Annotated in this window: 109 protein-coding genes, 11 tRNA genes and 1 pseudogene (2 of these 121 only partly in view); 66 read left to right on the forward strand and 55 right to left on the reverse strand. The window is 40.4% G+C overall.

The features are described from left to right. The 5 genes in view from AC27I2_RS03420 to AC27I2_RS03440 are tightly spaced (at most 3 nt apart) and all read right to left on the reverse strand, a layout consistent with a single transcriptional unit that may run on beyond the window. Positions 1-506, reverse strand: partial view of a VWA domain-containing protein gene (locus tag AC27I2_RS03420; RefSeq protein WP_487203494.1) — the 5' end (the start) only. The gene continues 1,405 nt to the left of window position 1, outside the view; the window shows 506 of its 1,911 coding nt (coding positions 1-506); it begins with the start codon at positions 504-506; its stop codon lies beyond the left edge, outside the window. Next, the gene (locus tag AC27I2_RS03425) at positions 506-1,492 is read right to left on the reverse strand and encodes a vWA domain-containing protein (RefSeq protein WP_058403429.1); all 987 of its coding nucleotides are present in this window, start codon (positions 1,490-1,492) and stop codon (positions 506-508) included. The genes AC27I2_RS03420 and AC27I2_RS03425 overlap by 1 nt, the downstream gene beginning before the upstream one ends. Further along, positions 1,485-1,919, reverse strand: a complete 435-nt coding sequence (locus tag AC27I2_RS03430) for a DUF4381 domain-containing protein (protein ID WP_138528654.1) — start codon at positions 1,917-1,919, stop codon at positions 1,485-1,487. The genes AC27I2_RS03425 and AC27I2_RS03430 overlap by 8 nt, the downstream gene beginning before the upstream one ends. Positions 1,920-1,922: 3 nt before the next feature. After that, positions 1,923-2,867, reverse strand: a complete 945-nt coding sequence (locus tag AC27I2_RS03435; RefSeq protein WP_058552026.1) for a DUF58 domain-containing protein — start codon at positions 2,865-2,867, stop codon at positions 1,923-1,925. Positions 2,868-2,870: 3 nt separating this feature from the next. Further along, on the reverse strand, positions 2,871-3,827 hold the full coding sequence (locus AC27I2_RS03440) for an AAA family ATPase (RefSeq protein ID WP_487203495.1): 957 nt from the start codon (positions 3,825-3,827) through the stop codon (positions 2,871-2,873). Positions 3,828-4,133: 306 nt separating this feature from the next. Between AC27I2_RS03440 and fadI the strand changes: the two genes are divergently transcribed. Both fadI and fadJ read left to right on the forward strand, forming a co-directional pair. Further along, the gene (gene fadI / locus AC27I2_RS03445; protein ID WP_487203496.1) at positions 4,134-5,444 is read left to right on the forward strand and encodes an acetyl-CoA C-acyltransferase FadI; all 1,311 of its coding nucleotides are present in this window, start codon (positions 4,134-4,136) and stop codon (positions 5,442-5,444) included. Continuing rightward, positions 5,444-7,663: a fatty acid oxidation complex subunit alpha FadJ gene (gene fadJ / locus AC27I2_RS03450; RefSeq protein WP_487203497.1), complete on the forward strand. Its 2,220-nt coding sequence runs from the start codon at positions 5,444-5,446 to the stop codon at positions 7,661-7,663. Before fadI ends, fadJ begins: the two co-directional genes overlap by 1 nt. Positions 7,664-7,746: 83 nt before the next feature. On the opposite strand, the gene AC27I2_RS03455 is transcribed toward fadJ, so the two are convergent. Beyond that, a complete protein-coding gene (locus tag AC27I2_RS03455; RefSeq protein ID WP_487203498.1) occupies positions 7,747-8,142 on the reverse strand; it encodes an MmcQ/YjbR family DNA-binding protein in 396 nt (131 codons plus the stop codon). Positions 8,143-8,335: 193 nt separating this feature from the next. Here AC27I2_RS03455 and efpL point away from each other — a divergent pair, with 193 nt between their 5' ends. Further along, positions 8,336-8,908 (forward strand): elongation factor P-like protein EfpL, encoded by a 573-nt coding sequence (gene efpL / locus AC27I2_RS03460; RefSeq protein ID WP_487203499.1) that lies wholly within the window; start codon positions 8,336-8,338, stop codon positions 8,906-8,908. A 375-nt stretch (positions 8,909-9,283) separates the two neighbouring features. Continuing rightward, on the forward strand, positions 9,284-9,478 hold the full coding sequence (locus tag AC27I2_RS03465; protein ID WP_487203605.1) for a hypothetical protein: 195 nt from the start codon (positions 9,284-9,286) through the stop codon (positions 9,476-9,478). Here the strand turns inward: AC27I2_RS03465 and AC27I2_RS03470 are convergent. Then, positions 9,475-11,733 (reverse strand): putative bifunctional diguanylate cyclase/phosphodiesterase, encoded by a 2,259-nt coding sequence (locus AC27I2_RS03470; protein WP_058403420.1) that lies wholly within the window; start codon positions 11,731-11,733, stop codon positions 9,475-9,477. The genes AC27I2_RS03465 and AC27I2_RS03470 overlap by 4 nt on opposite strands. Before the next feature lie 53 nt (positions 11,734-11,786). Beyond that, positions 11,787-14,510, reverse strand: a complete 2,724-nt coding sequence (locus AC27I2_RS03475; RefSeq protein ID WP_058403419.1) for an insulinase family protein — start codon at positions 14,508-14,510, stop codon at positions 11,787-11,789. A 191-nt stretch (positions 14,511-14,701) separates the two neighbouring features. Here AC27I2_RS03475 and sixA point away from each other — a divergent pair, with 191 nt between their 5' ends. The 3 genes and pseudogenes from sixA (at position 14,702) to AC27I2_RS03490 (ending at position 16,284) form a co-directional block, all read left to right on the forward strand. Next, positions 14,702-15,172, forward strand: coding sequence for a phosphohistidine phosphatase SixA (gene sixA, locus AC27I2_RS03480; protein WP_058403418.1), 471 nt, complete (start codon positions 14,702-14,704; stop codon positions 15,170-15,172). Between the two features lie 14 nt (positions 15,173-15,186). After that, the gene (locus AC27I2_RS03485) at positions 15,187-15,540 is read left to right on the forward strand and encodes a RidA family protein (RefSeq protein WP_058403417.1); all 354 of its coding nucleotides are present in this window, start codon (positions 15,187-15,189) and stop codon (positions 15,538-15,540) included. Between the two features lie 6 nt (positions 15,541-15,546). Next, a pseudogene (locus AC27I2_RS03490) lies at positions 15,547-16,284 on the forward strand (SDR family oxidoreductase). Position 16,285: 1 nt separating this feature from the next. Here AC27I2_RS03490 and AC27I2_RS03495 read toward each other — a convergent pair. Together AC27I2_RS03495 and smrB are read right to left on the reverse strand one after the other, a co-directional pair. Continuing rightward, positions 16,286-17,215: an AEC family transporter gene (locus AC27I2_RS03495; RefSeq protein ID WP_487203500.1), complete on the reverse strand. Its 930-nt coding sequence runs from the start codon at positions 17,213-17,215 to the stop codon at positions 16,286-16,288. A gap of 27 nt (positions 17,216-17,242) precedes the next feature. Then, positions 17,243-17,800: an endonuclease SmrB gene (gene smrB, locus AC27I2_RS03500; RefSeq protein ID WP_058403414.1), complete on the reverse strand. Its 558-nt coding sequence runs from the start codon at positions 17,798-17,800 to the stop codon at positions 17,243-17,245. 152 nt (positions 17,801-17,952) lie between these two features. Here smrB and prmB point away from each other — a divergent pair, with 152 nt between their 5' ends. From prmB to AC27I2_RS03540, 8 genes are all read left to right on the forward strand, one after another. Further along, positions 17,953-18,888, forward strand: coding sequence for a 50S ribosomal protein L3 N(5)-glutamine methyltransferase (prmB, locus tag AC27I2_RS03505; protein WP_058403413.1), 936 nt, complete (start codon positions 17,953-17,955; stop codon positions 18,886-18,888). 101 nt (positions 18,889-18,989) lie between these two features. Beyond that, on the forward strand, positions 18,990-20,087 hold the full coding sequence (gene aroC / locus AC27I2_RS03510) for a chorismate synthase (protein ID WP_058403412.1): 1,098 nt from the start codon (positions 18,990-18,992) through the stop codon (positions 20,085-20,087). Between the two features lie 119 nt (positions 20,088-20,206). Further along, complete coding sequence (locus AC27I2_RS03515) at positions 20,207-20,599, forward strand: DUF4112 domain-containing protein (protein WP_058403411.1); 393 nt, start codon at positions 20,207-20,209, stop codon at positions 20,597-20,599. A 67-nt stretch (positions 20,600-20,666) separates the two neighbouring features. Next, on the forward strand, positions 20,667-21,320 hold the full coding sequence (locus AC27I2_RS03520) for a glutathione S-transferase family protein (RefSeq protein WP_487203501.1): 654 nt from the start codon (positions 20,667-20,669) through the stop codon (positions 21,318-21,320). A 101-nt stretch (positions 21,321-21,421) separates the two neighbouring features. After that, on the forward strand, positions 21,422-21,976 hold the full coding sequence (locus AC27I2_RS03525) for an elongation factor P hydroxylase (RefSeq protein WP_487203502.1): 555 nt from the start codon (positions 21,422-21,424) through the stop codon (positions 21,974-21,976). Continuing rightward, positions 21,966-23,129: an ATP-NAD kinase family protein gene (locus AC27I2_RS03530; RefSeq protein WP_487203503.1), complete on the forward strand. Its 1,164-nt coding sequence runs from the start codon at positions 21,966-21,968 to the stop codon at positions 23,127-23,129. The genes AC27I2_RS03525 and AC27I2_RS03530 overlap by 11 nt, the downstream gene beginning before the upstream one ends. After that, positions 23,126-23,401, forward strand: coding sequence for a YfcL family protein (locus AC27I2_RS03535; RefSeq protein WP_006793362.1), 276 nt, complete (start codon positions 23,126-23,128; stop codon positions 23,399-23,401). Before AC27I2_RS03530 ends, AC27I2_RS03535 begins: the two co-directional genes overlap by 4 nt. 145 nt (positions 23,402-23,546) lie before the next feature. Beyond that, complete coding sequence (locus AC27I2_RS03540; protein WP_058403407.1) at positions 23,547-25,103, forward strand: AbgT family transporter; 1,557 nt, start codon at positions 23,547-23,549, stop codon at positions 25,101-25,103. A gap of 216 nt (positions 25,104-25,319) precedes the next feature. Here the strand turns inward: AC27I2_RS03540 and AC27I2_RS03545 are convergent, their stop codons facing one another. From AC27I2_RS03545 to AC27I2_RS03555, 3 genes are all read right to left on the reverse strand, one after another. Further along, positions 25,320-27,122 (reverse strand): DEAD/DEAH box helicase, encoded by a 1,803-nt coding sequence (locus AC27I2_RS03545; protein WP_058403406.1) that lies wholly within the window; start codon positions 27,120-27,122, stop codon positions 25,320-25,322. 159 nt (positions 27,123-27,281) lie between these two features. Beyond that, entirely contained in the window at positions 27,282-27,545 is a 264-nt protein-coding gene (locus AC27I2_RS03550; RefSeq protein WP_219421713.1) for a GrxA family glutaredoxin, read from the reverse strand. A 127-nt stretch (positions 27,546-27,672) separates the two neighbouring features. Next, positions 27,673-28,167 (reverse strand): TlpA family protein disulfide reductase, encoded by a 495-nt coding sequence (locus tag AC27I2_RS03555; protein WP_487203504.1) that lies wholly within the window; start codon positions 28,165-28,167, stop codon positions 27,673-27,675. 301 nt (positions 28,168-28,468) lie between these two features. On the opposite strand from AC27I2_RS03555, the gene AC27I2_RS03560 reads away from it, so the two are divergent. Then, entirely contained in the window at positions 28,469-28,996 is a 528-nt protein-coding gene (locus AC27I2_RS03560; protein WP_219421715.1) for a redoxin domain-containing protein, read from the forward strand. A gap of 309 nt (positions 28,997-29,305) precedes the next feature. Next, positions 29,306-29,752, forward strand: a complete 447-nt coding sequence (locus AC27I2_RS03565) for an Hsp20 family protein (protein ID WP_010555978.1) — start codon at positions 29,306-29,308, stop codon at positions 29,750-29,752. Positions 29,753-29,819: 67 nt separating this feature from the next. On the opposite strand, the gene AC27I2_RS03570 is transcribed toward AC27I2_RS03565, so the two are convergent. Continuing rightward, on the reverse strand, positions 29,820-31,376 hold the full coding sequence (locus AC27I2_RS03570; protein WP_487203505.1) for a cryptochrome/photolyase family protein: 1,557 nt from the start codon (positions 31,374-31,376) through the stop codon (positions 29,820-29,822). A gap of 490 nt (positions 31,377-31,866) precedes the next feature. Beyond that, entirely contained in the window at positions 31,867-32,325 is a 459-nt protein-coding gene (locus AC27I2_RS03575; RefSeq protein WP_058403401.1) for a globin, read from the reverse strand. Between the two features lie 395 nt (positions 32,326-32,720). Between AC27I2_RS03575 and AC27I2_RS03580 the strand changes: the two genes are divergently transcribed. The 17 genes from AC27I2_RS03580 (at position 32,721) to AC27I2_RS03660 (ending at position 50,896) form a co-directional block, all read left to right on the forward strand. Continuing rightward, positions 32,721-32,797: transfer RNA gene (locus tag AC27I2_RS03580), tRNA-Met, on the forward strand. 282 nt (positions 32,798-33,079) lie between these two features. Beyond that, on the forward strand, positions 33,080-33,535 hold the full coding sequence (gene rimP, locus AC27I2_RS03585; protein ID WP_006793371.1) for a ribosome maturation factor RimP: 456 nt from the start codon (positions 33,080-33,082) through the stop codon (positions 33,533-33,535). A 39-nt stretch (positions 33,536-33,574) separates the two neighbouring features. Then, positions 33,575-35,074 carry a transcription termination factor NusA gene (nusA, locus tag AC27I2_RS03590; protein WP_008128091.1) on the forward strand — a complete coding sequence of 500 codons (1,500 nt, stop codon included), beginning with the start codon at positions 33,575-33,577 and terminating at the stop codon, positions 35,072-35,074. Between the two features lie 25 nt (positions 35,075-35,099). Further along, the gene (infB, locus tag AC27I2_RS03595) at positions 35,100-37,757 is read left to right on the forward strand and encodes a translation initiation factor IF-2 (protein WP_058403400.1); all 2,658 of its coding nucleotides are present in this window, start codon (positions 35,100-35,102) and stop codon (positions 37,755-37,757) included. Positions 37,758-37,866: 109 nt separating this feature from the next. Then, a complete protein-coding gene (rbfA, locus tag AC27I2_RS03600; RefSeq protein WP_058403399.1) occupies positions 37,867-38,307 on the forward strand; it encodes a 30S ribosome-binding factor RbfA in 441 nt (146 codons plus the stop codon). A 14-nt stretch (positions 38,308-38,321) separates the two neighbouring features. Then, complete coding sequence (gene truB / locus AC27I2_RS03605; protein WP_219421717.1) at positions 38,322-39,266, forward strand: tRNA pseudouridine(55) synthase TruB; 945 nt, start codon at positions 38,322-38,324, stop codon at positions 39,264-39,266. Positions 39,267-39,375: 109 nt separating this feature from the next. Further along, complete coding sequence (gene rpsO / locus AC27I2_RS03610; protein WP_004585888.1) at positions 39,376-39,645, forward strand: 30S ribosomal protein S15; 270 nt, start codon at positions 39,376-39,378, stop codon at positions 39,643-39,645. 515 nt (positions 39,646-40,160) lie between these two features. Further along, entirely contained in the window at positions 40,161-42,287 is a 2,127-nt protein-coding gene (gene pnp / locus AC27I2_RS03615) for a polyribonucleotide nucleotidyltransferase (protein ID WP_058552625.1), read from the forward strand. A gap of 209 nt (positions 42,288-42,496) precedes the next feature. Continuing rightward, positions 42,497-43,375 carry a lipoprotein NlpI gene (gene nlpI, locus AC27I2_RS03620; protein WP_058552626.1) on the forward strand — a complete coding sequence of 293 codons (879 nt, stop codon included), beginning with the start codon at positions 42,497-42,499 and terminating at the stop codon, positions 43,373-43,375. A 1-nt stretch (position 43,376) separates the two neighbouring features. After that, positions 43,377-44,486, forward strand: coding sequence for a hypothetical protein (locus AC27I2_RS03625; protein WP_487203506.1), 1,110 nt, complete (start codon positions 43,377-43,379; stop codon positions 44,484-44,486). 200 nt (positions 44,487-44,686) lie between these two features. After that, the gene (locus AC27I2_RS03630; protein WP_487203507.1) at positions 44,687-47,479 is read left to right on the forward strand and encodes a monovalent cation/H+ antiporter subunit A; all 2,793 of its coding nucleotides are present in this window, start codon (positions 44,687-44,689) and stop codon (positions 47,477-47,479) included. Continuing rightward, entirely contained in the window at positions 47,479-47,832 is a 354-nt protein-coding gene (locus AC27I2_RS03635; protein WP_487203508.1) for a Na+/H+ antiporter subunit C, read from the forward strand. Before AC27I2_RS03630 ends, AC27I2_RS03635 begins: the two co-directional genes overlap by 1 nt. Further along, entirely contained in the window at positions 47,829-49,346 is a 1,518-nt protein-coding gene (locus tag AC27I2_RS03640; protein WP_058403393.1) for a monovalent cation/H+ antiporter subunit D, read from the forward strand. The genes AC27I2_RS03635 and AC27I2_RS03640 overlap by 4 nt, the downstream gene beginning before the upstream one ends. Beyond that, positions 49,346-49,882: a Na+/H+ antiporter subunit E gene (locus tag AC27I2_RS03645; protein WP_058403392.1), complete on the forward strand. Its 537-nt coding sequence runs from the start codon at positions 49,346-49,348 to the stop codon at positions 49,880-49,882. Before AC27I2_RS03640 ends, AC27I2_RS03645 begins: the two co-directional genes overlap by 1 nt. Then, positions 49,876-50,145: a K+/H+ antiporter subunit F gene (locus AC27I2_RS03650; RefSeq protein ID WP_006793386.1), complete on the forward strand. Its 270-nt coding sequence runs from the start codon at positions 49,876-49,878 to the stop codon at positions 50,143-50,145. Before AC27I2_RS03645 ends, AC27I2_RS03650 begins: the two co-directional genes overlap by 7 nt. A 9-nt stretch (positions 50,146-50,154) precedes the next feature. Beyond that, entirely contained in the window at positions 50,155-50,487 is a 333-nt protein-coding gene (locus AC27I2_RS03655) for a Na+/H+ antiporter subunit G (protein ID WP_058403391.1), read from the forward strand. Positions 50,488-50,680: 193 nt separating this feature from the next. After that, complete coding sequence (locus AC27I2_RS03660) at positions 50,681-50,896, forward strand: TIGR02450 family Trp-rich protein (protein ID WP_487203509.1); 216 nt, start codon at positions 50,681-50,683, stop codon at positions 50,894-50,896. A 162-nt stretch (positions 50,897-51,058) separates the two neighbouring features. On the opposite strand, the gene AC27I2_RS03665 is transcribed toward AC27I2_RS03660, so the two are convergent. Then, positions 51,059-51,301 (reverse strand): RNA recognition motif domain-containing protein, encoded by a 243-nt coding sequence (locus AC27I2_RS03665; protein WP_058403389.1) that lies wholly within the window; start codon positions 51,299-51,301, stop codon positions 51,059-51,061. 219 nt (positions 51,302-51,520) lie between these two features. Here AC27I2_RS03665 and AC27I2_RS03670 point away from each other — a divergent pair, with 219 nt between their 5' ends. After that, positions 51,521-52,798, forward strand: a complete 1,278-nt coding sequence (locus tag AC27I2_RS03670) for a VCBS domain-containing protein (protein ID WP_487203606.1) — start codon at positions 51,521-51,523, stop codon at positions 52,796-52,798. A gap of 85 nt (positions 52,799-52,883) precedes the next feature. On the opposite strand, the gene lipA is transcribed toward AC27I2_RS03670, so the two are convergent. From lipA to leuS, 13 genes are all read right to left on the reverse strand, one after another. Next, complete coding sequence (gene lipA, locus AC27I2_RS03675) at positions 52,884-53,849, reverse strand: lipoyl synthase (protein ID WP_004585911.1); 966 nt, start codon at positions 53,847-53,849, stop codon at positions 52,884-52,886. Next, positions 53,846-54,499, reverse strand: a complete 654-nt coding sequence (gene lipB, locus AC27I2_RS03680) for a lipoyl(octanoyl) transferase LipB (protein ID WP_058403387.1) — start codon at positions 54,497-54,499, stop codon at positions 53,846-53,848. The genes lipA and lipB overlap by 4 nt, the downstream gene beginning before the upstream one ends. 19 nt (positions 54,500-54,518) lie before the next feature. Further along, on the reverse strand, positions 54,519-54,797 hold the full coding sequence (gene ybeD / locus AC27I2_RS03685) for a DUF493 family protein YbeD (protein WP_006793392.1): 279 nt from the start codon (positions 54,795-54,797) through the stop codon (positions 54,519-54,521). A gap of 178 nt (positions 54,798-54,975) precedes the next feature. Beyond that, positions 54,976-56,136 carry a serine hydrolase gene (locus AC27I2_RS03690; RefSeq protein ID WP_058403557.1) on the reverse strand — a complete coding sequence of 387 codons (1,161 nt, stop codon included), beginning with the start codon at positions 56,134-56,136 and terminating at the stop codon, positions 54,976-54,978. A gap of 100 nt (positions 56,137-56,236) precedes the next feature. Continuing rightward, positions 56,237-57,001, reverse strand: coding sequence for a septal ring lytic transglycosylase RlpA family protein (locus tag AC27I2_RS03695; RefSeq protein WP_487203510.1), 765 nt, complete (start codon positions 56,999-57,001; stop codon positions 56,237-56,239). Beyond that, a complete protein-coding gene (gene rodA, locus AC27I2_RS03700; RefSeq protein ID WP_487203511.1) occupies positions 57,001-58,107 on the reverse strand; it encodes a rod shape-determining protein RodA in 1,107 nt (368 codons plus the stop codon). Before rodA ends, AC27I2_RS03695 begins: the two co-directional genes overlap by 1 nt. Continuing rightward, the gene (gene mrdA / locus AC27I2_RS03705; protein ID WP_487203512.1) at positions 58,104-59,984 is read right to left on the reverse strand and encodes a penicillin-binding protein 2; all 1,881 of its coding nucleotides are present in this window, start codon (positions 59,982-59,984) and stop codon (positions 58,104-58,106) included. Before mrdA ends, rodA begins: the two co-directional genes overlap by 4 nt. Before the next feature lie 8 nt (positions 59,985-59,992). Next, positions 59,993-60,463 (reverse strand): 23S rRNA (pseudouridine(1915)-N(3))-methyltransferase RlmH, encoded by a 471-nt coding sequence (rlmH, locus tag AC27I2_RS03710; protein WP_002958522.1) that lies wholly within the window; start codon positions 60,461-60,463, stop codon positions 59,993-59,995. Between the two features lie 37 nt (positions 60,464-60,500). Further along, positions 60,501-60,818, reverse strand: a complete 318-nt coding sequence (gene rsfS / locus AC27I2_RS03715; protein WP_006793397.1) for a ribosome silencing factor — start codon at positions 60,816-60,818, stop codon at positions 60,501-60,503. A 54-nt stretch (positions 60,819-60,872) separates the two neighbouring features. Then, positions 60,873-61,508 (reverse strand): nicotinate-nucleotide adenylyltransferase, encoded by a 636-nt coding sequence (gene nadD / locus AC27I2_RS03720; RefSeq protein WP_487203513.1) that lies wholly within the window; start codon positions 61,506-61,508, stop codon positions 60,873-60,875. 24 nt (positions 61,509-61,532) lie between these two features. Further along, on the reverse strand, positions 61,533-62,570 hold the full coding sequence (gene holA / locus AC27I2_RS03725; protein ID WP_487203514.1) for a DNA polymerase III subunit delta: 1,038 nt from the start codon (positions 62,568-62,570) through the stop codon (positions 61,533-61,535). Next, complete coding sequence (locus tag AC27I2_RS03730; RefSeq protein ID WP_487203515.1) at positions 62,570-63,061, reverse strand: LPS-assembly lipoprotein LptE; 492 nt, start codon at positions 63,059-63,061, stop codon at positions 62,570-62,572. Before AC27I2_RS03730 ends, holA begins: the two co-directional genes overlap by 1 nt. A 1-nt stretch (position 63,062) precedes the next feature. Continuing rightward, positions 63,063-65,651: a leucine--tRNA ligase gene (gene leuS / locus AC27I2_RS03735; protein ID WP_487203516.1), complete on the reverse strand. Its 2,589-nt coding sequence runs from the start codon at positions 65,649-65,651 to the stop codon at positions 63,063-63,065. Positions 65,652-65,941: 290 nt separating this feature from the next. Between leuS and AC27I2_RS03740 the strand changes: the two genes are divergently transcribed. From AC27I2_RS03740 to bamJ, 3 genes are all read left to right on the forward strand, one after another. Further along, the gene (locus AC27I2_RS03740; protein ID WP_487203517.1) at positions 65,942-66,400 is read left to right on the forward strand and encodes a zinc ribbon-containing protein; all 459 of its coding nucleotides are present in this window, start codon (positions 65,942-65,944) and stop codon (positions 66,398-66,400) included. Positions 66,401-66,476: 76 nt separating this feature from the next. Then, the gene (locus AC27I2_RS03745; RefSeq protein WP_487203518.1) at positions 66,477-68,927 is read left to right on the forward strand and encodes a Lon protease family protein; all 2,451 of its coding nucleotides are present in this window, start codon (positions 66,477-66,479) and stop codon (positions 68,925-68,927) included. Further along, complete coding sequence (gene bamJ, locus AC27I2_RS03750; protein WP_487203519.1) at positions 68,924-69,400, forward strand: BamJ family beta-barrel-assembly machinery protein; 477 nt, start codon at positions 68,924-68,926, stop codon at positions 69,398-69,400. Before AC27I2_RS03745 ends, bamJ begins: the two co-directional genes overlap by 4 nt. Before the next feature lie 49 nt (positions 69,401-69,449). On the opposite strand, the gene AC27I2_RS03755 is transcribed toward bamJ, so the two are convergent. Further along, complete coding sequence (locus AC27I2_RS03755; RefSeq protein ID WP_058403377.1) at positions 69,450-69,974, reverse strand: CIA30 family protein; 525 nt, start codon at positions 69,972-69,974, stop codon at positions 69,450-69,452. A gap of 221 nt (positions 69,975-70,195) precedes the next feature. On the opposite strand from AC27I2_RS03755, the gene AC27I2_RS03760 reads away from it, so the two are divergent. From AC27I2_RS03760 to AC27I2_RS03775, 4 genes are all read left to right on the forward strand, one after another. Then, positions 70,196-71,206 (forward strand): RDD family protein, encoded by a 1,011-nt coding sequence (locus AC27I2_RS03760; protein ID WP_487203520.1) that lies wholly within the window; start codon positions 70,196-70,198, stop codon positions 71,204-71,206. Positions 71,207-71,294: 88 nt separating this feature from the next. Next, a complete protein-coding gene (locus AC27I2_RS03765) occupies positions 71,295-71,546 on the forward strand; it encodes a type II toxin-antitoxin system Phd/YefM family antitoxin (protein ID WP_033029102.1) in 252 nt (83 codons plus the stop codon). Further along, positions 71,536-71,820 carry a type II toxin-antitoxin system RelE family toxin gene (locus AC27I2_RS03770; RefSeq protein WP_487203521.1) on the forward strand — a complete coding sequence of 95 codons (285 nt, stop codon included), beginning with the start codon at positions 71,536-71,538 and terminating at the stop codon, positions 71,818-71,820. Before AC27I2_RS03765 ends, AC27I2_RS03770 begins: the two co-directional genes overlap by 11 nt. 36 nt (positions 71,821-71,856) lie before the next feature. Next, entirely contained in the window at positions 71,857-72,534 is a 678-nt protein-coding gene (locus AC27I2_RS03775) for a hypothetical protein (protein WP_487203522.1), read from the forward strand. A gap of 62 nt (positions 72,535-72,596) precedes the next feature. On the opposite strand, the gene lnt is transcribed toward AC27I2_RS03775, so the two are convergent. The 5 genes from lnt to miaB are packed head-to-tail and all read right to left on the reverse strand — an operon-like array spanning position 72,597 to position 78,056. After that, a complete protein-coding gene (gene lnt, locus AC27I2_RS03780) occupies positions 72,597-74,147 on the reverse strand; it encodes an apolipoprotein N-acyltransferase (protein ID WP_487203523.1) in 1,551 nt (516 codons plus the stop codon). Next, complete coding sequence (gene corC / locus AC27I2_RS03785; RefSeq protein ID WP_058403372.1) at positions 74,128-75,012, reverse strand: CNNM family magnesium/cobalt transport protein CorC; 885 nt, start codon at positions 75,010-75,012, stop codon at positions 74,128-74,130. Before corC ends, lnt begins: the two co-directional genes overlap by 20 nt. A 22-nt stretch (positions 75,013-75,034) precedes the next feature. Next, entirely contained in the window at positions 75,035-75,493 is a 459-nt protein-coding gene (gene ybeY / locus AC27I2_RS03790; protein WP_058403371.1) for an rRNA maturation RNase YbeY, read from the reverse strand. A gap of 4 nt (positions 75,494-75,497) precedes the next feature. Beyond that, entirely contained in the window at positions 75,498-76,556 is a 1,059-nt protein-coding gene (locus AC27I2_RS03795; protein ID WP_058403370.1) for a PhoH family protein, read from the reverse strand. 51 nt (positions 76,557-76,607) lie between these two features. Beyond that, a complete protein-coding gene (gene miaB, locus AC27I2_RS03800; protein WP_487203524.1) occupies positions 76,608-78,056 on the reverse strand; it encodes a tRNA (N6-isopentenyl adenosine(37)-C2)-methylthiotransferase MiaB in 1,449 nt (482 codons plus the stop codon). A 244-nt stretch (positions 78,057-78,300) separates the two neighbouring features. On the opposite strand from miaB, the gene AC27I2_RS03805 reads away from it, so the two are divergent. After that, positions 78,301-79,482: an FAD-dependent monooxygenase gene (locus tag AC27I2_RS03805; protein WP_487203607.1), complete on the forward strand. Its 1,182-nt coding sequence runs from the start codon at positions 78,301-78,303 to the stop codon at positions 79,480-79,482. Positions 79,483-79,627: 145 nt separating this feature from the next. Here the strand turns inward: AC27I2_RS03805 and AC27I2_RS03810 are convergent. The 16 genes from AC27I2_RS03810 to lolB all read right to left on the reverse strand — a co-directional run bounded on the left by AC27I2_RS03810 (position 79,628) and on the right by lolB (position 86,228). Next, positions 79,628-79,702: transfer RNA gene (locus AC27I2_RS03810), tRNA-Gln, on the reverse strand. 39 nt (positions 79,703-79,741) lie between these two features. Beyond that, a tRNA-Leu gene (locus tag AC27I2_RS03815) sits at positions 79,742-79,826 on the reverse strand. Between the two features lie 38 nt (positions 79,827-79,864). Then, positions 79,865-79,939: transfer RNA gene (locus AC27I2_RS03820), tRNA-Gln, on the reverse strand. Positions 79,940-79,979: 40 nt separating this feature from the next. Continuing rightward, positions 79,980-80,064 (reverse strand) — tRNA-Leu (locus AC27I2_RS03825). Positions 80,065-80,130: 66 nt separating this feature from the next. After that, positions 80,131-80,205, reverse strand: a tRNA-Gln gene (locus AC27I2_RS03830). 40 nt (positions 80,206-80,245) lie between these two features. Continuing rightward, positions 80,246-80,330, reverse strand: a tRNA-Leu gene (locus AC27I2_RS03835). Between the two features lie 91 nt (positions 80,331-80,421). Continuing rightward, positions 80,422-80,498 (reverse strand) — tRNA-Met (locus tag AC27I2_RS03840). 5 nt (positions 80,499-80,503) lie between these two features. Next, positions 80,504-80,578: transfer RNA gene (locus AC27I2_RS03845), tRNA-Gln, on the reverse strand. A 40-nt stretch (positions 80,579-80,618) separates the two neighbouring features. Further along, positions 80,619-80,703, reverse strand: a tRNA-Leu gene (locus AC27I2_RS03850). Positions 80,704-80,830: 127 nt separating this feature from the next. Then, a tRNA-Met gene (locus tag AC27I2_RS03855) sits at positions 80,831-80,907 on the reverse strand. Positions 80,908-81,227: 320 nt separating this feature from the next. After that, positions 81,228-82,319, reverse strand: coding sequence for a redox-regulated ATPase YchF (ychF, locus tag AC27I2_RS03860; RefSeq protein WP_058403368.1), 1,092 nt, complete (start codon positions 82,317-82,319; stop codon positions 81,228-81,230). 54 nt (positions 82,320-82,373) lie between these two features. Further along, the gene (gene pth, locus AC27I2_RS03865) at positions 82,374-82,958 is read right to left on the reverse strand and encodes an aminoacyl-tRNA hydrolase (RefSeq protein WP_082653579.1); all 585 of its coding nucleotides are present in this window, start codon (positions 82,956-82,958) and stop codon (positions 82,374-82,376) included. 18 nt (positions 82,959-82,976) lie between these two features. Next, positions 82,977-83,594 (reverse strand): 50S ribosomal protein L25/general stress protein Ctc, encoded by a 618-nt coding sequence (locus AC27I2_RS03870; protein ID WP_058552648.1) that lies wholly within the window; start codon positions 83,592-83,594, stop codon positions 82,977-82,979. Between the two features lie 150 nt (positions 83,595-83,744). Beyond that, positions 83,745-84,692, reverse strand: a complete 948-nt coding sequence (locus AC27I2_RS03875) for a ribose-phosphate pyrophosphokinase (protein WP_058403366.1) — start codon at positions 84,690-84,692, stop codon at positions 83,745-83,747. An 88-nt stretch (positions 84,693-84,780) separates the two neighbouring features. After that, positions 84,781-85,638, reverse strand: coding sequence for a 4-(cytidine 5'-diphospho)-2-C-methyl-D-erythritol kinase (gene ispE / locus AC27I2_RS03880; protein WP_138530447.1), 858 nt, complete (start codon positions 85,636-85,638; stop codon positions 84,781-84,783). Positions 85,639-85,640: 2 nt separating this feature from the next. Further along, positions 85,641-86,228, reverse strand: a complete 588-nt coding sequence (gene lolB / locus AC27I2_RS03885; protein WP_138530449.1) for a lipoprotein insertase outer membrane protein LolB — start codon at positions 86,226-86,228, stop codon at positions 85,641-85,643. 83 nt (positions 86,229-86,311) lie between these two features. Here lolB and hemA point away from each other — a divergent pair, with 83 nt between their 5' ends. From hemA to rlmM, 12 genes are all read left to right on the forward strand, one after another. After that, the gene (gene hemA, locus AC27I2_RS03890) at positions 86,312-87,568 is read left to right on the forward strand and encodes a glutamyl-tRNA reductase (protein WP_487203525.1); all 1,257 of its coding nucleotides are present in this window, start codon (positions 86,312-86,314) and stop codon (positions 87,566-87,568) included. 7 nt (positions 87,569-87,575) lie between these two features. Continuing rightward, the gene (gene prfA / locus AC27I2_RS03895; protein ID WP_058403363.1) at positions 87,576-88,661 is read left to right on the forward strand and encodes a peptide chain release factor 1; all 1,086 of its coding nucleotides are present in this window, start codon (positions 87,576-87,578) and stop codon (positions 88,659-88,661) included. Positions 88,662-88,663: 2 nt separating this feature from the next. After that, on the forward strand, positions 88,664-89,503 hold the full coding sequence (gene prmC / locus AC27I2_RS03900; protein WP_138530450.1) for a peptide chain release factor N(5)-glutamine methyltransferase: 840 nt from the start codon (positions 88,664-88,666) through the stop codon (positions 89,501-89,503). Positions 89,504-89,560: 57 nt separating this feature from the next. Further along, positions 89,561-91,102: a response regulator gene (locus AC27I2_RS03905; RefSeq protein WP_201023510.1), complete on the forward strand. Its 1,542-nt coding sequence runs from the start codon at positions 89,561-89,563 to the stop codon at positions 91,100-91,102. A gap of 26 nt (positions 91,103-91,128) precedes the next feature. Further along, complete coding sequence (locus AC27I2_RS03910; RefSeq protein ID WP_058403361.1) at positions 91,129-91,503, forward strand: SirB2 family protein; 375 nt, start codon at positions 91,129-91,131, stop codon at positions 91,501-91,503. A 145-nt stretch (positions 91,504-91,648) separates the two neighbouring features. Further along, positions 91,649-92,476 (forward strand): tetratricopeptide repeat protein, encoded by an 828-nt coding sequence (locus AC27I2_RS03915; RefSeq protein WP_487203526.1) that lies wholly within the window; start codon positions 91,649-91,651, stop codon positions 92,474-92,476. Between the two features lie 14 nt (positions 92,477-92,490). Then, the gene (locus AC27I2_RS03920) at positions 92,491-93,744 is read left to right on the forward strand and encodes a DUF819 family protein (protein WP_487203527.1); all 1,254 of its coding nucleotides are present in this window, start codon (positions 92,491-92,493) and stop codon (positions 93,742-93,744) included. Between the two features lie 9 nt (positions 93,745-93,753). Beyond that, positions 93,754-94,608, forward strand: a complete 855-nt coding sequence (gene kdsA / locus AC27I2_RS03925; protein ID WP_487203528.1) for a 3-deoxy-8-phosphooctulonate synthase — start codon at positions 93,754-93,756, stop codon at positions 94,606-94,608. A gap of 118 nt (positions 94,609-94,726) precedes the next feature. Next, positions 94,727-95,623 carry a transcriptional regulator GcvA gene (locus tag AC27I2_RS03930; RefSeq protein ID WP_006794510.1) on the forward strand — a complete coding sequence of 299 codons (897 nt, stop codon included), beginning with the start codon at positions 94,727-94,729 and terminating at the stop codon, positions 95,621-95,623. A 2-nt stretch (positions 95,624-95,625) separates the two neighbouring features. Continuing rightward, entirely contained in the window at positions 95,626-96,258 is a 633-nt protein-coding gene (locus tag AC27I2_RS03935) for an alpha/beta family hydrolase (RefSeq protein ID WP_487203529.1), read from the forward strand. After that, positions 96,258-96,626, forward strand: coding sequence for a DUF423 domain-containing protein (locus tag AC27I2_RS03940; protein WP_058403357.1), 369 nt, complete (start codon positions 96,258-96,260; stop codon positions 96,624-96,626). Before AC27I2_RS03935 ends, AC27I2_RS03940 begins: the two co-directional genes overlap by 1 nt. A 17-nt stretch (positions 96,627-96,643) precedes the next feature. Beyond that, positions 96,644-97,729, forward strand: a complete 1,086-nt coding sequence (gene rlmM, locus AC27I2_RS03945) for a 23S rRNA (cytidine(2498)-2'-O)-methyltransferase RlmM (RefSeq protein WP_487203530.1) — start codon at positions 96,644-96,646, stop codon at positions 97,727-97,729. 74 nt (positions 97,730-97,803) lie between these two features. Here rlmM and cysZ read toward each other — a convergent pair whose 3' ends face one another. Continuing rightward, positions 97,804-98,514, reverse strand: a complete 711-nt coding sequence (gene cysZ, locus AC27I2_RS03950) for a sulfate transporter CysZ (protein ID WP_171034627.1) — start codon at positions 98,512-98,514, stop codon at positions 97,804-97,806. A 262-nt stretch (positions 98,515-98,776) separates the two neighbouring features. Here cysZ and AC27I2_RS03955 point away from each other — a divergent pair, with 262 nt between their 5' ends. The 7 genes from AC27I2_RS03955 (at position 98,777) to speB (ending at position 106,873) form a co-directional block, all read left to right on the forward strand. Then, on the forward strand, positions 98,777-99,238 hold the full coding sequence (locus tag AC27I2_RS03955) for a GNAT family N-acetyltransferase (RefSeq protein WP_058403550.1): 462 nt from the start codon (positions 98,777-98,779) through the stop codon (positions 99,236-99,238). Between the two features lie 207 nt (positions 99,239-99,445). Next, positions 99,446-101,686 (forward strand): sensor domain-containing phosphodiesterase, encoded by a 2,241-nt coding sequence (locus AC27I2_RS03960; RefSeq protein ID WP_058403355.1) that lies wholly within the window; start codon positions 99,446-99,448, stop codon positions 101,684-101,686. A gap of 172 nt (positions 101,687-101,858) precedes the next feature. Beyond that, a complete protein-coding gene (locus AC27I2_RS03965; protein ID WP_058403354.1) occupies positions 101,859-102,755 on the forward strand; it encodes an MYG1 family protein in 897 nt (298 codons plus the stop codon). A 119-nt stretch (positions 102,756-102,874) separates the two neighbouring features. Then, positions 102,875-103,207: a YnfA family protein gene (locus AC27I2_RS03970; RefSeq protein ID WP_487203531.1), complete on the forward strand. Its 333-nt coding sequence runs from the start codon at positions 102,875-102,877 to the stop codon at positions 103,205-103,207. Positions 103,208-103,279: 72 nt separating this feature from the next. Next, the gene (locus AC27I2_RS03975; RefSeq protein WP_487203532.1) at positions 103,280-103,777 is read left to right on the forward strand and encodes a hypothetical protein; all 498 of its coding nucleotides are present in this window, start codon (positions 103,280-103,282) and stop codon (positions 103,775-103,777) included. Between the two features lie 249 nt (positions 103,778-104,026). Further along, the gene (gene speA, locus AC27I2_RS03980) at positions 104,027-105,940 is read left to right on the forward strand and encodes a biosynthetic arginine decarboxylase (RefSeq protein ID WP_487203533.1); all 1,914 of its coding nucleotides are present in this window, start codon (positions 104,027-104,029) and stop codon (positions 105,938-105,940) included. Positions 105,941-105,943: 3 nt separating this feature from the next. Then, a complete protein-coding gene (gene speB, locus AC27I2_RS03985) occupies positions 105,944-106,873 on the forward strand; it encodes an agmatinase (protein ID WP_058403352.1) in 930 nt (309 codons plus the stop codon). A gap of 43 nt (positions 106,874-106,916) precedes the next feature. Here speB and AC27I2_RS03990 read toward each other — a convergent pair whose 3' ends face one another. From AC27I2_RS03990 to AC27I2_RS04000, 3 genes are read right to left on the reverse strand one after another with little or no spacing between them, the layout of a single operon-like run. Continuing rightward, positions 106,917-107,315, reverse strand: a complete 399-nt coding sequence (locus AC27I2_RS03990) for a DoxX-like family protein (RefSeq protein WP_058403351.1) — start codon at positions 107,313-107,315, stop codon at positions 106,917-106,919. Beyond that, on the reverse strand, positions 107,302-108,324 hold the full coding sequence (locus tag AC27I2_RS03995; RefSeq protein WP_487203534.1) for a M48 family metallopeptidase: 1,023 nt from the start codon (positions 108,322-108,324) through the stop codon (positions 107,302-107,304). Before AC27I2_RS03995 ends, AC27I2_RS03990 begins: the two co-directional genes overlap by 14 nt. A gap of 9 nt (positions 108,325-108,333) precedes the next feature. After that, positions 108,334-109,443, reverse strand: a complete 1,110-nt coding sequence (locus tag AC27I2_RS04000) for a YjgN family protein (protein ID WP_487203535.1) — start codon at positions 109,441-109,443, stop codon at positions 108,334-108,336. Positions 109,444-109,615: 172 nt separating this feature from the next. Between AC27I2_RS04000 and AC27I2_RS04005 the strand changes: the two genes are divergently transcribed. The 4 genes from AC27I2_RS04005 to ligA all read left to right on the forward strand — a co-directional run. Then, the gene (locus AC27I2_RS04005; RefSeq protein ID WP_487203536.1) at positions 109,616-110,347 is read left to right on the forward strand and encodes a TrmH family RNA methyltransferase; all 732 of its coding nucleotides are present in this window, start codon (positions 109,616-109,618) and stop codon (positions 110,345-110,347) included. A 67-nt stretch (positions 110,348-110,414) separates the two neighbouring features. After that, positions 110,415-113,819, forward strand: coding sequence for a chromosome segregation SMC family protein (locus AC27I2_RS04010; RefSeq protein ID WP_487203537.1), 3,405 nt, complete (start codon positions 110,415-110,417; stop codon positions 113,817-113,819). A 74-nt stretch (positions 113,820-113,893) separates the two neighbouring features. Further along, positions 113,894-114,661 (forward strand): cell division protein ZipA, encoded by a 768-nt coding sequence (zipA, locus tag AC27I2_RS04015; protein ID WP_487203538.1) that lies wholly within the window; start codon positions 113,894-113,896, stop codon positions 114,659-114,661. Between the two features lie 77 nt (positions 114,662-114,738). After that, positions 114,739-115,343, forward strand: partial view of an NAD-dependent DNA ligase LigA gene (gene ligA / locus AC27I2_RS04020; protein WP_487203539.1) — the start only. It continues 1,414 nt past the right edge of the window; only the first 605 of its 2,019 coding nucleotides appear in the window; the start codon lies at positions 114,739-114,741; its stop codon lies beyond the right edge, outside the window.

Consider the following 115,343-nt stretch of genomic DNA (forward strand, 5'->3'; position numbering starts at 1 on the left):
TTAGAGCCTTTGTCGGGCATTATATCAGGGCTCAGGCTGGGTATTAAATTACTGAGTGTTGTGGCGTCGTTGGTTAGCGGCGATATAGTATAGGCCGTGCCCGCATATGCGACTAAGGCGGTGTCGCCTTCTTTAAATAGCTCAATCATATCAAGAGATTTATAGCGTGCTTGTGTTAAACGGTTTGGCGAAATATCAGTGCTGTACATTGAATACGACATGTCAATTACAATGACACGTGCACTTTTACTTTGAAAAACAGGCACGTGTTTTTTTTCAAAGCTGGGGCCTGCACTAAATAAAACCCCTAAAGTGCAAAATACAGCTACAAGCCAAAGCGGTTGGCTGGTTTTGGTGTCCGTATCAGTCATAATAAATTGCGCTAAATGAGGGGCAATTAATTGCTCGCTTGTGGTTTTTTTGTGCTTAATTAACGCCACAAAAAACAGTCCAATTGCCGGTATAAGTAGCCATAAAACGGCAGGACGAATAAATTCAAAATCCATCAATTTGGCTCCTTTAATGCGCGCAGTGTATTTAGCATTACATTTAGACTAATTAAAAAAATAGCGATGAGTAATGGGTAATAAAATAATGAGCTTTGCGGGCGAAAGGTTTTTTCATCTGCACTAATGGGTTCAAGTTTATCAAGCTCAGCGTAAATCTGTTTGAGTCCCGCAACATCTTTTGCTCTAAAATAAAGCCCCCCGGTATCGTCGGCGATATTTTTTAGAAGGCGTTCATCCAAATTACTCCCGCCTGAGCCGCCCATATTAAATAGGCTAAATCCACGTGGGTTATCAGAGCCAACACCTATGGTATACACTTTAATACCTTCTTCGCGCGCTAGAAGTAGAGCGTCGTCAGGATTTAGGTTACCTGCAGTATTTTGCCCGTCGGTTAATAGCACGACGATTCGGTTGCTGTCTTCTTTACTTGCAAAACGTTTAACCGATAAACCAAGTGCATCGCCAATAGCTGTAGCGCGGCCCACTAGCCCTATTTGTGCTTCGTTAAGCATTTTGGTTACCGTTTTTAAATCGCGTGTCAGAGGGGTTTGTAAAAAAGCGGTATCGCCAAATAAAATAAGTCCGAGCCTATCGCCAGTCCGCTGTTCTATAAAATCGCTCAGTACGGCTTTTACCATGGTTAAGCGATCAACGTATTGACCATTGTAAGCCATATCTTGTTCGGTCATTGATCCAGATAAATCCACCGCAAGCATGATATCTCGCCCTTCATTTGGTAATAAAATTGGCTCATCTAGCCATGTTGGGTTTGCTGCTGCGCTGACAAGTAATAGCCAAAGTAGCCATTCAAATATAGATAAACGGCGTGATTGAGGTGCTGAATTTGGGTTATTTAAGGCATGCTTAGCAAAGCCCGGAATACGCAGGCGCGTATTGCTATTGCTTGCTATGGGTTTTAGTAATAAAAGCAACAAAGGTAATGGAATTAATAAAAATAGCCACGGCCAACTAAATTCAAACATGTAGTGGTTCCTTTACTTTAAAGCATTTGATTGCTTGGCTAAATTTTTTACTTAATGCTAAATCGCTGTTATCACTGCTGTATAGGCTTAAAATTTCTTGCTCGGTAAAAGTCAGCCCACTGAGTGTGTTTAGCGTTTCACACCATTGCTTTGTAGGCTGCGCGGCAAGGTGTTTACCGTAATATTCAATTACTAGGCGCTTTAAAATAATATGTAACTGCTGAGGGCTCTGCTCATTTTGACTCAATAAAACGGCATAGCGTTTTGCTTTTTTATATTGATACGCTTTATAAATTGCATAAACAGCACTCAATACCGCAATAAAAAGTAGAGCAATGATCACCCACCATGTTGGGGCAAGTGGCCACCAGTCAACGTGGTTTGGTGCTATTACATCGTGCAGGCCATCAAGAGGATTGGTTTGCATGGTTTATTTTCTCACTAGCTGCAGCTCAAGTGGGTCGGCTGCATTGAATGATATTAAATTAAGACCCGATTTAGTTAAGCGAGTAAGGCGTGTATTAAATGCATCTTCTGCATTTTTGGCAAACTGTGCCCTAAATGTATTATCCATGAGCGGTAAGGCAAAGTTTTGTCCGTTCGCATTAACCGTTACTGTGTTTTTAAAAGCGGGTAATTGATGTTCAAATGGGTCGCTAATATGGCACCCTATGAGCTCACAATGACGGCTAAGTATTTCAAGCTGTTTAAAGCTTGCGTCATCTAAGGCGCTAAAGTCAGAGACTAAATAAACTAAACTCCCAGGCTTTGCTAAATGATTAAGGCGCTTTAGGTTATCACTAAAGTTATTGCTGGCTTTAGCATCAATATTTGTAAGGGCTTGCTGATGATTTGCACATAGGTTGTGGCAAAGCTTTAATACTGCTTTTTCTCGCGCACTCGGCTTAAGTTCTAGGTGTGCATGCTGATTGAATACAATACCGCCAATTCTGTCGCCACGCTGGCACGCAGACCAAGCAACTAATGCACTAATGTGCGCAGCTTGTACTGACTTAAGCAGTAGCTTTGAGCCAAATAGCATAGAGTTTGAAAAATCGGTAAATACAAAAACTGGGCGTTCTTTTTCTTCTTGAAAAAGTTTTGTATGGGTTTCGCCTGTACGGGCTGTAACTCGCCAGTCAATTGAGCGTATATCGTCACCTTGCTGGTAATGACGTACTTCGGCAAACTCCATACCACGGCCTTTGTGCGGTGCAAGGTATTGCCCCGCTAAAGTATTTTTAATCTTTACCTTAGGGGCAAGCTCAAGCAGTTGCGCTTTGGCTTTGTAATACATCAGCTCTTTTAGTGCTAAATTAACACCATGGCTATGGCTTTGTTTAAGCCATGCCTGAGGGTCTAATTGTTTTTGCATAAATTACGGTACAGCTACCAATTCAACAATTCGGCTAATGACCTGATCTTTAGTAATGCCATCGGCCTGTGCCTCGTAACTCAAAATAATACGGTGACGTAATACATTATGAACAACGGCTTGTATGTCATCAGGGGCTACAAAGTCACGGCCCTGTAACCACGCATGAGCACGTGCACATTTATCTAGCGCAATAGTTGCACGAGGGCTTGCGCCAAATTCAATCCAGCGGCCCAATTGCACATCTAGTTTAGCGCCTTCTCGCGTTGCAATAATAAGTTGAACTAAATACTGCTCAAGTGGCTCGGCTAAGTACAAACCTAAAATTGCTTGGCGGGCAGCAAATAATTCGCTTTGGCTAATTTTTTGTAAAACAGCTTGCTGCTCTTTTAATGCTTCGCCTCGCGTTAGGCGTAAAATGTCAAGCTCGTGCTCGGCGCCCGGATAACCAATACTCAAATGTAATAAAAAGCGGTCAAGCTGTGCTTCAGGTAGCGGGTAGGTGCCTTCTTGCTCTAGCGGGTTTTGAGTTGCCATAACCATAAATAGGTCGCTAAGTGGGTACGTATTTTTACCTACCGTAACTTGACGTTCAGCCATGGCTTCAAGTAAAGCTGACTGTACTTTTGCTGGGGCGCGGTTAATTTCATCAGCCAAAATAAGGTTATGAAAAAGTGGGCCTTTTTCAAATACAAACTCGCTTGTTTGTTGGCGGTAGATATCAGTACCTGTAACATCCGCAGGTAATAAATCGGGTGTAAACTGTACACGTTGGAACGAACCTTCAATACCTTTTGCAAGCGCATTTACGGCGCGTGTTTTTGCAAGCCCTGGAGGGCCTTCAACTAATAAATGGCCGTCAGCTAAAATAGCAATAAGTAGTGCTTGAGTAAGCTCTGGCTGGCCAATGATTTGTGTATCTAAGTACGTTTTTAATTGTGAAAATGCGTTAGCTGCCATAATAAGTGGACTGTCCTCGTCAGCTGGGTTAGTACCTAAATGGGTTAGGTTGCAAATACTGACCTATTTATAAGGTTTATAATTAGGTAACTCAAGAGTTAGACTGTATTTTTTAAAATAGTTCGTTATTTTTTAACGGTTTTTAGCGTACCACAAATCTTTGTAAATGCGTTTAAAAAAGCCTATTGTGTGATATGTAAACATGACTACTTTGTATAAATTTCAGTTTATCTATTGGCTTTAGCACACGGGTTGTTTAGAATCGAGGAAAACAAACAGGTCAGACCTGTCAGCGGGAGAGCATAAATGTCTGAGCAAAACATACTAAAAACACCAAAGGGTGATCGTATTGCCATAGTAAGTGGCCTTCGTACACCGTTTGCAAAACAAGCAACAGCATTCCACCACGTACCAGCACTTGATATGGGTAAATTAGTGGTTAACGAAATGCTTGAGCGATTAAATTTCGACAAATCAGAAATCGATCAACTTGTATTTGGTCAAGTAGTACAAATGCCAGAAGCGCCGAATATTGCGCGTGAAATTGTACTGGGTACAGGCATGCCAGTTGGTGTTGATGCTTATTCAGTGTCACGTGCATGTGCTACCAGCTTTCAGGCAATTGCTAACGTAGCTGAGTCTATTATGGCGGGCTCAGTAAGTGTAGGTATTGCCGGTGGTGCAGATTCATCGTCTGTATTACCTATTGGCGTAAGTAAAAAATTGGCAGGTAGTTTAGTTGATTTAAACAAGGCGCGTACTTTAGGCCAACGCTTACAAATTTTTTCAAAGCTACGTTTAAAAGACTTAATGCCAGTACCGCCTGCAGTTGCAGAGTATTCAACCGGTCTTTCAATGGGTCAAACGGCTGAGCAAATGGCTAAAACACATAATATTAGCCGTGAAGATCAAGATGCATTAGCACATCGTTCACACACGCTTGCAACGCAAGCCTGGGCTGATGGCAAGCTTAAAGATGAAGTAATGACGGCTCATTTACCACCGTATAAAAGCTTTATTGAAGAAGATAACAATATTCGTAAAAACTCTACTGTTGAAGGTTACGCAAAGCTAAAACCTGTATTTGACCGTCAACATGGCTCGGTTACAGCTGCTAATGCAACACCGCTAACAGATGGTGCAGCTGCGGTATTAATGATGAACGAAAGTAAAGCGCGCGCGCTTGGTTACGAAATTTTAGGTTACGTTCGCAGCTTTGCGTTTTCTGCTATTGGTGTAGAGCAAGACATGCTAATGGGTCCTGCGCATTCAACGCCTATCGCACTAGACAGAGCCGGTATTACGCTTGCTGATTTAGATTTAATTGAAATGCATGAAGCATTTGCATCGCAAGCCCTTGCGAACATGAAAATGTTTGCCTCAGACAAGTTTGCGCAAGAAAAACTAGGTCGTAACAAAGCAATTGGCGAAATTAACATGGATAAGTTTAACGTGAATGGTGGCTCACTGGCATATGGTCATCCATTTGCAGCAACAGGTGCTCGCTTAATCACACAAAGCTTAAACGAGCTTAAACGTCGTGGTGGCGGTTTAGCATTAACAACAGCGTGTGCTGCTGGTGGTTTAGGTGCAGCCTTTGTATTGGAGAGCGCGTAATGACAGATTCAGTTTTTAATTTAGCGGTAGACGAAAACAAAATTGCCGTTGTAACTATCGATGTGCCGGGTGAAAAAATGAACACCCTGCGCGACTCGTTTGCAGACGATTTAAAAGCGTTATTAGCACAAGCACAAGAGCATGCTGTTAAAGGCATGGTTTTTATTAGCGGCAAGAGTGATAACTTTATTGCAGGCGCTGACGTGAAAATGCTTGATAGCGTAGAAAAACGTGAAGATGCGCTTGCCATTAGTGAGCTGTGTCATCAAGCTTTTTTTGATATGAAAAAACTACCTTATACCACGGTAAGTGCCATTCATGGTGCGGCGCTTGGTGGTGGTTTAGAGTTTGCATTAGCGTGTGATTACCGTGTTGGTACAGATAGCGATTTGACGAAAATTGGCTTGCCTGAAGTTCAACTAGGTTTATTACCTGGTGGCGGTGGTACGCAGCGTTTAACAAAAATCGTGGGCATTCAAAAAGCACTTGAGTGGATGCTAACCGGTAAGCAAATACGTCCTAAGCAGGCTAAAAAAGCAGGCGTGTTGGATGAGTGTGTACCGCATAGCGTACTTTTAAAAGTGGCAAAAGAATTTGCCGGCAAGAAAAAGCCACAAGCTAAAGAGCCAAAGCTCGATAAAGTAAGCAAGTTATTAGAGTCAAATCCATTTGGCCGTAACTTTATCTTTAAAAAAGCGAAAGAAAACGTCTTGAAAAAGACGGGCGGGCACTATCCAGCGCCATTAGCTATTATTAAAGCGGTACGTGCAAGCGTAGAACTTGATGAGCTAAAAGCTTACAAAACAGAAGCTGAGGGTTTTGCAACACTTGTAATGAGTGAGCAATCTAAAGCGCTTCGTGGCTTATTTTTTGCTACCACTGAAATGAAAAAAGAGTGGCGCAACGACGATGCACCCGCAATTACCAAAACGGCAGTATTAGGTGGTGGCTTGATGGGCGCGGGTATTGCCCACGTCAGTGCTGTAAAAGCGAAACTGCCTGTTCGTATTAAAGATGTAGCAGAGCAAGGCATTAGCAATGCAATGAACTACACCTACAAAATTCTTGATAAGCGCCTTAAGCGCCGCATTATGTCTAAAGCAGATATGCAGTTAACAATGAACCGTATTACCGGTACAACTGACTACAGTGGCTTTAAACACATTGATTTAGTTATTGAAGCGGTATTTGAAGACTTAGCGTTAAAGCAAGGTATGGTTGCTGATGTGGAACAGCAATGCCAAGAGAATACAATTTTTGCAAGTAATACGTCATCGTTGCCTATTTCACAGATTGCGGCAAACGCTGCACGTCCTGAAAACGTTATTGGCCTGCATTACTTTTCACCAGTAGAAAAAATGCCACTGGTTGAAATTATTCCGCATGAAGGAACGTCTCAAGAGACAATTGCACGTGTTGTTAATTTTGCGCGTAAGCAGGGTAAAACCCCCATTGTTGTTAAAGACATGGCGGGTTTTTACGTAAATCGTATACTTGCACCTTACTTAAATGAAGCAGCTAACTTAATGCTTGCAGGTGAGCCAATTGAAAAAATTGATGCAGCCCTTGTAGAGTTTGGTTTCCCGGTAGGACCGCTTGCGTTACTTGATGAAGTAGGTATTGATATTGGCTCTAAGATTGCGCCAATTCTTGAAAAAGAATTAGGTGAACGCTTTAAAGGACCTAATGCCTTTTCACGTATGATTGATTCAAAACGCCTTGGTCGTAAAACGGGTCGTGGTTTTTATGATTACGAGAAAAAAGGCAAAAAGGTTGATGAGTCAGTATACGAGCTACTAGATGTAACACCTAATTCACGTTTAAACAAAAGTGAAATTGCACAGCGTTGTGTAGCGCAAATGCTAAATGAAGCTGCACGTTGTTTAGACGAGGGCATTATTGCAAGCCCACGTGATGGTGACATTGGTGCTATTTTTGGTATTGGGTTCCCACCATTCCTCGGTGGTCCATTTAGCTACATGGACAAACTCGGTGCGAGTAAAGTAAGTTCGGATATGTCTACGCTTGCCAATAGCAACGCTATATTTACACCGTGTGAGTCGCTAGTATCAATGGCTGAGTCAGGTGAAACGTTTTATGGCCAAAAGCCAACACAAAACGAAACCGTTGCTGAAGTAGTAAAGCTAGAAACATTAGAGCCAGAAGCAGACGATGTATCTGAAGAGCAATCAGACGTTGCTAAAGATGATACTAAATAACGTTTAACACGTATTAAAAAACCGCATTTATATGCGGTTTTTTTGTGCCATACATAGGCTAAATAATAGACTTATAAGCGAATTTAATTCGCATTTAAATGTTGCTCTATCATGTTACGGTCTTTTTCAGGCATGTTTTCCACAACTAAATTAAACGAGTTATCAATCATGCGTTCAATTTCACCTTGGGGAATTGACCCGTCTAAAATAACCGTATTCCATAAACGTTTATTCATGTGGTAACCAGGTATAACCGCGGGGAAAATATCGCGTAATGAAAGTGCTTCATCAGGATCGCACTTTAAATTTAGCCACCAAATTACTTCACCGTTTTCGTTTGTTTCACCATCGTTACCAACAGCAAGGGTGGCGAACATTTTATGATTCACTTTATAGACATCAACCTTTTGAGCAAATGGCTTTGTAACCAACACAAGCGGCTTTTTGATTAAATACTCATGTACTTTTATTTGATCCATGATCCATTCCTTGAAGTCATACTAGGTAGATATACCATAGCAGTTTTTTAATGATTTGATTATATGTATTTTAGTATAAATAGAGATTTTACAAGTCAATACAAGGTATAAGCCTATTTAGCTCACTTTATTGTTGAACAAAGTTGAGTTCGTGGTATGTTTCTGGCAATCAAAAAAATAATAGGATTTACACATGCCAAAGGCGAGTGATGTTAAAAAAGGCACAGCTATTGAATTTAATGGTCGTGTATTAGTAGTAAAAGATATTGTACGTTCTGTTCCTCAAGGCCGTGCTGGTGGAAGCTTATACCGCATGCGTTTATACGATGTAGTAACCGGCGGTAAAGTTGATGAAACGTTTAAAGACAGCGATATGCTAACGCTTGCTGATTTAATTCGTCGTGAAGCTATGCTGTCGTACATAGACGGTGATGAATACGTATTTATGGATAGCGAAGACTACACGCCGTATAACTTAAACAAAGACGCGATTAGTGAAGAAATTTTGTTTATTAATGAAGAAACCCAAGGTTTGCACGTTATTGTCATTGATGGAGCGCCTGTAGGGCTAGACCTACCTTCAAGCGTTGAACTTGTTGTTGAAGAAACCGATCCTTCTATTAAGGGCGCTTCAGCCAGTGCTCGTTCAAAACCAGCACGTATGTCTACAGGGCTGAATATATCTGTTCCTGAGCATATTTCAACGGGCGATCGCATTCGTATCAATACGGTTGAAAACAAGTTTATGGGGCGCGCTGAAAAGTAGCGCTTATCAAGTTATTAATTAAATTTGAAAGCTGCGCTCTCAATAGGGTCTGTTGATCTTTTAGGGGGGCTATTTACGCTTTGTTGCCTACATGGATGTAGGTAAGCGGCACGAGCAGGATGCGAAAGCTTCACTCAGTTTTTACTTATTCTTATATGGATGTAAGCCAGTAGAATAATGCAGTAGCCGTTATAGAGCCCACTAGGTTTCACACCTCGCGTCGCGATTAAATCCTCCAAGTTTTAACAAACTTCAATCCGCAAAGGTCAACAGCCACTAAAAACGCGGCTTTTTTGCTAAAGGTGTATTGCTTTAAATTTAATTGAAGAAACGTTAAACTGCGCGCCTTAATTCAATTGGCGAGGGTATGTGGTTTTGTGGTTGGCTTTACTCAGTAGTTTGTTTATTTCACTCATGTACTTAAACACTATAAAAAAAAGCATGCCTGTAAAGCGCTGGCTTGTACTCAGTGCGCTGCTTGGTCCACTGGCTTGGTGTTTGTTTAACGTGCACTACAGGCGAGCCTGGCTGCGTAACGTGGGTGTTAAAGCGTGCATATGGCGCCCTTAATTAAGAGACGCCACATTGCTTGCTTTAGATCTTATTAAGCTTGGTGTTGCTTTACTTTGTTGTTGTTTTAAAAACTCGGTGAATTCGTCTTTAGACAACGGTTTTGAGTAGTAATAGCCTTGCACCGTTTCGCAGTTAAGTGCTTTTAAAGTGTCTATTTGGTATGCTTGTTCAACACCTTCTGCAACCACATGCAGGTCTAGGTTTTGCGCTATTGTCACAATTGAATCGACCATATTGCGCCCGCGCTCATTTTTCATGTCATCAATAAACGCTTTATCTACTTTAAGTGTATTAAGCGGAAACTGCTTTAAATAAGCTAAAGAAGAGTACCCGGTACCAAAGTCATCCATGGCTAAATGTATACCTCGTGCGCTTAGTGAACGCATAATGTTAATGGCTTCATTTGGATCGTCCATTACTGTGCCTTCGGTAATTTCTAACTCTAAAAAGTACGATGGCAATGCATTTTTTTGCAAAATAATATCTATTCGCGACGTTAAATCGGGGAGGCTAAATTGTTTAGCAGACAAGTTAACAGCAACGCGCCCATTAAACAGCCCATCGTCCAGCCATTTTTTTACATCTCGACAGGCTTTGTTTAAAACAACTTCACCAATATCTATTATTTGACCTGTTTCTTCAGCAATAGGAATAAAAACACCTGGGCTTATAATGCCTTTTTTAGGTGTAATAAAGCGTACTAATGCTTCCATACCGGTTAGCTTACCGGTTCGTATATTCATTTTTGGTTGATAATAAACTTCAAAGTGGTCTTCTTTTAAACCAAAACGCATTAGGTTTTCTATTTGTAAACGTTTAACAGCTTGGCGGTTCATGGTGTCGTTGAAAAACAGGTAGCTATTACCTTTCTTTTTCGCGTGATACATAGCGGTATCGGCATTTTTAAGTAATACCTCAGGGGTGTTTCCATCTTCAGGGAATAGCACAATACCAACGCTTGAGGTAATGGCCAGCTCATGTCCTGCCATTTTAAATGGGGTCGAAATAGCGGCTAAAAACTGTTTTGCAGTGCGAGTTATGACATGAATGTCGTTTGTATTTGACATAACAAGCGCAAATTCATCGCCTCCTAAACGATAAAATACATCGTTTTCACGGGTGAGCTTATTTAATCGCATAGCGAGTTTGGCTAATAAGCTATCACCAAGTTGATGGCCTAATGAGTCATTTATTTTTTTAAAATTATCTAAATCAAAAACCAGTAATGCGTGATGGGCGTCTTGTTTTACTAGTTTATGTAAGTTAGTAAAAAATAAATTACGGTTTGGCAGGCTCGTGGTACGGTCGCGGTTTGATAAATTGTGTAATTGCGATTCTGCTTTTTTACGTTCTGTTAAATCTGAATAAACAACCACATAGTTAGTTATCTGATTTTGCTCGTTTTTAATTTCATCAATCGATATTTCTATTGGCAGCAATACACGCTCATTATTGCGCAGTTTAATTTCTTGTTGAATATGCTCAGTTTGGCGCACTACATCGATAATGTTTTCAACGTAACTTGTATCGTATCCAGGCAAATTAAAACCTTTATTTAGGTATTGTTCGCGCATACCCCCAAATAACGTTAAAAAACTGGGATTTATATCGACTAATTTAAAGTTTTTATCGTAAATTGCTAGCGCATCTGTAAACGATTCAACACATTTTGCAAACAAATTTAATCGTTCTTCGGTTGATTTTAACTGTGAGATGTCGCGTACTGTTCCTGTCATTCTTAGTGGGGCTAGGTTTGCATCTTTTTCGATAACCTTGCCGCGGTCCAGTACCCAATGCCATTTACCAAAAGTATCTTTAATTCTGTATGTTGCTTCAAAGAACACGCTTTGCTCGGCAAAATGTTTTTTTAGTAGGTGCTCAACATGTGGAATATCTTGCGGGTGTATAAGGCCTTTATTTGGTGGGAAACCCATAATAGTGGGGGAGTTCATCATATATTTATCGTTAATACGAATAACTTCACCCGTTTTTATGTTCCAATCCCACAGGGTATCACCACTGCCTTCTACAGTACTTTTTAAGCGCTTTTCAGACAATCGAAGCTGGCGGCGAGAACGCCTCAGTTTGTATATCACAAATAACAGGTACGGAAGAACGAGCGCTATAATAGCGCTTGAGAAAAAGAGTATGGTATCTGAATTGTATTTAAATGAAGACTCAAAGGCGAAAAGATCAAATGAGTAAGCAAGTAATACAACTGACAAGCTTAGTTTTATTGTTTTTATTATCATTTTTTATTACTTCTAATTTACAAATGATAATTTAAAACAAGCTAAACCCAGAGTCAAAGAGAATGCGAGTAAACGGGTGTTTTTTGAGGTTTATTAACTTTAGCGTTACTTAATAGCTCATATCTTGGTCTATCTTCAGTAAAAAGTACCAGCGCATAATCTTTAATTTCTTGTAAAGTCAGCATATTTAATGCCGATAGTAATCGTTTTTGCATATCAAAATTATGATCCCTATTACCTATGGCAAGCCACAATCGTTGTGAACGCAAACGTAAGTTTTTATCTTTTTCTGCAATGTGCGTCTTTAAACCATGCTTTTGTTGCTGCCAGCTTTGCTCGTCTAATCCACCAATATTACTCAAGTATTGATTTACAAAGTGACTATGGCGATGCAATAAAGTTTTTGCGTCAAATTTAGGGGACTGTATATAAAAGGCAATTCCTGCTCGGGTGTTAAAAGGTGCGTAACCCGCACCAACTAAATAGCCTAACTGCTGTGTTGTGCGTAATTCGTTAAAGTAGTCTTGGTTCATCAAATGGTTTAATGCCATCATTTTAACTTTTTCGTTTACGTCATCGGTTTGAGCCTGGTAATACACCACCATAGCGTGATCATTACACGGTAACTCAATTTCATAGCGTGTTGCTTTTTTAATTTCAAATAAAGGGCGCCTTAAATCGTCAATTGTTGCAGTGTGACGTAAGTGAACGGCCACCTTTTTTTGAAATTCAATAGCGTGGTTTTCTTGCCAGTTACCGTGTAGGAACGACTCAACATGTAATGCTTTAAAAAAGTCTTGTCTAAATTCATTAAATTGCTGAAAACTAGTTGTTTTTAAAGCTGCGGCAAGTTCGTTAGGCTGAGGATTCCAAGGCATTATTTTAGCACCTAAAATACTAAATAATTCGCTAACAGGCTTATTTTGATTGCTATTACGCCAGTGCCTTACTAATTGTTTTTTGTATTCAGCAAAGCGTCTGGCACATATATCTACATTGAATAACGCGTCGAGCAGCTCATCTACTAACTCCAGTTGGCTCGACGATAATCCAGCGGTGTGAAGTGTTAGCCCGCCTTGATGAGATGTTAAATGATAACTAAGCCCTGCAAGCTCAGCAGGGTAAAACTGCTCGCCAACACTGTCCATAAATAAATCGCTAAATAAGCGAGTTAAGGCCATGTGCTTTACGTCTTTCACAGCAAAGTGAGAGTCCATGGCTAAATAAAAGTGGCCTTTAGCTACTCTAAATGTGTTGTCTTGTTTAAACCAAAAATCAAAACCCGGTTTTTTAACTAAAAGAGTAGGTTGGTTTTGAGGCTTTTCTACATCAAAAAGCTCAACATTTTTAGTTAAGTATGGATTAGCCGTGGGTAACAGCATATTTTTTAGAGGTTTGTTAATGTCGCTAAGTGCGTCAAGCCAGCTAGGCGATACATTTTCTACTTTGTAAGGTGTGTTGTACCACGCTGTTTTATGTTCAGGCTCTACATCAGGATGTATAAGTACAATGCGCATATTGTTAGGTTTTAACCATTGCATCGCCATTTCGTGCGTTGCCTTTTTAAAGCCTTCCATTAGGTAGTCACCTTGCACATAATTAAATTCGTCGTAATGCTGCATATTTATGCTTAAACTACTTACCCAATCAATAAGGCGTGATTTTTCTTGGTTATCAAATGCTATTTGTAATAGGTTTTTTTTATCTTGGTACAGGCGTGGTAACTTTTCTGTGTTGTTATTTATTAAGCAAATGTACTCAAAGAGCATTTCGATAATGTCTTCAAAGTATTCAATGCCCTCATCGGTGAGAGCCATACTTATATTAAAATCTTTAAAGTTACTGCCGTTAATGCCACCACCCGCAGAAAGGGCGTTTATCCAACCTTGTTCTTTTAAAATAGAATAGAGCGAACCTTGCCCTTCATAGCCAAGTAAATGCGCGATAAAGCTCACTGTTTTGTGGCGGTAAAAGTCATCAATATTGGGCATTGCAAAACTTACTATTAGCTTTTGCATGTGCTTATGTGGCTCTATATGTAAAATTTTCCCTAGGTCTTGCTCTCTGTAAAGGGGTTCGTTGATCTCGGGTTTTACAGCCTTTTTATTGCCAATAATGTCGTTAAAGTATTTGTTTGCCCAGGTTTGAAGTGTGCCTAACTCTTCATTTGCACATATAACCAGTGTCATCCACTGGGCTTGATAGTGATCATTAAAAAAGTCGCGAAGTTCGTCGCTAATACAGCGTTCTCTGTCTGCTAATGTTTGCAGGTTACCAACAGAGAATTTAGCGAAAGGGTGCGCTGGGTTAACGGTTTCTTTATGGGCCTGATAAATACGGCGTGCATCGTCTTTAATTTTTAGTTTAAATTCAGCTTCTATGGCATTGCGTTCTTTTTCTGTTTCTGTGGCGCTTAACAAGGGGGCAATAAAAAAACGGCTAAATTGTAATAAAGCATGTTTAAATTCTTGATTGTTTATATCAAAAAAATAGCAACTGTGTTCTGTACCCGTCCATGCATTGGTATTACCGCCAGCTTGAGAAACAAAATTATTAAAACTGCCTGAGTCTGGAAATTGATCTGTGCCTAAAAAAAGCATGTGTTCTAAAAAGTGAGCAAGGCCTTGCCTGTCAGAGGGATCGTCAAAATGGCCCGCGTTTACAGCCATTGATGCTGCGGCCTTAGTCGAATCTTTATCTTGCACAAGCAGCACTTTTAGACCATTGTCCAGTGTAAGGGCGTGGTATGCTCTATTATCATTGCGGCTGATATTCAAATGATGCTCCTGAAACTAAATACTTACTAGATAACAATAGAGGATAACTTCAGGGTAGCGAGAATATGCTAAAAGATTTACCTGAATGTCTTGAAAGAACTATTTTTAGAAAAAATAACTTTATGTTGTTAATATAGCTGACAAGTGAGCAAACTGGCTACTGTTTATATTCTTAAATCGGTTGATTTTTTATGAAAACAATCTTAATAATGCGTCACGGCGAAGCGGCCCCTATGCAGGCTGACGATGCGGCAAGAAATTTAACCCAAGTGGGTCATTTAGAAGCAAAAAAAATGGGGCTATGGCTTGCCAAAAACTTTTCTCCAGACGCGCTGTTAGTTAGCCCTTACACACGCGCTCAGCAAACTGCAAATGGAGTGGCTGAAACTATAACGTTTAAATACAGTGAAACGTGTAACGATGTCATCCCAGAAGGCAAACCCCATGTTGCTGCCGATTACCTTGAAACATTAATACAAATGCACCCAGAGTGTAATTGCTGGTTAGTTGTGGCTCACATGCCAATAGTGAGTTATTTGGTTGATCAGCTTTGTCCTGGCAACATGCCAATATTTAACACGGGTGCTGTGGCTGTCATACATTACAATGATGATACTCACCGCAGCGAATATATAAGTATAAACGCCCCTGCTGATTTATAAATAATGAGAAAAATATGACGATTGAACGCCTTCAAACCGGTGCCCGAATGAGCCGTATAGTAAAACACAATGGCACTGTTTATTTGTGTGGGCAAGTATGTGCTGATGCTGAAAAAGACATAACAGAGCAAACGCAAACCATGCTTTATAAAGTAGAAGCGTTACTAGACGAAGCGGGTAGTTCAAAACAGCATATGTTAAGCGCAACAATTTATTTGAAAAGCATGCAGCACTTTGCACAAATGAATGCCGTATGGGATGCGTGGGTTCCGCAAGGACACGCACCAGCACGTGCATGTGTACAAGCTAAAATGGCACGCGATGCGCTATTGGTCGAAATTTCGGTTGTGGCAGCACTCAAGGACTAATTTTGTATGAACAAAGCGCGGGTGGTACTCATAACAGGTTCTAGCCGAGGGATTGGTGCTGCCACCGCTGTTTATTTTGCGCGCCATGGATATGATGTATGTATTAACTATAAGACTGATTTAGTTTAAGCAGAACAGGTTGCCGATAAAATAAGACGTTGTGGCGTAAGGGCCGAACTAGTAAAAGCCGATGTGTCTCAAGAGAGTGATGTTAGCGCTTTATTTTCACGTATAGATGAAGTATTTGGTCGGCTCGACGTGCTTGTAAATAATGCCGGTGTGCTTAAACCGCAAATGCCGCTGCTAAATATGGACGCTGAGCGAATTAACCAATTACTCACTACAAATATTACCAGTGCATTTATATGCAGCCGAAAAGCTATTAAGCGAATGTTATCCGGCAGTAGTATCGTCAATGTGTCCTCGGTAGCGGCTAAAACTGGGTCACCAAATGAATACATTGATTATGCAGCCACAAAAGGTGCGATTGATACGTTGACTATGGGTCTTGCTAAAGAGGTTGGTTGCAAAGGGATACGTGTTAATTGTGTTAGGCCTGGCCTTATTTATACTGATATGCACACAGATGGCGGAGAAGAGGGGCGAGTAGAGCGGCTTAAAAGTAATCTTCCTCTGCGTAGGGGTGGGCAACCTGAAGAAGTGGCTGCTGCAATCAATTTTTTAGCCTCAGACTCTGCCTCATTTACTACTGGCGCTTTTATTGATGTAGCTGGTGGCTTATAAATTAAAGTAAAACCGCCAACCAAAACGATAAACTAACTACACTTAAAATAGTTGATAGCACCACCGCTCCAGCAAGCGTCGCTTCATGCTGTTTAATTTGGCTTGCTATTAAATAAGCATTCACGCCAACAGGTGAGGCACTTAATAAAACAAGTACGGTAAGTATTTGAGGGTCGAGCTTAAACAAATACGACCCAATTATTAATACGCCTGCGGGGAGTATTATAATTTTTAGAATAGATGCAAGTAAGGCAGGTTGCCAGTTTGCTGCTATTTTATAAAACGCTAAGTTTGCACCCAATACAAATAGCGCACAGGCAATGGCGGGGGTCGCTAATAATGCCAAACTATCCGTTAAGTTTTTAAATAGTTCAACCCCAGATATATTAATAATTAAGCCACAACCAATACTCAAAACAATAGGGTTTAGCACCATGCTTTTACTAAATTGTAGCCACGAGAACGAACTGCTATTGCCTTTTGCCCCAATTAAATAGGTCAGTGCAAATAATAAAGTACTATGAAACGTGATGATCATAAAAGCAATTGCAATCATCTCTTTGCCCAAGGACGCAATTATAATTGGGATACCTACCAACACCATATTGGAATAACTAGCAGCAAGGCCAAATACGCCATGCTTTTGGTAGTTTTTTGGATGTTTTTTATTTAAATAATACCGATCAACTAAAATACCTAACCCAAAAACACACAGCACTGGAATATAAAAGCTTAAAAACGCAGAAAGACTAATGCTTTGTTTTAAGTCTATTTGCGACATATTCAATAACAAAAAAGCCGGTAAACTTATATAAAATGTGAATTTACTTAGGCCTGCAATGTGCTGTTTGTCAAAAAACGAGAGTCGGCAACAGCTATAACCCAATGCGACAATGAATATAAGTGGAAAAATAATAGAAACAATATGCACGTAATTACTTCCTAGTAATGTGTTGGGTTAGCGTCTAAATTCATCGCTTTGTGGTAAGTTTATCAAAATAAGTACCGCGCCTTTACCACCGTATTCAAGTGGCGCCTGATGCATTGCAATAACGTCTGGATGCTGGACTAGGTACTGAGGAATTTTATGTTTAAGTATTCCTCCACCAATTCCGTGCACTACGCATGCACAGTAATAATGTTGCTTTTTACATTCATGAATAAGCCCTGCTAATTCATCTTTAGCAATTTCTTTGTTTAAGCCATGCAAATCAAGTGTTAAATCAGGTGCAAAGTCGCCTCGGCGTAACTGTTTGGGTAAATAAGTGTCGTGCCCTTCTTTTACGTAATTGACAGTGCCATGGGTGTCTATATCGGGAATATATTCATCTGAGAAATAAAATTCAGATTGAGCCTGCTTTTTTTGCTGGGCAAATTGCTTTGCTTGTGACACCTTAGGCTTTGTATCAAAACGATGAGTATCTTGTTTAAATACTTTAGCGCCTGTGATCGTTTGACGAAATAAGTCTATGTCGTCATTGCTTAGGGACGATTGTGATGGAGAGTCTTTTTTCATAACTATTACCTAAACAAAAAAACGTAAAAACGCAGCGCAAAAGGCGGTACAATACTTAAATGATGGGCAATTGTAATTTGCCTAGCGCACATAGGCAATGCAATCGTCTTAAAGACTCAAAACAGTCAGTAAGCTAATACAGGTAAACATATATGAGCGATTTACAAATAGAAGAAGCAACACTCGAAGAAGCTGTTGCAGAACTGTCAACTTTACATGACTGGTTACGTTGGACTACAAGCCAATTTGCAAGTAGTAGTATATTTTTTGGACACGGTACTGATAACGCATGGGACGAGGCGGTAAGCCTGCTTTTGCCAGCGCTTAGCTTACCCGTTGATGCACCAAAAGAATTAATGCATGCACGTTTAACAAGTACAGAAAAAAATCGTCTAGCGGGTCTTATCGCAGAGCGTATAAACGACTGCACACCAGTACCTTATCTAACTAACATTGCGTGGTTTGCAGGCATGCCGTTTTACGTAGATGAACGTGTACTAATTCCCCGCTCACCATTTGCAGAGCTTATTAGCAATCGCTTTACGCCTTGGCTTTTGGAGCCAAGCTCGGTAAATCGCATTTTAGATTTATGTACAGGGTCGGGTTGTATAGCCATCGCACTTGCACAAGCATTTGAACAAGCGCAAGTAGATGCTGTTGATATTTCGTATGAAGCCCTTGAAGTGACTGATATCAACATTAACGACTATATGTTAAGTGATCGCGTGCTACCTATCCAGTCAGATGTATTTAGTGGTGTAGAAGGTCAAAAGTACGACTTGATTGTTGCCAATCCACCTTATGTTGACGCTGAAGACATGGCAGACTTGCCGCGCGAATTTCACCATGAGCCAGAACTAGGCCTTGCATCAGGTCACGACGGGCTTGACGTAACGCGTACTATTTTAAGTGAAGCCAGTAATCATCTAACTGATAACGGTTTGTTATTTGTAGAGGTGGGGAACTCTATGGTACATATGGATGCACTTTATCCAAATGCACCGTTTGAGTGGATTGAGTTTGAGCAAGGTGGCTTAGGTGTGTTTGTAATTAGCAAAAAGCAGTTAGATGAGTATTTTGCAAAATAGCACTCTTTTGTTTTTGGATTTGTATTAACTAAAACGAGTGTAAATATATAGCTGGGCATGTTAGCCCGGCTATTAGTCGTCATTAGGAATGAGGAAAGTTAATGGCAGGTAATAGCATTGGGCAGTTATTTAAAGTGTCCACCTTTGGAGAGAGCCACGGTGTTGCTTTAGGCGGCGTTGTTGACGGCACTCCAGCAGGTCTTGAATTAACAGAGGCCGACTTACAAATAGACTTAGATCGCCGTAAGCCAGGGCAAAGCCGTTATACAACGCAGCGCCGTGAGAGCGATCAAATAAAAATATTAGCAGGCGTTTTTGAAGGTAAAACAACCGGTACAAGTATTGGTTTATTAATCGAAAATACCGACCAACGTTCACAAGATTACGGCAAAATCAAAGATGTGTTTCGCCCAGGTCATGGCGATTACAGCTACTGGCACAAATATGGTCTTCGTGATTATCGCGGAGGAGGCCGCTCTTCTGCACGCGAAACAGCAATTCGCGTTGCGGCAGGGGCCATTGCTAAAAAGTACTTGAAACAATTTCATGGTATTGAAGTAAAAGCATGCTTGAGCCAGCTAGGGCCAATAAAAGCCGAAAGTTACGATTGGGATGAAGTTGAAAACAATTTGTTCTTTTTCCCTGATGCTAGCAAGCTAGAAGCACTTGACGAATATATGCGAGACCTTAAAAAACAAGGTGACTCAGTCGGCGCTAAAGTGAAAGTCGTGGCGAGCAACGTACCTGTAGGGCTAGGCGAACCTGTGTTCGACCGATTAGATGCTGAAATTGCACATTCACTAATGAGCATCAACGCCGTTAAAGGCGTTGAAATTGGTGATGGCTTTGATGTAGTAGAGCAAAAAGGTTCAGAGCATCGTGATGAACTAACGCCTGAAGGTTTTACATCAAACCATGCTGGTGGTGTTTTAGCTGGCATTTCTACAGGACAAGATATTATTGCCTCTATTGCGCTTAAACCTACATCAAGCATTACTATTCCAGGTAAGAGTATTAATACTAGCAACGAACCGGTAGAGATGATCACCAAAGGTCGTCACGACCCGTGTGTGGGCATTCGTGCCATACCCATTGCTGAGGCAATGATGGCCATTACGCTAATGGACCATTTATTGCGTCAACGCGGTCAAAACCCGCATGTGAACCACGAACACGGGCCAATTAACGGCTCTGTTTAACGTTTGAAGTTAGTCATATAAAAGCGCGTTTTTCGCGCTTTTTGTTTATGTAAAAGAGTTAAAGTGGTTTAAGGCGCAGTTCAACTTTACCGTTATATAATTTTCTATAGAGGTAAATTATGCAAGATTCAATTCAAACACATAGTAAATACGCTAAACAAAATGCAGCATTAAAACGCTTAGAAAGGTTTAGTCAACTTACTGACAGTAGTATTCGTTTTCCTTTTACAAACTTTAGGTTTGGCATTGAGGCAGTTATTGGTTTTGTGCCAGTTGTAGGGGATGTGATAGGGCTTATTTTATCTAGTTACGTATTATTTGAAGCTCAAAAGCTAGGTATAAGCTGGCATATTAAATTACGGATAATTATTAATATGCTGATAGACTTTTTTGTCGGATCAATTCCTCTTTTTGGCGATATATTTGATGCGTTTTTTAAAGCGAATACCCGTAATACACACATTTTAAAAAAGCATATTACTAAGCAATTAAATAAAGACAATATTGAGTAATTTTTAGTATTAACTTCGTGGTTGATTAATGTACAGTTGGGGAGTCCGTTTTAACAAGGAATAGGTCATGGAACTATTTATTGGCAATAAAAACTACTCAAGCTGGTCGTTACGCGCATGGTATTTAATGAGTAAATTTGAATTGGAGTTTGATGAAAGCCAGCTTGTACTCGATACTCCACACTTTTACAGCGAGCTAAAAAAGCATTTTACAGTTCTTAAAGTGCCAGCATTAATTGATGGTGATTTACAAGTCTGGGATTCACTTGCCATTTGTGAATACATTAATGATGCGTACCTCTCACAAGCTGCATGGCCAAAATATGTTACACAACGTGCAACAGCACGTGCTTTAAGCGCTGAAATGCACTCAGGCTTTATAGCGCTTAGAAGAGAAATGCCAATGAATATTCGTGCAAAGCGTAAAATCATACTCTCTGATGATGCTATAAAAGACATAGCCCGCATTGACGACATTTTTAGTAAACAACAGGTAATTTACCCAAATCAGTGGATGTTTGGTGATTTCAGTATTGTTGATGCTATGTATGCACCCATTGTACTGCGGTTAAAAACGTATCACATAACCTTGTCCAAAGCCGCCAATAGTTACTGCCAACATGTATTAGCATGCCCTGTATTACAGAGCTGGATAACTCAAGCTCTACAAGAAACCGATATAGTAGATGCTGATGAAGCCGGCGTTGATTTAAAAATATAGCAAGTAAGCGACTTTTACTTTAGCTGTAAAAGCCCGTACAATTCGTTTCGTTTTTAATGTGCCGCTGGGCGCTGTAACCGAGACGAATTTAGCCATATTTTATGTATCAAATAGCTGATCTTATTTCTATTTTTGAAGGCACTTTTTATCAAAGCCACAATACACGGCTGATCAAAGGTGATTGCGAGCCCGTATACCTTCCCGCAACACACAACACCCCTTATCACCAAATTGTGTTTGCGCATGGTTTTTATGCTAGTGCCTTACATGAAATAGCCCATTGGCTAGTGGCGGGCATTGATCGTCGACAACAAGAAGATTATGGATATTGGTATTGCCCTGATGGCCGTGATAAACACCAGCAGGCTGAATTTGAAAGTGTAGAAGTTAAGCCGCAAGCCATAGAATGGTTATTAAGCGCTGCTGCAGGTTTTTCTTTTAATGTATCGGTTGATAATTTAAATGGTGAGCAAACATGCCGGTTTGATTTTCAACAGCGAGTGCACCTGCGTGTAATTAACTTGATAGAAAACGGATTTAACCCACGAACAGAATCACTATTAATTGCTCTTGCCAATTTTTACAATACACCATGGCCAATGACCGCAAAGCAGTTTAATTGGCAACATCCTCAGGAGTTTTGTGATGCAGTTTAAATTAGGTTTAATTATAAACCCTGTAGCAGGATTAGGCGGAAGCGTTGCCTTGAAAGGAAGCGATGGAGCGCAAACCGCTGCAAAAGCTATTGAACTAGGTGCACAGCCTAAAGCAAATAGCCGCACTAAAGCCGCACTCGAAGTACTACTTCCGTATAAAGAACACCTCACAATTTATACTGTAAATGGCGATATGGGCGAACACACTGCAAAAGCTCTAGGCTTTAACGTAGAAATTGTTTACAACACCGACACGATAACTACACCAGATGACACGGAGCAGGCTGCAAAGCTATTAAAAAATGCCGGTGTTGACCTATTGTTGTTTGCCGGAGGCGATGGCACCGCACGTAATGTGTGTCATGCTATTGAAGACACCGCTCCAGTACTAGGAATTCCCGCAGGCTGTAAAATCCATTCTGGCGTCTATGCTATTACGCCTAAAGCCGCCGGGCGTGTTGTTGAGATGCTCGTAAATGGCGAGTTAGTCACTTTGGCTGATGCCGATGTAATGGATATTGATGAAGATGCCTTTAGACAAGGCACGGTAAAAGCAAAACGTTTTGGCGAGATGCAAATACCCAGCGAAGTACGTTATGTGCAAGCCGTTAAAAATGGCGGTAAAGAAACTGACGAATTGGTACTTTCAGATATAGCGGCCCACGTAGTGAGCGAAATGGACGAAGACACACTTTACATTATGGGTAGTGGCTCAACCGTTGAAGCTATAATGGAAGAAATGGGCCTTGAGAACACTTTGCTAGGTGTTGATTTAATAAAAGACCAAACACTTATAGCCCAAGATTTAACAGCCGCTGAGTTACTAGAACTTACCCATGAGCAAAATACAAAACTTGTGATCACTTTAATCGGTGGACAAGGGCATATTTTTGGTCGTGGGAATCAGCAATTAAGCCCTGCTCTGATCCGTGCTATTGGCAAAGAAAATATTATTGTTGTTGCAACAAAAACTAAATTACAAGCGCTGAATGGTCGCCCATTAATTTGTGACACAGGCGACAGTGAATTAGACGATGAATTAACAGGTTACATGAAAGTAACCACCGGATTTAACGACCATATTATGTATGCAGTAGGGCACCAATACCAAGATGAAACGGGTGCTATACAAAATCAGGAGATAAGCAAGTGACCTTAGTAAACTATATTGACGCGGCCCAACAGTATTATGACGATTTAGTGATCAAAGCAACGGATGACGAATTATTTGCAGGCGGCTACTTACGGGGTCATTTTGATCTAGCTGTAGGCTATGCTGAAGTTGAGCAACTTACTATTAGTATTGAGCAGCTAAACGAAACAGTAGAGCAAAGCTTGGTAAAAGCTTACCGTAACGGTGAACTTAACGAAGAAGACAAAGCATTAGTTGTTCGGTTATGGGAAGAAGTGAAAGCGCTCGCTTAATAGCCAAATGAATAAAAAAAGCACGATTATCATAGGTAATCGTGCTTTTTTTGTTTAACGTTCCTAAAATAGCTTTTTACGTTAATTTACTGTTGCGTATTAATGCGATATTGTTACTTAAATAAATTTTAATGAGCGAAATACAATGAATAATAATCAAGATGCTTTACCTTCAGGAGTTGTTGCGCGCTTCTTGAATGTAGTTGAGCGGGTTGGTAATAAATTACCCGATCCTGCAATTATATTTTTATTTGCCATGTTATTGATATGGGGTTTGTCGTGGTGGTTCTCTGGCGTAAGTTTTGATGCAATCGATCCGCGAACTGGCGAAGCCATTATAATAAACAACATGTTAGCAAGTGACTCACTGGCCACGTTTTTATCATCTATGGTTAAAACGTTTACAGGCTTTGCTCCTTTGGGCGTGGTACTTGTAGCTATGTTAGGTGTGGGTGTAGCTGAGCACTCAGGTTTTATTAATACTGGCCTTAAGCTGATGTTAAAAGTAACACCTAAAAAGCTGTTAACACCGTCTATTATTTTAGTTGCTATTGTAAGTCACACAGCGACTGATGCAGGTTATGTGTTGGTGATACCGTTAGCTGGCGTAATCTTTTATGCAGCAGGAAGGCACCCTTTAGCCGGGATTGCAGCGGCATTTGCCGGTGTAAGTGGTGGCTTTGGCGCCAACTTTATTCCATCAGGAATAGACCCACTACTGCAAAGCTTTACGCAAAGTGCTGCCCATATTATTAACCCTGATATGTCGATAAACCCATTAAATAACTGGGCGTTTGCGTCTGCTTCAAGTATGTTTATTGTATTACTTGGTTGGTATATTACCGATAAAATTATTGAGCCTCGTTTACAAAATACGCCGCTTGATGGAAACAGTGAAGATTTACCTGTTTTTGAAGATGCTCGTAGTGATGAAAAACGTGCATTTTTTATAGCAAGCAGTGTGATGATTGCAGGTATTGCTTTACTTGCTTATGTCTCTGCTCCTGCTGATTCTGCAATGCGCAGTAGCGATGGCTCCTTAACTAATTTCCGTTCACCTTTAATGCAATCTATTGTGCCGTTGATCTTTTTATTATTTTGGATCCCAGGCGCTGTATATGGCTTCACAGTCGGCACATTTAAAAGCTCTAAAGACATGATTGATGCTATGAGCAAAGCAATGGGCGGTATGGCTTATTATATTGTAATGGCCTTTTTCTGTGCATTATTTATTGCCGCATTTAGTAAATCAAATTTAGGGGCTTTACTTGCTATCGAAGGGGCGCAGTTATTAAAAGCCATGGCACTACCAAGTTCGGTAACGGTGGTAGGCATTATATTTTTAACCGCATTTGTAAATTTATTTGTTGGCTCTAGTTCGGCCAAGTGGGCCTTACTAGGTCCGGTGTTTGTGCCTATGTTAATGCAACTGGGTATTTCCCCCGATTTAACGCAAGCGGCTTATCGTGTTGGTGACTCTAGCTCTAATATTATTACACCACTAATGCCTTACTTTCCTTTGGTTGTAGTTTACTGTCAAAAATACGTTAAAAGCACCGGCATTGGTACGCTAATAGCGATGATGCTGCCATACTCGGTTGCATTTTTAATAGGTTGGAGCTTGTTTCTACTCGGTTATTGGGCATTGGGTATTCCATTAGGGTTAGATGCAAGTTACGTGTATCCAGCTGTAGCGCCGTAAAAAACAATCACCATAATAAAGTAAAGGCCTCACCATTCATTGGTTAGGCCTTTTTATTTTAAGTGAATTATTTATTGAGAGATTTAGAGTCGCTGCGTTTAGAAGATAAAAGTGGCTTGCTTTTGCAGCGATTGGGCTTACCTGATACTTAAACTCAAGACATAAAAAAACCTTGCTCACTGTCGTGGCAAGGTTTTTTTAATAAAGACGTGTTGCTTACTTAGCGGTAAAGCTAACTGGGCGACGTTCTTTACGAGGTCCGCTACGCTTATCACCGCGTGGGCCATCGTTACGTTTTCTATCACCAGATGGGCGTTCGCCACGTGGCTCAGATGGGCCTTGATCTTGTGTAATTGTCATACCCATTGGGCGTTTACAAATAAACACTTTTTGGAAATGATCTAGTACATCTTTAGGCATGTTTTGCGGTAATTGAACCGTACTATGCTGATCGTGAAGACGAATATCACCAATAAACTTGCTTGATATATCAGCTTCATTAGCGATTGCGCCAACGATGTTCTTAACCTGAACACCATGCTCACGACCCACTTCGATACGGTAGGTATCCATAGGGCCTGCATCACGGCTGTTACGCTCGCGAGGTTTACGCTCAGCGCGTTCACCACCACGTTCGTTACGACGTCCGCGATCACCACGGTCATTACGTGGGCTGCGTTCGTTACGCTCACGTGGTTGAATTTTAACTTCTTCAACTTTGATTGGCGACTGTTGCTGCGCTAAACACAGTAAAGCACCCGCTAAGCTTTCAAGAGGAAGGTCAAGTTTTTCAGCCATGTTAGTAGCAACGTCGTTAAAGAACGTAATGTCTTTGTTTTCAAGCGCAATACTTAATTTTGCTTGTAACGCAGCGATACGTTTTTCTTCAACAATTTTAGCTGTAGGTAATTCAACCTGTGCAATTTCAGACTTAGTATGACGAATGATATTTTTAAGTAAGTAACGTTCGTTATGCTTAACAAATAAAATTGCTTTACCAGTACGACCAGCACGACCTGTACGGCCAATACGGTGAACGTAGGCTTCAGAATCTTGTGGAATATCGTAGTTGATAACTAAGCTTAAACGGTCAACATCAAGACCACGTGCTGCTACATCTGTTGCAATAACAACATTTAGCATACCACTTTTTAAGCGATCAACCGTGCGTTCACGTGCTTGCTGGTTCATGTCACCGTTAAGTGGAGCAGCAGAGAAACCTTCGCGCTCTAATAACTCAGCAAGTTGAACTGTGTCATTACGTGTACGTACGAAAACAATAGCACCTTCGTATTGCTCAGCTTCTAAAAAGCGAACAATCGCTTTATTTTTATGTACGCTTGCATTCCAAAACACTTGCTCAACAGACGATACTGTCGAGTTACGCGCAGAGATATGAACCTGTTCAGGGTTATTCATATACTTGCTGCTGATGTTTTGAATTTGCTTAGGCATAGTCGCAGAGAAAAGACATGTTTGCTTTTCGCGCGGTGTTTTTTCCATGATGCTTTCTACATCATCGATAAAGCCCATACGTAACATTTCATCGGCTTCATCAAGCACAAGTGCCTGAAGAGCGTCAAACTTGATAGTGCCACGGTTTATGTGATCGATTAATCGACCCGGAGTAGCAACAATGATTTGAGCGCCACGACGAAGTGCGCTTAATTGAATGCTGTAACTTTGGCCACCGTATAGTGCTAATACTTCAACACCACGGGTGCCTTTTGCATATTGTTCAAATGCCTCAGCAACTTGGATCGCAAGCTCACGTGTAGGTGTGAGTACAAGGATCTGTGGCTGTTTCACAGACGGGTCAATATTGTTTAGTAACGGCAGTGCAAATGCTGCGGTTTTACCTGTACCCGTTTGTGCTAGTCCCAGTACGTCCTTTCTTTCTAGCAATAACGGTATACATTGAGCTTGGATTTCAGATGGTGTCTTGTAACCCAACTCTTCAACTGCCTTCAAAATTGCAGGAGAAAGATTTAGAGATTCAAACGTGACTGGTTCTGACATTAATACGCCTCAACGAATTTAAAGAGGCGCGCATTATATAGGATTAGCGAGGCAAATGCTTGTATAAATTGAAACTAATTTGTATGTGCTTGATGTTGGTTGAAATTTAACCAGTCGAATAATTGGATTATTAAACTGGTTAACAAATTTGATACAAGATTACTTATACAAGCCTAGATTTTCTTTTGCGTAAGCTTCAAATTCGGTAAAACCGCCTATGTGGTTTTGATCAACAAAAATTTGTGGGACAGTAGGGCAAGGTTTACCGGCTGACTTTTCTAAATCTGCTTTGCTTATACTTTCTTTTATAATGTCGATGTAACGATATTTAAAATCATCGCGCTCGTTAGCAAGTTGCTCTGCAACATCTTTGGCACGAACACAAAATGGGCAGCCTTCACGGCCAAAAATTACTGTAAGCATGGTGCTCTCCTTTATTTAATTGACTTAAGTTTAAATGATTAAAAAATATAATAAAGCGCAAAAAAGTGATTGTTCCATTCTATTATTACAATGGACATTAAGCTGAGCGAGTTATGAACGGCTTAATTCACCACGTTCTTGCTGCTATTCCTAATTGGGTTGAGTAGCCCATTGCGTGTGCCGTTATCTGTAAATTTGAATCTATTACGTAATAAGTTGGAAAAGCGCTTACTTTATAATTTGATTGGGTGTATTGATTACCCAGTAGTATAGGGATATTAAGGTTTAGGTCATCTATAAATTGAATAACCTGCTGCTCATTTTTATAATCAAGGGCAATACCAATTACATTAATGTCAGAGTCTATTAACGTGCTTTGTAAGTTGGGCATGCTATAACGGCATACCGAGCACCAAGGAGCAAAAAAATACACAATAGTTGTATTTCCCTGAAGCTCTGCAATGCTAAACCGCTCGCCGCTTTCATTTAAAACAGGCAAGTTAAAATAAGGGGCAGGAGTGTGGTTTGTTTCAAGTAAATTACGCGTTTGGTAGGCACTTGCTAAGTAAAACACGAGTATTGCTAAACTTAAATTTATTAACGTGCTACGTATTAATGCCATTGATTCTGTCTGACCTATTTATAATTAAAAGCCAACCCTAACATAAATGCTAAGCAGCCACTGTTATTTGATAGGCAGAGCTTTAGCGTTTGCATGTGTATCAAGCCCAGTTGCCAATAAAGCATCTATTTTAAACTTACTCTTTTACACAAAATATGCTTCTAGTGAAAAGGTTCAGCAGAAAACGGTAATGACTTTCTGGTTACATTTTAACAGTTGAATTTATAAATTTAACCCTAAGTTCTATATTTGAGATGCAGATATAGAGTATGTTTTTTAACTGGCAAAGGAGACCTAGATCATGAGCAATTATTTACAACCAGCAATGAAAATGCCTTCACTTAATGTTAAAGATAATGAGAATAACCTTGCTGACGTTTCTGCTCGACAGACAGATTTACCCTGGAAAATGATAGTAATTTATCGCGGAAAGCACTGCCCACTATGTACTAAACAACTTAATGCACTTGCTAAAATGAAAGATAAATTTAAAGATGCAGGGGTAGAGATTGCAGCCGTTAGTGGCGACAGCCATGCACAATTAACCGAGCATCTAAATGATTTACAGGTTAACTTTCCTCTTTACAGTGGCTTATCTTTATCGCAAATGACGGATTTAGGTTTGTATATTAGTGAACCACGCAGTGAAAAAGAAACCGATCACCCATTTGCTGAACCTGCTATTTTTGTAATTAACGAGCATGATCAAATTCAGATACTAGATAAATCAAATGCACCCTTTTCACGCCCTGATTTAAATGATTTGTTGGCTGGTATTGAGTTTATTCGCGAAAACGATTATCCAATTCGTGGCACATTAACACACTAATTAGCGATGAATACTTAGCGCTAATCTACAATATTGAACAACCATTTTGAGGAATTAAAAGCATTTGACTTTTTAATGCCTCAAAATGGGTTACTAATTTCACTAGTTTATAAAATGAGGAATTTTTTTAAATATTTTAATTTATTTACTTGAAAATATTTTTACCGTCCATATATAGTTTAGTAGGACGCCTGATGGGTCCTAAACTAAACTTAAACAATTGAAATTTATATTATTAATTTATATTTGTTAGCGCTTGTTCAAATGAAAAGTGCAAACAAAATATCGCTTAAATACGAGGATATTATTATGCGTACAGTAGACTTATCACCACTTTATCGTTCATTCATTGGATTTGATCATTTAGCGTCTTTAATGGATGCTGCGGCGAATACAGACAAACAGCCGAGCTTTCCTCCTTACAATATTGAAGCACTCGATCAAGACAGATACCAAATCACTATGGCTGTTGCCGGATTTAGCGACAACGAGCTAAGCATTGAGTCAGAAAATAACACATTAAAAGTAGCGGGTATAAAAGCTAATAAAGATGAAAACAAAGAACGTAAGTTTATTCATCAAGGAATTGCAGAACGCAACTTTGAGAGAAAGTTTCAGCTAGGAGACCATGTTAAAGTACTTGGCGCCGACTTAGCAAACGGCTTGCTAACAATAGAGCTAAAGCGCGAGATACCAGAAGCTTTAAAGCCGCGTAAAATTGAGATTGGCCAAGGTCGACTACTAGAAGACAGCTAACCTCGTTATTAACAACATTATTTTCCCCTGATTATTTGGCCGCCTCTTTTGAGGCGGCTTTTTTGTGTCATAAAGACTCAATGTTATTTATGTAGTGTGTAGCTTGATTAAGTGTCTCTTCGCGTAATTCATCGTCTTGCTTATCCCAATTTCTATAAACCATGCCTATGCGTGGGTTTTTCTCTAGTTTTTCGCGGTGTGTTTGCATAAAACGCCAATATAAACTGTTCAGTGGGCAAGCTTTATCCCCCATTTTTTGTCTCACGTCGTATTGACAATTTTTGCAGTAGTCGCTCATTTTATTGACGTAATTACCACTTGCAGCATAAGGTTTGGTAGCAATAATTCCATCGTCTGCAAATTGGCTCATTCCACGTGTGTTGGGCATTTCAACCCACTCAATGGCATCTATGTAGACACCTAAGTACCAGTTATCAACATCATCAGGGTTTATCCCGCTGAGTAAACAAAAGTTACCAATAATCATTAAGCGCTGAATATGATGAGCGTAGGCGGTGTCTAAGCTCTGCTTTAACGAGTGGCTCAAACAGTTCATTTTTGTATTACCATCCCAAAAATATTTAGGTAGCTTATTATTGGCTTTTAGTTGATTTTTAGTCGCGTAGTCGGGCATGTTTACCCAATAAACAGCACGAACGTATTCTCGCCAACCGAGTATTTGCCTGGTAAACCCTTCAACTTGTGAAAGTGATATTTCGTCAGGCCGTTGCTTGAATTCAGATATTACACGTTTGATTACATACAAGGGGTGAAGAAGTTTAGTGTTTAGGGCAAAAGAGAGCCTGCTATGGTAAAGACTGGTATTGTCTTTACTTTGATCTGTCATTGCATCCTGAAATTTACCAAAATTGACAAGTAAATATTTACAAAAGTATTCAAGAGATTCTTTGGCTTGCTTACGAGAGGTCGACCATTCGAGTTTCTCTACATTTATTTCACCGAAATAAGCTACATCATGCTTTTTTAAACGAGCGAGGATTTGACTGACATCGTTTTTAAATAATTTAGGCTCTGGGATAGATTTTAAGTCTTGCTTAGAAAATTTATTGCGATTATTGCTGTCGTAGTTCCATTTACCGCCAGCTGGTTTATCGCCTTCCATCAACAGATCATATTGCTTACGCATAGCACGGTAAAAGTGCTCCATAGTTACGTGCTTATCTTTTTTGAATCGATCTTTAATATCGCCAAAAGGCAGTAAAAAATGTTCAGAGTCATATGCTGACACATTTATTGCGTTTGATTTTTCAAAATCAGCCAATTGCTTTTTTAACCTAAATTCGTCCGGGTATAAGTATTCTATAGAAGTGCAGTTATATTCTTTTGCAATACGATTCAGCAGTGCAGGTAGGTTTTCATCCTGATGTGTTTCGTCAAGTGTTAAGTGTAAGACATTAAAACCTGCTGATTTCAACGCGGTTGCAAAGTTTTCCATTGCATTAAAAAAAGCACACAGCTTTTGTATGTGGTGTTTAACGTAGTCGGTTTCTTGTTTTAATTCTGCAATAAGGTAAACGACGTCATCGTCTTTATTTTTAAACCAAGAATGAGAAGGGTTGAGTTGGTCGCCTAAAATGAGTCTTAGCGTTTTATAAGCCGCCATAATAAAGCCAAAAATGAAAATTAATACGTAGGTATTTGCCTAACCGATCGCTGTTTTTTAACAACTTAATTTACAATGTACGCTCTAGTTATATTATTAAATCAACTTTAGAGGGTTTAATTAGGGAAGGTTGATCTTTTCGGATTGAAACTTGTTCAAACTAGGGGCTGTTTAATTGCGGCGCGATATTTGTAACTAGTGGGCTCGATAACTACCCATGCATTATTCTACTGGCCTTCATTCATGTAAGTATAAGTCAAAGCCGATTAAAGCTTCCGCGTCTTGCTCACGCCCCTACTTGCGTCCATGCAGGCAACAAAGCGTGAATAGTCCTTAGAAAGACCTCCTTGGGCAGCGCCTGTTTAGCATTAATGCTTCGTTATCGCCAATTTATGGAGAATAACTGCACTGCATAAGCTCTGCCTTTTCTGAATACCAAACAGACTGCTGCAAATTTATCCTTAAAAGGTTAACAGACCCTAAAACTACTTTAATTATTACTTCGCTTTTGTTGCATAAGTTCGCTTAAGCAAACCACATTAGAGACATTAAACAGTGTGTCATTCGTAAAGCGTTCAAAATAGGTCAGAACATTACGCCATGCTAAATGGGTATCTTCCTTAAATAGTCGACCCAAGTGCTCTACTAAAGTTATATAAAATATATCTGTAAGGGGCTTTATATCACTTTGCTGAATATTTAATTTTTTTAAAAACTGTAAATGATGACTCAAAAATGGCGCAACAGATGATGGGTTATCTATATTTTTGATTATGCGCTCTAAGGTACAATATAAAATGTAACTTTTTTCGTTAAATTGCTCAGCGCTCGGTATCTTCATTGATACATTAGATTGCTCGAGCTTTTTGTGGAATCGTGCAGTAAATGCGTGAAAGTTTGGTTTTATGATACCAAGACTTTTTAACAAAACGGATTTATGTGAATTCATCATAGCCTCACAGAAAGGAAAAACTTATTTTTATAATTCTTTTTTATTATTATAGTTTGCGTAACAAAAATCACACGTTTTTTTGATGAAAAAGTATTAATTAAGAAATAACTTTTTGAGTTTTATACATTTAAAAATAAAAATGAGAGTGGTTATTGATTCGTTTTTACTGTATTTGCTCTGTTTAAACTGTAAATCATACATCAACGAGAATAGCTCTATACCTTTAATAGGTATAATGAGTATTTTATTTAGCGTCTTTGGGCACAATATTTAAAAAGTTATTCGTTATTATGGTTGCTAATCATCCCCAACATCCCTATAATAGCGGCCATTGTTTAGTCTGTTTTAAAACAACTAACAGCGATATTAAATCAAGGTTTGATATCTATTGGCGCGGGATGGAGCAGCCTGGTAGCTCGTCGGGCTCATAACCCGAAGGTCGTCGGTTCAAATCCGGCTCCCGCAACCAATTCTACTAATAAGTGTAAACTTATTATTTTATATCGCGCATTCTACGTAATGCGCGTTTTGCGTTTAAGCTAATGCAGTTTAATTTGGTCATTTACTGACTCGCAACCAAGCTCGGCCCTAGGCCACACAGTTTTATGCTTTATTGGTGTGACGCCCCGCTTGGTTCGGGGCGTTGTTGTATCTGCACCTTTCTTAATTTATGGCGGTTGTCATTAAATTAAAATTTAAACTCAGTATTTTAGGGCTATAAGCCCTTTTTTTGTTTGTATGGAGGATTTTCGTGACAAAACTTGAACAAGATTTAGTAACCATGTTAACGCCTGCGGTAGAAATGTTAGGCTTTGAGTTACATGGTCTTGAATTTGTACAAGCGGGTCGCCATTCTACCTTAAGAGTATATATTGCTCATGAGGATGGGATCTCAGTTGATAACTGTGCGGACGCTAGTCGCCAAATTAGTGCGATATTAGATGTCGAAGACCCAATTACAAATGAATATGATTTGGAAGTGTCGTCTCCTGGTGTTGATCGTCCATTATTCAAACAAGATCACTACGAGCAGGCGCAAGGAGAGGAAGTACGCGTGCGTACTAAGCTTCCACAAGACGGTCGTCGAAATTTTAAAGGCGACTTAATAGCAGTTAGCAGCGATATGATCACACTATCAAGCGATGGTGTAGAGCATTTGATCATGCTTAGTAATATAGAACGTGCGAATTTAATCGCAAAGTTTTAAATTCGAGTGCGAAGGAATAGGGCAAGCGAGGCATTACCCATGGCAAAAGAGATATTATTGGTTGCTGAAGCCGTTTCCAATGAGAAAGCGGTTCCAAAAGAAAAGATTTTTGAAGCATTAGAGTTCGCACTAGCGACGGCGACAAAGAAAAAACACGATGGTGAAATTGAAGTACGTGTATCAATTGACCGTAAAACAGGTGATTACGACACGTTCCGCCGCTGGCAGATTGCTGAAGTTTTAGAAGATGGGTCATTAGAAAACCCGTACAGCGAAATAACTTTGGAAGCTGCGCAGGTTGAAGAGCCTGATTTACAGCTTGGTGATTTTGTTGAAGAGCAAATTGATTCAATCAAATTTGACCGCATCACCACACAAATGGCTAAACAAGTAATCGTACAAAAAGTACGTGAAGCTGAGCGTGCTTTAGTGGTTGACGCATATAAAGACCAAGTTGGTGAGTTAGTAACAGGTGTTGTTAAAAAAGCAACGCGTGATTCAATCGTACTTGACTTAGGCAACAACGCAGAAGCCGTTATTTACCGTGACGACATGTTACCACGCGAAAACTTCCGCCCAGGCGACCGTATTCGTGGTCTTTTATATGAAGTTAAGCCAGAAGCTCGCGGCGCACAATTATTTGTAACGCGTTCTAAACCTGAAATGCTGATGGAGTTATTCCGCATTGAGGTGCCAGAAATTGGCGAAGAAATGATCGAGCTTCGTGCTGCTGCGCGTGATCCTGGTTCACGCGCTAAAATCGCGGTTAAATCTAATGACAAGCGTATTGATCCAATTGGCGCATGTGTAGGTATGCGTGGTGCCCGTGTTCAGGCTGTTTCGTCTGAGCTTGGTGGTGAGCGTGTTGATATTGTACTTTACGATGACAACCCAGCTCAATTTGTTATCAATGCAATGTCGCCGGCTGAAGTTGCTTCAATCGTAGTAGATGAAGATACTCACTCAATGGATATCGCAGTTGAAGCCGATAACCTAGCACAAGCCATTGGACGTAATGGTCAAAACGTTCGTTTAGCAAGCCAGTTAACTGGTTGGGAACTAAACGTAATGACAGTTGACGAGATGCGTACCAAAAATGAAGCAGAATCAGATAAGTTACTTAACTTATTCACTGAAAATTTAGATATCGATGATGAGTTTGCAACACTACTTATCAACGAAGGTTTCTCAACGCTTGAAGAAGTTGCCTATGTGCCAGCCTCTGAGTTTTTAGAAATCGACGGTCTTGACGAAGAGACAGTGGACGTATTACGTTCACGTGCTAAAGATGCATTAACAACAAAAGCGCTTAAAACAGAAGAAAGCTTAGAGGGCGCAGAGCCAGCTGAAGACTTACTTGCGCTTGAAGGGTTAGAGCGTCACCTAGCATTTGTAATGGCAAGCAAAGGTGTTGTAACACTTGAAGACTTGGCAGAACAAGGTATTGACGAATTAGTTGATATCACAGAGCTTTCATCTGAACAAGCAGGTGAGCTTATAATGGCTGCACGAAATATTTGTTGGTTTGCAGACGAGTAATTTATTAACGGAGGTATTACACACTATGGCAGAAGTAAATGTTGAAAAACTAGCCGGCGATATAGGTACAACTGTTGATAAATTGCTACAGCAATTTTCGCAAGCGGGTATCACTAAGCAGGCAACTGATAATGTAACTGAAGCAGAAAAAGCAACGTTACTTGATCATTTAAGCAAGTCACATGGTGGCACGGGCTCTGAAGGCCCTGCACGCATGACTTTACAACGTAAGAGCAAAAGCACACTAAATGTGACTGGCTCTACAGGTAAAGCGAAAGCAGTTCAAGTTGAAGTTCGCAAAACACGTACCTACGTGAAGAAAAGCGCAATGGAACAAGAGCAAGAGCAGCAACGCTTAGCCGCTGAAGAAAAAGCGCGTCTTGAAGAGCAGCAAAAAGCTGAACAAGCAGCCGCTGAGTTAAAGGCAAAACAAGAGGCAGAACGTAAAGCGAAAGAAGACGCTGATCGTAAAGCCAAAGAAGAAGCTAAACGTAAAGCTGATGCTGAGCGTAAAGCGAAACAAAAGCAGATGACCCCAGAGCAAAGTGCTAAGTCTGAGAAAGATCGCATCGAAGCTGAGCGTCTGCAAAAAGAAGCAGAAGAGGCCGCATTGAAGAAAGCTGAAGAAGAAGCGAAACGTCAGGCAGAAGAAGCAAGAAAACTAGCTGAAGAAAATTCAGCTCGTTGGAAGAAAGAAGAAGAAGAGCGTAAGAAGCGTGAAGAAACAGCAGATCACCACCTTACGACTTCAACTTACGCACGTGAAGCAGAAGATGTAGCTGATGCTCGCGAAGAGCAAGGCTCACGCCGTGCGAAGAAGAAGAAAAAAGCGCCAGCAAAAGATAAGTTTGCAGCGTCTAAAGGTAAAAAAGGTAAGCTAAAAGCACCTGCTTCATTACAGCATGGTTTCCAAAAACCAACGGCTGATGTTAAAAATGAAGTGCGTATTAGCGAAACAATTACAGTTGCTGAGCTTGCATCACGTATGGCTGTTAAAGGCGCTGAAGTTGTAAAAACAATGATGAAAATGGGTGACATGGTTACGATTAACCAAGTTATTGACCAAGAAACTGCACAACTAGTAGCAGAAGAAATGGGTCATAAAGTTATCATTGTTAAAGAAAACGAATTAGAGCAAACAGTACTAAATGACCGCCACGAAGATGGCAAGTCTGAGCCGCGTGCTCCAGTAGTTACTGTTATGGGTCACGTTGACCATGGTAAAACATCGACGCTTGATTACATTCGTTCAGCTAAAGTTGCTTCAGGCGAAGCCGGTGGTATTACGCAGCACATTGGTGCATACCACGTTGAAACTAACGGCAACATGATCACATTCTTAGATACACCGGGTCACGCCGCGTTTACATCAATGCGTGCTCGTGGTGCTAAAGCGACTGATATTGTAATCCTAGTTGTTGCAGCTGATGATGGTGTAATGCCACAAACTAAAGAAGCGGTACAGCATGCTCGTGCAGCGGGTGTTCCTTTAATCATTGCTGTTAACAAAATGGATAAAGAAGGCGCAGATCCAGATCGCGTTAAAAACGAACTAGCACAGCTAGACGTTATTCCAGAAGAATGGGGCGGCGACACGCAGTACGTTCATATCTCAGCTAAAACTGGCTTAGGTATTGATGAACTACTTGAAGCTGTACTTATGCAATCTGAGCTATTAGAACTTACTGCACCAAGCCAAGGTATGGCTGCAGGTGTTGTAATTGAATCGCGTCTTGATAAAGGCCGTGGTCCAGTAGCGTCTATTCTTGTTCAGTCAGGTACGCTAAACCAAGGTGACATTGTATTGTGTGGTCTTGAGTATGGCCGTGTTCGTGCAATGCGCGATGAGAACGGTAAAGACATCAAGTCTGCAGGTCCATCTATCCCAGTAGAGATTTTAGGTCTGTCTGGTATTCCGGCAGCGGGTGATGAAGCAACGGTAGTTAAAGATGAGCGTAAAGCGCGTGAAGTTGCATTATATCGTCAAGGTAAATTCCGTGATGTTAAACTAGCACGTCAGCAAAAAGCGAAACTTGAAAACATGTTTACTAACATGGCAGAAGGTGACGTTTCAGAAGTTAACGTGGTACTTAAAGCGGACGTACAGGGCTCTATCGAAGCAATTTCTGATTCACTAACTAAGCTTTCTACTGACGAAGTAAAAGTGAAGATAGTAGGTTCTGGCGTTGGTGGAATCACAGAGACAGACGCAACGCTTGCTGCAGCTTCTAACGCAATTGTTGTAGGTTTCAACGTACGTGCTGATGCATCTGCACGTAAAGTGATTGACTCTGAAAACTTAGATTTACGCTACTACAGCGTTATTTACGCCTTAATTGAAGAAGTTAAGCAAGCGATGTCAGGTATGCTTGCACCAGAATTTAAGCAAGAAATTATCGGTCTTGCTCAGGTTCGTGACGTATTCAAATCACCAAAAATTGGCGCAATTGCCGGTTGTATGGTGACGGAAGGTATTATTAAGCGCAGCGCGCCTATTCGTGTACTACGTGATAACGTGGTTATATACGAAGGTGAACTTGAGTCACTTCGTCGCTTTAAAGACGATGTTCAAGAAGTGCGTAACGGTATGGAATGTGGTATCGGTGTTAAGAACTACAATGACGTACGTGTTGGTGACCAAATCGAAGTATTTGAAACAGTTGAAGTACAACGTACTTTATAATTGTTAGCTCACTAAACTAATAAATGGGGGCTTAGCCCCCATTTGTGTATCTATAACTTAATTAGCTTATTATTAAATTTCAATAAGTTACATTTTTAGGACAAATTTCATGAGAGAGTTTTCTCGCACTGATCGTGTTGGCCAGCAAATCCAAAAGGAAATTGCTGTGATTTTACAACGCGAAATTAAAGATCCGCGCTTAGGCATGGTGACAGTGTCTGCGGTAGAAGTATCGCGCGATTTATCTTATGCAAAAATTTTCATCACGGTGTTCAATACAAAAGATGAAGATGCAGCTAAGCAAAGCGCAAAAGTTCTTAACGAAGCAACAGGCTATATTCGCTCGTTACTAGGTAAGCGTATTCGTGCTCGTATTATGCCAGAGCTAAAGTTTGTGGTTGATAATTCATTAATGGAAGGGATGCGTATCTCTAACTTAGTGGACACAATCATCAGAGAAGATAACGCAAAACATGTCAATGAAGACAGCGTTGATGAAGCGCAAAATAACGATGACAATATCGAGCAAGCAGGCGATAAAGACAGTTAAGAAGGCATGTAGCGATGGCAAGACGCAGTAAAGGCCGTGCAATAGATGGGATTTTGTTGTTAAACAAACCGCAAGGCATTTCGTCAAATAAAGCATTACAACAGGCAAAAGGTATATATTTTGCTCAAAAAGCGGGGCATACAGGCGCGCTTGATCCGCTAGCGACTGGTATGCTGCCAATTTGTTTTGGTGAGGCAACTAAGTTTACCCAGTTTTTACTTGATACTGACAAAACTTATGTTGTGCGCGCTAAATTAGGTGAAAGAACAACAACATCAGACTCTGATGGTGAAATAGTTCAGACACGAGATGTAAATGTAACTATAGAACAGCTGAAAAAAGAAATTGCAGCGTTTTTAGGTGAATCGGATCAGTATCCATCAATGTATTCTGCACTTAAATACGAAGGAAAACCTTTGTATAAATATGCCCGCGAAGGTATTGAAGTTCCAAGAAAGTGCAGAAAAATAAATGTGTTTAGTTTAACGCTTGATGAGTTTGATGAAGCAAATAATGAAGTACAAATGACGGCCCATGTATCTAAAGGGACTTACATTCGTACTATTGTTGATGACTTAGGTGAAAATTTAGGCTGTGGTGCTCATGTAATTATGCTTCACCGTTCAGCTGTTGGGCATTATCCTGCAGAGAAAATGGTATCGCTCGAGCAACTAGAGTCGTTATTAGCTAAAGCGAAAGACGAAGAAATTTTGCCATCAAGCTACCTTGATGAACTGCTTCTACCCATGGATACAGCATTAGTTGATTTACCTGTTGTAGAGATAAGTGAAGAGCAGGGCATTGCATTTAGCCATGGTCAAGCTGTGGTGCTAGGTAAAGAATTACCAGACGGTGCGATAAAAGTCTTAGCAGATGGCGTGTTTATAGGCACTGGTGAGAAAAATCCTGACGGGCATTTAAAATCAAAGCGCGGCCTATCTAATCAGCAGGCAGAGTAAAGTTTAACTTGTAGTTATTCTTATACTTGTTAGAATACGCCCGCTTAATCGTTTTGGCTGAATTAGTGATCGGCTAAGACACCTTTTAAATTTAATTTTTGGAGTTATTATGTCACTAAGCAATCAAGAAAAAATCGATATCATTGCTAAATTCGCACGTGCTGAAGGCGACACTGGTTCACCTGAAGTACAAGTAGCATTACTTACTTTTGATATCAACAAGCTTCAAGGTCACTTTGCTGATCACAAGCATGACTTCCACTCACGTCGTGGTCTGCTTCGTAAAGTAAGCACTCGCCGTAAATTGCTTGATTACCTTAAAGGTAAAGATATCTCGCGTTATACTGCGTTAATCCAAGAGCTTGGCCTACGTCGCTAAGAACTTGATTACGAGAAAAGGAGCTTTATAGCTCCTTTTTTTGTGCCTGAAATTTAGAAAATAACATCGACTAGTAACTGGCCATAATATTTACACCAATCCGCAATAATACTTAACCATGTTGCGGGGCTAAACGTGTCACTATTCGCGTTAAAAATTTATTTTGAGAACAACTTAATAGCAATTTTTTTGCTTAGTTATTTACACGTTTTTCCACTCTTAAAATAGATCACTTTATTAAGCGGATTAGTATAAAAGTCTTCTATAAAGCTGTGCGCAGTTTTTCTCGTTAATTCAACCCATTTAGATGATAAACATACATACTATAAACTGTTTGCTAGACTCGCATTTTTACGTGGCTTTGGTATATACTATGCGCGTAGATAAAAAGGTTTATCTACAGTTAATAACATCATTGCCAATTGTAGTACTTAATTGATTTCCAACTGAATACAATTATGTACTGTAATTGGTACTTTGATGGAACACTTATTTAGATTTAAAGGATATTTTAAGTGCAAGCAATTATAAAAGAATTTCAACTAGGTCAACACACTGTAACTCTAGAAACAGGCGCAATTGCGCGTCAAGCAGATGGTGCAGTTTTAGCAAGCATTGGCGACACGTCAGTTTTAGTAACTGTTGTTGGTAAGCGTGAAGCACAACCTGGCCAAGACTTTTTCCCACTAACAGTTAACTACCAAGAACGTATGTACGCTGCAGGTCGCATCCCAGGTGGTTTCCTTAAGCGTGAAGGTCGTCCAAACGACGGTGAAACACTAATAGCACGTCTTATTGACCGTCCAATTCGTCCACTTTTCCCAAATGGTTTCGTTAACGAAGTACAAGTTATTGCAACGGTTGTGTCTGTTAACCCTGAGATCCAACCTGATATGGTTGCAATGATTGGTACATCTGCGGCGCTTGCTATTTCTGGCATCCCGTTCAGCGGTCCAATTGGTGCTGCGCGTGTTGGTTACATTGGTGGCGAATATGTTCTTAACCCAACGTTAAAAGAACTTGAAGAAAGCCAACTAGATTTAGTAGTAGCGGGTACAGATAACGCGGTACTTATGGTTGAATCTGAAGCAGACGTTCTTGCAGAAGACGTAATGCTAGGCGCTGTTGTATATGGCCATGAGCAATCTCAAGCTATCATCAACGCTATTAACGAATTTAAAGCAGAAGCAGGCAAGCCTACTTGGGATTGGACTGCACCTGAGAAAAACGTATCTCTTGAAGAGAAAGTAGCTGAACTTGCTGCTGATAAAGTAGGCGAAGCTTACCGTATCACTGATAAAGTAGCGCGTAAAGAAGCACTTGGCGTAGCTAAAGATGCAGTTATCGAAGCACTATCAAGCGAGCTTGCTGAAGGCGAAACGCTTGATAAGCAAGAAGTGGGTAAGGTATTCGGTTCACTTGAGAAGAAAATTGTTCGTGGCCGTATCGCTGCAGGCGAAAAGCGTATCGATGGTCGTGAACCAGATATGATCCGCGCACTAGACGTAATGACTGGCGTATTACCGCGTACTCACGGTTCTGCTATCTTTACACGTGGTGAAACTCAAGCATTAGTTACGGCTACGCTTGGTACAGAGCGTGACTCACAGTTAATCGATGACTTGACTGGCACACACAAAAACCACTTTATGCTTAACTATAACTTCCCTCCATTCTGTGTAGGTGAAACAGGTTTTGTAGGTTCTCCTAAGCGTCGTGAAATCGGCCACGGTAACCTAGCTAAGCGTGGTATTGCAGCAGTTATGCCTACGCTAACAGATTTCCCTTACTCAATCCGTGTAGTATCTGAAATCACTGAATCAAACGGTTCATCTTCAATGGCGTCTGTATGTGGTACTTCACTTGCACTGATGAACGCAGGTGTGCCAATTAAAGCATCTGTTGCAGGTATTGCGATGGGTCTAGTAAAAGAAGACGAGAAATTCGTTGTTCTTTCTGACATCTTAGGTGATGAAGATCACTTAGGTGACATGGACTTTAAAGTAGCGGGTACTGCTGCAGGTATTACTGCACTTCAAATGGATATTAAAATTGAAGGTATCACGCAAGAAATCATGCAAATTGCGCTTAAACAAGCAAAAGCAGCACGTTTACACATCTTAGAAGTTATGGACGAAGCTATTTCTGCTCCTTCTGAAGAGCTTTCAATGTTTGCTCCACGCATTTACACAATGAAAATTCCACAGAAGAAAATCGCTGAAGTTATCGGTAAAGGTGGCGCTACTATTCGTCAACTTACTGAAGAAACAGGTACAACGATTGAGATTGGTGACGACGGTACAATTAAAATTGCCGCTACTGACGGTGAAAGTGCTGCAAATGCAATCAGCCGTATCGAGCAACTAACAGCTGAACTTGAAGTAGGTACTATTTACGAAGGTAAAGTTGTACGAATCGTAGATTTTGGTGCGTTCGTAAACATTCTTCCTGGTAAAGATGGTTTAGTACATATTTCTCAAATTAGTACTGAGCGCGTTAATAACGTTGCTGACCACCTTAGCGAAGGTCAAGAAGTTAAAGTTAAAGTACTAGAAGTAGATCGCCAAGGCCGTGTACGTCTAAGTATTAAAGAAGCAATGGAATCTGCTGCACCAGCAGCTGATGCGCCAACTGACGCGTAATTGCTAATGCTTAATCCAGATATTTACTGGATAATATAAAAGGGGGCTGTTTAGCCCCTTTTTTTATGCTTTAATGAGGAACTTGAATTTAAACAAAGATTATTCAAGGAGGTTCGATTACTTACGATGATATACAGTGTATATGTGATTATGAACCAAATTGGTCGTCGTCAGTCTTAGAGCTACCAACCTTGGTATTAAGGATTTTAATGATATTCAAACACATTGCTTTGGCGTCTTTTGCTATTTTGTCTTTAAGCGCTTGCCAAACAACAACTCAATCAGAACCAACACCAGTGGTGAATGTGCCTTTTACAGCACCATTAGCGTCTGACTTTCGCAGTGAAATAGCCATCGCGCGTTATTCTGAGTTACTCAACAGAGCTGATTTAACACCCGAGCAACAAGCTAAATTATATTATGATCGGGGAGTACTGTTTGACAGCTTAGGTATGACGACATTGTCGCGTATTGACTTCAACCGTGCTGTAAAGCTTAAGCCAGACTTAGCCGAAGTTTATAACTTTTTAGGTATTCAACATACATTAATGCAGCAATACGAAAAAGCGTATGAGCTTTTTGATTCTGCTTTAGAGCTGGATGAAGAACATGAGTATGCTTATTTAAACCGGGGCATTGCATTGTACTATGGCGATAGGCCTAGTATTGCAAAGACCGATTTTAGCCAATTTTTAGCGCGTTCTCCCAATGATCCTTACCGTGTGTTGTGGGTTTATTTAGCACAAGCTAAATTAGACAAAGACTCAGCGCTCGCCGAACTAAAAACCAACTCTAAAGCGCTTGATGACTCACAATGGGCTTATCAGCTAATTTCACTTTTTGCAGGTGATATGAATGAGCATGCATTTTTATCTGGCGTTAGCGATGGCGTTAAGTCAGAGCAAGAATATGCACAACGTTTGTGCGAAGCTTATTTTTACTTAGCTAAGCTACATCAAGCTGCAGGTGATACCTATGTTGCTGCGGATTATTTTAGATTGGCACTGTCTACCAACGTACATGAGTTCATAGAATACAAATATGCACGTTTAGAACTTGAGCTGTTAATGGAAGCAGACGCAAGTTAGTGTGTTAAGAGCAACAATCGCGTTACTTTTTAGCTTATCAATAGCAGGGTCGAGTAACAGTTATGGCGGTATTGGTTTTTGGCAGGTATTAAATGCCAAGGCCAATCCGTTACAATTATATTGGCAATTTCCACACTACTTTTTAGCACGTATAAATAAGCTGCCTAAAAACACCCTTGGCCTACTTGCTAGGCATCAAATTCCTACTGCGCAATACGAGTATTCTTTACATCTGCTCAAGGTAAAACAGATCAAAGCTGCTAAATTATTTTGGCGTGCAAGTTTACCCAATATAAATAATGCTCAGATTACTAACTTATCGGAGCAACTACTCGCTACTGAGCAATGGGGCGATCTTAATATATTAAACACGTTAGGGTACCTTAAGCCTGGTTTTGTATTAAATCATTTTAATTTACACCATGGTGTTATTCACACACAGATCCCTAAGCCATTTTTACATTCATTGGAGTTTTTATCGTTAGACTCTAATATTTTGGCAAATAAAAAATGCCAGTTTAATGTTTTAACGATGAGCGATCATCGAAGTGGACTTTATAAGTTGTCGGCATTAATAAAAACCTATAATAAAAAACCTGAACCAAGACCGGGCGCTTTTTGTTTTAGTAAACCAGTATATATGGCAGGTGCTTTAAAATGCAGCAATAGCATGAGTAAAGCGGCTAATTGTGATTGGCAATCAGCGTTAATAAATCAACAGCTTTTAAGAAAATTTGATTTTGTTGTGATGATGTCCAAATATGGAAGTGCTAATGTTAGCCGTGGTGTTATGCAATTAAATTCAGGCGCTAATTATGGTATTTTTTTGCACGAGCTAATGCACTTTAATGGCTTTGAAGATGAATATATTTTACCCAAGTCTAAGCAAGCGTGGTTGTGTAAAAGGAGAGGTTTAGTTGCTCCTAACTTGTATATTGCACAAAAAGGAGAAAAATCACCAAATGGCTGGCATAAAAGTAAAAGCTGCCAGATTGGCGGTGTAGCCTACAAACCAAGTAAAGACTGGTCAATTCTAGAATATCAGCAGATCACGCTTTCTGATCAATACAGGGCCCTTTGGTTGGCACATATAGATAAAATTAAGCGTTAATATGTTTATAACCATAGGTTTTTAAGTCCCTATTTTCCCTCTTTAAATTAACTCAACATGCTTCGCTTTTTATAGACAAAATATCTGTTATTGAGTATAACTATTACCATTAATGTCGTTTAAAAACAGGCAGTAAAAGCATCACTTAATGTATAAAAGTGGCGCCCTGATAAACTTATGATTATAAAAGGCCCTACATTATGACTTTGCTCTGGATACCCTTGTTATCCTTGATTGGCAGTGTTATTTCTGCATTCACAGGCAAACTTTCTCGCAATCAAAGTACATTTATTACTGTGCTTGCACCGTTTACCGCTTTGGCTATTACTTTATACCACGCGCCTGCGGTTCTTTCTGGTGAAACTATTCGCTATTCATTAGCGTGGATCCCATCTATTGGGCTTGATTTGTCACTTCGTATAGACGGTTTAAGCCTCTTGTTTATGTTTATGATACTAGGCATTGGTTTGCTTGTTATTGTATATACACGTTATTACCTCAGCGCTAATGACTCAATGGCTAAGCTTTATAGCTACTTAATGTTATTTATGACGGCAATGCTAGGTATTGTTATGTCTAATAACGTTATACAACTATGGTTATTCTGGGAATTGACCAGTATCAGTTCTTTTTTATTGATAAGCTATTGGTGGCATAAATCTGAAGCGCGTAAGGGCGCGCGAATGGCGCTAGCTGTAACGGGTGCAGGCGGTTTAGCACTACTTGGCGGGTTAATGTTGTTAGGGGACATTGTTGGCAGTTACGACTTAGATGTTATTTTAGCGAGCAAAGCCATTATACAATCCCATGATTTATACGAATTAGCACTTGTTTTAGTATTGCTGGGTGCATTTACTAAGTCGGCTCAGTTTCCGTTTCACTTTTGGTTACCCCATGCCATGGCTGCGCCTACGCCTGTTAGCGCTTATTTACACTCAGCAACAATGGTTAAAGCAGGTATCTTTTTACTTGCGCGTTTCTATCCAGCTTTAGCTGGGACCGAGATGTGGTTTTTATTAGTTGGTTTAACGGGGTTAGCTACACTGCTGTTTGGTGCTTACATTGCGTTATTTAAGCACGATTTAAAGGGGTTACTTGCATATTCGACAATTAGCCACTTAGGGTTGATCACGCTATTACTTGGCCTTGATACTGAACTTGCAACGGTTGCAGCCATATTTCATATAATTAACCATGCGACATTTAAAGCCTCGCTATTTATGGCAACCGGTATTATTGACCATGAAACTGGTACGCGTGATATGCGTAAACTCAATGGTATGTGGCGGTTTATGCCTTATACTGCAACCCTTGCTATGGTTGCTGCTGCAGCTATGGCGGGCGTGCCTCTGCTCAATGGTTTCTTATCTAAAGAAATGTTTTTTGCCGAAACACTCCATCAGCAAGTACTTGGCTCTATGTCATGGTTAATACCGGTGCTTGCGACGGTGGCTGGTGCATTTGCAGTTGCCTATTCAGCCCGCTTTATTCACGATGTATTTTTTAACGGTGACCCAATAGATTTACCGCGAACACCGCATGAACCTCCACGCTATATGCGAGTGCCAATAGAAATACTGGTTGTACTGTGTATTTTGGTAGGTATTTTCCCAAGCTTTACTGTTGATAGTATTTTATCCGCAGCCTCATTAGCAGTATTAGGGGAGGCGATGCCAGAGTATAAATTAACAATTTGGCATGGTTTTAATTTGCCGTTACTGATGAGTGCAATGGCTGTTGTCGGTGGTTTGTTCATTTACGTAAATCGCAAATATTTATTTCAATTTCAGGCGTCATTACCCACACTGAATGCTAAAAAAACCTTTGAGCGTGCTGTGCTGAGTGTTGTTGCATGGTGTCAAAGTAAAATTAACAGTACTGAAAACGGTTCTTTACAGCGCTACTTGGTTATTATGCTGGGCGTGGTATTACTCTGTGCAGGTTGGCCATTATTTGAAATGCAACAATTAGCCGGCAGTATGCCGCGCACACCTGTTGATGTACATAATGCGATTGGTGCTGGTTTATTAATAATTGGGGCAATAGCCACCGTTATTTGGCACAGATCAAGAATGGTCGCACTGTTAATGCTTTCTATTGTTGGTTTAATGGTGTCGGTCTTATTTACTCGTTTTTCTGCGCCAGATTTAGCGTTAACTCAGCTAACAGTTGAAGTTGCCACCATTATATTGCTAATGCTTGCGCTGTTCTTTTTACCGCAGCATACGCCTAAAGAGTCGAGCTCGTTGCGAGTGCTACGCGACTTAGGAATTGCTTCTACTATTGGCGTTGTGGTTGCAAGTATTTGTTATGCAATACTAACGCGCCCATTAAATTCTATTTCTGATTACTTTGTCGCTAATGCTAAAACGGGTGGCGGTGGCACAAACGTAGTTAACGTTATACTGGTCGACTTTAGAGGGTTTGACACCCTAGGTGAAATAACGGTACTGGGCATTGCTGCACTAGGTATATTTAAAGTGTTATCGCGTATTCCGCTATTTATGCCAGCTAGCGACAGTGAAGGGCGTCCTTGGGCGCGTGAACGATACCCAATTTTACTTGCAAGTATTTCACAAAGTTTATTACCGCTGGCATTGTTAGTATCAGCATATATATTCTTGCGTGGTCATAACTTACCCGGCGGTGGCTTTATTGCTGGTTTAGTTACGTCAATTGCCTTTATTTTACAGTACATGGCGCATGGCTCTAATTGGATCACCGAGCGCTTTGATATCAACTATCGTAAAATTATCGCCTCGGGTATAGGTATCGCAATGTTTACCGGTGTGGGTAGTTGGTTTTTCGGTAGACCATTTTTAACCACGTGGTTCGATTACTTTGATATTCCATTTGTAGGTAAAACAGAGCTTGCTAGTGCAATTGTGTTTGATCTTGGCGTGTACCTCACAGTTGTAGGTGCCACATTAATGATTTTAGCTAGTTTGGGTAATATGACTTCCGATGCCCCTAAAAAAGAGGTGAATATTTAATGGAGCTATTATACGCATCGTGCGTTGGTGTATTAGTTAGCTGCGGTATTTTTTTACTGTTAAGAGCACGTACGTTTCCTGTTGTACTGGGTCTTACCATGATTTCATATGCAGTAAACTTATTTTTATTTTCATCAGGGCGTTTAACTATAAACAAAGCCGTGGTGCTAGGTACCGGTGCAGATTACGCCGATCCACTTCCTCAAGCCTTGGTTTTAACCGCAATTGTAATTGGTTTTGCAATGACAGCATTTGTGGTTATTTTGGCTATTCGTGGACGTGCTGATTTAGGAAGCGACCACGTTGATGGAAGCCCCGTTAAATCAACTGCAGCAAGTAAGGAGCAAAAATGATCCAACATTTAGCTTCGTTACCTATTTTACTGCCTATGCTTGCAGCTGTAATTTTGTTACTCCCACCTTGCGGTAAAAGTGTACAAATTCGTCGATACGCATCAAATACTATGGCGCTTATTACATTTGCTGTTAGTGTGTTTTTATTAATACATATTTACAACACAGGCATTAGTGTTTATGCCATCGGTGATTGGTCAGCCCCCTACGGGATAGTACTTGTGGCCGATAATCTATCAACATTACTCGTAGCGCTAACCTCGTTTTTAGGACTTGGAGCCATTTTATATGGCAGTGCAGGCGATGATGAAAAAGGGAGCTTTTATCACCCACTGGTTCATTTTTTAGTGCTGGGTGTTAATGGCGCTTTTTTAACCGGTGATTTGTTTAACCTGTTTGTGTTTTTTGAAGTTTTACTGATTGCATCGTATGCATTACTTATGCACGGTGGCGACAAACAAAACACACGTGCAGCACTACAATATGTAATTCTAAACTTAGTGGGCTCGAGTGTATTTTTAATCGGTTTAGGTATTTTATATGGCGTATTAGGTACATTGAATATTGCTGATATGGCGCAAAAGGTATCACAACTTAATGGCGATGATGTATTTATTGCTAAAGCCGGCGGTTTATTACTACTTATTGTATTTGCTTTAAAAGGCGCATTGTTGCCGCTACATTTATGGCTTCCAAATACGTATGCTAGCGCAAAACCTGTTGTAGCAGCCTTATTTGCTATTATGACTAAGGTGGGTGTTTATGCCATGCTACGTGTTTACACCGTTATATTTGGTGAACAGGCGGGTGCACTTGAGCACATGGTACAACCTTGGCTTTGGGGATTAGCGATTGCAACGATTGTGGTTGGCGCCATGGGCGCTATCGCTGCGCAAGATTTGCGTAAGTTAACCGCTAATTTAGTCTTGGTGTCGGTAGGTACTTTAGTTGCACTAGTAGCTTTACAAAATGTAAATGCAACGGCTGCATTGTTGTATTACTTAGTGCATTCAACATTAGTGAGTGCGGCGTTATTTTTACTAGCTGACTTAATTGCTAAGCAACGCGGTAAAGTTGCTGATAGGCTTGTTGGTGGGCGCGCAGTTAAACAGCCGCTTTTACTTGGGGCATGCTTTGTTGTAGCAGCCTTAACTGTGGTAGGTATGCCGCCACTATCGGGCTTTGTTGGTAAAATATGGATACTAAAATCGACGTTAAATAGTGAGCAAGCCTTAGTATTTTGGCCAGTGTATTTAGTGACAAGCTTTGCGCTGTTAGTGGCACTTTCTCGGGCGGGTACAAGTTTGTTTTGGGAAAGAAAAGATAAACGCAGCGAAAGCGCAGACTGCGCTGATGCAAACCCATTGCAAGTGACGGTAATAATAGGTTTACTTGCTTGTTCGCCGCTGTTAGTGATTTTCGGTGGGCCGATTAGCGAGTACATGGTAGGTGCTGCTACGCAGTTACATGATATTAGCGGCGGCATAAACGCTGTACTTAAAGGAGGCATGTAATGAGACTACAAGCCCGTTTTCGGTGGTTACCAACGCCATTTCGTAGTTTATTTTTGTTTATAGTATGGTTGTTGCTTAACAATAGTGTGTCGGTTGGCCATATTGTACTGGCAACATTTTTTGCTATTTTTATTCCTATTCTAAGCTTTTCATTTAGAGATCCTCAGCCGCTAATTTTAAAGCCAGGGCTAGCTCTAAAACAATTTGTAATTGTACTTTATGATATTATTGTTGCTAACTTACAGGTTGCGTTATTAATTGTTGGGCCTTCCAAAAAACTACGCCCAGCATTTATTAAAGTCCCTTTAGACTTAACTCACGATATGCCGATTACAATTTTAGCAAGCAGTGTGTCGTTAACTCCCGGTACTGTAAGTGCTGAGGTGTATCCTATTCCTGAGTCGTTAGCTGAGGGAGAGGAAATGACGCAGCGTTATTTGCTCATACATGTACTTGACCTTGACGACGAGGCTGAGCTTATCAAGCATATTAAAAAACGCTACGAAGCTCCACTAAAGGAGATATTTCAATGTTAGATACTGTATTACTTATTGTTTTCGCAATGATAGGACTTTCTTTACTGCTTAATTTATGGCGTTTAATTATTGGCCCATCAATCCCCGATAGAGTATTAGCGCTCGATACTATGTACATAAATGTTATTGCACTCATTGTTTTATACAGTATAAGCATGGGAACAGGGTTGTACTTTGAGGCCGCATTATTAATAGCTATGCTTGGTTTTGTAAGCACAGTAGCTGTATGTAAGTATTTACTACGTGGCGATATAATTGAATAAGGTGGCAAAATGATTAGCGAATGGGTTGTATCAATTTTATTGTTATTTGGTGGCACGTTTATTTTAATTGGTTCGTTAGGCTTATTAAAATTGCCAGACTTTTTTATGCGTTTACATGGCCCAACTAAAGCAACAACGTTGGGTATGGCAAGTATGTTAATTGCCGCTATGGTGTATTTTGCAAACTCTAAAACGGGTTTAAGTGTTAAAGAAATACTGATCACTATATTTCTATTAATAACGGCCCCAATTAGTGGCTATATGTTAATTAAGTCGGCTATTCATCATAAACTCAAACCAAAAGAGGGCACCAAAGGCCTGGACAATATTGAGGATGATTAAGCTTTATTGATTAGTAAACTATTAAGTTTACGTTAAAGCAAAGCGTTATCGATATTAAACCGAATAAAGAAATTTATTCGGTTTTTTGCTAATGGCAAACCAGTTAACGCTTTTATGAGAAGTTTTTAATTGAGCTTAGATGCATATTTGTTCGTATTAGGCTCTATAAATTAATAATAAGCTTTAAATTATTATGAATAACCTCAATCCAAAAAAATTACTTAATAGCAAATGGACTGCAACGCCTGCCATTAATAAAGAAAAGCATTTTGTAATTGTAGAAGTAGAGTACGACGAAGATGCTAATGTAATAGCTTGTATTATTGAGTCGGTGTTTTCTAAAAACCAATATCCCATTAGCTGGCGAGATCTTAAAAACACTGAAAAATGGCGTCAAGGTTGGAAGTAGCTTTTAACAAATCTAATATAAAATAGTAAGTTGGGGTATAAACGTTCACTTGTCGTAGTCTAAAAGTAGCAAACTTAGGTAGGATTTTGAGCTGAAAATACAGCAATACTAATAATTGAAAAAACCAGCATTTAGCTGGTTTTAAAAGTGCATAGCAAGCGGCTATTTTTCATCTGCGTATTTTACGCGAATCTTACTTTTATCAACGGTTGATTGATTAAGTGCTTTAATCGCGCTTTTACTTTCAATGTCGTTTGGCATTTCTAAAAAGGCAAAACCTTTAGATTGGCCAGTTTCTTTATCAAGTACCAAGTTACAAGTTGTCACTTTACCGTGAGCTGTAAACAACGTACGAAGGTCTTGCTCTGATGTTGTGCGAGACAAATTACGAACTAATAATTTCATATTTAACCTAAATAATGGGTTCAGCTTGATTATCTCAAGTAATTTGGCTTTAACCTAATTATATTTTTACTCAGGCATACACTCCTAAATTTAAGCTACTTAATTTAACATTAAGAACAATAGCGTTAATTGGTAATAAATTAATGGTTATTTAAATTTAAAATTGGTAAGTTGTATTTTAAGTTCGTAGATGACCAATGGTTTTGTATGTGGGGTATTATGCCAATGTATTGTTTAGGTATTTTAAAAATTGTTATTGTGTGTTTTTTAGGTTGCGGATTGGCCGCTTGTGGTAGTTCGGGCTCACAAGGCGAATCAGTAAGTACTGCCTTGACAGCCCAAACCCCTGCTGTAATAGGCGGTGAAACTTCAGTCAGTATTAACAGTGACCGTGATAGTGCGGTAACCGGCGAGCTTTCTATATCTGATGCTCAAGCCAGTGAAGATGTATTTAATGCTCAAAATGATACTCAAACGAGTTATGGTAAATTTAGCCTTACAAGTGACGGTAGTTGGTTTTATACCTTAAATACAAACCATGCAAATATTAATTCTTTAGATGAAAATGAAATCCTACTTGACGAAATAGCAGTCAGTTCAGCCGATGGGACTGAAGCAACTATCACTGTCACTATCTTAGGTGTTGCCTCGGCTGATGATTTTTTAGTAACCGATGAAACAACACTTAATGCTGACGGTGTTAATTCAGGGCTGAGCGCATATGCACTAATAGAAACTGTTTTTAGCGAAGGGGCTATAGAGTCGCCAGATATGTACGCTGGTAACCATGAAGGTGTTACCCATATAATTGAAGATACCGACTCGATTGTAGGTAACCACTTTGTTTTTTTAGCGCATCGCGATGAAGACCAAGATAGAGATAAAGGGTTGACTGATAGGCAGCGCAACGAAATAAAAGCTTACGACAAGTCACCTGCTACAACCCTTGCTTTTGAAAATGAAACAGTACAATACAGTTGGAAGTTTAAAGTAAGTAGTGAGCTTGAATTAACGAGCAAATTTAGTCATTTTTTTCAAATAAAAGCCCGTAACGAGAGTAACGACAACACCAATGGCAACGACGACCAGCCTATTATTACGCTCTCGGGTGCGCAAAAAAACAGTACCGGGAATCAACTACAGGTGCGCTATAGCGCAGGCTTTGACGAAAATGGTAACAGCACTGGGCTTGATAAAAACCTCATAGAAACCGACTGGTCACTTATTACTGATGAATGGGTATCGGTATTTGTTCAAGCGACCTTTAGCGAAGAAGGTAAGTTTGATATGACCCTCACCCGCTTAAGTGACAACGAAGAGCTATTTAATATAAGCGAGCAAAACATAGATATGTGGCGTGGTTTTAGCGATGATGACTTTGCTCGCCCTAAATGGGGGATTTATCGCTCAATAGTAGAAACCGACAGCCTTCGCGCTGAAGAAGAGCAGGTACGATTTGCTGATTTTGTGATTAAAAAAGGTGTTTTAACAAAGTAGCCGAAGGATGGATGTAGAACACTCACAAAAAAGCCCTTACCAATTAAATTGTTAAGGGCTTTTTTTAATGTGTTAAAAAAAGTAATTATTTTACTTCTTTACCAGCGGCTTGTTGGTCAGCGTGATAGCTTGAGCGCACAAACGGGCCAGAGGCTGCATGAGTAAAGCCAATTTCATCAGCGTACTCTTTTAATGCGTCAAACTCTGCTGGTGGCACGTAACGTTTAACTGGTAAATGATGCTTAGATGGCTGTAAGTATTGGCCAACAGTAAGCATATCTACGTTATGCGCACGCAGGTCACGCAGTACCTCTTCTATTTCGCTAATCTCTTCACCTAAACCAACCATTAAGCCTGACTTAGTTTTTACTTCTGGGTGTGCTTCTTTAAAACGACGAAGTAATTCTAAAGACCATTTGTAATCGGCACCTGGGCGCGCAAGTTTGTATAGGCGTGGCGCTGTTTCTAAGTTGTGGTTAAACACATCAGGTGGCGTTTCAATTAAAATTTCAAGCGCACGGTCCATACGGCCACGGAAATCGGGTACTAAAATCTCGATGGTGATCGTTGGATTGTGTTTGCGAATTTCGCGAATACAATCGGCAAAGTGTTGTGCGCCGCCATCACGTAAATCATCACGGTCAACCGAGGTAATTACCACGTAGCTTAGCTTCATGTCTTTAATTGTTAGTGCAAGCTTTTCTGGCTCTGCTGCATCAGGTTTTAATGGGCGACCATGGGCAACATCACAAAATGGGCAACGACGCGTACAAATAGCACCTAAAATCATAAAGGTTGCTGTACCGTGGTTAAAACACTCAGATAGGTTAGGGCACGAGGCCTCTTCACATACTGAATGTAAGCCATGCTTACGCATTGCTTGTTTAATACCATCGATACGCTCAGTTGATTTAGGTAAGCGAATTTTAAGCCACTCTGGCTTGCGCAACATTTCGGTTTTTTCTGTTGGTAAAACTTTAACGGGGATCAACGCCATTTTTTCTGCGTCGCGTAGTTTTACACCTGGTTCCATTTTGACTGGTTTATTCATTCGTTTTCAAACCCTTCAGTATGCTTAACCTGTGCTGCATTAAGCTTTTTTATCATGTGTTTTACTAGGCCTTCACCTGCGCTTTGTAGGTTTTGAGGACCATTCAATTCTTTCGTTTGCACCATATTCATGCCGGCATAACCACACGGGTTTATGCGTAAAAACGGGCTTAGATCCATGTTAACATTTAATGCTAAACCATGAAATGAGCAGCCGCGGCGAACTCTCAAACCTAATGATGCAATTTTGCTGTCGTTAACGTAAACACCCGGTGCGTCGGCTTTAGCGTATGCTTTTATATCGTATTCAGCAAGCGACTCAATAATGCACTCTTCGAGCCAGGTTACAAGCTCTCGCACACCAATTTTTAAGCGGCGCAAATTAAATAATACATACATCATTTGTTGGCCAGGGCCGTGATAAGTTACCTGGCCGCCGCGATCAACTTTAATCACTTCAATGTCGCCTGGGGCGAGTAAATGCTCGTCTTTTCCTGCTTGGCCTTGAGTAAATACACTTTCGTGCTCTACAAGCCAAATTTCATCTGGAGTGCTGTCATCTCGGGTGTCGGTAAAGTCTTGCATTTTTTGCCAAATTGGCATGTAACGCTGACGACCTAGTTGGCGTACGATCAAGGTGTTTTCGTTCACAATAAATCTCAATTATGGCTTAAAGCATGTGACGTACGTCATCGATATTGCTGATCACGTTGTAAATTTCTTCAATGTGCTTACCGCTTGTAACAGTAGCTACTAGCGTTACAGACTCATAATTACCTTTACTGCTTGGTTTTACTTTTGGTGCGTAATCACCTGGAGCAATAGGTTGTAATTTTGCTAATATTTGATCTGTTAAATTAACATTGGCTAAACCCATAATTTTAAATGTAAATGGGCAAGGGTACTCTAGGTACTCATCAAATTTAGTATTTTTAACTGGTTGAACCACGATAGTGACTCCTCATACAAAAGTGTGAACTCTATGTAAAGCTCGAAGCTTATTACAGATAGGCGTTTAGCAGTGTTGCATATATGGGGCGCATTCTAGCATTTTTCAAGCAAAAAAAAACGCCTCATAACAGAGGCGCTTTTTTTACAACCCAGCAACTGTGGGTTTATATTTACGTTTACATTATTTGTAAGCGTAAATAGTCGTAGATTTTGCTAAAGAAGCTGCCTTCTTCCACTTCTTCAAGTGTTACTAGTGGGTATTGTGCAATGTCTTCACCCTCTAGTTGCAAGAACAAGGTGCCTACTTTAGTGCCTTTGGCTAGTGGGGCTTCAAGTGTATTGTCTAATTCAAAGTTAGCCTTTAGATTTTTATGCTGACCGCGTGGAATAGTAATAGGTGTATCTTCTAAAATGCCTAACGATACATTTTCTTTGTTACCCATCCAAATGCGCTGCTCTGCAAAGCTGTCGCCCGCTTTGTAAGGTGTAATTGTTTCAAAAAAGCGAAAGCCGTAGTTAAGTAGTTTTTTGCTTTCTACTTTACGAGCGCGCTCGCTTGATGTACCCATAACAACAGCAATTAAGCGCATACCATTTTTAGTGGCTGAGGTAACAAGGCTGTAACCAGCTTCAGAAGTATGGCCTGTTTTTATGCCGTCAACGTCTAGGCTTTCATCCCATAATAACGAGTTACGGTTATATTGTTTAATACCGTTGTAGGTGTATGATTTTTCTTTGTAGATAGCATATTCTTCAGGTACATCTCTGATAAGTGCTGCGCTTAATGTGGCCATATCACGAGGTGTTGTGTAGTGCTCGTCTGTATCTAACCCGTGGCTGTTAATAAAGTGGCTATTACTCATACCTAATTTAGCGGCATGTGCATTCATTAAGTCGGCAAAAGCACTCTCACTGCCTGCTATGTGCTCCGACATAGCAACACAGGCGTCGTTCCCTGATTGAATAATAATGCCATGATTCAACTCATCTACACTAATTTGTTTACCCACTTCAATAAACATTTTTGAAGATTCTGGGAAGTTTTTTGCCCATGCTTTTTCGCTAATTGTAACCATATCTGTAGGGGCTATGTTACCTACTTTAATTTCTGTACCAATTACATAACTGGTCATCATTTTAGTTAAGCTTGCTGGCGCAAGTTTAGTATCGGCTTCGCCCTCTGCAATAACCTTACCGGTTGTAAAGTCGACTAAAAAATAACCCTTTGCATTAACTTGAGGTGGTGCCGGAATGATTTGGGCGCTGGCTGAAAATACGGCGGCTGAACAAACTAAGCCACATACACCTTTGAGGATTTTATGTTTAATTGATTTCATCATACTCATTAATGGTTAAAGTTAAAAATTCGCGTTATGCCATTCTATACCCAAACACCCCTGGGATGCGAGCCTCGTTGGGCTAGTTTGGGTATTTGTCTTACTGAGTGTAAAGCAAGAACGCGTTTTGAAATTGATCTTGTTTTAATTTTTTTAATACTTTTTCTGCGTGCTGCGCGTTTTTTATTGGCCCTAAATGCAGTCTATAAATAGTGTCTTTCTTAACAATATTTGTCGGTAATTTGTATTGTTGGCGTAAACGCTGTGCAAGGGCTTCAATATTTGCCAATGTGCTGCCAGCAGCCACTTGAATATACGTTTTATTAGCTGCAGAGCTAGGAAGCGTAACCGCTTCAAGCTTAACCTTTGCTGTACCATGTTTGTAATAGCCAAGCTTGTATGCGGCTGCATAGGAAAGGTCAATAATTCTGTCATCGTGAAAAGGCCCACGGTCGTTTACGCGTACAATGACTGACTTACCATTTTGCGTGTTTGTAACACGAACAAAACTAGGCAAAGGTAATGTTTTATGCGCCGCGGTCATGGCAAACATATCGTATATTTCACCATTTGAAGTGTGGTAGCCGTGAAATTTTCGGCCATACCACGATGCAATGCCTTCTTCTTTATAACCTGTTTCGTCAAGCATAGGGGTGTAACGTTTACCGAGTACCTCGTAGGGGCGAGAAGCACTGGCACTTTTTTGCACCTCGGTAACTATAGCGTCTTGCATTTCAAGCGCAGTTGGCGCACGCAGGGGGGCTGAATCATGGCGCATGTGGTAACGCCCACTCGAACCACTGCTACAAGCACTGATAGTAATAGCGAGTAAGAAGGTTATGAGAGTTTGAGCGTAACGTTGCATTATTTTAAAAGCATCCTTTTATCTGTTGCTACCGACATAATAATACCAAAGCCAGCCATTAGCGTAATCATCGATGTGCCACCATAACTTATCAGAGGCAATGGCACGCCTACAACAGGTAGTAGTCCCGATACCATGCCAATGTTTACAAATATATAAACAAAAAAAGTTAAGGTTAGTGCGCCTGCTAACAGCTTTCCAAACGCGTCTTGTGCATTTACTGCGATATACAAGCTGCGGCCAATAATAAACAAGTACAAGCTAAGTAAAACGCAAACACCAAATAAGCCAAACTCCTCACTTAATACCGAAAAAATAAAATCGGTATGGCGTTCTGGTAAAAACTCAAGTTGTGACTGTGTACCTTGCAACCAGCCTTTACCTTCAACGCCACCAGAACCAATGGCTATTTTAGATTGAATAATATGATAACCTGAGCCAAGTGGATCGCTCTCAGGATCTAAAAATGTCAGTACGCGTTGGCGTTGATAAGCATGCATGCCGTATTGCCAAAATGGCCAAGCTGCTAAGGCAACCGCCGCGCTTAAAAAGCTAATTAGTCGCCAGCTCAACCCAGATAAAAAAAGTACAAATATGCCAGAGCTTGCAATTAGTATTGATGTTCCTAAGTCTGGTTGTTCTTTAATTAATAATGTAGGCAGCATTACTATCGCAAAGCCGAAAATTAAGTGTAGTGGTCGAGGTGGTAAATGTTTGCGACCAATATACCAAGCTACCATCATAGGCACTGCTAGCTTCATTAATTCAGAGGGTTGAAAACGAGTTATACCTAAATCAAGCCAACGTTGTGCGCCTTTAGAGCTCACGCCAAATAACAACACACCAACCAGCATTAATAATCCAACGCAGTACATAGGTATAGTGAGCCTTTTAAGTGTAGCAGGGGGGATTTGTGCAAGTAATATCATGGCAATGATGGCCACACCCATCCGCGTCATGTGCCTTATCATCATGGCTGATTCTTGGCCACTTGCGCTGTAAACAACCGTTATGCTTCCAGCCATCATGAGTAAAATGGCAATAAGTAAAGGCAAGTCTAAATGCATACGCATCCAAATTGAACGCTTGTCATGCAGGGCGGTCATAGGGTGTTATTCCTTGCCAGTTCAACAGGGTTAGCAGCAAAGTAATAATCCATTAACTGCCTGGCAATAGGGGCGCCAACCGTGCTGCCACCACCATTATTTTCAACAACAATAGACACCACTATTTGAGGGTTATTGTAAGGGGCAAACCCAACATAAATGGCATTATCGCGTTGTCGTTCTTTTAGTGATTCTGCATCGTACTTTTCACCCTGTGCAATGCTCACAACTTGTGCTGTGCCAGTTTTGCCTGCTGGATCGTAATTTACACCTTTAAAAGCTTTATGAGCGGTGCCTGTTACCTTGGTTACGGTATTGTGCATAGCATCAATAGCTATACGCCAATTGTCTGGGTTGTCTAACACAACGGGTGGTTTTTCTTCATTATTTATTTGGGTTACATCGTCCTCTTTTTTAGCCACTTGCGCTAAGTGGGGAGGATGATTAATCCCTTTGTTAACGAGTATGTTGGTTGCGTTAGCTATTTGAATGGGTGTTGCGGTCCAATATCCTTGGCCAATGCCTACAGAAATTGTATCGCCAGGCCACCAAGACTCTTTAAATCTGTTCTCTTTCCATTCTTTTGAAGGCAATATGGCGGTGGTTTCTTCGTGTATATCTATACCCGATAGATCACCAAAACCAAAGTTCGCCATAAAATTACTGATTTTTGTAATGCCTAATCGGTATGCAGTATCGTAAAAGTATGTATCGCATGACTCTTCAATAGCTTTGTATACATCTACATGGCCGTGCCCCCAGCGCTTCCAGTCACGCCATTTATGCTCTACGTTTCGTATTTCAAAAAAACCGGGGTCCCACATAGTTGTCCCTTCCGTTACCATGTTTTCTTCAAGTGCTAAAATAGCCATATGCGGTTTAATGGTAGATGCTGGAGCATATCGGCCTTGGGTGGCTCTATTAATTAGTGGGCGATCTGGGTTTAGAAGTGCTTTATAATTTTTACTACTAATACCGTGTACAAATAAATTTGGGTCATAGCTTGGGTTTGAGTATAGCGCAAGTATGCCGCCATCTTTTGCGTCCATAACGACAACCGCACCGCGCATATCCTTAAGTGCATGTTGGGCTATTTGTTGAAGGCCAATATCGAGCGTTAACACTAAATCACTACCTGGCTGCGGGGGGAGCATGCTCAGGGTACGAATAACACGACCTCGGTTATTTACCTCTACACGTTGCGAACCAACTTGGCCATGCAAGAGTTGCTCATAGTATTTTTCAATACCAAGTTTGCCAATATCGTGGGTTGCACGATAGTTAGTGGCTTGCTGTTCTTGTTCGAGTTTGTTTAGCTCTTTTCGGTTTAGCTTTGCCACATAGCCTAGTGCATGAGTCAGTGTGTCGCCATACGGGTAATAACGCGCTAAACGGGCTTCTATACTAAAACCGGGGAATTTATGTTGGTTGACCGAAAATGTAGCAACGTCGGCTTCATCAAGGCGCGCTTTAAGTACTTGTGATTTAAAACGGCGCGTGTTTTTTATATCTTGTAAAAAGTCTTGTTTTTCTTGCTCTGTAATAGCGATTAGTTGGCTTACATGTTCAAGTGATTCTTCAAGGTTATCAACGTCTTCGGGGATGACTTCAAGATTGTAAACGGGTTTGTTTTCGGCAAGCAGCACACCGTTTCGGTCGTAAATTAAGCCGCGATTAGGTGCAATAGGAATAACTTTAATTCGGTTGTCGTTAGAGCGGGTTTGGTAATCTTGGTGGTCTTTTACTTGAATATTGTAAAGGTTAGTGATTAAAACAGCCACTAGCCCCAGTACAAAAACAAAACCCACAAACGCTCGCCGCGCAAATAAATTAGCTTCAGCAGAGTGGTCACGAATAGTGGGTCTTTTTTTTAACATAGCAAGCGTTACTCGCGATGATAAGGATGATTGTTATTTAAGCTCCAGCCTCTGTAAAGGCTCTCTGCTACAATAATGCGCACCAAAGGATGTGGTAATGTTAAATTTGATAACGACCATTTTTGCTCCGATGCCGCTATACACTCTGGAGCAAGTCCCTCTGGGCCGCCAATAAGTAAGCTTACATCGCGGCCATCGAGTTGCCATTTTTCCATGTTTTTAGCAAGTTGGTGAGTATCCAGCGCTTTGCCAGTAACCTCTAGTGTAACAATACGATTGCCTTTAGGAATAGCGGCTAATGTTTTTTCGCCCTCAATGTGTAAAATGCGCTTTATATCTGCATTTTTGCCACGTTTACCGGCGGGTATTTCAATTAGCTCTAAAGCCATATCCTTGGGAAAACGGCGCTGATATTCAGCAAATCCCGTTTCTACCCACGCTGGCATTTTTGTGCCAACAGCAATCATTTGTATTTTCACGAATAACTTCCAAGCGTTGCTTTTAATAAGTGGGTGGTTAGCCCCACAGTTTTTCTAGATCGTAATAGCTACGTGCTTCAGTTTGCATCACGTGTACAACCACATCACCTAAATCAACCAGTGCCCATTCGCCGTCATTTTCGCCTTCATAGCCTAGCGGCTCTGAATCTGCATGACGTGCTTCTTTTGCTAAGTGGTCGGCGATTGATTGAACGTGGCGCTTAGACGTGCCAGTACAAATTACCATGTAATCGGTAATGTCTGATTTATCCGTTACGTCTATGTCAACGATGTCACGCGCTTTCATATCGTCAATTTTATCCATTGCAAAGGCGAGTAGTTGTTTTGAATCCAAGGTTTTGTCTCAATTTAAAATTTAATGGCGCATATTTTAGCACGCTAGGCATTTTTAAGCATCAATTTGATAAAGCTGATGCATTTGTATGTAATGACTCACTGCATCGGGCAATAGTTCATTCTTTTTGTTACTTTTTTTAAGGTCATCACGAATAGTACTAGAGGCCGCATCAAGCATTTTACCGGGTAAAAAATAAAGTTTGCCGCCAGAATGCTTTAAAACACTAGCAGGGTCTTCCACTAGAGCCTGTTGCATGTATGCTTTGAGTTTGCCAGTAACATGGCACTGTTGTAATGGCCGTTGATACACCACAATATGGCAAAGCTCAGTAATTGCTTCCCATTCAAACCATTTATCAAGTGTATTAAATGAATCCATACCGATTAAAAATAAGATAGGCTCATTCGGGTGTTCACTTCGAAGCTCTTGCAGGCTAAGTAATGAATACGACGGCCCCTTACGATTTAGCTCTCTTAAATCGAGTGCAAAATGAGGGAACGATTTTATAGCTGCATTGAGCATATTAACACGATGCTCTGTGCTTATGCCGGGTGCCGCTTTATGAGCTGGTAGCGCGCAAGGCATAAAATACAAAGTGCATAAATTAAATGCGCTTACACATTGCTGTGCCATATTAATATGGCCTAGATGAACGGGGTCGAAGGTGCCACCAAAAATAGCAATCATTTTATTGTCCAACAGGTTAAGCGATTAATTAAGGCTGTGACACGGCATAGAAATTTCGAGCGGTTGACAAAACTTAATACAAATATGTGCAAGTGCTTGATAGGGGGCTATTAAGTTGCCTTGCTTGTAACTTGCATCAAATAAAGCAATGTCACTGTTTATTTGCTCAAGCACTGCAATATTTAGGCGATTAACAGCACTTTGTACAGGCCCTTGTTGATTTTTCCAAATGGCATTTTGTTTAAATAAGTTGGCGATTGGCTCACCATTTAACAATCCTAGTTGCACATTCAACAAGGTGTTGAGCTCTTTTGTAATTGCCCACAATATACTCACTACTTCGGTGTTATCACGGGCTAATTTGTTTAACACTTTAATCGCTTGTTTAGCGTGACCATTTAATAAAGCATCGCTTAAATCAAAAATATCAAATTTGGCTTGATTTAATAACCCTTGCATAACCAATTGCTGGGTAATAAGTGCATTGCCGTGGAGTAAAGAAAGCTTTTCGAGTTCCTGAAAACACGCTAATAAATTACCTTCTGTTGCATTGATAAGGCTTAATTTGGCATCGTTTTGCATGTTAAGAGCCAAGCGCTGGCATTGCTCATCAAGCCATCGTTTCACATGCGAGCCTGTAAGAGGGTAACAAGGTACAAATACCCCTTGTTTGTCGAGCGCTTTAAACCATGCCCCACGTTGTACTTCTTGGCTGGCTTTAGCACCTTTAATAATTAGTATCGTGTCTGGGTTAACAAGCTCAACTACACGCTTAAAGGTATTACTACCAATGACTCCGGGCTTTTGCTGGTTTAGATCAAACTCAACAATAGTGCGGGCGCTAAATAACGACATACTTTGATATTGCGCGATTATTTCTTGCCAATCAAACCCTTGCATTAAAGTAAACTTAATAACTTCATCAAAGCCTTGTTCTTTGGCGGCATCGCGTATTTGTTGTACGCATTGCGCTTCTTGAAAAGGTTCTTCGCCAAACACTAAGTAGAAAGGTTTTAAGCCTTTTTTTAATTCGTTGGGTAATTGATTAGCGTAACAGCGCATTACAGTTGCGACAGCTCTCTAACAATGCGGCGACTTGCTTGCTTACGAATTTCGTTAATTAGTAGCTCAAGCTCTTTTGCTTTTGCAAGGGCGTTATCGGGGTCGTCTTGATAATTTCGGTATAGTTCAAAGCGCTTTTCTATTGCATCTTTATTGGGATGTTTTAGAACATACGATACGCCATAGGCAAGTTCGTATTCAGCAACCTGACCATTTTTAAATAACGACAAGTTTTGGCGTTCTATGGTTTCTTTGCGTAAATACAGTTGCGCTACGTTTTTAGATGACGAGGTAAACTCGACTCCACTTGCTAACAGCTCTTTTTGTAGCTGTTCTAATAACGCTGATTTTTCATCATCGCCAATGAGCGTTATTACTTTTAAGTTATCAGGCAGGCTTGACGCTTGTTTTAAGTGAAATCCACAGCTAGATAACAAAAAACAGACTAACGCTAAGGCTAGTCCGTTTTTAATGGCGTTAAATAAAGCCATATTAGTTAGCAACTACGTTAAGTAATTTACCTGGCACGTAAATAATTTTACGAATAGTTGCGCCATCCGTAAATTTAGTTACGTTAGCTTCTGCAAAAGCCAGTGCTTCTACTTGCTCTTGCGTTGCATCCGCTGCCACAGTTAACTTAGCGCGAAGTTTACCGTTTACTTGTACGATGATGAGCTTTTCATCTTCAACAAGGGCTGATTCGTCAACCGTTGGCCATGCTGCATCTAAAATGTTGCCTTCTTTACCTAGCTCTTGCCACAATTCGTGAGATAAATGCGGCGTAATAGGGGCAAGCATAATCACAAGCGCTTCAAGTGCTTCATTTGCAATGGCAATGTCTTGTGCATCGTTAAGTGGCGCTTTAATTAACTTGTTAGATAGCTCCATGATGGCAGCAATCGCTGTATTAAACGTTTGACGGCGTTCAACATCATCACTTACTTTTGCAATGGCTTTATGTAGTTCGCGGCGAAGTACTTTTTGCGGGTTAGACAAAGCCGATTTATCAAGTGTTTGGTAGCCAACAGTTTTAACGTCTACCGCGTATTTCCATACACGTTTTAAGAAGCGATGCGCGCCTTCTACACCTGAGTCTGACCATTCAAGTGTTTGCTCTGGTGGTGCAGTAAACATCATGAATAAACGCACTGTATCTGCACCGTATTGGGCAATGACTTGTTGTGGGTCTATTCCGTTGTTTTTAGACTTAGACATTTTGCTCATGCCAGATGAGAATACTGGCTCACCGTCGTCTTTATGCCATGCTTTAGTTACGCGGCCTTTTTCGTCAGTTTCGGTTTCTACATCGCTCGGTGAAATCCAAATGTCACCACCTTTCTCATCTTTACGGTAGAACGTTTCGGCAAGTACCATACCTTGACAAAGTAAGCGATCAAACGGTTCGTCTGAATTTACTAAACCAAAGTCACGTAATAATTTATGGAAAAAGCGCGAGTACAATAAGTGTAAAATTGCATGCTCAATACCACCAATATATTGGTTTACTGGTAACCAGTAGTTAGCCGCTGCAGGGTCTAACATGCCTTCATCGTAGCGCGGGCTACAGTAACGTGCGTAATACCAAGACGATTCCATAAAAGTATCAAAGGTATCAGTTTCGTGAGTAGCAGGTACGCCGTTTACTGTGGTTTTAGCCCACTCTGGATCTGCTTTAATTGGCGATGTAACACCATTCATTACCACGTCTTCTGGTAAGCGAACTGGTAGCATATCTTCTGTTGCAGCAAGTTCTTGGCCGTCTTCATCGCTAAGCATTGGGATTGGTGAACCCCAGTAACGCTGGCGGCTAACACCCCAATCACGTAGACGGAAGTTAACTTTACGCTCACCCACACCTAGCGCCTCTAGTTTGTCGGCAATCGCATTAAACGCTGCTGAAAAGTCTAACCCGTCAAATTCACCAGAGTTTACTAATACACCTTTTTCAGTGAATGCTTCTTGCTCTAGGTTTACTTCAAGGTCTGAGCCTTCAACTGGCGCAATAACTTGTTTGATATCTAAGCCGTATGCATTTGCAAATTCAAAGTCACGTTGGTCGTGTGCAGGTACTGCCATCACCGCACCAGAGCCATAATGCATAAGTACAAAGTTAGCTACCCAAATAGGCACTTGCTCGCCTGTTAATGGGTGAGTGGCGTAAAAGCCAGTTGCAATGCCTTTCTTTTCCATGGTTGCCATGTCTGCTTCGGCTACTTTGGTGTTTTTGCATTCTTCAACAAACATTGCAATTGCATCGCTGTTTTTAGCGGCTTCTTGTGCAATAGGGTGGCCACCGGCAACGGCTAGGTAAGTTACACCCATAAAGGTATCTGGGCGCGTAGTGTATACGCTAAACTTTTCGTTGTTATCAGTACGTGTAAATTCTATGTCTAACCCTTCAGAGCGACCAATCCAGTTGCGCTGCATGGTTTTAACTTGTTCAGGCCAGTCTTCTAACTTGTCTAAATCGTCTAAAAGCTCTTGAGCGTAGTCGGTAATTTTAATAAACCACTGCGGAATTTCTTTTTGCTCAACCACAGCGCCTGAGCGCCAACCACGGCCGTCAATTACTTGTTCGTTAGCAAGTACAGTTTGATCAACCGGATCCCAGTTAACCGTTGACATTTTTTTATACACTAGGCCTTTTTCGTAAAGCTTAGTGAAAAACCACTGCTCCCATTTGTAATACTCTGGGTGACAAGTCGCAATTTCACGATCCCAGTCGTAACCAAAACCTAATTGTTTAAGTTGGGTACGCATGTAATCAATGTTTTCGTAGGTCCATTTTGCAGGCGCTGTTTTGTTTTTAATAGCTGCGTTTTCTGCTGGTAAACCAAACGCATCCCAACCCATCGGCTGCATTACGTTTTTGCCTTGCAAACGTTGGAAACGAGAAACAACATCACCAATGGTGTAGTTACGCACATGACCCATATGCAGTCGACCACTCGGATAAGGGAACATAGAAAGACAGTAATACTTTTCTTTGCTCTCATCTTCAGTGACTTTAAATACTTGGTTTTCTTCCCAGTAGCTTTGTACTTTTGACTCTATATCTTGCGGGTTATATTGCTCTTGCATCTACGATTCCAGACTTCTTGCAAACTAATAAAAAATTGCCGATAGGATAACCCAAATAAAGTGCTATTCACAGCGTCAAAAACACCGTTTTGCTAAATTCTAACCTTCAGGTCAGGTTAACCTATACTTATCTATGTTAAACGTTAGGCGTGTTGACCTTTGTGGATTGAAATTTGCTCAGTTTAGAGTTCTCTAACCACACTATGAAATGTCACTTAGTGGTCTGAGTAAACATTAATAAATATTGCGTCAACCCAACTCGTTTATTAGCAATTTTGAAGGAGTTCATAATGGCAGATTATAAAGCATGGCTTAGTGATTTGAGTGCGTGGCTAAAAGACATAAAAGATCACGAGGTAAAAGATGCGGTAACTCGTTTTGTTGAATCAGAGCAAGCACTTAAAAATTTAGGTGAAGAAAAGTATCAGCTTTACCGCAATTACCTGAAGCGCGATATAGAGCACCTTAGCGAGAACGACTCCCACTACAACTCGCTTGCATGGCAAGAGCTTAAAGAGTCTTTATGGTTCGAGCTTTCGCATATAGAAGACAAAACTCAGCTGGAATGGCAATCCCTAAACCAAGATTTTAAGCACAATGGGATGTATCACGCAGGCGAATGGATAGCCATGGGCACATTAGTATGTAAGAATTGCACTCATAGTTATGATGTTTATCACGCGACACAAATTTTACCGTGTATTGAGTGTGATGGAATCTATTTTAGTCGTAAGGCGCTGCACCCTTAAGCATATGTATTAAGTGGCTGCTGGCCACTTAATACGCCCAAAGCCAGCGATTATGCTGGTACATAAAGAAGTTAGAATGACGAAAAAACTGCTGCCACTACCTGTATCAACGCTTGCACCTAGTATTTCTGCTAATCACGTACTGACGTGCATGAATAACCCCTATCCAGAGCAGCTCAATTTTATTGGGCAACAACGTGCACAAAGCGCGCTCGACTTTTCGCTGGGAATGGAATTACCTGGTTACAACGTATACGTTATGGGCGAAGCTGCACATGGGCGTTATACATTAGTAAAAGACAAGCTAAAACAACATGCTAAAGGTCGAGTAACGCCAAACGAATGGTTGTATGTTAACAACTACGACGACCACCGCGAGCCGATAGCGCTGTTTATGCAAGCAGGGCAAAGCAAGCAGTTAAGTGAGGACATAGACTCGTTTTTAGACGAGGTACTCGACACATTTCCAGCCGCATTTGATAACCCTGCTTATCAACGTAAGAAAAAGTCAATTGATCGTGAGTTTAATGATGCTTACGACAGCGCAATTACCGCTGTTGAAGTGACGGCACTTGAACAAAGCGTTGCACTGGTTGAAGAAAAAAGCTCAGTGGGGTTTGCGCCACTAATAGATGGCAAGCAATTGAGCGATAGCGAATTTGCAGAGTTAGAAGATGAGTTACGCGAAGCGTTTTTTGAGAAAATAGAAAAACTAGAAGATGCGTTAATTGAAGCGCTGATAGAGTTGCCACGTTGGAAACGCGAATCAAAAGAAAAACTCCGTAACCTTAAAAAGTCGACCGCTGAGCAAGCAACAAAACCGCTACTAAAAGACTTAGAGCATAAATACGCCACCCATATTGGTGTACTTCGTTACTTAAAAGACATACGTGTAGAAATTATAGATGCCGTACTCGAATGGCTCGATGACGATGACGATGACGAAAGCGAAGAAAGCAAAGAAGATTTTGATCGTAAAGGCATGCTTACTGACTTTTTTGCACCCAATATTTTAGTTGAGTTTAAGGAAGAGGATGCAGCGCCTGTGGTATACGAGCCAAACCCCACCTTTGGCAATTTATTTGGCAAAATAGAGTATGCCACTTCACAAGGTACACTAATCACCAGCTACCGCTCAATTCAGCCCGGTGCATTACACCGTGCAAATGGCGGTTACTTAATAATGGATGCTGAAAAAGTAATGGCTAACCCGCAAGTATGGGATGGGTTAAAGCTATCGCTTAAAATGCACCAGATTAAAAACGATTTGCCGTATCAAGACAGCACAGTAGGTACGAGTTTTACGCTTCGCCCACAATTGATCCCGCTTGATGTAAAAATTATTTTATTAGGCTCGCGCGATTTGTATTACACCATAGGTGAATACGATGAAGAATTTGCTGAGCTATTTAGAGTGCTAGCCGACTTTGATTACTACCTACCAAGTAGCGATAAGTTACAGTATCAGTTTATTACTAAGGTGACTGAGTACTGCGAAAAAAACCTTAAGTGCACTACAACGCAAGCGGCTATGGTGAGGTTACTTAAATTTAGTTATCGCCAAGCTGAGCATCATAATAAGCTCTCAGCGCGTTTTGCTGATGTGTTAGAGCTGGTGGCTGAGGCAAGTTATTACGCAAAACAAGATACGCTAACGGTTATTGATGCGCATCATATTGATGAAGCCATTGAGGGTAAGCAATATCGCACCGGTCAAATTAGTGAAAATATGCTCAGTGATATCAAAGAAGGCCACACGTTAATTGCTACAACAGGTCAAGCCATTGGTAAAGTAAATGGTTTAACGGTATTGCACATTGGTGATACGTCGTTTGGTACACCGGCGCGAATTACCGCCACGGTATACGCCGGCGCCGATGGCGTAATAGACGTAGAACGCGAAGCAGAGCTAGGTAAAGCTATTCACTCTAAAGGCGTGATGTTACTTACCGGTTATTTAGGTAATAAATATGCCCAGCAGTTTAGCCTTACGCTCAGCGCAAATATTGCAATAGAGCAAAGCTATGGCTACATAGACGGCGATAGCGCCTCGTTGGCTGAGCTTTGCGCGTTAATTTCGGCTATTACAAGCTTACCAATAAGCCAATCAATTGCGCTTACCGGCTCTATAAACCAACATGGTGATGTACAAGCTATTGGTGGTGTAAACGAGAAAATAGAAGGCTTTTTTAAGTTGTGTAAAATGCGTGGCTTAACAGGTGAGCAAGGCGTTATTATTCCTAAATCAAACCAAGTAAACTTAGTGCTAGATGACGAAATACTCAACGCCGTAGAGCAAGGTAAATTTAACATATACGCCGTAGAGACGGTTGATCAGGCGTTAAATTTACTGATGGATATTGAAGCAGGCGACCTCATCGACGATGAATACCCTGAAAATTCAGTTAATGGCATCGCACTTGCGCGTCTAAAGGAGATTGCCGATATTGTTAATGGCGACAACGAAGACGATGCAGATGATGAGTTAGAAAATGAAAAACCAGAAGACGAAAAAGGGGAGTTATGATCAACATTATTTTGGCAGTTATCATCGCCATTTTGTGCGTTTTAATATTTAAAAACAGTAAAAAGGCCAAACAACAGGCGATTGCTAATGCGCAAATTGAAAGCGACTATTTAGTAGCAAACGCTAAAGTAGACGGTGTACTTGAGACTGCCTCTGGCTTGCAATACAAAGTATTGCACAAAGGAGAAAACAGCAACACGCCCAGTTCAACAAGTATGGTCAATGTGCATTACCACGGTACGCTTATCGACGGCACCGTGTTTGATAGCTCAGTAGAGCGCAAATCACCGATTAGTTTTGGTTTGCACCAAGTTATTAAAGGGTGGACCGAAGGGCTTCAATTAATGAGTCCGGGTGATAAATTTCAGTTTTATATACCGCATCAACTAGCTTATGGCGAAAAGCGGGTAGGGAGTATTCCGCCTGCATCACTGCTTATTTTTGAAGTAGAACTACTTGCAATAGAGTCATAAATATACGGTACTTGCTCACTTTGAACCGATTTAGAGTGAGCAAGTTATACTAATCTGCAAATTCAATATGTGCTATTTCAAGTTTAAATTTCCCCGCTTGCTTTCCTGCAATCATAAAACCAAGTTGCTTAATATCATTAAAATCAATTTCTGGTTGCTCTGTTAGCGTACGCCCACGAAAAGTAAGTGTAAAATCACTTGGTGTAAAATTAACGTTAGTCCACTCATTTTCTATTGTTTTAAATGAGTGTGTATACGCAGGCCCGTCAAGGTAGTTAGATGTACGCAGCCTTAGTTGATAGGTTTGCCCATCACCTTTAACACGTAAATTAATAGTACGTGTGTTTTGGCTTTGTATATTTAGCTCAGTGCGGATAGAAGCAAACCCTCCGTTATTTTCGAGCGATACATTACCTTCAAATATCAAAGCATCTTTTGTATGACTTACTTGGCTATTAGACACGCCCCCCATGACCGAATCGTTTACAACATACCAACGCTGATTGGCGTTAACTTCTGCGCTCAGCAGCAAAGCATTAAATACAAAAACAGATGATAGTTGTTTGGTGGTCATTGGGTTGCTCCTAAAGGCTTTGGTTAACTAATACGATTAAATACATGAATTGTTCACTTAATATAAAACTAATTTATTAACAATATTCTAGAGCTTGTGAACTTTCAGAATAAAAATTTTTAACCTCGAAAGATAAACTGGCCTTGGTTTGAATTAGCTTGAGCAAAAAATAAAAAGCGCGTAAGTTAACCGCGTTACCTATTTTAATAACAAGAATTAAAATGAAAGCAAAAGAAATAGAACAATTAGCGCTATCTAAAACCGAAACTCGAGAAGTCATCACCCCTTACGCGTTTAAAATTGATAACGCCCTACTAGGTTTACCCTTAGCAACGCCACTAAAGCGAGCTATAGCAATAGTAATCGATGTAGCCTTAATATTTATGGCTGCAAAACTTAGCGCGACTTTAATTGCCTTTGTTGCGGCTATGGCATTCTATAAAGGGACGGCACAACAATACCTTCCTAAAATGTCGAGTGTGTGGCGAAGAATATTAAAAATAGTAGCCGCCGGTATTTTATTTGTAAGCGCTCTTGCGGTGCTTTCAATTGGCATAGATTACCTAGAGGGCGATAACGTCGATCAAGCCTTAACCGCTCAGGGCCTAAAAATCCAGGATGAGATTAAGCTTACCTCCACGGAAAAGCAGCACGTAAATACTTTTTTTGTGCAAACAGCAGACGAACGCTGTGAGCAATCTTGTCAGCAAAATGCGCTTGATAATTTGATAGGGCAAGTACCCAAATTAGCAGACATGGCCGACCTACAAAACCCACAACTTGCTAAAGCACTATTACAATTATTAGTGCTCAGTAAGGATAACGAAATAAAACCTTTGCAGTTATTAGAAGAAAAACCGGCACAAACAACTACACACAGTATTTTGCAGTGGGGCAAAGGTATTATTCAAGACTTAGGTTTGGGTTTTGGTTGGGCTGCTGTCTACTTTACGCTATTCTCATTACTTTGGCGCGGCCAAACACCAGGTAAAAAAGTATGTAATATCCGCGTCGTCGCCCTAAGCGGTGAGCCATTAGGTTTATTAGATTGTTTTGGTCGTTACGGCGGCTACGGTGCAGGCTTTGCAACCGGGCTATTAGGGTTCCTGCAGATATATTGGGATCCAAACAGACAAGCCATTCAAGATAAAATATCAGCGACCGTGGTTATTAAAGGTAACCTGAATCAACCTGTGAATGTTGAAACCGTTGTAGATGCAGTGAAAGAGTAATAAAAACTAACAAGATTATAAAAAAGAATAGCTATAAATAAAAAAAGGTCTAAAATTAGGGCTTAATTTAGTTCTTTTTAGGTGTTTTATGAGACAAGTTTTAGCTGATTGTTCGGCAAGTATTTCAGAACTTAAAAAAAATCCAACAGCGCTTTTAAATGAAGCAGATGGCGCTGCAATAGCCATATTAAATCATAACAAGCCGGCAGCTTACTTAGTACCTGCACCAATGTATGAGCTAATTATGGAACAACTGGATGATTATGAACTAACTAAAGTTGTTGAGAGCCGCAGAGGCGATTTATCTCAAGCGGTTGAAGTTAGTATAGATGACTTATAAGTTAAAGTTTTTATCTGCAGCTTTAAAGGAGTGGGAGAAACTTGCGCCACCACTTAAAAGCCAGTTTAAAAAGAAACTTACTGAGCGCTTAGATAACCCGCATGTGCCAGCCTCTAAATTGCGGGGCTTTGATAATGTTTACAAAATAAAGCTACGCACAGCCGGGTACCGCTTAGCTTACGAAGTTATTGACGACGAAATTGTGGTCTATGTACTCGCAATTGGTAAGCGCGATAAAGATGCGATATATAAAAAGTTAGCGTCGCGAATTTAAATAGTTAATCAAAATTAGTATTGGACTAAGATATTTATGGAACTCTCAAAAGGATTTTTTTGTAACCGTAGTAATTGGTTTTATTTTACTGTAATTAGTTTTGTATTTATTGCAGGAATTATTGTCGGTATAAACTTTCCAAAGATTAATATTATTATAAGTCTAAAACCTCAGCCTCTAGCTGATTGGATAGTCGCTGCTAGCACAATAGGCCTTCTTTTACTTGCTTTTATTACAAAGAATCAGTGGTTAAAACAAGCAGAACTATATAATTATTTAGAGTTTACTCAGGCCTTCCACCAGTATTATTTATTAAAGGTTAGTGCTGTGGAGCCTATGAAGGAAAAAATCAACATCATAAACCAAATAGAACAAATAAAATTAAACATGGAAGATAGTGATTTAAGTAAATCTGAAGTGGAACATTCCTTAGATGAAAAAAAGGAAGAGTTAAAGCAATATGAAATCAAATATAAAGATTTTTATTTAGAGATGGATCAGGGTAAAGAAAAAATGCTAATCAAGGCTGGTATAATCAATCTTAACAGAAAAAAAATTAATGATTTTGCTACTAGGTTAGCTACATATCAAATGAAATGTATTATTAATGACTTCGGTAGATTTAGATGCGAAGCAAATGAAGCATACCTTGAAATACAAAGAGCTTACTTCCCTGAAACTGAATTAGTTCACTTCCCCCCAATAAAGAATTAATTCGTTTTATTTAAAGGAGGGCTTAGTAAAATCTAAAGTTAAGTGTGAGTAATTAGACATTGTTAACTTCTAAACCTAACCCCAAAACCACCAACTCCTAGCAACAACACACATCCCCAAACAAATACATTGCCGTATTGGCTGTACACGCTGTCGCCTTTTATAAGCTTAATGTTGGCTTTCAATATAGTAGCTTCAAACTGAGGCATGGTTTGCTGTGTGTGGCTTATGGGGTCGTATACGGCGCTTACCCCGTTGTTGGTAACGCGTACTAGAGGGCGTTGTAGTTCGAGCGCCCGCATACGGGCTATTTGCATATGTTGCAAAGGCCCAATTGATTGACCAAACCAGGCATCATTACTTACGGTAAAAAGTAGATCTGAGTTGCTTTTGTAGTTACCGCGTACTAAATCGGCAAACACTATTTCGTAGCAAATAGCGGGTAGTAAGTTAAAACCATTAGCACGTAAGTTGTTTTGTTCTCTATCGCCTCGGGTAAACGACGACATAGGTAAATCAAACAAAGGCGCGATAGGGCGCAGAAAATCTTGAAACGGCACAAACTCACCAATCGGTAGTAACTGGTGTTTTTGATAGCGATTTTTACCTAAGTATTGATAGTGGCCATGTTCGTCGCCGCGCTCTTTGTTACCCAGTACTATCAGTGTATTAAATATGGTTTTAGTATCGATTTGGTAGTCGACTATACCTGTGATAAGGGCGGTTTCATTGAATGATGCAGCGCTATCTAGCCCAGCTAAGTAGCTATCGGCAAGGGCTTCTATTTCAGGAACCGCTGCTTCTGGCCATACAATTAAGTCAGCATCCCAATGTGGGCGTGTCATGTCTTGGTATTTGCTCATGGTGGTCCAAAACTCGCTAGGCTCAAAGCGAAGGTGTTGCTTTATATTGCCTTGCACCATTAAGGTTGACATTGATTTACCTGAGTACTCAATTGTGCTTGTTGCACGCGAACCAATACATAAAACAGTAAATGTGATGAGTGTAACAAGCGGGGTCTTTATGTCTTTTTGCGTTAACCGATATAGAGCAAAGCCAATGGCAATACACACTAAGGTCAGCCCAAATTCACCAATGTAAGGGGCCAGTATATTTAATGGCCCATCAGTTTGGGTATACCCAAAGCTTAACCACGGAAATCCGGTAAGGACTACTCCCCGTAAATATTCACTGATGGCAAAAAAGCAAATAAGCAGTAAACCGAAGCTATTTGAGCTGGTGGCAAAACGTGTTGTTAAATAAAACGCTAAGGCGGGGTAAAGCGCTAAATAGGCGCACAATAGCGCCATTAACGACAAAGAGGCTACAAGCGGCATACCGCCAAAGGTAGCAATAGACACATGTACCCAACTAATACCTGCACCAAACCAGCCTAAACCAAATATAAAACCATATTTAGCAGCATTTTTGGCGTGGCGTTTTCCGGTGTTGTTGGGATTAATACAAAATATGACAGCTGCAATACTAATAAATGCAATAGGCCAAATTTCAAAAGGGGAGTAGCTAAAAGTTAAAATAAGGCCCGCAATAAATGCGAGCCATGATTTTATATCTTTTGCTAATAGGGTAAGTCTAGTTAGCAGTTTCTTCACTGTCGTTATCATCAGCCTTAGGTACGGTGACTTGCAGTTGCAAGATACGACGATTGTCGGCATTGGTTACTTTAAATTGGTAACCGTCTATGTCTATAGTTTCACCTCGGCTAGGCATATGACCAAATGCATGCAATACCGTGCCACCAATGGTGTCTGCCTCGTCTGTGCTATATCCTGTGCTGAAATGTTCGTTAAAGTCATCTACTGGCGTTAACGCCTGAACCACGTGTACGTGTTTAGCAAGTTGACGAATATCTTGTTGTTCTTCTTCTTCGTCATGCTCGTCTTCTATTTCGCCAACAATGGTTTCAAGAATATCTTCAATGGTTACTAGTCCCGATACACCGCCGTATTCATCAATGACAACAGCCATATGGTAGCGTTGCTGACGAAATTCATTAAGCAGGGTGTCAACACGTTTGCTCTCAGGTACGACCATGGCTGGGCGTAAATAATCACGAATTGAAGGTAAATGTTCGTCTTTGTTTAAGATAAGTGGAAGCAAATCTTTAGCAAGTAAAAAACCTTCTACATGATCTTTGTCTTCAATCACCACAGGGAAGCGTGAGTGAGTTGAGTCGACCATCATGGGTATTAGCTCTTCAAGCGGGCTGTCGATCTCAAGAGTGACCATTTGTGAGCGCGGGATCATGATGTCTCGCACTTTAAGCTCAGACACGCTAAGCACACCTTCAATCATCTCTTTTGTTTCTGGATCGATTACGTCTCGTTCTTGCGCATCGGCAATCACTTCGACCAGCTCTTCTCTATTCTGGGGTTCCCCTTGCAGCATTTGGGTTATTCTACCCAACCACGTTTTGCCAGAAGAACCCTGGCTAGATTGCGAGTTACCGTCGCTCATTGCGTCTAATTGCTCCGTTAATTTAAATTTCGTCCCGATATGGGTCTGCTATATTTAGTTCTGCAAGTAATTGCTTTTCTATGCTTTCCATTTGCAGAGCGTCTTCACTCTTTATATGGTCAAATCCAAGTAAATGCAAGCACCCATGGATGACCATGTGGGCAAAGTGGTCATGAAATGACTTCTCTTGCTCCACTGCTTCAGCCAAAACAATGGCTGGGCAAATAACTAAATCACCAACAAGAGGGAGGTCTATTCCAGGTGGCGCTTCAAATTCAAACGACAACACGTTAGTGGGTTTATTTTTACCACGGTAATCGTTATTAAGCTGCTGTGATTGCGCTTCGTCGCTAATTACTATGGTGAGTTCTGACTCATCACGATATTGGCTTAAGGCTTTATCGGCCCACAAAGTAAATTGGGCTTCACTTGGGAGGTTGTCAAACTCACAGGCTATTTGTAAATCAAGTTCGGTCGTCAAAGTATTACTCTTTAGTAGTAGCGTTAAGTTGAGCAGCTAGCTCGTCTTTTGCTTTTTGCTTTTCAATTCGCTTTAGACGCTCGCTCTCATCGTTACGCTCGTATGCTTCAACAATACGCGCAACAACAGGATGGCGCACTACATCGTGTGCCTTAAAGTAGTTAAAACTAATTTCGTCTACATTGTCGAGCACTTCAATGGCATGGCGAAGACCCGAGCGTGTTCCGCGCGGTAAATCAACTTGTGTAATATCGCCGGTGATCACCGCTTTTGAGTTAAACCCTATACGGGTTAAAAACATTTTCATTTGTTCTGCGGTGGTGTTTTGGCTTTCATCTAAAATAATAAACGCATCATTTAATGTACGACCACGCATGTAAGCAAGTGGTGCCACTTCAATAATGTTTTTTTCTATGAGTTTTTCGACTTTTTCAAAGCCGAGCATTTCGAACAGTGCATCGTAAAGGGGGCGAAGGTATGGGTCAATTTTTTGGCTTAGGTCACCAGGTAAAAAACCGAGTTTTTCGCCGGCTTCTACTGCAGGGCGCGTTAATAAAATACGACGAATTTCTTGGCGTTCCAGTGCATCTACTGCAGCAGCTACTGCTAAATAGGTTTTACCTGTACCAGCAGGGCCTATACCAAACGTAATGTCATGATTTAATATATTGGCAACGTAAAGGCCTTGGTTGTCGTTTCGTGGTTTAATAACACCACGGCGCGTTTTAATAACCATTTCTTTACCGTATGCACTATTTGAAGCATCTTGCTCTAGGGCTTTAGATTCAGTAATTGCTAAGTGAACACTGTCGGGTTCTATTTCACCAATAACACCGCGCACAGGTTGAGTATCAACATAGAGATTTTTTAAGATTTCGACCGCAGAGGCACTATTGATTAATTTACCGGTTACTTTAAAAAAGTTATCGCGGTGAATAATTTCAACAGCGAGGCGACGTTCAATTTGTTTGATGTTTTCGTCAAACGGGCCACATAATGAAGAAAGGCGTTTGTTATCGGCAGGTTCTAAATAAATCTCTAATGTTTTTAACTGATTACTCAAAATTGCTTCCTATAGAACGGCGCCAGTATTTACTGGCGCTGGGTATATTGACTAAGGAACGAAAGTAGCTACGCCAATTTCGTTAACAGTCTCTGGTTTTGGCTCATTGCTTGCTGCTTTGGTTAAAATAGCTGAAGGAGCGATATCACGTCGTAAGTTCATTTCTGATTCTGTACGAATTAAGTCACCACGTAAAGAGTTAGGCAGTGCTTCAGTGATACGTACATCAACGAACTGGCCGATCACCGTATGTGGGCCCACAAAGTTAACAACACGGTTATTTTCCGTTCGACCGCGTAATTCCATTGGGTTCTTTTTAGATGGACCTTCAACCAAAATACGCTGTTCTGTATCAAACATTTGACGGCTAATTTGCTGTGCCATTTGTGTAATACGGTTTTGTAACAGGTATAAGCGTTCTTTTTTCTCTTGCTCAGTTACGTCGTCTGGTAAATCGGCCGCAGGCGTACCCGGGCGTGCGCTGTAAATGAAGCTAAAGCTCATATCAAAACCAATATCGTTGATAAGGTTCATAGTAGCTTCAAAGTCAGCTTTACTCTCACCCGGGAAACCGATAATGAAATCTGACGACATGCTTAAATTAGGGCGAATTTTACGCAGCTTGCGAATTGTTGATTTGTATTCAAGTGCGGTATGACCACGTTTCATTAAGTTTAAAATACGGTCTGAACCACTTTGCACTGGTAGATGTAAGTGATCAACAAGCTCTGGCACATCAGCGTAAGCGTCGATTATATCTGGCGTAAATTCTACAGGGTGTGAGGTGGTATAACGAATACGGTCAATGCCATCAATAGCTGCTATTAAACGAATTAAATCTGAGAAGTAGCAAATTTCACCATCGTGAGTATCACCACGGTATGCGTTTACGTTTTGGCCTAATAGGTTTACTTCGCGAACGCCTTGCTCTGCAAGTTGTGCCACTTCAAGGAGTACGTCATCAACTGGGCGGCTTACTTCTTCGCCTCGGGTGTAAGGTACAACACAAAAAGTACAGTATTTAGAACACCCTTCCATAATTGATACAAATGCACTTGGGCCTTCTGCTTTTGGCTCAGGTAGGCGGTCAAACTTTTCAATTTCTGGGAACGAAATATCAACAACCGATGACCCTTTATTACCTTGCACTTGCTTAATCATTTCAGGTAAACGGTGCAGAGTTTGCGGGCCAAAAATAACATCAACAAATGGTGCACGCTGGCGAATAGAGTCACCTTCTTGCGAGGCAACACAGCCGCCTACACCAATAATCAGCTCTGGTTTGTCGTCTTTTAACAACTTCCAACGGCCTAATTGGTGAAATACTTTTTCTTGTGCTTTTTCACGAATTGAACAGGTGTTAAGTAAGATTACGTCGGCATCTGTTGCATCTTCAGTTAGCTGGTAGCCATTGGTGGCATCTAAAAGTTCAGCCATTTTCTGAGAGTCGTATTCGTTCATCTGACAACCCCAGGTTTTGATATGCAGCTTTTTGCTCATTGAAATTTAGCCTCGTGTTCAATTCGATAATGGCACAAATATGTGCTTGAAACAGAATTAAGGAGCAAGCTTGCTCACTTAAAGGACGCGTATTTTAGCTGGATACCCGCCCAGATCCAAGTATAGTTTTCATGTTTGTGATCTCAAATCAAACTCAGACGAGTTTAATAGCTTGATAGTTATATACTCTCGCACTAAAGCGGCGAGTTACGGTACAATAAAAGTAGATTCACGTATTAATAAAATGATGAAAAACATGACTCAAAATAATGTGATAGTGGTTGGCGGCGGCATGGTTGGTGCGGCAATGGCAATAAAGTTAGCGCAACAAGGAAAATCAGTGCGTATCATAGAAAAGCACCTAATAGATCCGTCTCATATTTTGGGTAATGACAAGGTTGATATAAGAGTGTCGGCTATTAATCGTTTTTCAGAAAACTTACTTGATGAGTTAGGGGCTATGCCCATTTTAAGAAAAGGCCGGATTGCACCATACCAACAGTTAGAAGCTTTCGAGCGCGGCGACGATAACTTGTTATTTGATTGTGCCGACATTAATACCACGCATTTGGGCCACTTAATCGAAAACAGTTTAATACAAGCTAGTTTATGGGTGCAGTTTGAGCAGTACGATATTGAAGTCATCGAGCAAAAACAGGCTGTGAGTAAAATAGAGCAAAATGCTGACTCAATTACCTTGGTCTATGGCGAGCAACGTTATACCGCGAGCTTAGTGATTGCAGCCGACGGTGGACAATCGCAATTACGAACTAAAGCAAATATTGGTGTAACTGGCTGGCAGTATCAGCAGCACTGCATGGGGGTGCTGATTAAATTGGATGCACCTCAACAGGTAAAAACATGGCAACAGTTTACGCCATCAGGGCCACTGGCTTTTCTACCTATGCAAGCACCTTATGCTAATTTAATTTGGTACGACGATGCCAATACCCTCAAGGCATTTAAAGACCTATCGCCTAGCGCATTTAAAGCCCATATTATTGAACAGTTTCCAAAGCTTGTTGGTGATTTTGAAGTACAAAGTCATGCTGTGTTTCCAATTACTCGTCAGCATGCAAATACGTATTCTAGTGGTCGTTTAGTATTAGTTGGTGATGCTGCGCATACCATAAATCCACTTGCCGGTCAGGGTGTTAATTTGGGTTTCCAAGACGTAGTCGCTTTAGCTACTGCATTGAACGATGCAAGCGACGTTGGTTGCGCGTTAACGCTGCAAGAGTTCGAACGCACCCGTCGAAAGGCCAACTTATTAATGATGAGTATGATGGATGCTTGTTACTTTGGTTTTTCAAACCAAATAGCGCCGCTAAAATGGGCGCGTAGCCAATTTTTGAAAATGGCTAACAGTACTGGAGTGGTAAAAAACTGGGTATTAAAATATGCAATTAGCGGTGAAATTGGTTAGAAAACAGTAAAGTAATATAAAGGCTCTTTTATGAGTCTTTTTTTTTACGTGATAAGGCGACTAATTTATATGTTTTTAATTTTTACTTGATGTTTTTATGAAGTTTATGTGAGTGATGGGGGAATAGAGATAGCTTTTATAAAATTGGCTGGGATACCAGGATTTGAACCTGGGAATGCCAGGATCAAAACCTGGTGCCTTACCGCTTGGCGATATCCCAACTTTAAATTTGGATGAGTTTTAGTTCTAATTAAGAACATGGTGCGGAAGGAGAGACTTGAACTCTCACATCCTAAGATACTGGAACCTAAATCCAGCGCGTCTACCAATTCCGCCACTCCCGCAGTTCTATTCTTTAACAACACTCTTTGGTAGAAGAAGTTGGCTGGGATACCAGGATTTGAACCTGGGAATGCCAGGATCAAAACCTGGTGCCTTACCGCTTGGCGATATCCCAACAAAGAATTAGCTGATTAGTTTAGTTCTAATCTAGAACATGGTGCGGAAGGAGAGACTTGAACTCTCACATCCTAAGATACTGGAACCTAAATCCAGCGCGTCTACCAATTCCGCCACTCCCGCAAACAATTTTTATATTTATACTCATAACAGAGTTATTCTTTAACAACGCTCTTTGGTAGAAGAAGTTGGCTGGGATACCAGGATTTGAACCTGGGAATGCCAGGATCAAAACCTGGTGCCTTACCGCTTGGCGATATCCCAACAAAGAATTAGCTGATTAGTTTAGTTCGAATCTAGAACATGGTGCGGAAGGAGAGACTTGAACTCTCACATCCTAAGATACTGGAACCTAAATCCAGCGCGTCTACCAATTCCGCCACTCCCGCATTGTCACTTTGAATAATCAAAGAAGGTAGTTATTTTAAACTCTTCATTGAGTTGCAATTTAACTCTTGCAGAGCCATTCCTGAGAAGAAATGGTGGCTAAGACGGGATTTGAACCTGTGACCCCATCATTATGAGTGATGTGCTCTAACCAGCTGAGCTACTTAGCCATTGTTGGCTGGGATACCAGGATTTGAACCTGGGAATGCCAGGATCAAAACCTGGTGCCTTACCGCTTGGCGATATCCCAACAATAAACAATTGATAGTTTTAATTCTTATCAAGAATAATGGTGCGGAAGGAGAGACTTGAACTCTCACATCCTAAGATACTGGAACCTAAATCCAGCGCGTCTACCAATTCCGCCACTCCCGCATCGAGCGTACAGGTAATACTGTTTTGGAACCTAAATCCAGCGTCTAATTCAAGACAACTGCTAATTCCGCAACTACCGTACACAAGGTAGTTATTTTAAACTCTTCATTGAGCAACAAAAAATAAATGGTGGCTAAGACGGGATTTGAACCTGTGACCCCATCATTATGAGTGATGTGCTCTAACCAGCTGAGCTACTTAGCCATCTTTTTTGTCAGCACTTCATCGCTGAGTGCGGGGCGTATTATGCTGACATGACCCAAATTCGTCAACACCTTTTTTGCAAAAAAACACTTAACTGTGTTTGTTTGCAGGAAAATTAAGCTAACAGGCTAAATTTTAATATAAATGCTGTTTTTTTAACACCTATTATAAGTTAAGTGTATGAGGTTTGGCTTTTTAGAATTAACCCTGCGTTATAAACTGTCCTGATAGATTACAGCTTATATACGTTTGAAAAACAAAAAAAGGCTCGTAAAAACGAGCCTTTAAAATTTATTTCCCATAATAGAGGGAATAAAATCTTATACGTTAAACAAGAAGTTCATTACATCGCCATCTTTAACAATGTACTCTTTACCTTCTTGGCGCATTTTACCCGCTTCTTTTGCACCACTTTCACCTTTACAGTTAATGTAGTCATCATAAGCGATGGTTTGTGCACGGATAAACCCTCGTTCAAAATCGGTATGAATTTTACCCGCTGCTTGTGGTGCAGTTGCGCCTACAGGAATTGTCCAAGCACGCACTTCTTTTACGCCTGCTGTGAAGTAAGTTTGTAGTTTAAGTAACTCGTAGCCGCCTCGAATAACAAGGTTGAGACCTGGTTCTTCTAAACCAAGATCCGCCATAAATTCAAGTTTGTCTTCATCATCAAGCTCAGATAACTCCGATTCGATTGCTGCACACACAGGCACTACAACAGCGCCCTCTGATTCAGCTATAGCGCGAACGCGGTCAAGTAGTGGGTTATTCTCAAAACCATCTTCTGCTACGTTTGCAATATACATTGTTGGCTTGATAGTTAAGAAGTTGACAGAGCTAATAGCCGCTTTTTCTTCTTTAGTTAATTCTAACGATCTAAGTGTTAGGCCTTCATCAAGGTGTGCTTTTACTTTTTCAAGTGCTGCATTTTGTTCTTTTGCGTCTTTATCGCCGCCTTTCGCTTTTTTAGCATTACGGAACATGGCTTTTTCAGCGCTGTCCATATCGGCAAGTACTAACTCAGTATTGATCACGTCAATATCGTCAGCAGGGTCAATTGTACCGGCTACGTGTATTACGTTTTCGTCTTCAAAACAACGAACTACATGGCCAATTGCATCCGTTTCACGAATGTTTGCTAAGAACTGGTTACCTAGACCTTCACCTTTTGATGCGCCTTTTACAAGGCCAGCAATATCAACAAATTCCATACTAGTAGTAAGAATACGTTGTGGATTTACAATTTTAGCAAGCTCGTCTAAGCGAGGATCTGGCACAGGTACCACACCTGTATTAGGCTCAATGGTACAAAAAGGAAAGTTAGCGGCTTCAATACCCGCTTTAGTTAGTGCATTGAAAAGCGTTGATTTACCAACGTTAGGCAAGCCAACGATGCCACATTTAAAACCCATAGTAAGATACCTTGTTTAGAATTCGTTTAAACTGTGCACTTGCACTCAAGTTTACTAGGGTTTAAACGAATGAAGTCTGTTTTGTGCTTTTAGCACGCCGTCTTTTGCAAGTATTTCCATACAACGAACTGCTTCATCTACAGCTGCATCCATTTTTTCTTGGTCAACTTTCGGCGCTTTTCCAAGCACCCAGCCGGTAACCATTTCACGATGTCCTGGATGACCTATGCCAACACGTAAACGCATAAAATCTTTTTGATTTGCCATTTTTGCCATAATGTCTTTTAGGCCATTATGACCGCCGTGTCCACCCCCTTTTTTTAATTTGGCGACACCGGGATCTAAATCCATCTCATCATGTGCGACTAAGATATTTTCAACAGGGATTTTGAAAAAATTGGCTAAACTACTGACCGCTTTACCACTTAAATTCATGTAAGTAGTGGGGATCAATAATTTGAATTCTTGGCCTTGAATTATCACTTTGCCAGTTAAGCCGTGATATTTAGGATCGTGTTTTAGCGTACAGTTGTAGCGTGCTGCGAGTTGCTCGATGAACCAAGCACCTGCATTGTGGCGTGTATTTGCGTATTCGGGGCCTGGATTAGCCAGGCCCACAAGCATTTGAATAGAATTCAAGGTGCGAGACCTTAAATATTATTCTGCAGCGTCTGAAGCTTCTTCGTCTTCAGCTGGAGCTGCTTTGTTTGCTTTGATTGTAACTACTGAAAGGTCATGGCCTTCGCCTTTACCTAATTCAACAGATGCAACACCTGCTGGTAGTTGTAAATCAGAGATGTGGATTGAATCACCAGCTACTAAGTCAGAAACATTTACTTCGATGAATTCTGGTAGTGCTTTTGGAAGACAAGAAATTTCAACATCAGTTAACTGGTGAACAACAGTTGCGCCAGCTTTAGTTACAATTTCTTCACCGATAAAGTGAAGAGGAACTTTAGTTGTTAATTTATGAGTTGCGTCTACACGTTGGAAATCAAGGTGAGTAAGCTTAGGCTTGAATGGGTGACGTTGAATATCTTTTAAGATAGCTTCAACTTTCTCGCCGCCTACGTTAAGTGTAAGAATATGAGTGTAAAAACCTTCGTCTTCTTGTGCTTTGATCATATCTTTATGAGCAAAAGTAAGAGATAAAGCTTCTTTGTCAGCTCCGTAAAGGATTGCAGGAACTTTGTCTTCGCGACGTAGGCGGCGGCTCGCACCAGTACCAGTTTCTACGCGAAGTTCAGCGTCATATGTATAAGTTGTGTTAGACATGATGTCTCCAATTATTTAAAAGTTTAGGGCCTTTGCGACCAAGGTCCCTAGCCAAAAGGCGCGCTATCATACCACTGTGATTCAGTAAAATATACATAGCATACAAAAAAAGCGCCAAAAGGCGCTTTTGTCTTCAGCAAATATCTGTGTTTAGTGTTCAAACATCGCTGAAATAGATTCTTCGTTGCTAATACGGCGAATAGTTTCTGCCAACATATCAGCAAGCGTTAGCACTTTTACTTTATCAAGTGCTTTAAGTTCATCAGATAATGGAATCGAGTCGGTTACAATAACTTCATCAATAACAGAATCACGTAAATTCTCAGCTGCTTTACCTGATAAAATAGGGTGAGTTGCATAAGCAAATACGCGTTTAGCACCATGTTCTTTAAGTGCTTCTGCTGCTTTACATAGAGTACCGCCAGTATCAATCATGTCATCGACAATGATACAGTCACGGCCTTCTACATCACCAATAATATGCATTACTTGAGAAACATTTGCTTGTGGGCGGCGTTTATCAATAATAGCTAAATCAGTATCGTTTAGTAGTTTTGCAATTGCACGTGCGCGCACTACACCACCAATATCCGGAGAAACAATAACAACATCATCAAAATGACGCTCTTTCATATCTTCAAGTAATACTGGGCTACCAAATACGTTATCTACTGGTACATCAAAGAAGCCTTGGATTTGCTCTGCGTGTAAATCAACCGTAAGTACTCGGTCTACACCTACGCTCGATAAGAAATCGGCAACAACTTTAGCAGTGATTGGTACACGAGCTGAACGTACGCGACGATCTTGGCGGGCATAACCAAAATAAGGAATGACGGCAGTAATACGACCCGCAGATGCGCGACGAAGAGCATCAACCATAACGATAAGTTCCATAAGGTTATCGTTTGTAGGGGCACAGGTTGATTGCAAGATAAAAACATCCGAGCCACGAACATTTTCATTAATTTGAACACTGATCTCACCGTCGCTAAAACGGCCAACAACAGCATCGCCTAATTCAATATATAAACGTTTTGCAACTTTTTGAGCTAACTCAGGTGTTGCGTTACCAGCGAAGAGCTTCATGTCAGGCACGGTAGGGTTCCTCAGGCACTGAAATTTTGGACTAACAAGCAATGATAAAAAGCATTGCAAGTTAACTTATGATTACTTTTACGTTACTTCATTGATCGAATATGGCGGTAAGCTCCGTATGAGCAGGAGAAGTATTAGCGCTTGACGCAACAAATCCCTGCCAAGTATGGGGGAGGTTTGCAAGCACATCGTTTGCTTGAGTTTGTGTATCAAACTCTACAAAACAACATGAACCTGTTCCGGTCATCTTCGACGGGGCGTATTTTAGCAACCACTGGAGGGTTTTTTCAACCTCGGGGCATAGCTTTTTAACTAAAGGCTCACAATCGTTGTGTAAATCGTGCTCTTTCCAATCTCCTAAAATTTTTGGTGTATCGCGTTTTAAATCTGGATGGGTAAATATTTCAGCGGTACTTACATGCTGATTTGGGTGCACAACACAGTACCATTTCTGTTCAAGCTCTACACGGTGTAGTTCTTCTCCAATGCCATGCGCTATGGCGCTTTCACCACGTATAAAAACAGGTATATCCGCCCCTAACTGTAATCCTAAACGGGCAAGTTCATTAATGTCATAATTAATATTCCACAATTTATTCAGCGCTAATAGTGTGGTTGCCGCATCAGACGAACCACCTCCAACGCCACCTCCCATTGGCAATCGTTTTATTAAATTTATTTTTACACCGTGCTTTGTTTTAGAGTGGGTTTGCAACATTAAAGCAGCTTTATAGATTAGATTATCTTCAAGTGGTATGTCTTTAGTATCACCATCGATTGAAATTGACGGTTTATCTATCAACTCAAAAGAGAGCTCATCGCCAAAGTTTAAGAAGGTAAATAAGGTTTCTAATTCGTGATATCCGTCATCTCGGCGTGCATTAATGTGTAAAAATAAATTGAGTTTTGCAGGTGCAATGAGTGAAAAAGACGTGTTGCTATTCATAATTAATTAAATCGCCAGTCGTAAAGTTGAATTTTAATTCTTATTTTTTGGTGCTTGAGTGTCAATTTTGTGGGTAACCAAAAGCCTGCACTTTGTATATAATTAGCGTAATTTATTTGCCATTGCTTCCCTTCGTTATCAATCCATAGTACTTGTTTGGCTCGGCCAAGCTCGTCTACCTGTAAAGTGTGTGAATCGATGGTTCCTTTAAGCCAATCGCTTGCATTATTAACAGGTACTGCAAAACCCGTTAAACGTTTTAGTAGGGCTGATGCGTTGCTATCGACGTAAACTTTATCGTCGAATTCAAGTTCGGCAATATCGCGTGATTGCTTAAGCTGTAAAATACGTGTGCCAATAAACGAAGTTAGCACTAAATTATTGCTATTTTCTTGTTGCTGCCAATTTAAGTTTGCAGATTGACGCTCATCGGGGCTGATAAAAGCAAGTTTGCCTTGCACACGCCAAGTTTTTTGATTGGTAAGTTGACCCTTCCAATTATCATAAATAGCTGTTTTATCTGATAATTGTTGCGCGCAACCGCCTAAAAACAAAAATGTTATGATTAAAATTACATAATGTCGAATCAAATGTTGTTCCTTACTTTCCATATTCCGATGATTTTTGGTAAAATTGCCGCCTTTAAAGTAGGGCTCAGCAATATTTGGCAAATATGACCATAATAGCACTAGGTATAAATCACAAAACCGCTTCCGTAGAACTACGTGAAAAAGTGGCTTTTTCGCCTGAGCAAATTTCAGAGGCGCTACAGCAATTAAGTGGGCATGCCGACTTTAATGAAGCTGTGATTGTGTCGACTTGTAACCGAACAGAAATCTATTGTAGCCTTGCTCAGCAAAATTCCCAAACACTGTTAGCATGGCTTGCCAGTTTCCACGGTTTAAATGAACAAGAACTGAGTAAGAACATTTATTGCCACGAGGGCAATCAAGCAATTAATCACTTAATGCGTGTAGCCTGTGGCTTAGATTCACTTGTGTTAGGTGAGCCGCAGATTTTAGGACAAATTAAGCAAGCCTATAATAGTGCAAAAACTCATGATGCAGTGGGTGTTACGTTTGATCGTTTGTTTCAAAAAACATTTTCGGTTGCTAAAGAAGTCCGAACTGAAACTAATATAGGCGCCAGTGCGGTATCGGTTGCATTTGCGGCGGTAAACTTAGCCAAACACATTTACGGTAAACTAGATAAAACGAATGTACTATTAATAGGTGCAGGCGAAACAATAGAGCTTGTGGCTAAGCATTTGTATCAAAACGAGCCCCAAAATATTACCGTAGCAAACAGAACCATTGAACGAGCCCGCAATTTAGCCGATGAAGTATCTGCAGACGTTATTGCACTCGCGCAGTTGCCAGAGCGTTTGCATAACGCCGATATTATAATAAGTTCAACGGCTAGCACCTTACCCATTATTGGTAAAGGTGTTGTTGAACAGGCGCTTAAACAGCGAAGGAATAAGCCTATGCTGTTTATTGATATTGCGGTACCGCGCGACATTGAAAGCCAAGTGGGGGATTTAGATGCAGCGTATCTTTACTCGGTTGATGATTTACAAACGATTGTAAGTGAAAATATGGCAGCACGAGAACAAGCTGCACAGCAAGCACAAATAATTATTACTGAGCGCACCAAAGAGTTTTGCATGTGGATGCGCTCACTCGATTCAGTGGGGCTAATCCGCCACTATCGAAATGATGTTCAAACAATTAAGTCTGAATTAGTAGAAAGAGCGGTTAGCCAGCTTTCTAATGGTAAAGATGCAGAAAAAGTAATTTTAGAATTGGCCAACAAATTAACCAACCGCTTAATGCACGCGCCTACACGTGCAATCCAAGATGCGGCTAAAAAAGGTGAAGTTGCTCAATTAAATCAGTTGAAAAAAATGTTAGGTATTGACCAGGAATAACAGTTAAATGAAAGAGTCTGTTTATAATAAATTAGAAACGCTAGTAGAACGCTACGAAGAAGTACAAGCACTTTTGAGCGACCCATCGGTTATTAGCGATCAAAATCGCTTTCGTGGTCTTTCAAAAGAATATTCTGAGCTTGAAGAAATTGTTAAAACTTTTTTAGCATATCAACAAACAAAAGATGACCTAGCCAGTGCTGAAGAAATGTTAAAAGATTCAGACCCAGATATGCGTGAAATGGCGCAAGAAGAGTACAAAGAGGCAAAAGCACAAATACTAACACTTGAAGATGAAATCCAAGTGTTGATGCTACCTAAAGATCCTAAAGATAATAACAATGTATTTTTAGAGGTGCGTGCGGGCACAGGTGGCGATGAGGCCGCTATTTTTGCTGGTGATTTATTTAGAATGTATAGCCGTTTTGCCGAAACACAAAAGTGGAAATTAGAAGTTGTAACCACTAATGAAGGTGAACATGGTGGTTACAAAGAAGTCATTGCTAACATTAGTGGTGAAGGTGTTTACGGTAAACTTAAATTTGAGTCTGGTGTTCATCGTGTTCAACGTGTACCAGAAACTGAGTCGCAAGGTCGTGTTCATACCTCGGCCTGTACCGTGGCAGTAATGGCAGAAATCCCAGAAGCTGAAGCAATTGAAATTAACACTGCCGATATAAAAGTAGATACTTTTAGAGCATCTGGTGCGGGTGGGCAGCACGTAAACAAAACCGACTCTGCAATTCGTATTACGCATTTACCTACAGGTGTGGTTGTTGAGTGTCAGGATGAGCGCTCTCAGCACAAAAACCGTGCAAAAGCGATGTCAGTCCTTGCTGCACGATTACAGCAAGCAGAAGATGAAAAGCGTCATGCTGCTGAGGCGTCTGAACGCCGTAATTTAGTAGGTAGTGGTGATCGTTCTGAGCGTATTCGTACTTACAATTACCCGCAAGGTCGTATTACCGATCATCGTATTAATTTAACGTTATACCGCTTAAATGAAGTTGTTGCTGGCGATTTAGGTGCGATTGTCGATCCGTTAATGCAAGAGCATCAAGCTGATTTACTTGCTGCAATGGGCGATGAGTAATCGTGACGCAAACCCTTGAGCAAGCTGCCGCTGCTGGCACTAAATTATTAGTGCAAAGCAGCGATAGTGCAAAATTAGACGCACAAGTATTACTTCTTCATGTTCTTGATAAACCTCGTAGTTACCTTTTTACTTGGCCAGAAAGGTTGCTTAGTGAACAGCAACAACACACCTTTGACACTCTTTGCGCTAGGCGATTGAACGGCGAGCCTGTCGCGCATATTACAGGGCAACGTGAGTTTTGGAGTTTAACCTTAGAAGTGAATGCAACAACGTTAATTCCGCGCCCAGACACAGAAACCTTAGTTGAAGTAGCGCTTGAACTAGGGATCCCAGAGCAGGCCAAAGTACTAGACTTAGGCACGGGAACGGGCGCCATTGCATTGGCATTGGGCAGTGAAATGCCTCTTTGGGATATTACAGCGGTAGATAGAGTAAGTGATGCTGTAGCGCTTGCAACTCGTAATCAACAGCGTTTAGAAATTAGTAATGTGCGTGTTAAACAAAGCAATTGGTTTAGCTCACTTAGTAATGAATATTTTGATCTTATAGTTACCAACCCACCGTATATAGAAAGTAGTGACGAACATTTGGCTCAAGGCGATGTGCGATTTGAACCTTTATCTGCCTTAGTTGCTGAAGATTCAGGAATGTCTGATATTAAACAAATAATTACACAATCACGTGACTATTTGCTATCTAGTGGCTATCTTCTAATAGAGCACGGTTATGACCAAGGTTTTGCTGTACGTGATTTTTTTGAAACGATGGCCTTTGTTAATGTTAAAACGATAAAAGATCTTGGTGAAAATGACCGTGTAACGCTCGCACAGTGGCCATAATAAGTTTAATTATTACTGCATCCGTGTGTTAAATGTGTCATGTAGGAATTTCTAATTATGATGGGTGACTTTTTATTTTCAGATGAGCCAGAAGTACCAGTAGACAATACCGATTTGGGCACCTGGAAAGTATTAATCGTTGATGACGAACCTGAAGTTCATGCAGTTACAAAATTAGCATTGAGTGATTTTGAGTTTCAAAATAAACGTCTAGAATTTATAAGTGCCTATTCAGGCGCAGAAGCTAAAAAACTAATCGATGAGCACAAGGATGCTGCAATCGTACTACTTGATGTTGTCATGGAAACAGACGATGCAGGTTTACAAGTTGTAAAATATATTCGTGAAACCGCAAAAAATAACCACATTCGTATTATTTTACGTACCGGCCAACCTGGCCAGGCACCAGAACGCCAAGTTATTGTTAATTATGATATTAACGATTACAAATCGAAAACCGAGTTGACAGCACAAAAATTATTTACAGTTATCATGTCGAGCCTTCGCTCGTACCGCGACATTATTTCAATAGAGCAGTCGCGAATTGGTCTTGAAAAAATAATAACCGCTTCGCGTAATATATTTTCTGCGCATTCGATTGAGCATTTTATTGAAGGTGTAATGCAGCAACTTACATCTTTACTGGGCATTTCAGATCAAGCTATGTACGCCACTACGCTTGTGGCACAAAATCCGGCATCTCAAAATAATAAAATGATTATTTGCTCAGGTACCGGTGAGTTTGAAAAAAGCGAAGGTAAAAACTTAGAAGAGGTTCTTCACGCAGAACAACTAAGTGCATGCCAAGAAGCTTTAGCTAATCAGACTATTATCTACAAAGACAATTATTTATTTGCTTATTGTAGCAGTGAATATAACCATAGTTCGATGTTGTTCATTACTGGCATTCCAAATGCTTTGACAGATACACAACGAAACTTAGTTGAAATTTTTGCCCAAAATGTGCAATTAGCGTTTGAAAATGTTCAGCTACAATGCGAAATAGAAGCCACCCAGCAAGAACTTGTTTACAGATTAAGTGAGGCGGTTGAGCAACGCTCTACTGAAACAGGTAATCATGTAAAACGTGTTGCACATATTTGCCACGCACTTGCTATTGGCTATGGATTATCAAAACAACAAGCCGACTTAATTAGGTTGGCTGCGCCCTTGCATGATGTAGGTAAAGTAGGTATACCCGATTCGGTTTTAAATAAACCTGCAAAGCTTGATGCCCCCGAATGGGAAGTAATGAAAACTCACACAGACAAAGGGTACGGGATTTTAAAAGGGTCTGCTCACGAAATTGTGAGTGCAGGGGCTACCATAGCCAAAGAGCATCATGAAAAGTGGGATGGCACAGGCTACCCTCAAGGCTTACAGGGAAGCCGAATTAACATATTTGGTCGTATTGTAGCATTGGCTGATGTCTACGACGCATTAAGGCATAAGCGTTGTTACAAAGACTCATGGACACTTGAACGCGTAGTAGAAGAAATAAACTCGCAAAAAGGCTCGCACTTTGAGCCAAAATTAGTTGATGTTTTTAACGAAAATCTCAATGAACTTGAAACTATTATTAAACGTTACCCCGATTAACTTTATAACTAGAAGAATAGAGGCATATGGATTATTTAGCAGTAAAACACTCACACATGGCGATAGCCGTACTGAGTGTCGTTTTATTTTATATTCGATCTTTTTCGAGAATTGGAAGTGGTAAGCTAGCTCGGAACAAAATAGTATTTATTGGCAGTCACGGTATAGATACGCTACTTTTGATCTCTGCATTTACACTGATGTTCATGGGTAAAATTAATCCATTTGAGCAATTTTGGCTACTAGAAAAAATTATATTGGTTATCGCGTATATTGCCATCGGTGTTATTAGTGCAAAACAAACTAACTTTTTGGCTAAAATATCGTACCTTACTGTAAATACGTTTGTTATTTTAGCTATTGGTTACTTGGCAACAGCTAAGTCAGCATTGTTACTTTAAACCTAAAATAAATTTACCGAGCTTCAGTATCTCTGAGGCTCGAATATGCTCCTCCATTGATTTGATCAAGTACATTTCGTTATTGGAATATATTGGCAGAATTAGGTAAACTACGCGTTCGTTTTCTAGAAATGTTGCAGTATTGATGACCACTTTTAGGTTTGATGAACACGATGACTCTTATATTGATGATGCTTACGATGACTTTGCCCCTGCGGCAATTTATCGCTGCATTAAGGCTGAATCGAAATGGGATCCTCAACTAGACTTAACAGCCGCTTTAGATGTTCTTGCTGATTTTGAAAAACAAATTAATGCATTATGTGTTGCCGTACCCGACTCTCATGAACGCTTAGATAAGTTACTAGACACCTTTTACAGTGCATGGCTATTTAGCGCTTCGAGTTTAAAAGTACCTGAGCATAAACTAAATAGCTTAAGTTACACGTTAACTATGCGTAGCGGCTCGCCAACCACTCTGGCAATTTTACTTTGTCATTTTTTACAGCAGGCTAAGCTAGACGCCAGTATGAGCCTAAATCAAGGCGATATAGGTGTACACATTGCTATGAGCGATGAAGAAGGCTATTTGGTTGAGCCAAGTAGCGGCCAACAAAGCTGGTATATTATTCCTGAAAATGCTGATGAAGCAGACGGGCAAGAACAAGAGCCATTGGAACTTATTTTTGACGATGAAGTTTATAAGCTTTTCTTAGCACAACAAAAGTGGTCATTCATCAGCGAGAACAAATTTGGCCATGCATTAACATGCGTTGAAATGTTAATGGAATTAATTGGCGACGACCCTTACGAAAGACGTGACAGAGGATATTTATTAAATCAGCTCGATTGCCCTAAAATGGCCCGAGATGATCTACAATTTTTTGTAGATGAATGCCCAGATGATCCAGCAATAGAAATCATCCAGCACCAAATTGAAGAATTAGAAGATAATAATAAAACTCACCATTAATATTAGGGAATACCATGGTTGAAACACAAAGCGCATTAATCACTAATGATGCAGTTGTGCTTGGTTTACTCGCCGTTATTTTGGGGTTTATATTTAAAACCTCAAACAGCGAGCGCCCAGCATTAAAAACGTTCTATAAATATGTACCGGCTTTATTACTTTGCTACTTTTTACCTTCTTTGCTTAATACGTTTGGTATTGTTGATGGCAATAAATCGAATGTGTATTACGTGGCTTCGCGTTATTTATTACCGGCCTGCTTAATACTGTTAACTATTAGCATTGATTTAAAAGCAATTTTAAACTTAGGGCCTAAAGCGCTTATTATGTTTTTAGTCGGAACGCTCGGTATTGTTATCGGCGGACCCCTCGCAATTTTAGTTGTGAGCGCGGTAGACCCCACAATTGTAGGTGGGCATGGGCCAGATGCCGTATGGCGCGGTATGACAACCGTAGCTGGAAGCTGGATTGGCGGTGGGGCAAACCAAGCCTCAATGAAAGAAATGTTTGAGGTTGGTGGCGATATTTTTTCAGTAATGGTCACCGTTGATGTAATAGTGGCTAATATTTGGATGGCAGTTTTGTTACTAATGGCAGCTAACCACAAGAAAATTGATGCTGCTACGGGAGCAGACACCAGCGCCATTGAAGATTTAAAGCAGCGTGTTGAAAAATACCATGCAGAGCATGCGCGCATGCCAACACTGAATGACTACATGACATTGCTTGCTATTGCATTTGGTCTTACTGGTTTAGCCCATTTTTGCGCAGACTTTTTAGGGCCGTTTTTCGCTAATAATTATGCGTGGGCAAAAGAGTACAGTTTAACCAGTAAGTTTTTCTGGTTAATAGTCATTTCAACGACCATTGGTATTAGTTTGTCTTTTACTAAAGTAAGACAGATTGAAGCATTTGGTGCATCTAAAGTCGCCTCAAGCTTTTTATACATTTTAGTGGCCTCAATTGGCTTACATATGAATGTAACCGCTATTTTTGATAACCCGGGCTTGTTTTTAGTGGGCGCTATTTGGATGCTAGTACATGCTGGTTTAATGTTGCTTGTTGCAAAGTTAATTAAAGCACCGCTTTTTTATATGGCAGTAGGCTCACAAGCTAATGTGGGAGGGGCTGCGTCTGCGCCTGTTGTTGCGTCAGCATTTCATCCTTCACTTGCGCCTGTCGGTGTTTTACTGGCTGTATTAGGTTACGGAGTGGGTACATACATGGCTTATATTTGTGGATTAATGTTGCAAGCAGTTGCACCTTAAGGAATTAAAATGAAAGATCAAATTATCAAAATTAATGATATTGAATTAGCAAACAACAAACCGTTTGTTTTATTTGGTGGTATGAACGTTTTAGAATCGCGCGACTTAGCCATGCGCATTGCAGAGCATTATGTAGAAGTGACGACTAAGCTAAACATACCATATGTGTTTAAAGCATCATTTGATAAAGCTAATCGTTCTTCAATCAACTCGTACCGTGGTCCGGGAATGGAAGAAGGTTTAAAAATATTTGAAGAAATTAAAAACACCTTTAATATTCCACTGATCACCGATGTTCATGAACCGTATCAAGCGGCGCCGGTTGCTGAAGTGGTTGATGTTATTCAGTTGCCTGCTTTTTTAGCTCGTCAAACAGACTTAGTTGTTGCTATGGCAAAAACAGGTGCCATTATTAATGTTAAAAAGCCGCAGTTTTTAGCACCACATGAAATGCGCCACATCATTACTAAATTTAATGAGGCTGGTAATAATAATATTGCACTTTGTGAGCGTGGCTCTAGCTTTGGTTATAATAACTTGGTTGTTGATATGTTAGGTATGGATGACATGAAAGCAATGGCGCCAGTGATTTTTGATGCAACGCATGCGCTGCAACGCCCAGGTGGTCGCGCAGACTCAGCGGATGGGCGTCGAGCTCAAGCGGCAGAGTTAGCCAGAAGTGGAATGGCTTTAGGGATCGCTGGTTTATTTATAGAAGCACATCCAAACCCTAATGAAGCAAAGTGTGATGGACCATGTGCATTAGCCCTAAGTAAATTAGAAGGCTACCTATCGCAAATGAAGGCGGTAGATGATTTGGTCAAGAGTTTTGCGCCGTTAGATACTAGCGCTAGTGATTTATAAAAAGTGACCGTATAATAAAAAGCGACATTAGTCGCTTTTTTTACACCTTAAATATACTCTTTCTCGTCATGGGTATATAATTCATGCATAAGAAAAACTAATTCAAAGCTTGGTTATTATGTCAAGACGAGTCCCCCCATTAAACGCACTCAAAGCATTTGAAGCTGCAGCGCGGCATTTAAGCTTTACTAAAGCCGCAGAAGAGCTTTATGTAACGCAAGCAGCTGTTAGTCATCAAATAAAAACACTAGAAGAACATTTAGGTTTAAAGCTATTTTTACGAAAAAATCGCTCGTTATTATTAACGGAAGAAGGCCAAGGCTATTTTTTAGATATTAAAGAAATTTTTACGCAACTTATTGATGCCACAGAAAAGTTACTTGCGCGAGGGGCTAAAGGCTCATTAACGGTAAGTTTAACCCCTAGTTTTGCTATTCAATGGTTAGTGCCTCGTTTAAGTTTATTTAATGAATTACACCCTGAAATTGACGTAAGAATAAAAGCACAAGACCAAGACGAAAATTCGTTAAGCGATGATGTTGATATTGCTATTTACTATGGGCGCGGCCACTGGAATGGGGTGCAAGCTTATAAGCTACATACAGAGTATTTAGTGCCATTGTGTAGCCCTATGTTATTGAGCGGTCCTAAACCGCTTGATCAACCCAGTGATTTAGCACAGCACACCTTATTGCATGACACTACACGTAAAAATTGGAAAACGTGGATGAAAACTGCAGGTGTACGTAATGTACAAGTAAATCAAGGGCCTATATTTAGCCACTCTTCTATGGTGCTGCAAGCCGCTGTTCATGGCCAAGGCGTTGCAATTGGGAATAGTGTGTTAGCTAAACCAGATATTGATGCAGGACGATTAGTTATTCCATTTAGCCACAGTCTAGAAAGTAAAAACGCTTACTATTTGGTGCTTCGTGAGTCACAAACTGAACTGGGGAAAATAGTGTCATTTAAAGAATGGATGCTAAGTTTGGTTGAACAAGAGCAAGAGTATTAATCATGATTGAATGGTTTAAAAGTCAAAGCCAACCCGCAATTGCACAGTTTATTTTTGCTCATGGTGCTGGTGCTGGAAGTGATTCTGATTTTATGCAGCACGTGGCTGCACTGATCAGTGATCAAGGTGTTGATGTTGGTTTATTTGATTTTGAATATATGCAAATTGCCAAACAAACTAATAAACGACGCCCGCCGGAGCGTGCACCCAAGTTACTTGCTTACTACGAGCAAGTATTAACGCATGCTCAGTCTAAATTACCATTGTTTATTGGCGGTAAATCAATGGGCGGGCGAATGGCATCTATGCTCGCATGCACAACAAATCAGCCTGTTAAAGGGGTTATTGCGTTTGGTTACCCATTTCACCCACCTGGTAAACCAGAAAAGCTGCGCACAGAGCACTTTGCTGATGTTAATTGTCCTTTTTTAGTATTACAAGGTGAGCGAGATACATTTGGTACGCGTGAAGAGCTAAAAACCCTGTCTATACCAAAGCAGCCAAATTTTGTATGGCTAACTGACGGTGATCACTCATTAAAACCGCGTAAAAAAAGTGGAATTACTGAATTAGAAAACCGCCAAATAGCAGCGTCAAGCACAGTACAGTTTATAAAAAAAATATTGGATAAATAATGACAAAACTATTTTTAATGACGGGAAGCTTATTTTGTATGCTTTCGGTTATGTTGGGGGCTTTTGCCGCTCACGGACTAAAAAACCGTCTATCAGAATATTCGATAGGTGTGTTTAAAACTGCTGCTGAGTATCAAATGGTGCATGGTTTAGCATTAATTGCAGTGGCTTTACTCATAAAGTGGGGTATTAACCTAAATTGGGCTGGTCACTTTTTTATAATAGGGACGTTGCTGTTTAGTGGCAGCTTATATTTATTAGCACTGACAGGAATGAAATGGCTAGGGCCAATTACGCCTCTTGGTGGAATGTGCTTTATTGTTGGTTGGATTATCATTTTAGTGCAAGTTGCACGATTTAAGTTTTAAAAAGTTTAAGGGTTATTATGTCTAGTGTTGTGATTTATTGTCGCAGTGGGTTTGAAAACGATGCAGCTGCTGAAATAACATTTCATGCTGCGGAGCAGGGGTTTGCAGGGTATGTAAAAGCAAAACCAAATACAGGTTACGTTATATATGAATGTTTTGAAGCCCAGCATAGTGACGAAATAATCAAAAAAATAGATTTTAAAAACATGGTGTTTGCTCGCCAATGGTTTGCTGGCACATTGTTAGAAAATATGCCATTGGAAGACCGTGTAGGTGCTGTTGTGCAAGCAGCTAAGGATTTTCCGTTATGCTCTGAACTGCGAGTAGAGACACCCGATACAAACGAAGGAAAAGAACTACTTACCTTTTGTAAAAAAATATCGACACCGCTTAAAAAAGCACTAGAGAAACAAAACACCGTGTTGCGTGAGCCAAAAGTGAACCGGCCTGTTATGCATGTGTTATTTTTGGCAAATAATACCGCTTATGTTGGCTATTCATACAGCTATAACAATTCAGCCAATTTTATGGGTATTTTACGTTTGCGCATGCCAAGTGACGGGCCTAGCCGCTCTACACTTAAGCTTGATGAAGCGTTTAACGTGTTTATACCTGAGCAACAAAGAGAAACACGCGTTGCTGCAGGTATGCGATGTGTAGACTTAGGTGCATGCCCAGGTGGTTGGACATATCAGCTAGTGCGCAGAGGGATGTTTGTTAATGCAATAGATAATGGCCCAATGAATGATGACTTAATGGAAACAGGCCAAGTTAAGCACTTTAGAGAAGATGGCTTTAAATACCGCCCAGAGAAAAGAAACATTACTTGGCTTGTATGTGACATGGTAGAAAAGCCAACCAAAGTAACAAGCCTAATGATTGATTGGGCTGTTAATGCCTATGCAAAAGAGCTTATTTTTAATCTTAAGTTACCAATGAAAAAGCGCTTTGACAGTGTGTATGAATGTTTAGCAATGATAAAAGAAGAGCTCGCTAAGTACGGTATTAGCTACGAATTACAAGCTAAGCATTTATACCATGATAGAGAAGAGATCACGGTACATTTAAATGTGACTAAAGTCCCTCAAAGCTTATACAGTTGATTAACGATAAAAGTGGGCCACTAGGCCCATTTTTATATACACACTGTTACTAAGGCAATAACTTCATTTAAGAGTTAGCTTCGGTACTTAGGGCGGTAATTATCTACCCACAAACGCGTAGCACCGCATACCGCGACAGGCATAACAATTAGGTTAACAACTGGAATGGCTGTTAACAGCATAACAGCAAAACCAAACCCGTATGAAAGCCCTTGCTTAGACTTTAAGTCGTTTTTCATCTCATTAAAGCTAATTTTATGATTATCAAACGCGTAATCTTCATATTGCACCGCGTACATCCAACACGTAAATAAAACCCATAATATTTGACCTATTACCGGTAAAATCCATAACAGTATAAAAAAGCCAATAGCTCGTGGTAAGTAATAGCATAGCTTGGTCCATTCGCGGGCAAGCATGCGAGGTACATCTTTAACTAACTCGGCAAAGCCGTCATCATTAATTTTTTGACCAGTTAAGTATAACTCTACTTTTTCGCTTAAAAGTGCATTAAATGGAGCGGCAATAAAGTTTGTTATTACTGTAAATACCAGACTATAGCTAAATAGTACGACCAATACCGCAATCGGCCACATTAGCCACTCTAACCAACTCAGCCAATCAGGGAGCATATTATTGATGTAGCTAAAGCTTTCACTAAGCCAGCCAAATAAAAAAAAGAGCGAACTACCAAATAATAAAATATTAATTAAAAGCGGAATGAGCACAAAGCGCTTTAAACCTTTTTGGCTTATTAATTTAAACCCTGAAAAAAAATATTCCATACCTTGTATGATCTGCACAACAACCTCAATCAATGTTTACAACTCAAGTTAGTATAAATAGCTTAATAGTTTTGAACAGCTATTTTGCGTAACAAAGTGTTTAAAGCCAGGTATACGTATTTTTATCAGTTCTTAATTTGAAAGCACTGAGTCTGAGTTATTTAAACCTGTAATTGTGTTAAAACAACACGCAGAGGTTGTTCATTTGTTACAATTCGGTATAGTTTCACAACATATAATTAATATAAATTTGAGATACTCAATGCAGTTAGTTGATTTAAAACCGAATGACCAGGATGTGATTAATGTTTTTGCTGATATCGACCGACTTATAAATTCTTTGTACCCAGTAGCGACCGCACAATCTCTCACGTTAGGTGAGCTTGATAAACCTAATGTTTATGCAATTGGTTTAAAAAACGATGATGGGATTGTTGCTTGTGGGGCAATTGTGATGCAATCAGGGGAGCCATCTTACGCAGAAATAAGGCGCCTCTATGTAAACCCAAGTTACCGTGGAAAAGGGCTATCTCGTAGAATAATGCAAATTCTTTTGCATTACGCAGGTGAAGAAGAGATCCCATTAATTAGGTTAGAAACCGGCCCTAAACAAATTGAATCGATTAAATTATATGAAAATTTAGGGTTTAAGTGTTGTGGTTGTTTTGGCTCTTATCAAGATAACCCGCAAAGTGTGTTTATGGAGCTTGGCTTAAGCCAATAACAAGCAGATTTCTGAACGCCTATGTTTTTATAGGCTAACGCTGTGCTGTTTATTATTGTATAAAAAACATTAATTAACAGTAAAAGTCGATTATTTACAACTATACTTTACGTTACTTAAGCGAATTATTTTATTCGGTACTTAATACTGTACTGTTTTTAAAAACATATTTAAGCTAAAAACAATAATGAAAGTGTGTGGTGTCAAATGGAAGCAGTTAGGTTAAACACGTTGTTATCCCATCAGCAAGATATCTTATCTAAAATAGCGCTAGGGCTTCCCTTTGAAGACGTTTTAGATGAGATATGTTTGTCTATAGAAGAACTTATTGATGAAAATTCAGCTAAATGCTCAATCCTATCACTAAATAAAGGAAAACTACTTCATTGTGCTGCGCCCAATATTGATGATGAATATTGCCAAGCAATTAATGGGGTTCATATAGGTCCAAATGTTGGCTCGTGTGGTACTGCTGCGTATTTAGGTGAACGCGTGATTGTTGAAGATATAGCTAAGTCGCCTTTATGGGCAGACTTTAAAGAAATCGCTTTACAGTTTGGACTACAGTCGTGTTGGTCTACTCCTATTATTTCAACTAAATCAAATATTTTAGGTACTTTTGCTATTTACCACGATAAACCTAAAAAGCCTTCATCTTTCGAACTTGAATTAATCGACTACTTTGTTCACTTTACCAGTATTGCGCTTGAAAAAAACCATGAGTACATAAAAGCTAATCAACTGATCAATGATTTGGAAAAAAGTAATGAAAAATTTGAGGCATTTACGAAAGTGATGCCTGATTTGACCCTCATTATTAGTGAAGAAGGTGAGTATATGGATATTTACGGCACCACTGATGCACTTTTATACAAATCACAATCTGACTTGATAAATAAAAAAATTAGCGATGTGTTGCCTGTAGAAGATGCCGCATCAATCATGGCGGTAATAGATAAAACATTGCTGACAAATGATGTGCAAGTATTTGAATATGAGCTAGATATTGGCGGCAAAATAATGGTTTTTGAAGGTCGTACATCGCCAATTAAAGATTACCAATCAGATAACCCATCTCAGCGTTATATTGTTTGGGTTGCCCGCGATATAACCACAAGAAAAAAAGCAGAGAAAGAAGTAGAAAGACTCGCCTTCTATGACCCATTAACAGGTTTACCAAATAGGCGAATGCTAAATGACAAATTAGCAGCCTATGTTGAGAATATACACCAAAGCAATGTGACCGGTGCATTATTATTTTTAGACTTAGATAATTTTAAGCGAATTAACGACTCAGTTGGTCACAGTGCAGGTGATGAAGTACTTGTAGAGCTTTCAAAACGATTTAACGGTGTTATTGGTGAAAAAGATACATTAGCGCGTGTTGGCGGCGATGAATTTATTATATTGCTTGAATATGTTGGTGATAACACCGAAAGCGCGATTTTAGAATCAGAAAAAAAGGCTAAAATAATACAAAGTGTCTTTTATGATAAATTTGAAGTGGGTCGTTTAGCTTTTCAGGTTAGTTGTAGTATCGGTATTTGTTTGATAGATAAAAGTAATCATTTAACCGATAACATTCTTAAATTTGCTGATACGGCCATGTACCGTTCTAAAATGAAAAATGGCAACAGTTGCAGCTTTTATGATCCAGAGTTACAAGCTCTACTAGAAAATCAGGCAGAACTTGAAACCGATATTGTCAGAGCGATAGCACACGATGAATTTAGTGCTTATTTTCAGCCGCAAATAAACGCTAATGGAAAAATTACGGGGGCAGAGGCTCTAATTAGATGGCAGCACCCAAGTAAGGGATTGATTGCGCCTAATGACTTTATTCCAATCGCTGAGCAAAATGGGGTTATTCAAAAACTTCAAAACACCGTGCTGCGTGATATTTGTATTTTAATAAATGAGCTTAACAGCAAGAAGCTGATTGATGATTCATTTAAAGTGTCTATAAATATAAGTCAGGTCCAGTTCAATTCAACGACGTTAAAAACTGAATTATTAAATGTTGTTAACGATTATGGCGTTAACCCATCGAATATTAAGTTAGAGATCACAGAGTCTATGCTTAGCGGCGATATTGCCAGCGTGATATCGCAAATTGATGAATTAAAACAGCAAGGTTTTATTTTTTCGATAGATGATTTTGGCACAGGCTACTCGTGTTTAACGCATTTGAGCTCGTTTTCGGTGAATGAATTAAAAGTAGATAAAAGCTTTATAGATAAAATATTAGACAAAGGCACTGGATTTAGCATTGTGCAAACCATTATTAACCTTGGTAAAAGCCTTAGCTTAACAGTTGTTGCTGAAGGTGTTGAAACCGAAGAGCAATTTACCATACTTAAAACAATGAACGTTGACATGATTCAAGGCTATTTAATTGCTAAACCAATGCATTTTGAAGATTATTTACACTGGCATCAGTCTTTTTAGAGGTAGATACTGTAAATACAAAATTAACATACCTTAGCAATTAGGCTAGGCTCAGTCGCAATATCAAAACGATTAACAAGAACCCTGTTCTTGTTAATCGCATTCATATAAAATTCACCACATAACGTCCTTTAGTTTTCATAATTAACGCAATACAGAGCGAGATTTCCTTATCCTTTCTAATAAAGACACCAGTTCAACGACCGATTTAACAGTAGTTACCCACAATGGTAATTTTCATGCCGATGATGTATTTAGTATCGCGGTGCTTAAACATGTTCTTCCTTCGTTTAATTTAGTACGTACCCGCGATAAAGCGCTAATGGATAATGCTGATATCGTGATTGATGTAGGTGGGCAATACGATCCAGATACCGGGCGTTTTGATCACCACCAGCGCGGTGGCGCCGGGGAGCGTGAAAATGGAATACCGTACTCGTCATTTGGTTTGGTGTGGCAAAAGTATGGTTTATCACTGTGTGGCAATAACCAAGCAATTGCAGACAGAGTAGATGCCGGGTTGGTCTCAACCATTGATGCAATTGATTGTGGCCATGTTGAAGGGGTGCAGCAAGGCATAAGTTTAAGTCAAACAATTTCAATGTATAACCCAACGTGGGAAGAGAGCCCTGAGTTTGATAAGTGCTTTGATGAGGCTGTCGAATTTGCTTCTCGTATGTTGACTCGATTTATAGCGTCAGCCAGTGGCAGTGTTAATGCAAAAGCAATTGTAACTGAAGCTATAGAAAGTGCAGAAGACCCACGCGTTATTGTGCTTGAAAAATACACTCCATGGAAAAAAACAGTGCATATCTTGTCAAGCGAAGCATTGTACATGGTTTATCCTTCACACTCAGGTCAATGGATACTACAAACAGTACCTGTAGAGCCTGGATCGTTTGAAGATAGAAAGTCTTTACCTAAAGCATGGGCTGGTTTATCTGATGAAGAGTTTCAAGCTGAAACAGGCTTAGACGACGCTGTATTTTGCCATAATGGGTTATTTATAGCCGGTACTAAGTCGTTCGAAAGTACAATGAAGTTAGCCGAGGTGGCCTTAGCTGAGTAATCTGTTTAATCTAAATAGTGGTTAAGAGATTTATTACTCATATTTAGGGCTATATAGCTAAGTAACTTTTTGGTTACTTAGCTTTGTTATGTGCTCTCATTTAAATTACGTGAGGTTTTATGTTTGAAGTAAAAACTATCGCGCTATTTATTATTACCGCCTTTGCTGAAATTATTGGCTGTTATTTGCCCTACCTGTGGCTCAAAGAAGATAAATCCATATTACTTTTGATTCCTGCTGCAATCAGTTTGGCATTATTTGCTTGGTTGCTAACTTTACACCCTGTGACAGCTGGGCGTGTTTATGCCGCGTATGGCGGCGTTTATGTATGCGTTGCTTTACTATGGTTATGTGTAGTTGATGGCGTAAAACTTACAGTGTGGGATGTAGTGGGCGCAGCGGTTGCCTTACTGGGTATGGCTATTATTATTTTTGCTCCTAAAAGTGCTTAATCTTGTTCAGCTTCTTTTTGTTAAAATACCCTATTCTTAAATAAATTAAACCGCAGAGATAGGAAGCCAATTATGAATATTTATAAATCACTGCTTTTACTCTTTAGCTGCCTTACTTTGATAACCGCTTGTAGCAAAGATCCTTTAAAAACCATTGTTACTACCTCGATACCTACGCCTTGGTGGGAGCCATTAACGCCTGATGTTGTTATTAATAACAATGAATTTTATTTACAAGGTTGCTCGTCTGTAACCCGTGTTGCTAGTGAAGGCAGTATAAAAACAGCAAGCATTGTTTTAAATATCCCAACTCGGTTATTGTCTAGCTGCCCAGAAAATCAAAGCAATAAACGCCTTAAATACGATGGCACATATCTTACATTAACGCTTTGCAGGGTGGCATTTGGCGCTGGTGGCTGCGCAGATGAGCGCTATAGAACTCTCGATTTTGTTAATTGGGAAGAGTACATAGGTATTACATGGTTCAAAAGTGAGAAGTACGAGGCATGGCGCAACCTTGGATCTACATCTTCAAAAGCAGACTCAATAACCAAAGTAGTAATTAATTAAGCAAGAATTTATATAATTTTGGAAGTGAAACTCACCATCATAACCCGCTATATACTGCTCAATCATAAAGTTAATTAGCAGCTAAGCCTTATTAATTAAGGGCTCGTTGACTGTGTAATAAAGTGGGTATTTGTAATCTTAAAAATCACTCGTTACGAGTAAAAATACTTGTTGGACTTAAAAGTCTATTTTTCTTTTAATGCGCGCAATTAGCCGAACCGGCATTCATTAAATAAAAGAGAAAGATAAATGAAAGAGACAACATCACTAGAACAAGCTCGCACGAGTTACAATGTTCGTCATTGGAGCCAAGGTTTTTTTGGTATTAATGATCAAGGTGATGTGTATGTTGCGCCAAAGGCTCACGCCCCAGAGCAAACTATTGCACTGACAGATATTGCAAAACAACTAGAAGAAAAAGGCTTGAGCTTACCGGCTTTAGTACGCTTTCCACAAATTTTACATCATCGTGTGCACAGTTTATGTGGTGCATTTAATACTGCGATTGAAAACTATGGCTACCCAAAAGACTACTTATTAGTTTACCCAATTAAAGTAAACCAACAACGCGAAGTAGTTGAAGAAATAGTAGCAAGCCAAGCCGAGTTAGAAAAAAAACAATTAGGCCTAGAAGCAGGCAGCAAACCAGAGCTTTTAACTGTTTTGGCAATGGCAGAAAAAACCAGTGCAGTGATTGTATGCAATGGCTACAAAGACAAAGAATATGTGCGCTTAGCACTTATTGGCGAAAAGCTAGGCCACAAAGTATACATAGTGCTTGAAAAGCTCTCTGAGCTCGACATGGTGCTTAGCCAAGCAAAAGCGCTAAATGTTAAACCACGTATTGGTATTCGTGTACGTTTAGCATCGCAAGGTAAAGGTAAGTGGCAAGCAAGTGGCGGCGAAAAATCTAAATTTGGTTTATCTGCGTCGCAAGTACTGCATGTGGTGAACCGTTTAAAAGAGGCCGACCAGCTTGATTTAATGCAACTTGTGCATTTTCACTTAGGCTCGCAAATGGCAAACATCCGCGATGTGCGTTTAGGTGTAAGCGAGGCAGCGCGTTTTTACTGTGAGTTACGCAAATTAGGCGCAAGTATTGAGTGCTTAGATGTAGGGGGCGGTTTAGCGATTGATTATGATGGTACACGCAGCCAATCTCATAACTCAATGAACTATAGCTTAGCAGAGTATGCAAATAATATTGTGTACACCATAGGCGATACGTGTAAGCAGTACGCGCAGCCCATGCCGACTATTATTTCTGAGTCGGGGCGTGCGCTAACGGCGCACCATGCGGTACTTATATCAAACGTGATAGGCACAGAAAGCTACGTACCAGAGGAGCTAAAAGCGCCTGCAGCAGATGCACCACTTTTATTAAATAATATGTGGGCGTCATTTGTTCAGCTAACCGATTTAACTGACGACCGTGCACTGATTGAAATTTATCACGATAGCCAAGGCGACTTAGCAGAGGCGCATAACCAGTTTGCACTTGGGCTTTTAGATTTAACGCAGCGTGCGTGGGCAGAGCAAGTTAATTTACGTATTTGTTATGAGCTTAACAAACACATGGATAACAAAAACCGTTTTCATCGCCCGATTATCGACGAGTTAAATGCGCGTTTAGCTGATAAGTTTTTTGTAAACTTTTCGCTTTTTCAATCATTGCCTGATGCGTGGGGGATTGATCAAGTGTTTCCGGTATTGCCATTAAGTGGCTTAACCGAAGCACCAAAAAAACGTGCTGTTTTACTTGATATAACCTGTGATTCAGACGGCGCACTTGAGCACTATGTTGATGGCCAAGGCATTGAAAGCACATTACCGGTGCCTGAGTACAGTGCTGATAAACCTTACCTAATGGGCTTTTTCTTAGTGGGAGCGTATCAAGAAATTTTAGGTGATATGCACAATTTATTTGGCGATACACACAGCGCCATTATCAATATGGATGAGCAAGGCGTTGCCAGTATTAGCGAAATAAATCAGGGTGATACCGTAGCTGATATGATGCGTTATGTACATTTAGATGTTGAGAGCTTTCAGCAGTCGTATGCGCAGTTAGTGTCTGCAAAAATAGATAAAAAAGAACAGCAAAGCGTTTTAGACGAGTTGCAAAGCGGCCTTAATGGCTACACTTATTTAGAAGAGTTATAAGCAATGTCTAGCTTGTTTGGTCATGTTGACCACTCGTTGTATTCAAACGGGATGACGTTTTTACGTCGTCCTATGGTGCAAAATATTAATGCCATTGATGCAGATGTCGTTGTATTAGGCTTACCGTTTGACTTAGCAACATCGGGCCGTCCCGGTGCTCGCTTAGGACCCGATGCTATTCGCAGAGCGTCAGTACATTTAGCCTGGGAAGACACTAAATACCCGTGGACATTTCCTTTATTTGAGCGTTTAACGGTTGCAGATGCAGGTGACTTTACTTATCCAGTCGGCGACCCAGAGTATTTTACTGCACAGCTAGAAATGGCCGCAGAGCAAATACTTCGTCAAGGAACAACGCTGTTAGGTCTTGGGGGCGATCACTTTGTAACGCTTCCGCTTCTGCGGGCACATGCAAAGATTCACGGCAAAATGGCTTTGGTTCATTTTGATGCGCACACCGATACTTACAGCAACGGTTCGCGTTTTGATCACGGCACTATGTTTTATCATGCACCCATGGAAGGGCTGATTGATGTAGAGCACAGTATACAAATTGGTATTCGTACCGACTTTGATCAATCAAAGCATGAGTTTGCAGTGATTGATGCAATGCAAGCTAACGATTTGCATGCAAATGACATTGCAGCGCAAATACGTGAGCGAGTAGGTGACTTACCCGTTTACCTAACGTTTGATATAGACTGCCTTGACCCGGCATTTGCACCAGGCACCGGCACACCTGTATGCGGTGGTTTAACATCTGATAAAGTACTTAAAGTACTGCGCGCGCTAAAAGGGATAAATATGGTGGGTATGGATGTGGTAGAGGTATCACCTTCGTACGATCAAAGTGAGCTTACCGCAATTGCGGCAGCAACCATTGCGAGCGAATTACTGCATTTGTGGACCCACAAGAACAAGTACTCACTCTAAACATGCCCCAATAATAAAAGAGGATAAAATCCTCTTTTATTATTTAGAGGTACCGATTACTTAACTGTTTAATTTCTTTTAGCCATATAAAGCTTAAGGCAATAAGTGGCACGTTGGTAGTAACTGGATTAAATGCTTCTATGAGTAAACTAGGCTGCATGACCGCAACGGCTCCTAGCAGGCCGCATAGTGCGAAAATATTTAACCAAACCAGCTGTTTATTTTTATAAAATATTATTATTAACAGCCCAAAAATAACCTCGGCAATACCCGCGCTACGCGTAATTAAATCAGACACCTGTTCAGAATAGCCTGCACTGCCAGTCATTAATTTTTCAAGAGGGGCGATATGATAAATCTTCGGGAAAAAGCCATGATACATCCAACTCAGCCCCACGATATAGCGTGCCATTTGTATATAACCGCGGTTATTTCCTAGCATTGTCTATTCGCTCCTGTGAGCTGGGGTGGCTCGATAAATATTCGAGTAAGTTATTCACCTTTTTAAGGTGTTCGTTCTCAGTGGTATGCGCACCCTGTAATGCTTCAATTGCATCGGCAAAATCGTTGCTTGAATAGCCTAAGTATTCTAATTGAGTCAATGCATAGCTGTCGGCTTCTCGTTCCATATCTCGTGAAAATCCTTGTTGAGCAAACGATGCCCCCGTACCTAAAGCGACTTCTGCAATCCCTTCTAAATCACCAAATATAACGGCAAGTACAATTGTGCTGGCAGCCGATTGTGCTGTTATGCGAACACTATGCTGGTGGACGATATGACCAATTTCGTGAAGTAACACAGCCTTTAGCGCATTGGGTTTATCGGCTAGTAAATTAGCTAATTCATCAGTAACCACAATACGGCCATGAGGGAGTGCAAACGCATTAGCCCCAAAGCTTTGGGATTTATAAAACGAAAGCCTATACACCGACTTTTCAAGTGCAAGCGCATCAAGCATGGTATTAAAATTCTGCTGCACTGTGGCTTGTTGCTCGGCAGATAACTCGGTTGGGTCGAGGGCTAATTTTTCAATTACAGCAAAACTCTGCTCACCCATTTGTTCAACAACGCTATGCGGTAGGGTATCAACACTGTACACAGCAATTGCGGGCACAACTTTGTATAGCATTAACCACATAAAAAGTGGTGTAGCTACAATTGCCGCTATAATAGCCCATTTACTTTTTTCAAGGCGCTCTAATAGGTCGTGCTTATTGGTTTTAAAAGGCCAGCGATAATTTACATCACTTGGAATGAAGCGACTGCCATCATTAAAACGCAGTTCATCAGCAAGCCCGGCCAGGCCAGACGTGAGTGTTATATCGCTTATTGCATAGCTTGAAATAAGCTGATCATCGTGGCTAATTTCAACCAAAGTGTCGCGAATATTAGCGGCACCCTGTTGATAATTACTTGATGCTTTGGGGAAGTAATGTCCCTGTACGTGCATAGTAATCTCTTAGGTTAGCGATAAATCTATATCAAATACATTAGCCGCTTCTTCGGCAAAGGATGACTGCTGCTCTTGCGTTGTATCGATTAAGTTTAATGCGCCAGGGTATATATCAACAGTTGTGGCCTCGGCAAGCATTTTTGATGTACGAATTTGTGTCCAGGGGTAAGCAAGCCCCAATGACAACACAATAGCTAGCATGTTCGTTAAAAGTAAAATGGCATAAGGAATAGGTTTAAGTTCAGACTTAAACGATGCAACATCTTCAAATTGGCTGTTATTAAAAATATGATTTCGAATGGCCGCTTTCCACACTGCGGTTACTATGGCAATCATCACAACATAGGCAATCATTAATCCACCAAACATAATTCCCATTTTGACTGGGTCTTGAGCCGCTTGTTGATTTTCAACATTGAGTAAATCAAGTCCAAAAAGTCCTAAAATAGCCATAAATATCACCATAGTGATAGAGCTCACTACAAAACAAATAAGCGCTGTTAAGTAGTAAGTTTCACCTTTGAGCTTTACGGCTAATGGTTTATTGCCGTAACTAATATTACTGTGAATGTAATTATCTATGCGCTTTAAAACATAAGGCATTAATAAATAAAGTGTAAATACACTGGCAATCGGTAACAGTATAAAGTTAACAAAGGCTTCGCCGTAATCGCCTTTGAATGCAAAGCGCACATTACGATGACGGGTCATACGCATATTAAAGCGCAGGCCTTGGTTAATAATCCACGGCATTAAAAAAATAAAAGCGATGGCAAATAAAAAGCCTATCAGTGGAAAAAAGCTGACAGCAAAGGTGTAAATTAAAAATACAATGACCGCTAAAATACGGCCTTTTAAAATTTGCATTGGAGTAGCTAAGTAGTCAAAGCTGTGGCCATCTATACGAGTGTGCCCATAAAAATAGCGCATTGTACGCACTTTTGCCCAGGCAGAATAAATGCCCAATGTTAGTACGCTTAGTAAGATATTAACTATCCAAATACCAAAAAATTCACCGCCCTTGCCACTAAATTGCACTTTGGAGCTAGATAGTGGGGTAAGTGGTTGACCGTTAGGTTCGTTTGATTGTGAAGGGGTTGGGTGTATTGATTCCATTAAAAGCCATTCCATGTTGTTTTTTTGTTAATTTACCGATTTTAAGTGCAAAACTCAATATTTATCACAGCAATAGCGCTGTTTTTTCTCACTATAAGGTGTGTTCAAACTAGGTGATACATTTTTTATAATGAACTCTGTTATACTGAGCGGATAATTTTATGGGGCTGCTATGATTTCAAAAAACCAACTCAAACTTATTCGCCAACTTGGCCAAAAAAAGTACCGAAAGCAATATAATCAATACCTTGTACAAGGCGAAAAAAACGTACTTGAGTGTTTAAATAGTTCTTTAAACGCAGTTGTTATATTTGCTACGCAGGCGTTTATAAATGTTCATCAAAGCCGTTTTCCAAACACCCATATCATTGAAGCAGACGAAGACGCGTTGACTAAAGCGAGCACCCTTGTAAGTAATAATGCAGCTATTGCAATTGTTGATATGCCCAAAGCCGACTTACCCAATATGAATGGGTTAATATTGGCTCTTGATGGCGTGTCTGATCCAGGCAATTTAGGCACTATTATCAGAGTTGCTGATTGGTATGGGATTAAACATATTGTTACTAGCACAGACAGCGCAGATGCCTATAACCCAAAAACAATTAGTGCCACTATGGGGTCATTTGTAAGAGTATCTGTAAGCCAAGTTGAATTACCTGAATATTTACAGACTTTAAATTTGCCAATATATGGCGCATTTTTAGATGGTGAAAGTGTGCATAAAACACAATTCAGTGGTGAGGGTGTTTTGCTAATGGGCAGTGAATCGCATGGGATACGCGAAGCTTGTGCAGGTTTAGTGACCGATAAAATAACAATTCCTGCATTTGGCGAGGCCGAGTCGCTCAATGTTGCTATGGCAACAGGGATTATTTTAGATAATTTTAAGCGCCAAGCTTAACAAACGCATGTTTTTTAAGTTAAATTGCCCATGAATAACAACAATAATAAATTGGTAAAACAACAAGATGCGCTTAAGCACTATTAAATTAGCGGGCTTTAAATCGTTTGTAGAGCCCACTAAAATACCGTTTCCAGATCAAATGACCTGCGTTGTTGGGCCAAACGGCTGTGGCAAATCTAACGTTATTGATGCAGTGCGATGGGTGCTAGGCGAAAGCTCAGCTAAAAACTTGCGTGGCGATGCCATGACTGATGTTATTTTTAATGGGTCAACTAATCGGAAAGCCATTTCTCAAGCTTCTGTAGAGCTAATTTTTGATAACTCATTAGGCGAGCAAGAATTAAAAAATACCTTCGCCGATAGAAATCAAATAGCGATTAAGCGTTTAGTAACACGCGATGGGCAATCGTTATATTTTTTAAATGGCAGCAAATGCCGTAAACGAGACATAACCGATATATTTTTAGGCACGGGTCTTGGTCCTCGCAGTTATGCGATTATTGAGCAAGGGATGATATCGCGCTTAATTGAAAGTAAACCTCAAGAGCTGCGCGTATTTTTAGAAGAAGCCGCAGGCGTATCTAAATACAAAGAGCGCCGCCGCGAAACGCAAACGCGGATCAAAAGTACCCGCGAAAATTTAGAACGTTTATTAGATGTTCGTAAAGAGCTGCAAAGTCAACTCGATAAATTGGCAGTTCAATCACTTGACGCTAAAAAATACCGTGAACTTAAAGCAACAGAGCGCACATTAAAAGGTCAAATAGCTGTTTTAAAATGGCAAAAACTTCATCAGCAACAAATAGACAAAAGCGAGCAAATAAAAAAGCTTGATGAGCAAATTAGCTTTTTTAAAACGGCCCACTCAGGGCACGATGATGTGCTTGCAACACTTGAAGGCGAAGTACAAGCTCAGCAAGATAAATTAAGTGATGCGCAGCACCAGCAACATATTACTCATACCGAGTTAACTCGAGCCGAACAGCAAAAAATCAGTATTAAACAACAAATACAATCACTTAAACAAAGCTTAATAAAATTACAACAACGTCAAACAGACAGCCTTGATCAAAAAGCGCAACAGCAGCATATATGCGAAGAACTTGATGAAGCACTGCAAGCGGCAATAGAAAGCAGTGTAATGTGCGAAGAGCAAGTGGATGAACTGTCATTTGAACTTGAGGGACTACAGACCGCTAAGCAGCAGAGTTATTCGCATTGGCAAACACTCAACGAACAACAGCAGCAATTTAATACTCAGGTGCAGTCGCAAAGTAGTGAAATAAAGCACACGCAACAGCAAATAAACCATGTCAATGAGCAACTCAGCCAGTTAAATTCGCAGCTTGATGAACTAAAAAATAATAATATAGAACAGCAGCTGGTCGAGCAACAACGCCAGCGCCAAACACTTACTGAGGAGCTTGCAAAAAATCAAAGTGCGCTTTCGCAATGTGAAGTTATACTGACCCAACAAAATAAGCAGGTTGATGAAACCCAAGACCACCATACAACGCTGACACAAAAAGAAAACGAGCTGAGCGCACGTATTGCAGGCCTTAAAAGTGCATTGGGGTTGGATGAAGACGTCACTGATTCAGCAGGACTCTTAAGTCAACTAATAGTGCAAGATGGTTTTGAGCCATTAATAGAGCAAGCACTTAAGTCGCTTACACATTTAAGCGTCACAGAGCAGCAATCACCTAATAGCGTATGGCCAAGCGGTCAGTCTTTACTTAAGCCAAGCCTGGCTGATTATATTACCGCTGGCGTATACCCAGATTTACTCACACGAATTGTTTACAGTGAACACGCCGATTTAACGGTGTTAAACGATGACTATTACATTGCGGTGATGGATAAAAACGGCGCGTTGCATGGCCGTAATTGGCACGTAAACGCGGATAGCAACACAAACAACTCATTGCTAATTAAACATAAGCAACTTCACGAGTACACCCATGAGATCACACAGACTAAAAGTGAACTTGAAAAGGTAACAAGCGAACTTGAACAATACATTGCACTACAAGCAGAGCTTAATACCGAGCAAAAAGCGCTTAAAGAGGTTATTCATCAGCTTGCCCAACAGATTGCTATTTCAAGTACCCGAAGCGATATGCTCACAGAGCAGGTCACTCAATATCAACACCAGCTATTAAAAATAAAAACTCAAGAGCAAACGATAAGTGCGTCACTTTTGCACCTTAATAAGCAGCTTGAAGAACAAACAGAGCAATATGAACTATTTGCTGAGCAGCAATTTAATTTAATAGATGAAACTGAGGCTGCTAATGATGAGCGCATGCAAAGCCATAAAAACTATAGCCAAGCACTCAGTGCGCTAGAGCAATACAAAACGCAGGCTCATCAGGCAAGTTTAAGTCAGCAAAAAGCACGCAGTGAGTGGCAATTAAGCCAAACAAAATTAAGTCATGCAGAGCAAGCCTATAATGAGGCGAAACAAGGAGCTGAAGAATTAGTTTTGGAAATTGAGACGCTACTTATTCCAGAAGAAACACTCAGTGAATCAATTTTAACGTTATTAGAAACGCATCAACATGGCGAGCAATTACTAGCGCAATTACAAAACGATTTATCACAAGCCAAAGACGCCTTGAATACCAAGCAAGCTAGTCTTAAAAATTCTCAGGGTGAGCTGCAAGGACTTCAAGAACAACATCAAAAATTAACACTTGAAGAGCAGAGCTTATTAATAAAGGCGCAAGCTTCACTTGAGCCATTAGATGAGCTTAAACAAAGCCTAAAAGCAGTACTTGAAATATTACCTGACGACTTATCCTTAAATGCAGCGCAAAACCAATTAACAGGTATTACAAATCAGCTAGACAGGCTTGGTGCGGTTAACTTAGCGGCCATAGAAGAGTTTGACGTTGCAAAACAGCGAAGTGAGTATTTAGATAACCAGTTAGAGGATTTAACCAAAGCGTTAAATACCCTTGAAGGGGCTATTCGAAAAATTGACACCGAGACAAAAACACGCTTTAAAGCCACGTTTGATCAAGTAAACGAAGATTTTGCGCAGCTGTTTCCTAAAGTTTTTGGCGGCGGTAGTGCGTATTTGGAATTAACCAGTGACGATTTACTTGAAAGTGGTGTTAGTATAATGGCACGGCCGCCAGGTAAGAAAAATTCAACCATTCACTTGTTAAGTGGTGGAGAAAAAGCGCTGACGGCATTATCATTAGTGTTTTCTATATTCAGGCTAAATCCAGCGCCATTTTGTATGCTGGATGAAGTTGACGCGCCATTAGATGACGCAAACGTTGTACGCTTTTGCCGTTTGGTAGAAGAAATGTCACAATCAGTGCAGTTTATTTATATAAGCCATAATAAAATTGCAATGGAGATGGCGGGGCGTTTAACCGGTGTTACCATGGCAGAGCCGGGTGTATCACGAATGGTTGCTGTAGATATTGAACAAGCGGTGCAACTTGCACACGCATAAATTTTTATAACACGTGTATTAGTTTTTGATTACTATACAGAGTTTAGGCATAACAAATAATAAAAGGTGAGGGGATGGCCGAACAATTAAGATGGGTTTTAATCATTATCAGTGTGATTGTCATTGGTGGCTTATTAGTCCATGGTTTATGGTCTGTAAGAAAAAAAGACAGCCCAGATACGTCTGTTAAAGAACGGGTTGAACCACTCCAAGAAAGCCCCGCAGCTTCATCTCATTCATATAGTCAAAAAACTGAGCAAAAAGAACCGGTTATTAGTGAGCGTGACGAGCCACAGTTAGGGGAACTTAACTTTGATGCTAATGAGCCCCAAATAGAGTCTAGCGTGCCAGAGGTGCCTATTGAGGACGATCTAAGTGTTGTTGATGATTTAGAGTCGGTTGAGCAAACTGATCAACAACCACAAGAGCCAGTACCGGATTTTGTTATTGTACATATACAAATGCCTGAAGGGTTAACTATGCAAGGCAGCAAGTTATTACCCGCTGTAAATACGCTCGGTTTTAAATACTCAGAGGAAGGCTTTTTTAACCGTCATTTAGACCCTGCTGGCCAAGGGCCCGTGTTGTTTAGATTGGTTAATATGTACAACCCAGGGACGTTCGATATAGATAATATGGAACAGTTTAGCACCGCTGGGGTCAGCTTATTCATGACCTTACCGTTTGACGGAGACGGGTTAGCAGCGTTTAATATGTTGCACAGTGCGGCTAAAAAAATAGCCGACGAATTCGGCGCGCATATATTAGACGCAGAGCGCGAAGAAATGAGTGTTGAGCGTGTAAGACAGTATGTTGAGCAGGTTCGTGCTTTTTCAGCGTAACAATTTGTAATATATAATTTTTATAAGCCACTGGGCGATATCGTCAAAGTGGCTTTTTTATGTTTTTTGAGGTTTAAATGTCTAGCAGCATTAGTGAGCAAATTAATCATCTTCGTACCCTATTAGAGCAGCACAATTACAATTATTATGTGCTTGATACCCCAAGCATTCCAGATGCTGAATACGATAGGCTATTACGCGAACTCAGTGCGCTTGAAACACAAAACCCTGAATTTTTATCTGCCGATTCACCGACTCAAAAAGTAGGTGGCGCAGCGCTTAGCAAGTTTGAGCAAGTCGCCCACCAAGTGCCCATGCTATCGCTCGATAATGCATTTAGCGAAGACGAATTTACAGGCTTTAATCGCCGAATCAAAGATCGCTTAATGAGCACCGATGAGCTTACTTTTTGCTGTGAGCCCAAGTTAGATGGCTTGGCTGTGTCGATCATTTATCGTGATGGGGTGTTGGTACAAGCTGCAACGCGGGGTGATGGCTTTACTGGTGAGAATATCACTCAAAATGTAAAAACAATTCGTAACGTGCCTCTTAAATTACGTGGAGACTTCCCGAAAGAGCTTGAAGTGCGTGGCGAGGTATTCATGGATAGCGCAGGGTTTGAAAAGCTCAATAGTGAAGCGCAAAAGCGTGGCGAAAAAGTATTTGTAAACCCACGTAATGC

It is taken from the genome of Pseudoalteromonas sp. NH0006-46, assembly GCF_057547735.1.

Excerpts from the sequence above, each read along its gene's own strand:
- AC27I2_RS03425 (WP_058403429.1), bottom strand. The coding sequence starts at position 1,492 with ATGTTTGAATTTAGTTGGCCGTGGCTATTTTTATTAATTCCATTACCT.
- AC27I2_RS03430 (WP_138528654.1), bottom strand. The coding sequence starts at position 1,919 with ATGCAAACCAATCCTCTTGATGGCCTGCACGATGTAATAGCACCAAAC.
- AC27I2_RS03435 (WP_058552026.1), bottom strand. The coding sequence starts at position 2,867 with ATGCAAAAACAATTAGACCCTCAGGCATGGCTTAAACAAAGCCATAGC.
- AC27I2_RS03440 (WP_487203495.1), bottom strand. The coding sequence starts at position 3,827 with ATGGCAGCTAACGCATTTTCACAATTAAAAACGTACTTAGATACACAA.
- fadI (WP_487203496.1), top strand. The coding sequence starts at position 4,134 with ATGTCTGAGCAAAACATACTAAAAACACCAAAGGGTGATCGTATTGCC.
- fadJ (WP_487203497.1), top strand. The coding sequence starts at position 5,444 with ATGACAGATTCAGTTTTTAATTTAGCGGTAGACGAAAACAAAATTGCC.
- AC27I2_RS03455 (WP_487203498.1), bottom strand. The coding sequence starts at position 8,142 with ATGGATCAAATAAAAGTACATGAGTATTTAATCAAAAAGCCGCTTGTG.
- efpL (WP_487203499.1), top strand. The coding sequence starts at position 8,336 with ATGCCAAAGGCGAGTGATGTTAAAAAAGGCACAGCTATTGAATTTAAT.
- AC27I2_RS03470 (WP_058403420.1), bottom strand. The coding sequence starts at position 11,733 with ATGATAATAAAAACAATAAAACTAAGCTTGTCAGTTGTATTACTTGCT.
- sixA (WP_058403418.1), top strand. The coding sequence starts at position 14,702 with ATGAAAACAATCTTAATAATGCGTCACGGCGAAGCGGCCCCTATGCAG.
- AC27I2_RS03485 (WP_058403417.1), top strand. The coding sequence starts at position 15,187 with ATGACGATTGAACGCCTTCAAACCGGTGCCCGAATGAGCCGTATAGTA.
- smrB (WP_058403414.1), bottom strand. The coding sequence starts at position 17,800 with ATGAAAAAAGACTCTCCATCACAATCGTCCCTAAGCAATGACGACATA.
- prmB (WP_058403413.1), top strand. The coding sequence starts at position 17,953 with ATGAGCGATTTACAAATAGAAGAAGCAACACTCGAAGAAGCTGTTGCA.
- aroC (WP_058403412.1), top strand. The coding sequence starts at position 18,990 with ATGGCAGGTAATAGCATTGGGCAGTTATTTAAAGTGTCCACCTTTGGA.
- AC27I2_RS03515 (WP_058403411.1), top strand. The coding sequence starts at position 20,207 with ATGCAAGATTCAATTCAAACACATAGTAAATACGCTAAACAAAATGCA.
- AC27I2_RS03520 (WP_487203501.1), top strand. The coding sequence starts at position 20,667 with ATGGAACTATTTATTGGCAATAAAAACTACTCAAGCTGGTCGTTACGC.
- AC27I2_RS03525 (WP_487203502.1), top strand. The coding sequence starts at position 21,422 with ATGTATCAAATAGCTGATCTTATTTCTATTTTTGAAGGCACTTTTTAT.
- AC27I2_RS03530 (WP_487203503.1), top strand. The coding sequence starts at position 21,966 with ATGCAGTTTAAATTAGGTTTAATTATAAACCCTGTAGCAGGATTAGGC.
- AC27I2_RS03540 (WP_058403407.1), top strand. The coding sequence starts at position 23,547 with ATGAATAATAATCAAGATGCTTTACCTTCAGGAGTTGTTGCGCGCTTC.
- AC27I2_RS03545 (WP_058403406.1), bottom strand. The coding sequence starts at position 27,122 with ATGTCAGAACCAGTCACGTTTGAATCTCTAAATCTTTCTCCTGCAATT.
- AC27I2_RS03550 (WP_219421713.1), bottom strand. The coding sequence starts at position 27,545 with ATGCTTACAGTAATTTTTGGCCGTGAAGGCTGCCCATTTTGTGTTCGT.
- AC27I2_RS03555 (WP_487203504.1), bottom strand. The coding sequence starts at position 28,167 with ATGGCATTAATACGTAGCACGTTAATAAATTTAAGTTTAGCAATACTC.
- AC27I2_RS03560 (WP_219421715.1), top strand. The coding sequence starts at position 28,469 with ATGAGCAATTATTTACAACCAGCAATGAAAATGCCTTCACTTAATGTT.
- AC27I2_RS03565 (WP_010555978.1), top strand. The coding sequence starts at position 29,306 with ATGCGTACAGTAGACTTATCACCACTTTATCGTTCATTCATTGGATTT.
- AC27I2_RS03570 (WP_487203505.1), bottom strand. The coding sequence starts at position 31,376 with ATGGCGGCTTATAAAACGCTAAGACTCATTTTAGGCGACCAACTCAAC.
- AC27I2_RS03575 (WP_058403401.1), bottom strand. The coding sequence starts at position 32,325 with ATGAATTCACATAAATCCGTTTTGTTAAAAAGTCTTGGTATCATAAAA.
- nusA (WP_008128091.1), top strand. The coding sequence starts at position 33,575 with ATGGCAAAAGAGATATTATTGGTTGCTGAAGCCGTTTCCAATGAGAAA.
- infB (WP_058403400.1), top strand. The coding sequence starts at position 35,100 with ATGGCAGAAGTAAATGTTGAAAAACTAGCCGGCGATATAGGTACAACT.
- rbfA (WP_058403399.1), top strand. The coding sequence starts at position 37,867 with ATGAGAGAGTTTTCTCGCACTGATCGTGTTGGCCAGCAAATCCAAAAG.
- truB (WP_219421717.1), top strand. The coding sequence starts at position 38,322 with ATGGCAAGACGCAGTAAAGGCCGTGCAATAGATGGGATTTTGTTGTTA.
- rpsO (WP_004585888.1), top strand. The coding sequence starts at position 39,376 with ATGTCACTAAGCAATCAAGAAAAAATCGATATCATTGCTAAATTCGCA.
- nlpI (WP_058552626.1), top strand. The coding sequence starts at position 42,497 with ATGATATTCAAACACATTGCTTTGGCGTCTTTTGCTATTTTGTCTTTA.
- AC27I2_RS03630 (WP_487203507.1), top strand. The coding sequence starts at position 44,687 with ATGACTTTGCTCTGGATACCCTTGTTATCCTTGATTGGCAGTGTTATT.
- AC27I2_RS03635 (WP_487203508.1), top strand. The coding sequence starts at position 47,479 with ATGGAGCTATTATACGCATCGTGCGTTGGTGTATTAGTTAGCTGCGGT.
- AC27I2_RS03640 (WP_058403393.1), top strand. The coding sequence starts at position 47,829 with ATGATCCAACATTTAGCTTCGTTACCTATTTTACTGCCTATGCTTGCA.
- AC27I2_RS03645 (WP_058403392.1), top strand. The coding sequence starts at position 49,346 with ATGAGACTACAAGCCCGTTTTCGGTGGTTACCAACGCCATTTCGTAGT.
- AC27I2_RS03650 (WP_006793386.1), top strand. The coding sequence starts at position 49,876 with ATGTTAGATACTGTATTACTTATTGTTTTCGCAATGATAGGACTTTCT.
- AC27I2_RS03655 (WP_058403391.1), top strand. The coding sequence starts at position 50,155 with ATGATTAGCGAATGGGTTGTATCAATTTTATTGTTATTTGGTGGCACG.
- AC27I2_RS03660 (WP_487203509.1), top strand. The coding sequence starts at position 50,681 with ATGAATAACCTCAATCCAAAAAAATTACTTAATAGCAAATGGACTGCA.
- AC27I2_RS03665 (WP_058403389.1), bottom strand. The coding sequence starts at position 51,301 with ATGAAATTATTAGTTCGTAATTTGTCTCGCACAACATCAGAGCAAGAC.
- AC27I2_RS03670 (WP_487203606.1), top strand. The coding sequence starts at position 51,521 with ATGCCAATGTATTGTTTAGGTATTTTAAAAATTGTTATTGTGTGTTTT.
- lipA (WP_004585911.1), bottom strand. The coding sequence starts at position 53,849 with ATGAATAAACCAGTCAAAATGGAACCAGGTGTAAAACTACGCGACGCA.
- AC27I2_RS03690 (WP_058403557.1), bottom strand. The coding sequence starts at position 56,136 with ATGAAATCAATTAAACATAAAATCCTCAAAGGTGTATGTGGCTTAGTT.
- AC27I2_RS03695 (WP_487203510.1), bottom strand. The coding sequence starts at position 57,001 with ATGCAACGTTACGCTCAAACTCTCATAACCTTCTTACTCGCTATTACT.
- rodA (WP_487203511.1), bottom strand. The coding sequence starts at position 58,107 with ATGACCGCCCTGCATGACAAGCGTTCAATTTGGATGCGTATGCATTTA.
- mrdA (WP_487203512.1), bottom strand. The coding sequence starts at position 59,984 with ATGTTAAAAAAAAGACCCACTATTCGTGACCACTCTGCTGAAGCTAAT.
- nadD (WP_487203513.1), bottom strand. The coding sequence starts at position 61,508 with ATGATTGCTATTTTTGGTGGCACCTTCGACCCCGTTCATCTAGGCCAT.
- holA (WP_487203514.1), bottom strand. The coding sequence starts at position 62,570 with ATGCGCTGTTACGCTAATCAATTACCCAACGAATTAAAAAAAGGCTTA.
- AC27I2_RS03730 (WP_487203515.1), bottom strand. The coding sequence starts at position 63,061 with ATGGCTTTATTTAACGCCATTAAAAACGGACTAGCCTTAGCGTTAGTC.
- leuS (WP_487203516.1), bottom strand. The coding sequence starts at position 65,651 with ATGCAAGAGCAATATAACCCGCAAGATATAGAGTCAAAAGTACAAAGC.
- AC27I2_RS03740 (WP_487203517.1), top strand. The coding sequence starts at position 65,942 with ATGGCAGATTATAAAGCATGGCTTAGTGATTTGAGTGCGTGGCTAAAA.
- AC27I2_RS03745 (WP_487203518.1), top strand. The coding sequence starts at position 66,477 with ATGACGAAAAAACTGCTGCCACTACCTGTATCAACGCTTGCACCTAGT.
- bamJ (WP_487203519.1), top strand. The coding sequence starts at position 68,924 with ATGATCAACATTATTTTGGCAGTTATCATCGCCATTTTGTGCGTTTTA.
- AC27I2_RS03755 (WP_058403377.1), bottom strand. The coding sequence starts at position 69,974 with ATGACCACCAAACAACTATCATCTGTTTTTGTATTTAATGCTTTGCTG.
- AC27I2_RS03760 (WP_487203520.1), top strand. The coding sequence starts at position 70,196 with ATGAAAGCAAAAGAAATAGAACAATTAGCGCTATCTAAAACCGAAACT.
- AC27I2_RS03765 (WP_033029102.1), top strand. The coding sequence starts at position 71,295 with ATGAGACAAGTTTTAGCTGATTGTTCGGCAAGTATTTCAGAACTTAAA.
- AC27I2_RS03770 (WP_487203521.1), top strand. The coding sequence starts at position 71,536 with ATGACTTATAAGTTAAAGTTTTTATCTGCAGCTTTAAAGGAGTGGGAG.
- AC27I2_RS03775 (WP_487203522.1), top strand. The coding sequence starts at position 71,857 with ATGGAACTCTCAAAAGGATTTTTTTGTAACCGTAGTAATTGGTTTTAT.
- corC (WP_058403372.1), bottom strand. The coding sequence starts at position 75,012 with ATGAGCGACGGTAACTCGCAATCTAGCCAGGGTTCTTCTGGCAAAACG.
- miaB (WP_487203524.1), bottom strand. The coding sequence starts at position 78,056 with ATGAGCAAAAAGCTGCATATCAAAACCTGGGGTTGTCAGATGAACGAA.
- AC27I2_RS03805 (WP_487203607.1), top strand. The coding sequence starts at position 78,301 with ATGATGAAAAACATGACTCAAAATAATGTGATAGTGGTTGGCGGCGGC.
- ychF (WP_058403368.1), bottom strand. The coding sequence starts at position 82,319 with ATGGGTTTTAAATGTGGCATCGTTGGCTTGCCTAACGTTGGTAAATCA.
- AC27I2_RS03870 (WP_058552648.1), bottom strand. The coding sequence starts at position 83,594 with ATGTCTAACACAACTTATACATATGACGCTGAACTTCGCGTAGAAACT.
- ispE (WP_138530447.1), bottom strand. The coding sequence starts at position 85,638 with ATGAATAGCAACACGTCTTTTTCACTCATTGCACCTGCAAAACTCAAT.
- hemA (WP_487203525.1), top strand. The coding sequence starts at position 86,312 with ATGACCATAATAGCACTAGGTATAAATCACAAAACCGCTTCCGTAGAA.
- prfA (WP_058403363.1), top strand. The coding sequence starts at position 87,576 with ATGAAAGAGTCTGTTTATAATAAATTAGAAACGCTAGTAGAACGCTAC.
- AC27I2_RS03905 (WP_201023510.1), top strand. The coding sequence starts at position 89,561 with ATGATGGGTGACTTTTTATTTTCAGATGAGCCAGAAGTACCAGTAGAC.
- AC27I2_RS03910 (WP_058403361.1), top strand. The coding sequence starts at position 91,129 with ATGGATTATTTAGCAGTAAAACACTCACACATGGCGATAGCCGTACTG.
- AC27I2_RS03915 (WP_487203526.1), top strand. The coding sequence starts at position 91,649 with ATGACCACTTTTAGGTTTGATGAACACGATGACTCTTATATTGATGAT.
- AC27I2_RS03920 (WP_487203527.1), top strand. The coding sequence starts at position 92,491 with ATGGTTGAAACACAAAGCGCATTAATCACTAATGATGCAGTTGTGCTT.
- kdsA (WP_487203528.1), top strand. The coding sequence starts at position 93,754 with ATGAAAGATCAAATTATCAAAATTAATGATATTGAATTAGCAAACAAC.
- AC27I2_RS03930 (WP_006794510.1), top strand. The coding sequence starts at position 94,727 with ATGTCAAGACGAGTCCCCCCATTAAACGCACTCAAAGCATTTGAAGCT.
- AC27I2_RS03935 (WP_487203529.1), top strand. The coding sequence starts at position 95,626 with ATGATTGAATGGTTTAAAAGTCAAAGCCAACCCGCAATTGCACAGTTT.
- AC27I2_RS03940 (WP_058403357.1), top strand. The coding sequence starts at position 96,258 with ATGACAAAACTATTTTTAATGACGGGAAGCTTATTTTGTATGCTTTCG.
- rlmM (WP_487203530.1), top strand. The coding sequence starts at position 96,644 with ATGTCTAGTGTTGTGATTTATTGTCGCAGTGGGTTTGAAAACGATGCA.
- cysZ (WP_171034627.1), bottom strand. The coding sequence starts at position 98,514 with ATGGAATATTTTTTTTCAGGGTTTAAATTAATAAGCCAAAAAGGTTTA.
- AC27I2_RS03955 (WP_058403550.1), top strand. The coding sequence starts at position 98,777 with ATGCAGTTAGTTGATTTAAAACCGAATGACCAGGATGTGATTAATGTT.
- AC27I2_RS03960 (WP_058403355.1), top strand. The coding sequence starts at position 99,446 with ATGGAAGCAGTTAGGTTAAACACGTTGTTATCCCATCAGCAAGATATC.
- AC27I2_RS03970 (WP_487203531.1), top strand. The coding sequence starts at position 102,875 with ATGTTTGAAGTAAAAACTATCGCGCTATTTATTATTACCGCCTTTGCT.
- AC27I2_RS03975 (WP_487203532.1), top strand. The coding sequence starts at position 103,280 with ATGAATATTTATAAATCACTGCTTTTACTCTTTAGCTGCCTTACTTTG.
- speA (WP_487203533.1), top strand. The coding sequence starts at position 104,027 with ATGAAAGAGACAACATCACTAGAACAAGCTCGCACGAGTTACAATGTT.
- speB (WP_058403352.1), top strand. The coding sequence starts at position 105,944 with ATGTCTAGCTTGTTTGGTCATGTTGACCACTCGTTGTATTCAAACGGG.
- AC27I2_RS03990 (WP_058403351.1), bottom strand. The coding sequence starts at position 107,315 with ATGCTAGGAAATAACCGCGGTTATATACAAATGGCACGCTATATCGTG.
- AC27I2_RS03995 (WP_487203534.1), bottom strand. The coding sequence starts at position 108,324 with ATGCACGTACAGGGACATTACTTCCCCAAAGCATCAAGTAATTATCAA.
- AC27I2_RS04000 (WP_487203535.1), bottom strand. The coding sequence starts at position 109,443 with ATGGAATCAATACACCCAACCCCTTCACAATCAAACGAACCTAACGGT.
- AC27I2_RS04005 (WP_487203536.1), top strand. The coding sequence starts at position 109,616 with ATGATTTCAAAAAACCAACTCAAACTTATTCGCCAACTTGGCCAAAAA.
- AC27I2_RS04010 (WP_487203537.1), top strand. The coding sequence starts at position 110,415 with ATGCGCTTAAGCACTATTAAATTAGCGGGCTTTAAATCGTTTGTAGAG.
- zipA (WP_487203538.1), top strand. The coding sequence starts at position 113,894 with ATGGCCGAACAATTAAGATGGGTTTTAATCATTATCAGTGTGATTGTC.